The organism is Stutzerimonas stutzeri, assembly GCF_024448955.1.
Lineage (GTDB): Bacteria > Pseudomonadota > Gammaproteobacteria > Pseudomonadales > Pseudomonadaceae > Stutzerimonas > Stutzerimonas stutzeri_AQ.
The window spans coordinates 55733-167574 of the sequence record NZ_JAMOIH010000003.1 but is presented as its reverse complement, the minus strand read 5'-3'; the positions used below and the strand labels follow the sequence as shown (position 1 = coordinate 167574).

The 111842-nt window shown below is 62.6% G+C and carries 109 protein-coding genes, 1 other RNA gene and 1 pseudogene (1 of these 111 cut by a window edge); 48 read left to right on the top strand and 63 right to left on the bottom strand.

Features of this window, described 5'->3' with window-relative positions; all coding sequences use genetic code 11:
- The 3 genes in view from glcF to glcD are tightly spaced (at most 1 nt apart) and all read right to left on the bottom strand, a layout consistent with a single transcriptional unit that may run on beyond the window.
- Positions 1-156, bottom strand: the 5' portion of a protein-coding gene (glcF, locus tag NA645_RS04300) for a glycolate oxidase subunit GlcF (RefSeq protein ID WP_256047690.1). The gene continues 1062 nt to the left of window position 1, outside the view; 156 of the gene's 1218 nt are visible here — the first part of the coding sequence; the start codon lies at positions 154-156; its stop codon lies off the left edge, out of view.
- Position 157: 1 nt separating this feature from the next.
- Positions 158-1216 (bottom strand): glycolate oxidase subunit GlcE, encoded by a 1059-nt coding sequence (glcE, locus tag NA645_RS04295; protein WP_423836561.1) that lies wholly within the window; start codon positions 1214-1216, stop codon positions 158-160.
- Entirely contained in the window at positions 1216-2715 is a 1500-nt protein-coding gene (gene glcD / locus NA645_RS04290) for a glycolate oxidase subunit GlcD (protein ID WP_256047689.1), read from the bottom strand. Before glcD ends, glcE begins: the two co-directional genes overlap by 1 nt.
- A 233-nt stretch (positions 2716-2948) precedes the next feature.
- On the opposite strand from glcD, the gene glcC reads away from it, so the two are divergent.
- The 3 genes from glcC (at position 2949) to ubiA (ending at position 5322) form a co-directional block, all read left to right on the top strand.
- Entirely contained in the window at positions 2949-3719 is a 771-nt protein-coding gene (gene glcC, locus NA645_RS04285) for a transcriptional regulator GlcC (RefSeq protein WP_256047688.1), read from the top strand.
- Positions 3720-3847: 128 nt separating this feature from the next.
- Positions 3848-4387 carry a chorismate--pyruvate lyase family protein gene (locus tag NA645_RS04280; RefSeq protein ID WP_256047687.1) on the top strand — a complete coding sequence of 180 codons (540 nt, stop codon included), beginning with the start codon at positions 3848-3850 and terminating at the stop codon, positions 4385-4387.
- A gap of 41 nt (positions 4388-4428) precedes the next feature.
- Positions 4429-5322 (top strand): 4-hydroxybenzoate octaprenyltransferase, encoded by an 894-nt coding sequence (gene ubiA, locus NA645_RS04275; protein ID WP_256047686.1) that lies wholly within the window; start codon positions 4429-4431, stop codon positions 5320-5322.
- Positions 5323-5370: 48 nt separating this feature from the next.
- Here ubiA and NA645_RS04270 read toward each other — a convergent pair whose 3' ends face one another.
- From NA645_RS04270 to NA645_RS04235, 8 genes are all read right to left on the bottom strand, one after another.
- Complete coding sequence (locus tag NA645_RS04270; RefSeq protein WP_256047685.1) at positions 5371-5808, bottom strand: GlcG/HbpS family heme-binding protein; 438 nt, start codon at positions 5806-5808, stop codon at positions 5371-5373.
- A 10-nt stretch (positions 5809-5818) separates the two neighbouring features.
- A complete protein-coding gene (locus NA645_RS04265; protein WP_256047684.1) occupies positions 5819-6598 on the bottom strand; it encodes an SDR family NAD(P)-dependent oxidoreductase in 780 nt (259 codons plus the stop codon).
- A gap of 9 nt (positions 6599-6607) precedes the next feature.
- Positions 6608-8113, bottom strand: coding sequence for a tripartite tricarboxylate transporter permease (locus NA645_RS04260; protein WP_256047683.1), 1506 nt, complete (start codon positions 8111-8113; stop codon positions 6608-6610).
- Positions 8114-8599, bottom strand: a complete 486-nt coding sequence (locus NA645_RS04255; protein WP_256047682.1) for a tripartite tricarboxylate transporter TctB family protein — start codon at positions 8597-8599, stop codon at positions 8114-8116.
- Positions 8600-8624: 25 nt separating this feature from the next.
- Positions 8625-9608, bottom strand: a complete 984-nt coding sequence (locus tag NA645_RS04250) for a Bug family tripartite tricarboxylate transporter substrate binding protein (RefSeq protein ID WP_256047681.1) — start codon at positions 9606-9608, stop codon at positions 8625-8627.
- Positions 9609-9671: 63 nt separating this feature from the next.
- Complete coding sequence (locus NA645_RS04245) at positions 9672-10298, bottom strand: 2-dehydro-3-deoxy-6-phosphogalactonate aldolase (RefSeq protein ID WP_336605248.1); 627 nt, start codon at positions 10296-10298, stop codon at positions 9672-9674.
- Complete coding sequence (locus NA645_RS04240; protein WP_256047680.1) at positions 10291-11241, bottom strand: 2-dehydro-3-deoxygalactonokinase; 951 nt, start codon at positions 11239-11241, stop codon at positions 10291-10293. Before NA645_RS04240 ends, NA645_RS04245 begins: the two co-directional genes overlap by 8 nt.
- Complete coding sequence (locus tag NA645_RS04235; RefSeq protein ID WP_255979817.1) at positions 11238-12026, bottom strand: IclR family transcriptional regulator; 789 nt, start codon at positions 12024-12026, stop codon at positions 11238-11240. Before NA645_RS04235 ends, NA645_RS04240 begins: the two co-directional genes overlap by 4 nt.
- Positions 12027-12190: 164 nt before the next feature.
- Here NA645_RS04235 and phoB point away from each other — a divergent pair, with 164 nt between their 5' ends.
- The 3 genes from phoB to NA645_RS04220 all read left to right on the top strand — a co-directional run bounded on the left by phoB (position 12191) and on the right by NA645_RS04220 (position 15749).
- A complete protein-coding gene (phoB, locus tag NA645_RS04230; RefSeq protein WP_021207221.1) occupies positions 12191-12880 on the top strand; it encodes a phosphate regulon transcriptional regulator PhoB in 690 nt (229 codons plus the stop codon).
- A gap of 126 nt (positions 12881-13006) precedes the next feature.
- On the top strand, positions 13007-14308 hold the full coding sequence (gene phoR / locus NA645_RS04225; protein WP_256047679.1) for a phosphate regulon sensor histidine kinase PhoR: 1302 nt from the start codon (positions 13007-13009) through the stop codon (positions 14306-14308).
- A gap of 100 nt (positions 14309-14408) precedes the next feature.
- A complete protein-coding gene (locus NA645_RS04220; RefSeq protein WP_256047678.1) occupies positions 14409-15749 on the top strand; it encodes a hemolysin family protein in 1341 nt (446 codons plus the stop codon).
- Positions 15750-15848: 99 nt separating this feature from the next.
- Here NA645_RS04220 and NA645_RS04215 read toward each other — a convergent pair whose 3' ends face one another.
- Complete coding sequence (locus NA645_RS04215) at positions 15849-16745, bottom strand: peptidoglycan DD-metalloendopeptidase family protein (RefSeq protein WP_256047824.1); 897 nt, start codon at positions 16743-16745, stop codon at positions 15849-15851.
- Positions 16746-16900: 155 nt separating this feature from the next.
- On the bottom strand, positions 16901-17806 hold the full coding sequence (locus NA645_RS04210) for a response regulator (RefSeq protein WP_256047677.1): 906 nt from the start codon (positions 17804-17806) through the stop codon (positions 16901-16903).
- 866 nt (positions 17807-18672) lie between these two features.
- Here NA645_RS04210 and NA645_RS04205 point away from each other — a divergent pair.
- From NA645_RS04205 to NA645_RS04185, 5 genes are read left to right on the top strand one after another with little or no spacing between them, the layout of a single operon-like run.
- Positions 18673-19881 (top strand): ABC transporter substrate-binding protein, encoded by a 1209-nt coding sequence (locus tag NA645_RS04205; RefSeq protein ID WP_256047676.1) that lies wholly within the window; start codon positions 18673-18675, stop codon positions 19879-19881.
- 2 nt (positions 19882-19883) lie between these two features.
- Positions 19884-20696 carry an ABC transporter ATP-binding protein gene (locus NA645_RS04200; RefSeq protein ID WP_423836560.1) on the top strand — a complete coding sequence of 271 codons (813 nt, stop codon included), beginning with the start codon at positions 19884-19886 and terminating at the stop codon, positions 20694-20696.
- A complete protein-coding gene (locus NA645_RS04195; protein ID WP_256047674.1) occupies positions 20689-21399 on the top strand; it encodes an ABC transporter ATP-binding protein in 711 nt (236 codons plus the stop codon). Before NA645_RS04200 ends, NA645_RS04195 begins: the two co-directional genes overlap by 8 nt.
- Entirely contained in the window at positions 21399-22286 is an 888-nt protein-coding gene (locus tag NA645_RS04190) for a branched-chain amino acid ABC transporter permease (RefSeq protein WP_256047673.1), read from the top strand. Before NA645_RS04195 ends, NA645_RS04190 begins: the two co-directional genes overlap by 1 nt.
- A gap of 1 nt (position 22287) precedes the next feature.
- Positions 22288-23268 carry a branched-chain amino acid ABC transporter permease gene (locus tag NA645_RS04185; RefSeq protein ID WP_256047672.1) on the top strand — a complete coding sequence of 327 codons (981 nt, stop codon included), beginning with the start codon at positions 22288-22290 and terminating at the stop codon, positions 23266-23268.
- 1 nt (position 23269) lies between these two features.
- Here the strand turns inward: NA645_RS04185 and NA645_RS04180 are convergent, their stop codons facing one another.
- The 4 genes from NA645_RS04180 to NA645_RS04165 form a co-directional block, all read right to left on the bottom strand.
- The gene (locus NA645_RS04180) at positions 23270-24040 is read right to left on the bottom strand and encodes a ParA family protein (RefSeq protein ID WP_256047671.1); all 771 of its coding nucleotides are present in this window, start codon (positions 24038-24040) and stop codon (positions 23270-23272) included.
- Between the two features lie 91 nt (positions 24041-24131).
- Complete coding sequence (locus tag NA645_RS04175) at positions 24132-24926, bottom strand: thymidylate synthase (protein WP_256047670.1); 795 nt, start codon at positions 24924-24926, stop codon at positions 24132-24134.
- A 105-nt stretch (positions 24927-25031) separates the two neighbouring features.
- The gene (lgt, locus tag NA645_RS04170; RefSeq protein WP_256047669.1) at positions 25032-25832 is read right to left on the bottom strand and encodes a prolipoprotein diacylglyceryl transferase; all 801 of its coding nucleotides are present in this window, start codon (positions 25830-25832) and stop codon (positions 25032-25034) included.
- 10 nt (positions 25833-25842) lie between these two features.
- A complete protein-coding gene (locus tag NA645_RS04165) occupies positions 25843-26625 on the bottom strand; it encodes a sulfite exporter TauE/SafE family protein (RefSeq protein WP_256047668.1) in 783 nt (260 codons plus the stop codon).
- A 112-nt stretch (positions 26626-26737) separates the two neighbouring features.
- Between NA645_RS04165 and NA645_RS04160 the strand changes: the two genes are divergently transcribed.
- On the top strand, positions 26738-27496 hold the full coding sequence (locus NA645_RS04160) for an NRDE family protein (RefSeq protein WP_256047667.1): 759 nt from the start codon (positions 26738-26740) through the stop codon (positions 27494-27496).
- Positions 27497-27538: 42 nt separating this feature from the next.
- On the opposite strand, the gene ptsP is transcribed toward NA645_RS04160, so the two are convergent.
- Together ptsP and NA645_RS04150 are read right to left on the bottom strand one after the other, a co-directional pair.
- The gene (gene ptsP, locus NA645_RS04155; RefSeq protein WP_256047666.1) at positions 27539-29812 is read right to left on the bottom strand and encodes a phosphoenolpyruvate--protein phosphotransferase; all 2274 of its coding nucleotides are present in this window, start codon (positions 29810-29812) and stop codon (positions 27539-27541) included.
- A gap of 19 nt (positions 29813-29831) precedes the next feature.
- The gene (locus NA645_RS04150; protein ID WP_256047665.1) at positions 29832-30311 is read right to left on the bottom strand and encodes an RNA pyrophosphohydrolase; all 480 of its coding nucleotides are present in this window, start codon (positions 30309-30311) and stop codon (positions 29832-29834) included.
- Between the two features lie 179 nt (positions 30312-30490).
- Here NA645_RS04150 and NA645_RS04145 point away from each other — a divergent pair, with 179 nt between their 5' ends.
- Entirely contained in the window at positions 30491-31144 is a 654-nt protein-coding gene (locus NA645_RS04145) for an HAD family hydrolase (RefSeq protein ID WP_256047664.1), read from the top strand.
- A gap of 111 nt (positions 31145-31255) precedes the next feature.
- On the opposite strand, the gene NA645_RS04140 is transcribed toward NA645_RS04145, so the two are convergent.
- From NA645_RS04140 to ilvA, 4 genes are read right to left on the bottom strand one after another with little or no spacing between them, the layout of a single operon-like run.
- Positions 31256-31726 carry a DUF2269 family protein gene (locus NA645_RS04140; RefSeq protein WP_256047663.1) on the bottom strand — a complete coding sequence of 157 codons (471 nt, stop codon included), beginning with the start codon at positions 31724-31726 and terminating at the stop codon, positions 31256-31258.
- Positions 31723-32991, bottom strand: coding sequence for an SDR family oxidoreductase (locus NA645_RS04135; RefSeq protein ID WP_256047662.1), 1269 nt, complete (start codon positions 32989-32991; stop codon positions 31723-31725). The genes NA645_RS04140 and NA645_RS04135 overlap by 4 nt, the downstream gene beginning before the upstream one ends.
- Positions 32991-33431: a DUF2269 family protein gene (locus tag NA645_RS04130; RefSeq protein ID WP_256047661.1), complete on the bottom strand. Its 441-nt coding sequence runs from the start codon at positions 33429-33431 to the stop codon at positions 32991-32993. Before NA645_RS04130 ends, NA645_RS04135 begins: the two co-directional genes overlap by 1 nt.
- 21 nt (positions 33432-33452) lie before the next feature.
- Positions 33453-34967, bottom strand: a complete 1515-nt coding sequence (ilvA, locus tag NA645_RS04125; protein WP_423836559.1) for a threonine ammonia-lyase, biosynthetic — start codon at positions 34965-34967, stop codon at positions 33453-33455.
- A 176-nt stretch (positions 34968-35143) separates the two neighbouring features.
- Between ilvA and rpiA the strand changes: the two genes are divergently transcribed.
- Positions 35144-35815, top strand: a complete 672-nt coding sequence (gene rpiA, locus NA645_RS04120) for a ribose-5-phosphate isomerase RpiA (protein ID WP_256047660.1) — start codon at positions 35144-35146, stop codon at positions 35813-35815.
- Between the two features lie 28 nt (positions 35816-35843).
- Here rpiA and NA645_RS04115 read toward each other — a convergent pair whose 3' ends face one another.
- The 4 genes from NA645_RS04115 to NA645_RS04100 form a co-directional block, all read right to left on the bottom strand.
- Positions 35844-36752 carry an SdiA-regulated domain-containing protein gene (locus tag NA645_RS04115; protein WP_256047659.1) on the bottom strand — a complete coding sequence of 303 codons (909 nt, stop codon included), beginning with the start codon at positions 36750-36752 and terminating at the stop codon, positions 35844-35846.
- A gap of 108 nt (positions 36753-36860) precedes the next feature.
- A complete protein-coding gene (locus NA645_RS04110; protein ID WP_256047658.1) occupies positions 36861-37772 on the bottom strand; it encodes an SdiA-regulated domain-containing protein in 912 nt (303 codons plus the stop codon).
- Between the two features lie 105 nt (positions 37773-37877).
- A complete protein-coding gene (locus NA645_RS04105) occupies positions 37878-38543 on the bottom strand; it encodes a fumarylacetoacetate hydrolase family protein (protein WP_256047657.1) in 666 nt (221 codons plus the stop codon).
- Positions 38544-38614: 71 nt separating this feature from the next.
- Positions 38615-40009, bottom strand: coding sequence for an FAD-binding oxidoreductase (locus NA645_RS04100; protein WP_256047823.1), 1395 nt, complete (start codon positions 40007-40009; stop codon positions 38615-38617).
- A 196-nt stretch (positions 40010-40205) separates the two neighbouring features.
- Here NA645_RS04100 and serA point away from each other — a divergent pair, with 196 nt between their 5' ends.
- Positions 40206-41435, top strand: a complete 1230-nt coding sequence (gene serA, locus NA645_RS04095) for a phosphoglycerate dehydrogenase (RefSeq protein WP_256047656.1) — start codon at positions 40206-40208, stop codon at positions 41433-41435.
- A 60-nt stretch (positions 41436-41495) separates the two neighbouring features.
- Here serA and NA645_RS04090 read toward each other — a convergent pair whose 3' ends face one another.
- From NA645_RS04090 to NA645_RS04080, 3 genes are all read right to left on the bottom strand, one after another.
- Entirely contained in the window at positions 41496-41780 is a 285-nt protein-coding gene (locus tag NA645_RS04090; RefSeq protein WP_256047655.1) for a hypothetical protein, read from the bottom strand.
- Positions 41781-41905: 125 nt separating this feature from the next.
- Complete coding sequence (locus tag NA645_RS04085; RefSeq protein ID WP_256047654.1) at positions 41906-42226, bottom strand: hypothetical protein; 321 nt, start codon at positions 42224-42226, stop codon at positions 41906-41908.
- Between the two features lie 184 nt (positions 42227-42410).
- Positions 42411-44108, bottom strand: a complete 1698-nt coding sequence (locus NA645_RS04080; protein WP_256047653.1) for an OPT/YSL family transporter — start codon at positions 44106-44108, stop codon at positions 42411-42413.
- A 277-nt stretch (positions 44109-44385) separates the two neighbouring features.
- Here NA645_RS04080 and NA645_RS04075 point away from each other — a divergent pair, with 277 nt between their 5' ends.
- From NA645_RS04075 to NA645_RS04025, 11 genes and pseudogenes are all read left to right on the top strand, one after another.
- Complete coding sequence (locus tag NA645_RS04075; protein ID WP_256047822.1) at positions 44386-44970, top strand: helix-turn-helix transcriptional regulator; 585 nt, start codon at positions 44386-44388, stop codon at positions 44968-44970.
- On the top strand, positions 44958-45371 hold the full coding sequence (locus tag NA645_RS04070; protein WP_256047652.1) for a CsgE family curli-type amyloid fiber assembly protein: 414 nt from the start codon (positions 44958-44960) through the stop codon (positions 45369-45371). Before NA645_RS04075 ends, NA645_RS04070 begins: the two co-directional genes overlap by 13 nt.
- A gap of 108 nt (positions 45372-45479) precedes the next feature.
- Positions 45480-45965, top strand: a complete 486-nt coding sequence (locus NA645_RS04065; protein ID WP_256047651.1) for a curli production assembly protein CsgB — start codon at positions 45480-45482, stop codon at positions 45963-45965.
- A gap of 21 nt (positions 45966-45986) precedes the next feature.
- Complete coding sequence (locus NA645_RS04060; RefSeq protein WP_256047650.1) at positions 45987-46916, top strand: hypothetical protein; 930 nt, start codon at positions 45987-45989, stop codon at positions 46914-46916.
- A gap of 34 nt (positions 46917-46950) precedes the next feature.
- Positions 46951-47550 (top strand): curli-like amyloid fiber formation chaperone CsgH, encoded by a 600-nt coding sequence (gene csgH / locus NA645_RS04055; RefSeq protein ID WP_256047649.1) that lies wholly within the window; start codon positions 46951-46953, stop codon positions 47548-47550.
- 181 nt (positions 47551-47731) lie between these two features.
- Positions 47732-49612 (top strand): polysaccharide deacetylase family protein, encoded by a 1881-nt coding sequence (locus tag NA645_RS04050; protein ID WP_256047648.1) that lies wholly within the window; start codon positions 47732-47734, stop codon positions 49610-49612.
- Between the two features lie 106 nt (positions 49613-49718).
- On the top strand, positions 49719-50729 hold the full coding sequence (locus NA645_RS04045) for an SDR family oxidoreductase (RefSeq protein WP_256047647.1): 1011 nt from the start codon (positions 49719-49721) through the stop codon (positions 50727-50729).
- A 136-nt stretch (positions 50730-50865) separates the two neighbouring features.
- Positions 50866-51468 carry an outer membrane protein gene (locus tag NA645_RS04040; RefSeq protein ID WP_256047646.1) on the top strand — a complete coding sequence of 201 codons (603 nt, stop codon included), beginning with the start codon at positions 50866-50868 and terminating at the stop codon, positions 51466-51468.
- A 69-nt stretch (positions 51469-51537) separates the two neighbouring features.
- A pseudogene (locus NA645_RS04035) lies at positions 51538-52214 on the top strand (response regulator).
- A complete protein-coding gene (locus NA645_RS04030; RefSeq protein WP_256047645.1) occupies positions 52211-53608 on the top strand; it encodes an ATP-binding protein in 1398 nt (465 codons plus the stop codon). The pseudogene NA645_RS04035 and the gene NA645_RS04030 overlap by 4 nt, the downstream one beginning before the upstream one ends.
- An 81-nt stretch (positions 53609-53689) precedes the next feature.
- Complete coding sequence (locus tag NA645_RS04025; RefSeq protein WP_256047644.1) at positions 53690-54133, top strand: ketosteroid isomerase-related protein; 444 nt, start codon at positions 53690-53692, stop codon at positions 54131-54133.
- Positions 54134-54217: 84 nt separating this feature from the next.
- Here the strand turns inward: NA645_RS04025 and NA645_RS04020 are convergent, their stop codons facing one another.
- The 10 genes from NA645_RS04020 to NA645_RS03975 all read right to left on the bottom strand — a co-directional run bounded on the left by NA645_RS04020 (position 54218) and on the right by NA645_RS03975 (position 64474).
- Complete coding sequence (locus NA645_RS04020) at positions 54218-55864, bottom strand: complex I subunit 5 family protein (protein ID WP_256047643.1); 1647 nt, start codon at positions 55862-55864, stop codon at positions 54218-54220.
- Complete coding sequence (locus NA645_RS04015) at positions 55861-57357, bottom strand: complex I subunit 5 family protein (RefSeq protein ID WP_256047642.1); 1497 nt, start codon at positions 57355-57357, stop codon at positions 55861-55863. Before NA645_RS04015 ends, NA645_RS04020 begins: the two co-directional genes overlap by 4 nt.
- On the bottom strand, positions 57354-58790 hold the full coding sequence (locus NA645_RS04010) for a complex I subunit 5 family protein (RefSeq protein WP_256047641.1): 1437 nt from the start codon (positions 58788-58790) through the stop codon (positions 57354-57356). Before NA645_RS04010 ends, NA645_RS04015 begins: the two co-directional genes overlap by 4 nt.
- Positions 58787-59068 carry an NADH-quinone oxidoreductase subunit K gene (locus NA645_RS04005; protein WP_256047640.1) on the bottom strand — a complete coding sequence of 94 codons (282 nt, stop codon included), beginning with the start codon at positions 59066-59068 and terminating at the stop codon, positions 58787-58789. The genes NA645_RS04010 and NA645_RS04005 overlap by 4 nt, the downstream gene beginning before the upstream one ends.
- Entirely contained in the window at positions 59065-59973 is a 909-nt protein-coding gene (locus NA645_RS04000) for a hydrogenase subunit MbhD domain-containing protein (protein ID WP_256047639.1), read from the bottom strand. The genes NA645_RS04005 and NA645_RS04000 overlap by 4 nt, the downstream gene beginning before the upstream one ends.
- Positions 59966-60259 (bottom strand): cation:proton antiporter, encoded by a 294-nt coding sequence (locus tag NA645_RS03995; RefSeq protein WP_423836562.1) that lies wholly within the window; start codon positions 60257-60259, stop codon positions 59966-59968. Before NA645_RS03995 ends, NA645_RS04000 begins: the two co-directional genes overlap by 8 nt.
- Entirely contained in the window at positions 60255-60506 is a 252-nt protein-coding gene (locus NA645_RS03990; protein ID WP_256047637.1) for a monovalent cation/H+ antiporter complex subunit F, read from the bottom strand. Before NA645_RS03990 ends, NA645_RS03995 begins: the two co-directional genes overlap by 5 nt.
- On the bottom strand, positions 60506-61000 hold the full coding sequence (locus NA645_RS03985; RefSeq protein WP_256047636.1) for a Na+/H+ antiporter subunit E: 495 nt from the start codon (positions 60998-61000) through the stop codon (positions 60506-60508). The genes NA645_RS03990 and NA645_RS03985 overlap by 1 nt, the downstream gene beginning before the upstream one ends.
- Before the next feature lie 119 nt (positions 61001-61119).
- Positions 61120-63522, bottom strand: coding sequence for a glycoside hydrolase family 65 protein (locus tag NA645_RS03980; RefSeq protein WP_256047635.1), 2403 nt, complete (start codon positions 63520-63522; stop codon positions 61120-61122).
- On the bottom strand, positions 63515-64474 hold the full coding sequence (locus tag NA645_RS03975) for a PfkB family carbohydrate kinase (RefSeq protein WP_256047634.1): 960 nt from the start codon (positions 64472-64474) through the stop codon (positions 63515-63517). The genes NA645_RS03980 and NA645_RS03975 overlap by 8 nt, the downstream gene beginning before the upstream one ends.
- Before the next feature lie 354 nt (positions 64475-64828).
- Here NA645_RS03975 and NA645_RS03970 point away from each other — a divergent pair, with 354 nt between their 5' ends.
- From NA645_RS03970 to NA645_RS03940, 7 genes are all read left to right on the top strand, one after another.
- A complete protein-coding gene (locus tag NA645_RS03970) occupies positions 64829-66511 on the top strand; it encodes a carbon starvation CstA family protein (RefSeq protein WP_256047633.1) in 1683 nt (560 codons plus the stop codon).
- Complete coding sequence (locus NA645_RS03965) at positions 66508-66771, top strand: cory-CC-star protein (RefSeq protein WP_131651355.1); 264 nt, start codon at positions 66508-66510, stop codon at positions 66769-66771. Before NA645_RS03970 ends, NA645_RS03965 begins: the two co-directional genes overlap by 4 nt.
- The gene (locus NA645_RS03960) at positions 66762-67754 is read left to right on the top strand and encodes an ArsA family ATPase (protein ID WP_256047632.1); all 993 of its coding nucleotides are present in this window, start codon (positions 66762-66764) and stop codon (positions 67752-67754) included. The genes NA645_RS03965 and NA645_RS03960 overlap by 10 nt, the downstream gene beginning before the upstream one ends.
- Before the next feature lie 214 nt (positions 67755-67968).
- On the top strand, positions 67969-68544 hold the full coding sequence (locus NA645_RS03955; protein ID WP_256047631.1) for an antibiotic biosynthesis monooxygenase: 576 nt from the start codon (positions 67969-67971) through the stop codon (positions 68542-68544).
- A gap of 220 nt (positions 68545-68764) precedes the next feature.
- Positions 68765-69856, top strand: coding sequence for an ABC transporter substrate-binding protein (locus NA645_RS03950; protein ID WP_256047629.1), 1092 nt, complete (start codon positions 68765-68767; stop codon positions 69854-69856).
- Entirely contained in the window at positions 69843-72236 is a 2394-nt protein-coding gene (locus tag NA645_RS03945) for a putative bifunctional diguanylate cyclase/phosphodiesterase (RefSeq protein ID WP_256047628.1), read from the top strand. The genes NA645_RS03950 and NA645_RS03945 overlap by 14 nt, the downstream gene beginning before the upstream one ends.
- A 146-nt stretch (positions 72237-72382) precedes the next feature.
- Entirely contained in the window at positions 72383-74284 is a 1902-nt protein-coding gene (locus NA645_RS03940; RefSeq protein WP_256047627.1) for a sensor domain-containing diguanylate cyclase, read from the top strand.
- A gap of 1 nt (position 74285) precedes the next feature.
- On the opposite strand, the gene NA645_RS03935 is transcribed toward NA645_RS03940, so the two are convergent.
- Together NA645_RS03935 and NA645_RS03930 are read right to left on the bottom strand one after the other, a co-directional pair.
- Positions 74286-75677 carry a sensor histidine kinase gene (locus NA645_RS03935; RefSeq protein WP_256047626.1) on the bottom strand — a complete coding sequence of 464 codons (1392 nt, stop codon included), beginning with the start codon at positions 75675-75677 and terminating at the stop codon, positions 74286-74288.
- Positions 75670-76341: a response regulator gene (locus NA645_RS03930; protein ID WP_256047625.1), complete on the bottom strand. Its 672-nt coding sequence runs from the start codon at positions 76339-76341 to the stop codon at positions 75670-75672. Before NA645_RS03930 ends, NA645_RS03935 begins: the two co-directional genes overlap by 8 nt.
- 178 nt (positions 76342-76519) lie before the next feature.
- On the opposite strand from NA645_RS03930, the gene NA645_RS03925 reads away from it, so the two are divergent.
- The 5 genes from NA645_RS03925 to NA645_RS03905 all read left to right on the top strand — a co-directional run bounded on the left by NA645_RS03925 (position 76520) and on the right by NA645_RS03905 (position 81839).
- Positions 76520-77782 carry an OprD family porin gene (locus NA645_RS03925; RefSeq protein WP_256047624.1) on the top strand — a complete coding sequence of 421 codons (1263 nt, stop codon included), beginning with the start codon at positions 76520-76522 and terminating at the stop codon, positions 77780-77782.
- A 33-nt stretch (positions 77783-77815) separates the two neighbouring features.
- Complete coding sequence (locus NA645_RS03920; protein ID WP_256047623.1) at positions 77816-78790, top strand: Bug family tripartite tricarboxylate transporter substrate binding protein; 975 nt, start codon at positions 77816-77818, stop codon at positions 78788-78790.
- 61 nt (positions 78791-78851) lie between these two features.
- A complete protein-coding gene (locus NA645_RS03915) occupies positions 78852-79295 on the top strand; it encodes a tripartite tricarboxylate transporter TctB family protein (protein ID WP_256047622.1) in 444 nt (147 codons plus the stop codon).
- A gap of 2 nt (positions 79296-79297) precedes the next feature.
- Positions 79298-80812 (top strand): tripartite tricarboxylate transporter permease, encoded by a 1515-nt coding sequence (locus tag NA645_RS03910; protein ID WP_256047621.1) that lies wholly within the window; start codon positions 79298-79300, stop codon positions 80810-80812.
- A 1-nt stretch (position 80813) separates the two neighbouring features.
- A complete protein-coding gene (locus NA645_RS03905; protein ID WP_256047620.1) occupies positions 80814-81839 on the top strand; it encodes an AbrB family transcriptional regulator in 1026 nt (341 codons plus the stop codon).
- Positions 81840-82588: 749 nt separating this feature from the next.
- Here NA645_RS03905 and NA645_RS03900 read toward each other — a convergent pair.
- From NA645_RS03900 to NA645_RS03885, 4 genes are all read right to left on the bottom strand, one after another.
- On the bottom strand, positions 82589-83818 hold the full coding sequence (locus tag NA645_RS03900) for a nucleoside recognition domain-containing protein (protein WP_256047619.1): 1230 nt from the start codon (positions 83816-83818) through the stop codon (positions 82589-82591).
- A gap of 449 nt (positions 83819-84267) precedes the next feature.
- The gene (locus NA645_RS03895) at positions 84268-84438 is read right to left on the bottom strand and encodes a DUF1328 domain-containing protein (protein ID WP_003282841.1); all 171 of its coding nucleotides are present in this window, start codon (positions 84436-84438) and stop codon (positions 84268-84270) included.
- A 74-nt stretch (positions 84439-84512) separates the two neighbouring features.
- A complete protein-coding gene (locus NA645_RS03890) occupies positions 84513-84749 on the bottom strand; it encodes a hypothetical protein (RefSeq protein WP_131651341.1) in 237 nt (78 codons plus the stop codon).
- Positions 84750-84961: 212 nt separating this feature from the next.
- Positions 84962-85396, bottom strand: a complete 435-nt coding sequence (locus NA645_RS03885; protein WP_256047618.1) for a ferritin-like domain-containing protein — start codon at positions 85394-85396, stop codon at positions 84962-84964.
- 306 nt (positions 85397-85702) lie between these two features.
- Between NA645_RS03885 and algB the strand changes: the two genes are divergently transcribed.
- The 3 genes from algB to NA645_RS03870 are packed head-to-tail and all read left to right on the top strand — an operon-like array spanning position 85703 to position 89277.
- A complete protein-coding gene (gene algB / locus NA645_RS03880) occupies positions 85703-87049 on the top strand; it encodes a sigma-54-dependent response regulator transcription factor AlgB (RefSeq protein WP_256047617.1) in 1347 nt (448 codons plus the stop codon).
- Positions 87046-88833, top strand: a complete 1788-nt coding sequence (locus tag NA645_RS03875; protein ID WP_256047616.1) for a KinB sensor domain-containing domain — start codon at positions 87046-87048, stop codon at positions 88831-88833. The genes algB and NA645_RS03875 overlap by 4 nt, the downstream gene beginning before the upstream one ends.
- 36 nt (positions 88834-88869) lie before the next feature.
- Entirely contained in the window at positions 88870-89277 is a 408-nt protein-coding gene (locus NA645_RS03870) for a DUF1330 domain-containing protein (RefSeq protein WP_256047615.1), read from the top strand.
- 7 nt (positions 89278-89284) lie between these two features.
- On the opposite strand, the gene NA645_RS03865 is transcribed toward NA645_RS03870, so the two are convergent.
- From NA645_RS03865 to NA645_RS03845, 5 genes are all read right to left on the bottom strand, one after another.
- A complete protein-coding gene (locus NA645_RS03865) occupies positions 89285-90061 on the bottom strand; it encodes an N-acetylmuramoyl-L-alanine amidase (protein WP_256047614.1) in 777 nt (258 codons plus the stop codon).
- A gap of 158 nt (positions 90062-90219) precedes the next feature.
- Positions 90220-92049 (bottom strand): GGDEF domain-containing protein, encoded by a 1830-nt coding sequence (locus NA645_RS03860; protein ID WP_256047613.1) that lies wholly within the window; start codon positions 92047-92049, stop codon positions 90220-90222.
- On the bottom strand, positions 92046-92915 hold the full coding sequence (locus NA645_RS03855) for an endonuclease/exonuclease/phosphatase family protein (RefSeq protein WP_256047612.1): 870 nt from the start codon (positions 92913-92915) through the stop codon (positions 92046-92048). The genes NA645_RS03860 and NA645_RS03855 overlap by 4 nt, the downstream gene beginning before the upstream one ends.
- A 7-nt stretch (positions 92916-92922) precedes the next feature.
- Complete coding sequence (locus tag NA645_RS03850; RefSeq protein ID WP_256047611.1) at positions 92923-93552, bottom strand: thiol:disulfide interchange protein DsbA/DsbL; 630 nt, start codon at positions 93550-93552, stop codon at positions 92923-92925.
- Positions 93553-93730: 178 nt separating this feature from the next.
- Positions 93731-94363 carry a c-type cytochrome gene (locus NA645_RS03845; RefSeq protein WP_256047610.1) on the bottom strand — a complete coding sequence of 211 codons (633 nt, stop codon included), beginning with the start codon at positions 94361-94363 and terminating at the stop codon, positions 93731-93733.
- Between the two features lie 255 nt (positions 94364-94618).
- Here NA645_RS03845 and yihA point away from each other — a divergent pair, with 255 nt between their 5' ends.
- Positions 94619-95281, top strand: coding sequence for a ribosome biogenesis GTP-binding protein YihA/YsxC (gene yihA / locus NA645_RS03840; protein WP_256047609.1), 663 nt, complete (start codon positions 94619-94621; stop codon positions 95279-95281).
- Between the two features lie 62 nt (positions 95282-95343).
- On the opposite strand, the gene gcvP is transcribed toward yihA, so the two are convergent.
- From gcvP to NA645_RS03795, 9 genes are all read right to left on the bottom strand, one after another.
- Positions 95344-98220 (bottom strand): aminomethyl-transferring glycine dehydrogenase, encoded by a 2877-nt coding sequence (gene gcvP, locus NA645_RS03835; protein WP_256047608.1) that lies wholly within the window; start codon positions 98218-98220, stop codon positions 95344-95346.
- A gap of 60 nt (positions 98221-98280) precedes the next feature.
- Positions 98281-98670 carry a glycine cleavage system protein GcvH gene (gene gcvH, locus NA645_RS03830; RefSeq protein WP_256047607.1) on the bottom strand — a complete coding sequence of 130 codons (390 nt, stop codon included), beginning with the start codon at positions 98668-98670 and terminating at the stop codon, positions 98281-98283.
- An 83-nt stretch (positions 98671-98753) separates the two neighbouring features.
- Positions 98754-99836, bottom strand: coding sequence for a glycine cleavage system aminomethyltransferase GcvT (gene gcvT, locus NA645_RS03825; RefSeq protein ID WP_256047606.1), 1083 nt, complete (start codon positions 99834-99836; stop codon positions 98754-98756).
- A gap of 139 nt (positions 99837-99975) precedes the next feature.
- Entirely contained in the window at positions 99976-101592 is a 1617-nt protein-coding gene (locus NA645_RS03820; RefSeq protein ID WP_256047605.1) for an ABC transporter permease, read from the bottom strand.
- A gap of 158 nt (positions 101593-101750) precedes the next feature.
- A complete protein-coding gene (locus NA645_RS03815; protein ID WP_256047604.1) occupies positions 101751-102752 on the bottom strand; it encodes an extracellular solute-binding protein in 1002 nt (333 codons plus the stop codon).
- 106 nt (positions 102753-102858) lie between these two features.
- Positions 102859-104076 carry a 2-octaprenyl-3-methyl-6-methoxy-1,4-benzoquinol hydroxylase gene (locus tag NA645_RS03810; protein WP_256047603.1) on the bottom strand — a complete coding sequence of 406 codons (1218 nt, stop codon included), beginning with the start codon at positions 104074-104076 and terminating at the stop codon, positions 102859-102861.
- A gap of 131 nt (positions 104077-104207) precedes the next feature.
- On the bottom strand, positions 104208-105386 hold the full coding sequence (gene ubiH, locus NA645_RS03805) for a 2-octaprenyl-6-methoxyphenyl hydroxylase (RefSeq protein WP_256047602.1): 1179 nt from the start codon (positions 105384-105386) through the stop codon (positions 104208-104210).
- Between the two features lie 2 nt (positions 105387-105388).
- The gene (gene pepP, locus NA645_RS03800; RefSeq protein WP_256047601.1) at positions 105389-106720 is read right to left on the bottom strand and encodes a Xaa-Pro aminopeptidase; all 1332 of its coding nucleotides are present in this window, start codon (positions 106718-106720) and stop codon (positions 105389-105391) included.
- A gap of 13 nt (positions 106721-106733) precedes the next feature.
- Positions 106734-107288, bottom strand: a complete 555-nt coding sequence (locus NA645_RS03795) for a YecA family protein (RefSeq protein WP_256047600.1) — start codon at positions 107286-107288, stop codon at positions 106734-106736.
- Between the two features lie 124 nt (positions 107289-107412).
- Here NA645_RS03795 and NA645_RS03790 point away from each other — a divergent pair, with 124 nt between their 5' ends.
- From NA645_RS03790 to NA645_RS03775, 4 genes are all read left to right on the top strand, one after another.
- On the top strand, positions 107413-107622 hold the full coding sequence (locus NA645_RS03790; protein ID WP_131651321.1) for a TIGR02449 family protein: 210 nt from the start codon (positions 107413-107415) through the stop codon (positions 107620-107622).
- Complete coding sequence (locus NA645_RS03785; RefSeq protein WP_131651320.1) at positions 107619-107936, top strand: cell division protein ZapA; 318 nt, start codon at positions 107619-107621, stop codon at positions 107934-107936. Before NA645_RS03790 ends, NA645_RS03785 begins: the two co-directional genes overlap by 4 nt.
- Positions 107937-107966: 30 nt before the next feature.
- Positions 107967-108145, top strand: a non-coding RNA gene (ssrS, locus tag NA645_RS03780) — 6S RNA.
- Between the two features lie 6 nt (positions 108146-108151).
- Entirely contained in the window at positions 108152-108754 is a 603-nt protein-coding gene (locus NA645_RS03775) for a 5-formyltetrahydrofolate cyclo-ligase (RefSeq protein WP_256047599.1), read from the top strand.
- Between the two features lie 52 nt (positions 108755-108806).
- Here NA645_RS03775 and NA645_RS03770 read toward each other — a convergent pair whose 3' ends face one another.
- Positions 108807-108956, bottom strand: coding sequence for a hypothetical protein (locus NA645_RS03770; RefSeq protein ID WP_165914258.1), 150 nt, complete (start codon positions 108954-108956; stop codon positions 108807-108809).
- A 194-nt stretch (positions 108957-109150) separates the two neighbouring features.
- On the opposite strand from NA645_RS03770, the gene NA645_RS03765 reads away from it, so the two are divergent.
- Positions 109151-109600: an EVE domain-containing protein gene (locus NA645_RS03765; RefSeq protein WP_256047598.1), complete on the top strand. Its 450-nt coding sequence runs from the start codon at positions 109151-109153 to the stop codon at positions 109598-109600.
- 25 nt (positions 109601-109625) lie between these two features.
- Here the strand turns inward: NA645_RS03765 and NA645_RS03760 are convergent, their stop codons facing one another.
- Positions 109626-110000 (bottom strand): flagellar basal body-associated protein FliL, encoded by a 375-nt coding sequence (locus tag NA645_RS03760; protein ID WP_272889570.1) that lies wholly within the window; start codon positions 109998-110000, stop codon positions 109626-109628.
- A 211-nt stretch (positions 110001-110211) separates the two neighbouring features.
- Between NA645_RS03760 and NA645_RS03755 the strand changes: the two genes are divergently transcribed.
- Complete coding sequence (locus NA645_RS03755) at positions 110212-111189, top strand: NADPH:quinone oxidoreductase family protein (RefSeq protein WP_256047596.1); 978 nt, start codon at positions 110212-110214, stop codon at positions 111187-111189.
- 101 nt (positions 111190-111290) lie between these two features.
- Here the strand turns inward: NA645_RS03755 and secB are convergent, their stop codons facing one another.
- A complete protein-coding gene (gene secB, locus NA645_RS03750; protein WP_131651315.1) occupies positions 111291-111785 on the bottom strand; it encodes a protein-export chaperone SecB in 495 nt (164 codons plus the stop codon).
- Between the last annotated feature and the right edge of the window lie 57 nt (positions 111786-111842).

Below are 111842 nucleotides of genomic sequence, written 5' to 3'. Positions count from 1 at the left end.
GATGCGCCCGCGCGGACCGTCCAGCTCGTCGCCGAGCAGCTGATAGGTCGGGCAAGTGGCGTTACAGAAACCACAGTGCACGCAAGAACGCAGAATGCTCTCGGCTTCCTCGGCACGCGGCAGCTTCTTCGCGGCTTCGCTGAGATTGGTTTGCATATCAGACCTCGGAATACATACGGCCGGGGTTGAAGATCCCCTGCGGGTCGAGTTGCGTCTTCAACTGGCGGTGGTAACGCAGCAGCGGTTCGCTCAATGGCTGGAACGGGCTAGCGGTGGCACCGGCGGTGAAGCCGATGGCGTGACCGCCAGCTTCGCCTGCGATGGCGCGGATGGTCTGCGCATCGGCATCGGATTTCAGCCAGCGTTGCGCGCCCGCCCAGTCGATCAGTTGTTCACCAGGCAGCGCCAGTACAGGCGTGTTGGTTGGCAGCGACAGGCGCCACAGCGGCCGCGCATCGCCGAAGAAGCTCAGGCGCTGTTCGCGCAAATCATTCCAATAGCCGGTATCCAGGGCTTCACCGCCAATGCGGTCGCAAGCGGCATTGACTGAACCTTCGCCACCTTCCAGGCGTAGATGCAGCGCTTGGCCGTCATGGCTCGCCGCGGTGATCGGCACCGGTTGCTGACCCCATTCGGCGAGTTTGAGCAAGGCGCGATCAACCGGCATCTCGACCAGCAGGCTGCGGCACAGACGCGGTTTTGGCAGGACTTTCAGCGAGACTTCGGTGAGCACGCCGAGGCAGCCGAAGCTGCCAGCCATCAGGCGCGACAGGTCGTAGCCGGCGACGTTCTTCATCACCTCGCCGCCGAAGCGCAGGTGCTTGCCGTGACCGGTGATCACCCGCGTACCCAATACGAAATCGCGTACCGAGCCGCTCCATGGGCGGCGCGGACCGGACAATCCAGCGGCGATCATTCCGCCGACGGTGGCGCCTTCGGCGAAATGCGGCGGCTCGCAGGGCAGCATCTGCCCGGCTTCGTCGAGGGCCGCTTCCAGTTCAGCCAGCGGCGTGCCAGCACGCACCGTGATCACCAGTTCGGTCGGATCGTAGGTAACGATGCCGCGATGGGCGCGGGTATCCAGCAGCGCGCCCTCGACCGGACGACCGATATGCGCCTTGCTGCCGCCGCCCTGTATACGCAGCGGGGTGTTTGCGGCCAACGCCTGGTTGACCTGCTCCAGCAGCTGCTCGCTGGCGTCGAATGAAACCGTCATCAGAAGCGCTCCAGTTCGGGGAAAGGCAGCTCGCCGTTGTGGATGTGCATGCCGCCGAATTCGGCGCAGCGATGCAGCGTCGGAATGTTCTTGCCGGGATTGAGCAGCCCGCTGGGATCGAACGCCGCTTTCACGGCGTGAAACAGGGTCAGCTCGTCCGCATTGAACTGGGCGCACATCTGGTTGATCTTCTCGCGGCCGACGCCATGCTCGCCGGTGATCGAGCCGCCGACCTTCACGCAGAGTTCAAGAATCTTGCCGCCGAGCGCTTCGGCGCGTTCTAGCTCGCCTTCGGTGTTGGCATCGAAGAGGATCAGCGGGTGCATATTGCCGTCGCCGGCGTGGAATACGTTGGCCACGCGCAGGCCATATTCGTCGGACAGGTCCGAAATACCTTTGAGCACGCCCGGCAATTCGCGGCGCGGAATGGTGCCGTCCATGCAGTAGTAGTCTGGCGAAATCCGCCCGACGGCCGGGAAGGCATTCTTGCGTCCGGCCCAGAATTTGGCCCGCTCCGCCTCGTCGCGCGCCTGGCGCACTTCGGTGGCGCCGGCCAGCTTCAAGACCTCGCTGACGCGCGCGCAGTCATCGACCACATCAGCTTCGACGCCATCCAGTTCACAGAGCAGAATCGCCTCGGCATCTACCGGATAGCCGGCGTGGATAAAATCTTCGGCGGCACGGATCGACAGGTTGTCCATCATCTCCAGCCCGCCGGGAATGATGCCCGCAGCGATGATGTCGCCCACCGCGCGGCCGGCCTTCTCCACCGAGTCGAACGCCGCCAGCAGCACCTTGGCCACCTGCGGTTTGGGCAGCAGCTTGACCGTCACCTCGGTGACGATACCGAGCATGCCTTCGGAACCGGTGAACAGCGCCAGCAGGTCGAAGCCAGGAGAATCCAGCGCGTCGGAGCCCAGCGTCATGCGCTCGCCTTCGACAGTGAGGATGTCCACCTTGAGCAGGTTGTGCACGGTCAGGCCGTATTTCAGGCAGTGCACGCCGCCGGCGTTCTCGGCGACGTTGCCGCCGATGGAGCAGGCGATCTGCGAAGACGGATCGGGCGCGTAGTAAAGGTCGAAGGGCGCCGCGGCCTGGGAAATCGCCAGGTTGCGCACGCCGGGCTGAACACGGGCGAAGCGACCGGCCGGGTCGACTTCAAGAATCTTGTTGAAACGCGCCATGACCAGCAGGATGCCCTGCTCCAGCGGCAGCGCACCGCCGGACAGACCGGTCCCGGCGCCACGAGCGACCACCGGCACGCCACGCTTGTGAGCGATTTTCAGCAGGGTTTCGACCTCCTCGATGCGCTCGGGCAATACCACCAGCATCGGCGTGGTGCGGTAGGCGGACAGGCCATCGCACTCATAAGGCTTCAGGTCTTCGCCGCGATGGAGAATGTCCATGTCGGGCAGTTGCGCCTGCAACTCGGCGAGCAGTGCCGCCTTGTCAACTTTGGGCAGTTCACCATCGACGCGTTCGTCGTAGAGAATATTCATGGCAGTCGGATGCTCTCGTTGTGCACCGCCAGCACGGCCAGCTGCGGTGGTTTGCCGCATCATCGGCCCGCCCCACCCCTTCGTCCATCGACAAAACCACTGGTCCTACCAGTTTCTTCCGAGGGGATCTCGATGTATCTAGCCAGAACGCCCGGATATCGGCGGTTTGCGCTTTTTTCCTAAGATCAGCGTTAGACTTTGGCCAAACTGGTCCTACCAGATGAGGAGCCCCCATGCTGATCGAAAATACCCAGGAACGCCGCCAGCTGGCCGACGTGGTCGCCGAGCGGATCGAACGCTTGATCGTCGATGGCGTGCTCAAGGTCGGTCAGACGCTGCCATCGGAGCGCCGGCTGTGCGAAAAGCTCGGCATCTCGCGCTCGGCTCTGCGCGAAGGACTGCGCGTGCTGCGCGGGCGCGGCATCATCGAGACCGCGCAGGGCCGCGGTTCGCACGTCGCCAAACTGTCCGGCGAACAGGATGCCAGCCCGCTGATGCACCTGTTCAACTCACAGCCGCGCACGTTGTTCGACCTGCTCGAAGTCCGTGCCCTGCTGGAAGGCGAGTCGGCACGATTGGCGGCGCTGCGCGGCACTGACGCCGATTTCATTCTGCTGCGCCGGCGCTACGAGGAAATGCTCGCCGCGCATACCGAGGAAGGCGGCGACCCACGCGAGCATGCGCGCCTCGATCACGCCTTCCACTTGGCGGTCAGCGAGGCCTCGCACAATCCGGTGCTGGTGCACACGCTGCAGTCGTTGACCGACCTGATGCTCTCCACCGTCTTCGCCTCGGTGAACAACCTCTACCATCGCCCCATGCAGAAGCGGCAGATCGACCGGCAGCATTCGCGGTTATTTCATGCCATCACCGAACGCCTGCCGGACCAAGCCCAACGCGCCGCCCGCGACCACATCCATAGCATTCGCGACAACCTCAAGGAAATCGAACAGGAAGAGCAGCGACTGGTGCGCGCGACGATGCGGCTGGAGGGGTGGACCTAAAAGCAGCGGCAAGCCACAAGAGAGCCCCTGCTTGCTTTGGCTTGCAGCTTGAGGCTCGTGGCTTGAAGCTGCTCCTCACCCCCCATGCTAGACTCCCCGCCTTTCTTGAACCGCGCCTACTATCGCCTGTGTCCGAATCTCACGACTGGCTGACCGCCGACCAACTGCCCGCACCGCTCGATCCGCTGCATCATGACTGGCTCTATGTCGACAAGGGTTCGCTGACCCGTCGCCTCACGCTACTGGCCGAAGGCGCCTTCAGCGTGACGCCGCTGGACGAAGGCTGGCAGACCCTGCGCGACGACGAATGCGCGGCGCTGGGCGTGACGTCGGGTAGCCAGGGCTGGGTGCGCGAGGTTTACCTGCGCGGGCACGGCGAGCCTTGGGTGTTCGCCCGCAGCGTGGCGGCGCGCAGCGCGTTGGAAGACTCAGGCTTCGACCTGCAGCAACTGGGCAGCCGCTCATTGGGCGAACTGCTGTTCAGCGATCAAGCCTTCGCCCGAGGTCCGCTGGAAACCACGCGCTATCCCGAAGCCTGGCTGCCCGGAGACTGTCGCCAGCCGCAGCTTTGGGCGCGGCGTTCGCGTTTCAGCCGAGGGCAACTGGGCGTTCTTGTCGCCGAGATATTCCTGCCTGCCCTGTGGCTGACGGCGCAGCAAGATCGCTGAACAGCGGCAGTCAAAACCACCATTTCGTTAGGAGACCGCCGATGTATCAGAAGCTTCTGCAATCGAGCAATCGCCTGCACCCGCGCGCCTGGGATTTCATCCAGCTGATGCGCCTGGAACGCCCTATCGGCACCTACCTGCTGCTCTGGCCGACGCTCTGGGCGTTGTGGATCGCCGGCGAAGGCTCGCCCAGCGTGAAGAATGTGGTGATCTTCGTGCTCGGCGTAATCCTGATGCGTGCTGCCGGCTGCGTGATCAACGACTTCGCCGATCGCAATTTCGACGGCCATGTCAGCCGCACCAAGGGCCGCCCCCTGGCGACCGGCAAGGTCACGTCGAAAGAAGCCTGGATTCTGTTCGCAGTGCTCGTGGCCCTTAGCTTCGTCCTGGTGTTGCTGACCAATGCGGCAACCGTCTGGCTGTCTTTCGGCGCCCTCGGCGTCGCCGCGCTCTATCCCTTCATGAAGCGCTACACCTACTACCCGCAGGTCGTGCTGGGCGCTGCGTTTTCCTGGGGCATGCTGATGGCCTTCACCGCCGAAACCGGTAGCCTGCCGCCGGAAGCCTGGTTGCTGTTCATCGCCAACGTGGTCTGGACCGTGGGCTATGACACCTATTACGCCATGGCCGACCGCGAGGATGACCTGAAGATCGGCATCAAATCCACCGCCATCCTCTTCGGCGAGGCCGACCGGATCATCATCCTCACGCTGCAAGGGCTGGCGCTGCTCTGTCTGATTCTCGCTGGTGTGCGCTTCGAACTCGGCCAGTGGTTCCACCTGGGCCTGACCATCGCCGCCGCCTGCTTCGCCTGGGAATTCTGGAAAACCCGCTCGCGCAAGCCGCAGGTTTGCTTCAAGGCGTTCCTGCATAACCATTGGGCCGGGCTGGCGATCCTCCTCGGCATCATCCTCGACTACGCGACCCGCATATAAGAAAGCCCGTCGCGGCGCTGCCGGGACGGGCCTTTCACCACGCAGGACTCAGCCGTTCAGCACATGGGCGCCTGCTTCGGCGACCTGACCGTCCTGGCTCGGGTGCATGCCAGAAACCCCGATGGCACCAACCACCCGGCCGTCTTCGATCAACGGGATGCCGCCATCCATGAGGATGGCGTTATGCATCGACAGTAGCCGCAACGTCGCCCCGCCGCTGGCGAGCGTTTCCTCGAAACCCTTGGTGGCGCGCTTGAAGGCCGCCGCGGTGGCCGCCTTGCGTTGGGCCACCTCGACGCTGCCGTGCGTGGCGTGATCCATCCGCTGCAGCAGAACCAGATGACCACCGGCGTCGGTCACGGCGATGACCATCGCCCAGCCGTTGGCCTGCGCATGTGCACGTGCGGCTTCGACGACGCGGCTGGCCGTCTCCAGACTGATGGGCGGCCCGTAGGCCAGCGGAGGTGCAGCAACCTGAGTATTCATCGCTCGCTCCTCATGGCATCGCCTGGCCGCCGTTCACGTCCAGCGTCTGGCCCGTGATATATCCGCTGCAGGCATGCGAGGCAAGGAACAGGTAAGCCGGCGCCATTTCCTCGGACGTACCGAATCGTCCGAGCGGGATGGTGGTATTTACCTGGGCGCGTGCGGAGTCATCCTTGTCGGCATGGAAAGCGGTATCCACCGTGCCCGGCGCAACCACGTTGAAGCGGATGTTGTCACTGGCGAACTCGCGCACCCAGTTGCGCTGCACATTGTGCAGCCAGGCCTTGGAGGCAGCGTAGAGGCTCGCGCCTGGGCCGCCGCCGTTATAGGCGGCGATCGAGCCGGTGGTGATCACCGATGTGCTCTGTCCGCTGGACTTGGCCGATTTACGCAGGTGCGGGATGGCTTCGCGAGTGATCAACAATGCCGAGCGTAGATTCACGTCCACCATGGCATCGAAAAAAGCATCATCGATTTTCTCAAGCCCGCGCCTTTCCAACAGCGCACCGGCATTATTAACCAGCACATCAAGCCCGCCGAAACGCTCGACGAAAGCCGCGACGGTATCGATGCAGTCCTGACTGCGACTCAGATCACCGACGAAGAATGCCGCCTCCCCGCCTTGGGCGCTGAGCTCAGTCAAAAGGGCATCGAGATTTGCCGGCCGATTGCGTGCAGTGATACCGACCTTGGCGCCGAGTTGGGCAAATGCCTTGGCGGTGGCCAGACCGATACCCATGGTGGCGCCGGTGATGAGGACGCGCTTGCCCTTGAGGTCGTTGAAATACATGGTTGCTCCTTAGTCAGTGAAGGCGGGACGGGATGTACGGTGCTCACGCCAAAGGCGTAAAAGCGGCGGCAGTAGCCAGACCGCGAGCGTAATCAGGGCCAAGGCAAGGGATACGGGGCGCTCGAAAAAGGCCAGGAAGCTGCCGTTCGAACGCATCATCGAAGTGACGAAGGTTTCTTCCAGCAGCGGCCCGAGGACGATGCCGAGAATCATCGGGGCCAACGGGAAATCGTTTTCCTCGAGCAGAAAGCCGAGCACGCCGAACACCAGGATGGTCACCACTGCGAACAGGCTGTTCTCCACCGCGTAGGCGCCGACCATGGCGAACAGCAGGATCGACGGCATCAGGATGCCCTGCGGAATCCGTAGCACCTGTTTGAACAGTCGTACCGAGAGGAAGCCGAATGGAATCAGCATCAGGTTGGCCAGAAGAAAGGCGAGGAACACCGCGTTGATCATGCTGGCGTTGTCGGTGAAGATCGTCGGCCCCGGATTGAGTCCTTTCATCAGCAACACACCGATGACGATGGCGGTCAGCGAGTCGCCCGGAATACCGAACACCGTGGCCGGGATGAAGCTGCCACCGACCGCCGCGTTGTTCGCCGCGGTGGCCGGTGCGATCTGCGCCACCGCACCTTCGTCGGGATGGTCAGCGGCACCGCGCTGGCGGCGCCCCATCGCATAGGCGATATAGGCGGCGATGTCGGCTCCGGCGCCAGGTAAAGCGCCGATCAGCGTGCCGGTCACCGAGCCGCGGAGAATGCCGAGTTTGTGCCGCAGCGCATCGCGCAGGGCTTGCAGGTAAAGCGGCTGCTGCGGCACTTGCGGCAATTCCCGCTCACTGGCGCTGCGGGTGCAAAAGCGCAGAATCTCGGCCACCGCGAATAACCCGATGATCACCGGGATGAAACCGAAGCCGCCAAGCAGCGCGTCGCTACCGAAGGTAAAACGGGTTTCACCGGACACCGGGTCGATGCCGACACTGGCTACCAGAAAGCCGAGCAACAGGGACACCGCGCTGCGGCTCACCTGCGTACCACCGACCATGATCGCGGCGGTGAGCCCGAGCGTCGCCAGCCAGAAGTATTCGAACGAACTGAAATTGAGCGCGAAGCGCGCCAACAGCGGCGCGCCGAACATCAGCGCGAGCACGCCGATGCTACCGCCGATGGCCGAGGTACAGGCGCTGATGCCGAGGATGTACTCGCCCCGCCCGGCCTGGGTGAAGCGGTAGGCCTGATCGGTATAGGCCGCCGAAGCCGGCGTGCCGGGCATGCGCAGCAGTACCGCAGGCAGATCACCAGCGAAGATCGCCATCGCAGCCATCGTCACGATTGCAGCGATGGCAGGTACCGGATCCATGAAAAAGGTGATCGGCACCATCAGCGCCACCGCTAACGTGGCGGTGAGGCCAGGAATGGCGCCGACCATGAGCCCGTAGAGCGCGCTCACCGCCATGATGCCGAGCACCTTGAAGGTGAACACCTGGCCGAACGCATCGAGGATGGCTTCCATTTACAGCCCTCCAAGGCTGGCCAGCAGGCCCTGGGGCAAGGGCACGCCCATCACCTGCTGAAAAAAGACGTAAAGAAAGCCGACCACGCCAACCGCGCAGAGCATCGCGCGCAGCGGCCGCCCAGTGAAACGGGCACCGAGCCCGGCGACGAGCAGCCAGCCAGTGGGCAGGAAGCCGAGCGGCTCGACCAGCAGCAGGAACGCAATCAGCCCACCAGTCACCAGCCCGAGGCTGAGCCAGTGACCCGGCATGCGGCACCAGTCACACAGGCCCAGCCACATCGGTGCGCGCCCGGCCCGCGCGGCCGCAACGCCCTTACTGCTAAGCACGAGGCCCACCAGCATCAGCATCGTCCCAATGATCGACGGGTAGAAACCGGCGCCATACTGGAAGTACGGCGACGCTTCCATGCCGCTGGCCACGACGAGCACGCCGAGACCAAGCGCCAAGCTGAGGATTCCCCAGGTCAGGTCGGACAGTTTCATGGCTGTAACTCCGTGCCGGCTGCGATCACATGTCCATCTTGGCGAACAGCGCCTTGACGTCACCGGTGTGCTGCTCGAGGTAACGGGCAAAGGCCTCCGAGTCGCGCCACTGCGGGTTGAAGCCGCGCGATTTCATCTCTGCCTGCCACTCGGGATTGGCGTAGATCTCCTTCATCGCGGCTTCGAGCTTGGCGCGGACGTCCGTTGGTAACCCCGCGGGCGCGACCAGACCGCGGAACGAGCCGAGCTCCAACTCGAGGCCGGTAGCCTCTTTCAGCGAGGGCACTTCCGGGAAATTTTCCTGCCGCTCGGGGCCGAACACCGCCAGGCTGCGCACCGTGCCGGTCTTGAGCATGGCGTCGGCCTCGGGTAGCGAGCTCGGCACGAAGTCAACGCCACCGGCGGCCAGATCCTGCATGGCAGCAGCCGCGCCCTGACCCGGAATCATGCGCACCTTGCTCATTTCGACACCCCAGCGATCAAGCAGGGTTGCCACCGCGACCGGCCAGGAGCCGCCGCAGCCGCCGGCGCAAGCAATGGTGTATTTCGCCGGCTCAGCCTTGATCGCGTCCAATGCCTGGTTGACGGTCTTGAACGGCGAGTCGGTGCGAACCTGGAAGCCTGCCGGGTCGAAGTTGTACTGCGCGATGGGCGTGAAGTCGTTCAGCTCGAAATCGGCCTGCCCCATTTCCTTGTAGTGCGCATAGTTGAACAGCACGCCGAGCGTATAGCCGTCCGGCTTGGCATTGACGATACGGTTGATGCCGACCACACCGCCGCCCTGGCCGAGGTTGAGGACGTTGAACTGCTGGCCGAACTCTTCCTTGAGGTACTTGGCAAGAATACGTGCGGTGCCGTCGGAACCACCGCCGGCGCCTGCCGGGACGACGATCGTGACCGGCCGGGTCGGCCACTCGGCGGCCATTGCTGGCAAAGCACTCAGCCCAAATAGCAGGGCCAGCGCGTGGCAGCCTTTGCGGACCCAGCGAGGGGTTGAAGTCATGGACATACCAGCTCTCCTTTTATTGTTTTTGAGTACAGCTGCAGCCCGTAAACGGGCGTTGGGGTTACCTCATTCGGTTTTCAATCGCTCCCAGGCGGCAACGAAAGCAGCGGCGCTACGCGCCACATCCGAGGCGTTCTGGCCCGGCCTGTAGAGGGCGGAACCCAGGCCGAAACCAGCCGCGCCTGCATCGACGAAAGCGGCCATGTTTTCAGGCGTGATGCCGCCGACCGGAAGTAGCGGGCAGTCGTTGGGGAATACCGCCCGCCAGGCTTTCACCACGGCGGGACCACACTGTTCGGCGGGAAACAGCTTGAGCACTTGAGCGCCCGCTTCCAGCGCAGAGAAGCCTTCAGTCGGCGTTGCCACTCCCGGTGCGCTGATCAGTCCGGCAGCACGCGTGGCACGGATGACGTCCGGATTCATGTTCGGGGAGACGATAAGGCGGCCGCCGGCCGCAGCGACCGCTTTCACTTGGGCCACATCGAGCACCGTGCCGGCACCGACCAGACAGTCCGCACCCAACTCCGCGGCGAGCATTTCGATACTCACCAGTGCCTGCGGTGAATTCAGTGGGATTTCGATCAGGCGGAAGCCGCAATCAAAGAGCGCCCGGCCCACTGGGAGAATCGACTCCGGCGTGATGCCGCGCAGAATCGCCACCAGCGGTAGCTGGGCCATGAATGGGTCAAGCACGTTGCACCTCCTCTTTGGCGATCAGCCCGGCTGCCTGTGCGACTTGCCAGAGACCGGCGACGCCGGGATTGTCCAGGCTCCGCACGCGATCGAATCCGAACAGCGCCAGCGCCTCGCGATAACGGGCGCACAGCGCCGGTTCGCCGAGTAGCACCGGAGTCGGCACAGGTGACGATACGAAGCCACACAGCGCGCTGCGCAGTTCCCCGCCGATCAGCAGGCCGGATAGATAATCGAGGCTATGGGCCGCCGGCAGCTCACCGCAAAGCACCAGGCTGCGGACGCTGAACAGTCGATCGGCAATGCCACCAGAGCCGCTTTCGCGCGCCGTCTGAATCCCGCGACGGTAGGCCTCGGTGCTGGCGACCGGACCCGCTTCCAGCGCCGGCCGGCCGAGAATCGAATGCTCCCGCAGCACTGCGAATAGCTCGCCAGTCATATAGGTGGAGAACGCTTGCAGCGCGCCGTCGCGCACCTGGACCCACTTGCTGTGGGTGCCCGGCAGCAGCAACAGCGCCTGTTTCTCCAGTGCGGGTTCGAGGGCCAGCGCTCCCACCACCTGGGTCTCCTCGCCGCGTAAGACGTTGGGGTGTTCACCGACCTGTCGGACCCCCGGAATCAGGTGTAGCGCGCCGACACCGGTTTCGATCCTGACCAATCCGGCAGCGAGGGCCGACGCGTTGGCCGGGCAGTTGACATAAGGCACTTCACGCCAACCCTGGCGGCTACCGATCATCCCGGACGCGATGGCCGGCAGACCGGGCCATCGGGCAAGCCAGTCTTCCAGCAGGAGCCTATAAGCGCGGGCAAAATCGCGATCGGGTGTGTGCTGAATTCCCCAAGGTTGCGACCTGCTATCGAGCAGCAAGGCGCCTGGGCCAAGCAAATAGGCGCGCAGGGATGAGGTTCCCCAGTCGATACCGATCAGGCAGGGCTCGCTCATCGACCTCTCCATCCCAGCTCGGCGGATACGTCCGCCGCGCACCGTATGACCACAGGCCGCAGTTCTTCCAGGCGACTTTCCGGCATGTAAGGGATGGCACTGGCGACGCTCAGCGCTGCAATGATTTCCCCACCCGTGTCGCGAACAGGGGCCGCTACGCAGCGCACACCGAGTTCGTTTTCCTCCAGATCGAAGCTGAAACCACCCGCCGCGTATTCCGCCATCTGTGCGTGATAGTCCTGCCAGGGCGTGAACTCCTCGCGCAACCCGCTCTGGCCCGCCCGCCGCTGAAGCCCTTCTTCGTAGAGCGTCTGCCAGTCGGCTGCGGGCAAGTCGAGCATCAGTGATTTGCCGATCCCGGTCAGTGCAAGGGGCATGCGCAAACCAATACGCGAGCGCATCTCCAGCCCACGGGTGCTCGACAACTTGTCGATATAGAGAACGTCACCGCTTTCACGGACGCCGAGGTGAATGGTGTCCTGCGTCAGATCGGCCAGGCGCTGCAGATGAGGGCGCGCCAGTTTGATCAAAGGCATCTCCGCGCGAGCCTTGTAACCCAATTCGATCAGCCTCGGGCCGAGACGATAACCCTGCGCCTCGCTGCGCAGATAGTCGGCCTGCACCAGCGCCGCGACCAGACGGTGTGTCGTGCTGCGCGTACAGCCGATGGCGGTGCCGATCGCGGCAAGCGAATCCGCACCCTGCGACACCGCATCGATTACCGCCAATCCCCGAAACAGCGCCTGCGCGCCGAGGGGAGCTTCTTTGTTGTTGTCTTGAGTCATGAGCGTCTCCTACGAAACGCACCTTAGTACCAACGACAGGTAATCTCAATATGCGAGTTACACTCCCACAATATGGGAATATGCTTAAGCGGATAAACTTGTCATATCGCTGCAACATTTCCGTTATCTAATGCCGAGCGACAAGAAACGGACCGAGAGCGGACATGAACGGTAAATGCATACTGATCGTTGACGACGAAGCGCCGATTCGCGAGATGATCGTGGTGGCGCTGGAAATGGCCGGCTACGAATGCCTCGAGGCGGAGAATACGCAGCAGGCTCACGCGCTGATCATCGATCGGCAGCCGGACCTGATCCTGCTCGACTGGATGCTGCCCGGCACCTCAGGAATCGAGCTGGCGCGGCGTCTCAAGCGCGACGAAATGACCGCCAACACCCCCATCATCATGCTCACCGCAAAGGATGCCGAGGACAACAAGATCCAGGGTCTGGAAGTGGGCGCCGACGACTACATCACCAAGCCCTTCTCCCCGCGCGAGCTGGTGGCACGCCTGAAAGCAGTGCTGCGCCGCGCCGCGCCGAGCGATAACGAGACGCCGATCGAGATCGGCGGCCTGCTGCTCGATCCCATCAGCCACCGCGTCACGATCGATGGCACCCCAGCGGACATGGGACCAACCGAGTACCGTCTGCTGCAGTTCTTCATGACCCACCAGGAGCGCGCCTACACGCGCGGGCAGTTGCTCGATCAGGTCTGGGGCGGCAATGTCTATGTCGAGGAGCGCACCGTGGACGTGCATATCCGACGCCTGCGCAAGGCATTGGGCGAAACCTACGAAAATCTGGTGCAGACGGTACGCGGCACGGGTTACCGCTTCTCCACCAAGAGCTGAACGAAACCGTATTCCGAGCGGGTGTGAAGGCTGCGCCAGTGCGCAGCCTTCATTCGACCCGAGCCGCCGAACGTTCGGCGTGGCAAGATTTCCGACCGACCCCAGGCGGCTTCAAGGAGCATTAGCGTGAACCAAGATTGGCAAGGTGCACTGGTGCGCCAGCTGCTTGTGCTGTTGGTCGTATGCCTGCTGATCGGCCTGATCACCGGCGAGTATGCCTGGGTGCTGGTCATAGGCCTGGCCGGGTATCTCGGTTGGACGCTGCACCAGATGCGCCGCCTGCAGCAATGGCTCAAACGCAGCCAGCCTGACGATCCACCACCGGACGGCCATGGCCCGTGGGGGGATATCTTCGACAATCTCTATCAGATGCAGCGCAGGGACCAGCGGCTGCGCAGCCAGCTGCAATCGGTGATCGATCGCGTGCAGGGCTCCACCACGGCGCTCAAGGACGCGGTGATCATGCTCGACAGTGAAGGCAATCTGGAATGGTGGAACCCCGCTGCCGAGCGCCTGCTGGGTTTGAAGCGGCCACAGGATGCCGGCCACCCGGTCAGCAACCTGGTGCGCCACCCGAGCTTCAAGGAATATTTCGACAGCGGCCGTCACGATGAGCCGCTGGAGTTGGCCTCCCCCGTCAACGATCGCCTCTGGCTGCAGATCACCATCACCCGCTACGGCAACAGCGAGCATCTGATGGTGGTGCGCGACATTACCCGCCTTCACCTGCTGGAACAGATGCGCAAGGACTTCGTCGCCAACGTTTCGCATGAACTGCGCACGCCGTTGACGGTGATTGCCGGTTATCTGGAAACCATGCTTGAGCATACCGACGAGATGCCATCGCGCTGGCCGCGGGCGCTGAACCAAATGAATCAGCAGGCCGGTCGCATGCAGCACCTGCTCAACGACCTGCTGCTGCTTGCCAAGCTGGAAGCCACCAATCCCCCAAACAACAGCCAGCCGGTCAATATCGCCATCCTGCTGCAGTCGATCAAAAGCGATGCACAAGCTTTATCAGCCGATCAGAACCATGACATCCACCTCGAAGCCGATCCCATCCTGCTACTCAAGGGCAGCGAGTCCGAACTGCGCAGCGCGTTCTCCAATTTGATATTCAATGCGGTGAAGTACACCCCAAGCGAGGGTGAAATCCGCATCCGCTGGTGGTGCAACGAGTACGGCGCGCACCTCGCCGTTCAGGATTCGGGAATCGGCATCGAGTCCAAGCACCTGCCGCGCCTGACCGAACGGTTCTATCGGGTCGACTCGAGCCGTGCCAGCAATACCGGCGGCACCGGTTTGGGGCTGGCCATCGTCAAGCACGTGCTGCTGCGACACCAAGGCCGTCTGGACGTGGACAGCACGCCGGGCAAAGGCAGTGTCTTCACCTGTCACTTCCCGCTATCCCAGGTAACGGTTCGCTAAACGCCAACCGTCACCTGCCGAGGGAGGGTTCGGATACGCTCCTTGAAATAACGGGTAACCGGCCCCATTCTTGTGCCGTCGCCGACTACCTGAACCCCTCATGGACCCTTCTCCCAGTTACGTTGCACCCTCCTATTTCGCCGATTTCGGCCTGATCCTCTTTGCCCTGTTTCTGGTCCTGCTCAACGGCTTCTTCGTTGCGGCAGAGTTCGCCATGGTCAAGCTGCGCGCCACCAAGGTCGAAGCCATCGCCAAGCAACATGGCTGGCGCGGGCACATCCTGCGCAAGGTTCACAATCAGCTGGATGCCTATCTGTCGGCCTGCCAGCTGGGTATCACCCTGGCCTCACTCGGCCTCGGCTGGGTCGGTGAACCGGCTTTCGCTCATTTGCTCGAGCCGCTGCTGGCATTCATCGGCATCGACAACGAAGCAGTGATCCACGGGATCGCCTTTTTCACTGCATTTTTCATCATTTCCTACCTGCACATCGTCGTCGGCGAGCTGGCGCCCAAGTCCTGGGCGATCCGCAAACCCGAGCTGCTGTCCCTGTGGACGGCCGTACCGCTGTACCTGTTCTATTGGGCGATGTACCCGGCTATCTACCTGCTCAACGCCAGCGCCAACGCCATCTTGCGCGTCGCAGGGCAAGGCGAGCCCGGAAGCCATCACGAACACCACTACAGCCGCGACGAGCTGAAGCTGATCCTGCATTCCAACCGCGCGCTCGACCCGGCCAACCAGGACATCAAAGTGCTCGCCTCGGCCGTGGAGATGAGCGAGCTGGAAGTCGCCGACTGGGCCAACTCGCGCGAGGACCTGTTGCAGCTGGAGCACAGCTCATCGCTGTCGGAAATCCTCGACCTGATTCGTCGTCATAAGTACAGCCGTTACCCGGTATTCGATGCCGAGCAAGGGGATTACATCGGTCTGCTGCATATCAAGGATCTGCTGCTGGCGCTGGCCAGCGACGAGCAACTGGCGCAGCATTTCGACCTCACCGCTCTGCTGCGACCGCTGGAGCGGGTGCCCCGGCACCTGCCCTTGAACGCATTGCTGGATCAGTTCCGTCAAGGCGGCGCGCATTTCGTGTTGGTGGAGGAAGGCGACCACAAGGTGGTGGGCTTCCTAACCATGGAAGACGTGCTCGAAGTGTTGGTAGGCGACATCCAGGACGAACATCGCAAGACCGAGCGCGGCATCCTCGCTTATCAGCCCGGCAAACTGCTGGTGCGTGGCGACACGCCGCTGTTCAAGGTCGAAAGGCTGCTGAACGTCGACCTCGACCACATCGAGGCGGATACCCTTGCTGGCCTGATCTACGAAACCCTGAAACGCGTTCCGGAAGAGAACGAAGTGCTGCTCATCGAGGACCTGCAGATCGTCATCAAGAAGATGCGCGGTCCGAAGATCGTGTTGGCTAAGGTGTTGAAGCAGGAATAAGCGGCTGCAAACTGCAAGTGAGTTAGGGGGCAGTGCCGAAACGCCGGCCGGAGTTTCGGCCGTTACTTGAAGCGTTTGGCTCGAAGCGTCCAGCTGCTTTTATTCCCCTCCCACCGCAAAATTCGGCAGGCTGTTGACCGGCTGGGAGAAGTCGAAGGGAATCGATTCGACCGCCAGGCCAACATTGCGCTGCACCACGAAGTGCAGATGCGGGCCAGTGCTATTGCCGGTATTGCCGGAGCGAGCGATGAGCGTTCCGGTATCGATCCGCTGGCCTTCCCGGACGCTCACCGAACCCTTCATCAGATGCAGGTAGACGCCCATGGTGCCGTCGTCATGCATGATCCGCACGAAGTTGCCCGCGGGATTGTTACCGCGCCCGCTCTGGCTGTTCTCGATCTTCACCACCATGCCGCCACGCGCCGCAATGATCGGCGTGCCTTCGGGCATGGCGATGTCTGCGGCGTAGCGCCCCTTGGGCGTGAAGTGGCTGTATTTACCATTGGCGCCCTGAGTCAGGCGGAACGGACCGCCGCGCCAGGGCAGCGGATAACGATAGGGTTTGGGTAGCAGGCGCGGATCGCCCAGCGCATGGCGCAGTTTGGGGGTGTATTTCAGCGGTTTTGAAGGGTCGAGCGGCGCCAGGGTCGCCAGACGGATCTGGCTGCGTGGCGGCAGCACCCAGCGAATCGGTTCATCCGGCACGCCGACGGCGTTCTGCACACCGGTAAGCTGGAGCTCGATATCCACCGGCGCGAAGAGATCATTGCGCACCAGCAAGGTTTCCCCGGCGGCATGCTTGCGCGTTTCCAGCTTCACCTGATTATCGAGCGTCTCGACCATGCGGTCGTTGAAGGTGAACACGCGCGCGCCGGGAGCGGCCTGGTCGCTGTAGGTGACCACGCCGTTGGCGTCTGTGTATTTGTAGATGGTCAGCGCCGATGCGGGCGATGCCAGCCAGCACGACACGAGACAGAAAAGGATGCGCCCCAACATAACGGCAAACTTCATAGGGTTATGTATTCAGAGCGCTGCAGACTAGCAGCGCAACGGGGCATGCGCGAGCCACCGACCGTCGGGCTGTGAAATCGTTCCAATGAACGCGATTGTTTCCGGACGAGCGGTTTCCAAAGAGCCGCCGCTGCGCCGGCTCAGGCGCCCGGTACGAAATGTCGCTGCGCGGTACCGCGGGCAATCAGCCGCGACAGGTAATCGAGCTTCTGTGGGTCGCGATCGACGAAACGGAAGGTCAACTGTAGCCACTCGGTGTCGGGTTTCGGCTCCAGCGCCGCAACGGCGTGCAGATAGCCATTCAATCGCGCCACCTCGCCGCCCTCCCCCTGTTCCAGGTCGAGCACAGCGCTTTCCAGCACCTGCGGCAGATTCTCGCTACGCTTGATGACCAGCAAACCCTCCTTGAGGCTCAATGCCTTGATGACGCAGGCGAGCGTCCCGGATGCCAGACGCAACTGGCCTTGACCGCGCCCACTGTTCGACGCCGAAGGTTTGGCCGCGCTCGGCTGGATCAACGGCGCGGCGAATGCCGGCGAACTGACTGCCGCGGATGCAGGCTTGATCACCTCGGCCTTGCCGCCGGTAAGCGCGGCCAGCGAGTCGTTGGCCATACCGGTGGCGGTGGGCCTGACCGGCGTGCTGGCAGCCAGCGCATCGAGCTTGCCTGCGCGGCCCAGCGCCTTGCGGACCTTGGTGGTCAACTGTTCGTTGGAAAAGGGCTTGCCGATGAAATCGGATACGCCGGACTGGATCGCCTGGACGACGTTCTCCTTGTCGCCACGGCTGGTGACCATGATGAATGGCGTGGTGCTCAGCTTCTCGTGGGCGCGACACCAGGTGAGCAATTCGAGCCCGGACATCTCGGGCATTTCCCAGTCGCAGAGAATCAAATCGAAGCGGTCGCGATCGAGCATCTGCTGGGCCTTGCGACCATTCACCGCTTCCTCGATGCGGATACCCGGAAACTGGCTGCGCAGGCCTTTCTTCACCAAATCCCGGATGAAGGGCGCGTCGTCCACTACCAGCACACTGACCTTGCTCATCAATCGCTCCTGCTTGAATGGTGGCCAGCATAGCGGCAGCCGGCTTTTGAAAAAAGCACAGCCGACCAGCGTCGAGCTTCGGCCGTGCTCGGCGCGGTTCGAATCGGCTCTGAAGCGAGGCGAAGTGTCGCGAAACGGATGAGCTGACGGCATAACGTCAGCGTTGCGCCTGTTTATTTTAATTCACCGAACCTTAGGGTCTGTTCCCATTTCGCTGCGAGCCGCGTTGCTGCGCCAAATGACGCCAGGCAAGGCGCGGGACGCAGGTAATGGTCGCTCCCTTGGCAAGTCCCGCAACGCCGCATAGCGTCATTTGCCGCGCAACCCGAAGGGACGGGCCCGTTTTTGCGCGATACGGCGTTTCTCGTCGCTTATTTGGAGCAACCAAACTGCGCAACTCGTGCCTTGTCTCGCGCAAAAACGGGCTCCGTCGCGGCCGCGACGAAACGGGAACAGACCCTAACGCAAGCGTCAACCTCGCGTGTTGCGTTGAATGAGGTGGCCTTACCCAGCCCATTCATTCGCCGCGGCCAGTTGCGTCTGGTCGTTCCCCTGCTACGTTTAGTTCTAAACAATAAAAACAAGAAGAGTCATATGTCGGACCGAGTGACCCTACCCCATCGACCTCGCCGTGCCAGCCAGGCACGGTGGCAGGTCACTACTTCCGGCGCTATTCCCGCCGCAACCCCAACAATTTTGTCATCGACACGCCCCATGGATCGCGCCCGTCACTGCGGCGCCCATCGGCGTCCGATCGTCGTGTTGATCGGCAGTCCCGACTGTCACCACCTGACTTACCGAACCGTCCAGTCTTGGCAGCCCACACGGGCCGCCGGTAAGCGGTCAACCCTGCAAGGAGATAGGCGATGAAGCTTCTGGCAATTGCAACGGCAGCACTGAGCGCAGCGGCGGTGATTCCCGCGTCGGCAGCGGAGATATCCGATGGCAAGGTTAAAATCGGCATCCTCAACGACCAATCCGGCGTCTATGCCGACTTCGGCGGCAAATGGTCCTACGAGGCGGCGAAGATGGCGGCCGAGGATTTCGGCGGAACGGTGCAAGGCGCCCCCATCGAGATCGTCACCGCCGATCATCAGAACAAACCCGACATCGCCTCGAACATTTCCCGCCAGTGGTACGACCGCGAACAGGTCGATTCCATCATGGAGCTGACCACCTCCTCCGTCGCACTCGCAGTGCAAGGCATTTCCAAGGAAAAGAAGAAGATCAACCTGGTGACGGGCGCCGCCACCGCCGAACTGACCGGCAAGCAGTGCTCGCCCTACGGCTTCCACTGGGCCTACGATACCCACGCGCTGGCGGTCGGCACCGGTGGCGCGCTGGTATCCCAGGGCGGCGATAGCTGGTACTTCCTCACCGCCGACTATGCCTTCGGCTACTCGCTGGAAGAGCAGACCAGCGCATTCGTCAAAGCCAAGGGCGGCGAGATCAAGGGCGCGGTGCGCCATCCACTGGCGACCAACGATTACTCGTCGTTCCTGCTGCAAGCGCAGTCATCCGGCGCCGAAGTCATCGGCCTGGCCAACGCGGGCATGGATACCGCCAACGCGATCAAACAGGCAGCGGAATTCGGCATCGTTGCCAGCGGCCAGCGTCTGGCGGCGCTGCTCTTCACCCTCTCCGAAGTGCACGGGCTCGGTCTTGCAGCGGCGCAAGGCCTGACACTTACCGAGAGCTTCTACTGGGATCGTGACGACCAGTCCCGCGAATTCGGCAAACGCTTCTTCGAACGCACCGGCCGCATGCCGAACATGGTCCACGCCGGCACTTACTCGGGCGTGCTGCAGTACCTCAAGGCGATCGACAAGGTCGGCACCGATGAGACCGAAGCGGTCGCCAAGGCCATGCACGAGATGCCGGTTAACGACCTCTTCGCCCGCGATGCCAAGGTCGGTGCCAACGGACGTCTGATCAGCGACGTCTATTTGATGGAGGTGAAGAAGCCGGACGAAAGCAAGGAGCCCTGGGATTACTACAAGGTCCTCGCCACGGTGCCGGGCGACGAGGCATACATCAAACCAGCCGAGAGTGGCTGCGACCTGGTCAAGCAATAAGCATGGCGGCCAGCATGGGCAACGCACCCGGGGAAGCCGTGGCTTCCCCGCGCACTGACGGCCAACCGCGCGTCGTGCTGTCGGCGCGTGGATTGCGCCGCGATTTCGGTGGGTTCGTGGCGGTGAACAACGTCGATCTGGACGTCCATCACGCCCGGGTCCATGCGTTGATCGGCCCCAACGGCGCGGGCAAGACGACGGTATTCAATCTGTTGACCAAGTTTCTGCAACCATCGAGCGGCAGCATCAGGTTGCTCGACCAGGACATCACTCGCACCGACCCGGCCAAGGTGGCCCGTATGGGACTGGTGCGATCTTTTCAGATATCCGCGGTGTTTCCACATCTGAGCGTACTGGAGAACGTCCGCGTGGCGCTGCAACGGCCCGGCGGACTGGCCACTCAGTTCTGGTTGCCGCTGCGCTCGTTGAACCGGCTGAACGAGCGCGCCATGGCGCTGATCGAGTCTGTCGGCCTGCAGGATGCATGCAACAGACCCGCCGCGGATCTTTCCTACGGGCGCAAGCGCGTGCTGGAAATCGCCACGACCCTGGCGCTGGAGCCAAAGGTGCTGCTGCTCGACGAACCCATGGCCGGCATGGGCCACGAAGACGTGCATACAGTGTCCGACCTGATCCGTGAGGTCGCCCGCGACCGCGCCGTGCTAATGGTCGAACACAACTTGAAAGTCGTCGCCGACCTCTGCGATCAGGTCACCGTCTTGCAGCGCGGGGAAATCCTCACCTCGGGCGATTACCGCAGCGTGAGCCAAGACCCGCGCGTCCGCGAAGCCTATATGGGGACGGAAGATGAGTGAGGCGACCCCACTGCTGAGCGTTCGCGAACTGAACGCCTGGTATGGCGAAAGCCATGCCCTGCACGGCATCGACCTGGACGTGCATCAGGGCGAGACCGTGACGCTGCTTGGCCGCAACGGTGTCGGCAAGACTACGGCGCTGCGTTCGATTATGGGCATCATCCGCAAACGGACCGGAACGATTCAGTTCGATGGCCGAGACATGATGCGCGTGCCGCTGCACCGAACCGCTCATACCGGGATGGGCTTCGTGCCGGAAGAACGCGGCATCTTTGCCACCCTGACGGTCGAGGAAAATCTCACCCTGCCGCCAATCATCGCCCAGGGCGGCATGAGCGTCGGCGAAATCTACGAGCTGTTCCCCAATCTCAAGGAACGCCGCCATAGCGCCGGGACCAAGCTTTCGGGTGGTGAACAGCAGATGCTGGCCATCGCGCGAATCCTGCGTACCGGAACCAAACTGCTGCTGCTCGACGAACCCACCGAAGGCTTGGCACCGGTGATCGTCCAGCGCATCGGCGACGTCCTGCTGACCCTCAAGCAGCGCGGCATGACCATCCTGCTGGTGGAACAGAACTTCCGTTTCGCCAGCAAGGTCGCCGACCGCTTCTATCTCGTCGATCATGGAAAGATCGTCGACAACTTCCATGTCAGCGAGCTACCCGATCGCATGACGATACTCAACGAAACCCTGGGGGTCTGATGACCGAGATCTTCGGCGTACCCATTCAGGCCTTTCTCGGGCAATTGCTGATCGGCCTGATCAACGGATCGTTCTACGCCATGCTCAGCCTTGGCCTGGCGATCATCTTCGGCCTGATCAAGGTGATCAACTTCGCCCACGGCGCGCAGTACATGATGGGCGCCTTCGCCGGTTATCTGCTGCTGGCGGTACTGGGCATCGGTTATTGGCCGGCGCTGATTCTGGCGCCACTGATCGTCGGCCTGATCGGCGCGGCGGTCGAGCGGCTGGCGCTATCGCGCCTGTACAACCTCGATCACCTCTACGGTCTGCTGTTCACCTTTGGCCTGGCGCTCGCGCTGGAGGGCGCGTTCCGCTACTACTACGGCTCATCCGGCCAGCCCTACGCGGTGCCGAGCCTGCTGTCGGGCGGCTACAACCTCGGCTTCATGTTCCTGCCCAAGTACCGCGCCTGGGTCGTGCTGGCGTCGCTGCTGATCTGCCTGGGTACCTGGCTGCTGATCGAAAAGACCAAACTCGGCGCCTATCTGCGTGCGGCGACCGAGAACCCGACACTGGTGCGCACCTTCGGCATCAACGTTCCCTTGCTGCTGACCTTCACCTACGGACTGGGCGCCGGTCTGGCCGGGCTCGCCGGGATTCTCGCGGCGCCGATCTACCAGGTCAGCCCGTTGATGGGCTCGAACCTCATCATCGTAGTGTTCGCCGTGGTGGTGGTCGGCGGCATGGGCTCGATCCTCGGCGCGATCATCACCGGCTACATGCTCGGCATCCTCGAGGGGCTGACGAAGGTGTTCTATCCCGAGGCGTCCAACATCGTGATCTTCGTGGTCATGGCGATCGTGTTGCTCGTGCGCCCTGCGGGCCTGATGGGAAGGGATGGCTGATATGCAAGCGACCGCAACGTCCGCAGCAAAGCGAAAGCATTGGAATGCCGAGAGGATCCTGATTCTCCTAGGCATCGTCGCGCTGGTACTGGCGCCCCTGTATTTCTACCCCGTGTTCCTGATGAAGGTGATGTGCTTCGCGCTGTTCGCCTGCGCGTTCAATCTGCTGCTCGGCTACACCGGCATTCTCTCGTTCGGCCATGCCGCGTTCTTCGGCGGTGCCGCCTATTTCACCGCTCATGCGGTCAAGGAATGGGGCCTGACGCCTGAACTGGGCATTCTGGTCGGCGTGGTCGGCGCCGCGTTTCTGGGCTTGGTGATCGGTTTTCTGGCGATCCGCAGGCAGGGCATCTACTCGACCATGATTACGCTGGCGCTGTCGCAGATGTTCTTCTTCTTTTGTCTGCAGGCGCCCTTCACCCACGGCGAAGATGGCATCCAGGGCGTTCCGCGCGGCCACCTGTTCGGGCTGATCGACCTGAAAGAGCCGCTGAGCATGTACTTTTTCGTGCTGACGGTGTTTCTGCTCGGGTTGTTGGCGATCTGGCGAATCATCAACTCGCCCTACGGCATGATTCTCAAATCGATTCGTGAAAACGAAAACCGCGCCATTTCCCTCGGCTATTCGGTGTCCCGCTACAAGCTCGGCGCCTTCGTCATGTCGGCGGCGCTGGCCGGGCTGGCCGGCGGGCTGAAGGCGCTGGTGTTCCAGTTCGCCACACTCACCGATGTCAGTTGGCAGATGTCCGGCGAAGTGGTGCTGATGACGCTGCTTGGCGGCATTGGCACGCTGGTCGGTCCGGTGTTCGGCGCCGCGCTGGTGACTACGCTGGGCAACTATTTCGCGACCTCGGAGCTTCCGGTCACGCTGGTAACCGGGATCATCTTCATGGTCTGCGTGCTGATCTTCCGCCGCGGCATCGTTGGCGAGCTCTACGCTTCCCGGCTGGGACGCAAGATCGAAGGTTCGCGCGACGAGTGAATCAGTGACCTTCCAGATGCGCGTGCAGCGCGACGAACTGCTGGGTCAGCTTGTGCCGCGGATCGAAATGAATCAGCGGCACGCAGACCTGATGCGACTCACGCATCCGCACCGAACTCATCAGATGCACCGGCAGCACCGGCAAACCGTCGGCCAGCAGCTCGTCGATCATCTGCTGCGGCAACGCCGCCCGCGGCTGAAACTGATTGACCACGATGCCCTCGACTTCAAGCCCTTCGTTGTGGTCTTCCTGTAGATCCTCGATTTCCTCGAGCAGGCTGTACAGCGCCTGGCGAGAAAAGCTGTCGCAGTCGAACGGAATCAGGCAACGGTCCGCCGCGATCAATGCCGATACCGTAAAAAAATTGAGGGCCGGCGGCGTATCGATATAGATCCGCTCGTATTCTTCTGAGAGGCTTTCCAGCAGCTTTCGTAGCTTGTTGATCTTGTGCTTGGCTTCGAGCTTCGGTTGCAGATCCGCCAGCTCGGCGGTGGCGCCGACCAGATGCAGATTATCGAAGCGGGTCTCGCTGATCGGCGGCCGCGCCTTTTTGCCCGCCGCGCCGCCAGCCAGTATCTGCTTGAAGTAGTCGGCGATGCCGGTGGGCAGATCGCCCCCGGCCAATCCGCTGAGGTAATGGCTGGAGTTGGCTTGGGCATCGAGGTCCACCAGCAAGGTGCGGTAGCCCTCGGCCGCGCTCACCGCCGCGAGATTGCAGGCAATGCTGGACTTACCAACACCGCCTTTCTGATTGAACACTACCCTGCGCATGCCCGACCTCCCGAAACACAATCGGTCGAGTCTATAGCGCAAATGTGACAGTCAGGCTATCGCCCAGGAAGAACCCGACCAAAGTCCGATATCAAACCGCCACGGGCGCCTTGATGTGCGGATGCGCTTCATAGCCGACCAGCTCGAAATCCTCGAAACGGAAGGCGAACAGGTCCTTGACCTCGGGATTGAGCTTCATCGTCGGCAGCGACAGCGGCTCACGGGTCAGCTGCAAATCGGCCTGTTCCAGATGATTGGCGTACAGATGGCAGTCGCCACCACTCCAGATGAACTCGCCCGGCTGCAAGTCGCAGACCTGCGCCACCATCAGCGTCAGCAGCGCATAGCTGGCGATGTTGAAGGGCACGCCGAGGAAGATGTCCGCCGAGCGCTGATACAACTGGCAGCTGAGCTTGCCGTCGGCGACGTAGAACTGGAACAGCGCATGGCACGGCGGCAGCGCCATCTGGTCGACCAGCGCCGGGTTCCAGGCGGAAACGATCAGGCGGCGGGAGTCTGGATTGCTCTTGATCATCTCGATCAGCTTGGCGATCTGGTCGACCGACTCCCCATTGGGCGCCGGCCAGTTACGCCACTGATAGCCGTAGACCGGTCCGAGTTCGCCATTCTCGTCGGCCCATTCGTCCCAGATGCGCACGCCGTTTTCCTGCAGATAGCGCACGTTGGTATCGCCCTGCAGGAACCACAGCAGCTCATGAATGATGGATTTGAGGTGGCATTTCTTGGTGGTCACCAGCGGGAAACCGTCGGCCAGGTCGAAGCGCATCTGGTAGCCGAACACGCTGTAGGTGCCGGTGCCGGTGCGATCGCTCTTGAAAGTGCCGTTCTCGCGCACATGGCGCATCAGGTCGAGATACTGTTTCATCGATGGGCTCGAAGCGGGCGCCGAGGCGCGGTGAAAGGAAACCTGTGAATAGTAAGAGCCGGCGCCCGGCTTGTCTTGCGCTTGGCGACAAGCCGGGCGTATGGCTCAGGCCGATGCCTTGGCCGGGGCGCTGCGGTAGCCCCATGCGATCATGCCAAGGCCGATCAGCACCATCGGCACACACAGCACCTGCCCCATGGTCAACCAGCCGAAGGCCAGGTAGCCGAGTTGGGCATCGGGCACTCGCACGAATTCGACGATGAAGCGGAAGATGCCATAGCACACCGCGAACAGCCCGGACACCGCCATGGTCGGGCGCGGCTTGCTCGAGTAAATCCACAGAATGACGAACAGCGCCACGCCTTCCAGTGCGAATTGGTAGAGCTGTGAGGGGTGCCGCGCGAGTTGCTGCGGATCGGTGGGGAACACCATCGCCCAAGGAACATCCGTCGCCTTGCCCCACAACTCGGCATTGATGAAGTTGCCGATGCGTCCGGCGCCCAGGCCGATGGGTACGAAGGGTGCGATGAAATCCATCAGCTGGAAAAAACTTTTTCCGTTACGCCGCGCGAAGATCCAGGTGCACAGCAACACGCCGATCAGGCCGCCATGGAACGACATGCCGCCCTTCCAGACCTGAAGGATCAGGCTCGGGTCGTTGAGGTAGGCAGCCAGATCGTAGAACAGCACGTAGCCCAGCCGCCCGCCGACGATCACGCCCATGGCGACCCAGAAGACGAGATCGGAGAGTTTGTCCTTGTTCCAGCTGGGGTCGAAACGATGCAGCCGGCGCGACGCGAGCAGCCAGGCGCCGCCAATGCCGATTAGGTACATCAGGCCGTACCAGTGAATCTGCAGCGGTCCGAGCGAGACAGCTACTGGGTCTATCTGCGGATAAGGCAACATCCGGGTTTCCTCAGATCAAGAAGTTGATACCAACGCAAAGCAGCAACAGCGCAAACAGGCGCCTGAGCATCGGCGCCGACAGCCGATGCGCCAGCTGCGCACCGATGCGGGCGAAAAACATGCTGGTTATCGCGATACCCACCATTGCCGGCAGATAGACGAAACCGAAGCTCCATTCCGGCAGATACGCATCCTGCCAGCCGACCACTACAAAACTCAACGCACCGACGAGGGCGATGGGCAAACCGCAGGCCGCGGACGTCGCGACCGCCTGCTGCATCGGTACGCTGCGCCAGCTGAGGAAGGGCACTGTCAGTGAGCCCCCGCCAATCCCGAAGATCGCCGAAGCCCAGCCAACCACCACGCCCGCCAGCGTCAACCCAGGCTTGCCAGGCACGCCAGCGCTGGCCTTGGGCTGCAACGAGAAGGCCATCTGGATCGCCATGGCGATGGCGAACACGCCGATGATTTTTTGCAGCATCGGCCCTTGAATCGCGGCGGCAGTAACGCTGCCCAACGCAGCGCCGAGCAGGATGCCGAGGGTCATCCACAGCACCACCGGCCATTGCACCGCGCCCTTGCGGTGGTGGGCCAGGATCGAATTCAGCGAAGTGAAGATGATCGTCGCCAGCGATGTGCCGACGGCCAGATGGGTCAGTACCTGCTGATCGAAACCTTGCAGGGTAAAGCTGAACACCAGCACCGGGACGATGATCATCCCGCCACCAACACCGAACAGCCCGGCCAGCACACCAGCGAATCCGCCAAGCAGCAGATAAAGCACGAACTCCATCGGACCGTCCCAAAAAACAAAGCGGCATGGTAGCTGAAAAGCTGGAACAGGTTGCCGATCCGGGCTGCTTGGCTTCAAGCTTATGGCTTCAAGCTTTCAGCTGAGCAAACCTATGTGCCTGATCGTATTCGCCTGGCGCCCGACCCATGCGCTACCGCTGATCGTCGCGGCCAACCGTGACGAGTTTCATGCGCGCCCAAGCCAGCCGCTGGGCTATTGGGACGACGCGCCGCACATCGTCGCGGGGCGCGATCTGCAGGCCGGCGGTACCTGGATGGGCGTAGGGCCTGCTGGTCGTTTCGCCGCGCTGACGAATATTCGGGCGCCTGGTTCACCTCTCGGAACGCGCTCACGGGGCGAGTTGCCGGAGCGCTTTCTACGCGGTCAGCTATCGCCGGAGGCTTACCTGGTCGAGCTGGCCGGCAACCTGCAGCACTATTCCGGATTCAATCTGCTCGTAGGCGACGCACATGAACTCTGGTATCTCAATTCGCACACCGGGATACCGGAACAGCTGTCCGCTGGCGTCTACGGATTATCCAACGCGGCGCTGAACACGCCCTGGCCGAAACTGGTGCGAGCCCGCTCGGCACTGCATGAATGCCTAAGGGCACCGAAAGCGGATGATCTGCTCCAGCTATTGAGCGACGCGCAGCTTGCCGCTGACACTGATCTGCCCAGCACCGGCGTACCATACGAATGGGAAAAGAGGCTGTCCGCCGTGTTCATCGCCAGCGCCGATTACGGAACCCGCGCCAGCACCGCACTGCTTCGCCGCGCCGATGGCTCGGCGGACATCATCGAGCGCCGCTTCGGCCCAGCCGGTGCGTTGGGCGAGAGCCGAGTCAGCCTGCCGCCGTTGCGGGGCTAGGGCTGGCGCTCATCAAGAACTGGCGGGCAAGCGCTCAAGACTCTAGATCGCCGCCGACGGGTTGACCAAACGATCGAGGCCGAGGTTACGCAGGGTCAGCTGCACCGTCGCACGAATCACCTGCGGACTGTCCATCACCATCACCTTGGCCAGCAGCTCGCGGGCCATGGATGAGCTGATCTGGCGCAGCATCCACTTCACTTTCGGCAGGTTGGTGGCGTTCATCGAAAGGCTGTCGAAACCCATCGCCAGCAGCAGCATGGCCGCACCGGGGTCGCCGGCCATCTCGCCGCAGATGCTTACCGGCTTGCCCTCGTCGTGGGCCTCGCGAACGATGCGCTGCAAAGCCTCCAAAACCGCCGGATGCAGATAATCGTAGAGATCGGCGACGCGCGGATTGTTGCGGTCGACTGCCAGCAAATACTGCGTCAGGTCGTTCGAGCCCACCGAAAGGAAATCCACCTGACGCGCCAGCTCGCGGGTCAGATAGACCGCTGCCGGCACTTCGATCATCACGCCGATCGGCGGCATCTCGACGTCCGTACCTTCATCGCGCACCTCGCCCCAGGCACGGTGAATCAGGTGCATGGCCTCTTCCAGCTCGTGAGTGCCGGAGATCATCGGCAGCAGGATGCGAAGGTTGTTCAGCCCGGCGCTGGCCTTGAGCATCGCCCGGGTCTGCAGCAGGAAGATCTCGGGGTGATCCAGCGTGACGCGGATGCCGCGCCAGCCGAGGAAGGGGTTCTCTTCTTTGATCGGGAAATACGGCAGGCTTTTGTCGCCGCCGATATCCAGGGTTCGCATGGTCACCGGCAGTGGATGGAAGGCCTCCAGCTGCTCGCGATAGATCGCCATCTGCTCCTTTTCGCTGGGGAAGCGCTCCTTGATCATGAAGGGCACTTCGGTGCGATACAGGCCAACGCCTTCGGCGCCGCGCTCCTGCGCCCGCACCACGTCGGCCAGCAGACCGGTATTGACCCACAGCGGAATGCGTAAGCCGTCGGTGGTTTCGCAAGGCAGCTCGCGCAGGATGTCCAGGCCTTCGGAGAGCTGGCGCTCCTGCTCGGCGAGGACGAGGTATTGCTCGCGCAGCACCTTGGCCGGGTTGGTGATGATTTCGCCGCGCGTACCGTCGATGATCAGCTCGATGCCATCGACCTTCGAATACGGCAGGTCCACCGCCCCCATCACCGTGGGAATGCCCATGGCACGCGCCAGGATGGCGACATGGGAGTTACTTGAGCCCAGTACCGAAACCATGCCCGCCAGCTTGCCTTCCGGCACTTCGCCTAGCATGGCCGGAGACAGCTCCTCGCTGACCAGAATCGTCTTGTCCGGATAGATCAGGGTCTGCTGGCGTGCCTGCTGCAGGTAGCTGAGCAGACGCCGGCCGATATCTTTGACATCCGATGCACGCTCGCGCAAATAGGCGTCGTCCATCATCTCGAAACGTGCGACGTGATCGCCGACCACCTGGCGCAAGGCCCCCTGGGCCCATTGGCCGGTGCGAATGACTTTGGTCACCTCGCCGCCCAGGGCGGAATCGTCGAGCATCATCAAGTAAACGTCGAACAGCGCGCGCTCTTCCTTGCGCATCTGTGTGGCGAGCTTCTCAGACAGCGCGCGCATATCGGTCCGCACCGCTTCGAGCGCGGTTTCGAACAGCTCGAGTTCCGCCGGAATGTTATTGATCGTCTTGTCCGGCACCACGTCCAGATCGGCCGGTGGCAGGACCACCACCGCGGTCCCCACGGCCGCGCCCGGCGCACCTGGGATGCCGATGAAGCGGGTTTCCTGAATGCCCTTGCCCTGCCGACCGAGGCCGCGGATCGAACCGGTCGCCTCGGCGTGTGCAATGACGCCGGCGAGCTGCGCACTCATGGTGACGAGGAAGGCTTCCTCACCCTCATCGAACAGGCGCCGCTCTTTCTGCTGGATGACCAGCACGCCCATCACCCGCCGATGGTGGATGATCGGTGCACCGAGGAACGAGGCGTAGCGCTCTTCTCCGGTTTCGGCGAAATAGCGGTAGCGGGGATGTTCGGAGGCGTGCTCGAGATTGAGCGGTTCCTCACGGGTACCGACCAGACCGACCAGACCCTCGTTCGGGGCCATACTGACCTTGCCGATGGCTTTCTTGTTCAGACCCTCGGTGGCCATCAGGACGAAACGGCCCGATTCGGGGTCGAGCAGATAGACCGAGCAGACCTGGCTGCCCATGGCCTCACGAACTCTCAGCACGATAATGCCCAATGCCGCCTTGAGGTCCTTGGCGGCATTCACTTCCTGGACGATCTTGCGCAGCGTGCCGAGCATGCTCAGAGGCTTTCTCCCGTCAATCCCGCGCCAGTAGGCGCGGGGCGAGTTCTTTTAAGGCGCGACGATAAACCTCGCGCTTGAAGGTAACTACCTGGCCCAGTGGATACCAGTAGCTGACCCAGCGCCAGCCATCGAATTCGGGTTTGCCGGTCAGGTCCATGCGCACCCGGTCCTCAGCACCGGTCAGACGCAGCAGAAACCACTTCTGCTTCTGTCCTATGCACAGCGGCTGGCTATGAGTACGCACCAGGCGTTGCGGCAGACGATAACGCAGCCAGCCCCGCGTGCAGGCGAGGATCTTCACATCCTGCTGTTCCAGCCCGACTTCTTCGTTGAGTTCACGGTAGAGCGCCTCTTCCGGCGTCTCGCGCGGATTGATACCGCCCTGCGGGAATTGCCAGGCGTCCTGATTAATCCGTCGGGCCCACAATACCTGCCCGTCATCATTGGTCAGGATGATGCCGACATTGGGGCGAAAACCATCGGAGTCGATCACGGCATACAACCTCGCAAACGCATGTCGCGGCATTGTTCCACAAAAAGACGATAAGCAGAAAGCGCGCTGAGCATGCCGATCATCAACCGCCTCCGGGGCCCGTTCGACGCGTTGCGGGTGCCATGCGCCGGGCAATCCCGCTATGCTTCGCGTCCCTTCATGGCTCCGAGGAACGCAGCGTGCGCCTGGCCCTATTCGATCTCGACAACACCCTGCTGGCCGGTGACAGCGACCACGCCTGGGGCGAATTCCTTTGCCAGCGCAACCTGGTCGACGCTACCGATTACCGGGCCCGCAACGACGCTTTCTATCAGGACTACCTGGCCGGCGAGCTGGACGTGCTGGCGTATCAGAACTTCTGCCAGGAACTGCTGGGGCGCAGCGAGATGGCGCAGTTGGCGCAGTGGCATGACGAATTCATGCGCGACCATATCGAACCCATCGTGCTGGCCAAGGGCGAGGCCCTGGTGCGCCAGCATCACGAGGCTGGCGATCGGGTGGTGATCATTACCGCCACCAACCGCTTCATCACCGGGCCGATCGCCAAGCGGCTGGGTGTCGATACGTTACTGGCCACCGAATGCGAGATGGCCGACGGTCGCTATACCGGGCGCCTCACCGATGTGCCCTGCTTCCAGGAGGGCAAGGTCACGCGGATCGAACGCTGGCTGGAGGAAAACGACCAGAGCCTGGATGATGCCTACTTCTATAGCGATTCGCGCAACGACCTGCCGCTGCTCGAGCGGGTCAGCCATCCGGTTGCGGTCGATCCCGATCCGATCCTGCGTGAGATCGCGCAGCAGCGCGGCTGGGACATCATCAGCCTGCGCTAGATCTTTTAGCTCGCTGCGCCCTCGAAGGAACTGTCCTTGGAGTAGCTTGTAGGGCCGAACTTGTTCGGCCTGGCACGACTCCGCGGACGAGTAAATTCGGCCCTACGGACTTCAAGGGGCGCCTTTGCTGACCATCAAATAGAAAATCACCACGAACGAGATGAACGCAGGCCAGCCGAGGGCGAACCACCAGCGCATGTAACGGAACGCCTCGGCAGGCAGCGGGGTGCCGTCGCGCAGCGCCTGCTCGGCCAGCTTGTGCACGCGAATCTGCAGCCACACCACCGGCAACCAGCAAGCCCCGGCCAGTACGTAGAGCGCGATGCTCCACATCAACCAGGGCTGGGTCAGGTCGAAACCGGCCAGGTGCACCAGCGCCAGACCGCTGAGCGGCTGGATGACTGCCGTGGTCGCGGTGAACGCCCAGTCGGCGAACACCAAGTGGCGAAAGGTCACGGCGATCACTTCGACCTTGCCGCTACGCCAGGCGCGCCAGCTGTAGTACGCCGATCCCAGCCCGGTGCCGAACAGCACCGTCGAGGACAGGATGTGCAGCGTCTTCAGCAACAGATACAGGCTCATCGTCGTTTCTCCGGTACTGGCTCGGTCCACAGCAGCCACAAGGTAGCGACCAGCAGCACGATATTCTTGGCCACCGCGCCGAAAGGATCGAACCAGTAATGTGGCAGCCATAGGCTGATTATCAGCATGTAGCCGAGCATCAATGCCAGCTGCGCACGCAGGGCGTGACGGCGCCAGCGCCGCAGCAGCAGGCCAACCCCGAGCGCGGCATCGGCCAGAGCACCGGCGATCACCGCGGCGGCGGCCTGCCAGCCCCGCACGCCGATCTCAGCCATGATACGCAGCCCCCAGTCGTAGCCCGGGCCGAGGCAAACCAGCGCGGTGCCCAGCCAGATCAGCACCAACATCGCGAGCAGCAACGGACGCAACGTCAAGGCCACGCTCTGTTCGCGCCGCGGCCAGCCGATCAGCCGGCTCGCCAGAGGCGCCGCAGCGCAGCCACAGATAGTTTTCATTGCGTCCGGCGAAGCGAGATTGTCGCGTTGGGCCAGTGTCAGCGTCTGGCAATTGAGCGCACGCCAACCCAGCCGATCACCGAGCCGTGCGCCCAAGCCGCTAACCACTGCTGGCACCTGGACATAGCGCGCTGGATGCCAGCCCTGGGCGGCACGCAGCCGATCGATCAACTGCGGCAGGGTCATCGTTTCAGGACCCACCAGCGGCACGATGCATGGCCGCTCAGGCCACTGGCGCAGCAATCCAAGCACCGCCGCGACAAGATCATCCACATGCAGCGGCTGCGCCCGCGCCTGGGTATCGAGCAACGGAATCAGCGGCAAGGGCGAAAGACGACTCAGCCAGCCGCTGCTCGCCCCGCCCTCGCCAAGCACCAGCGAAGGCTGTAGCACCACGGCGGGCGCTTGCAATGAGAGAAGGTAGTCGTCGGCAGCGGCCTTGCTGGCTAGAAAGGGCACATCCGGCTGCTCTCCCGCACCCAGCGCGGACAGCTGAAGAATGCGCGCGCCGTTACGCGCCGCAAGATCGAACAGCGCACGTACGCCACGATCCTGCACTTCGCTAAGGTGATGCGCGTCAGCGCTGAGCACGCCGCTGGCATTGATGAGTAGATCGATGCCGTCCGGCCAGTTGAAATGCTCAGGCTGGTTGGACAGTTTGACGAGTTCCAGCGGCAGCCAGCGCACGCCGGGGAGTTCGGCGCCGTGCCCCGATCGCGAAGCCGCGAACAGCTGATGGCCTTCGGCATGCAACGCCCGCAGCAAATGCCGGCCAATGAAGCCGCCGGCACCCACCAGCAGGATGCGCATCAGACCGGCTTGGCCCCCATCAGGCCCATGATGACGATCAGAATCAGCAGGATCAGGCCGGCATACACCAGCGCAAAACGTGGAAGGGACGCAGGCGCCGGCGTATCACCCAGCCCCTGCCAGGCCCGCAGACGGCCGCCGAGCAACAACCCGAGCGGCACCAGCAGCAGAAACAGCACCGAGCTGGCGAGCAACCACAGCTGACCAAGCGGAAAGCCCGCCAGATGCGCCAGCCACCAGCCGGTCACCGGCAACGACAATGCCATTACCGCAAGCAGCGGCAGCGACATCAGGCGCGTTCTTCGCAGCTTCTGCTGCAGCACGGCCGAGTCGGCACGCCGCCAGGCCTTCCACAGCACCGCGATGTGGGCAACCAGACCGAGCGTCAGGATGATCGCCAGAGCGGCGTGGACGATGTTCAGCAGTTGATAGTGTTCCATCAATCCTCGCGGTACGGCTGGTTAGCCAAGAAATAGTTGATAGGCAGGGTTATCTGTTTCGTCCCAATAGCGGTAGCCGATCTTGTCCAGCGCGGCCGGTAGCAGGTGGCGCTCTTCGGCTGGCACCTGCAGGCCAGCGACCACTCGACCATCAGCTGCGCCGTGGTTGCGGTAATGGAACATTGAAATATTCCAACGACCGCCCAGGTTGTTGAGGAAGTTGAACAGCGCACCCGGCCGCTCCGGGAATTCGAAGCGGAACACCACCTCGTCGCTGACGCCGGACGCATGCCCACCCACCATGTGACGTGTGTGCAACTTGGCCAGTTCATTGTCGGTGAGATCCAGCACCGGAAAGCCTTTGGCTCGCAGCCCTTCGACCAGCGCCGCGCGGGGATCGTGTTCCGGATGCGTCTGCACGCCAACGAAAATGTGCGCCTCGCGATCCTGGTGATAGCGGTAATTGAATTCGGTGATCTGACGCTTACCCAGGGCCTCGCAGAAAGCCTTGAAACTGCCCGGCTGCTCGGGGATGGTCACGGCGATGATAGCCTCGCGCTTCTCGCCCAGCTCGGCGCGTTCGGCGACGTGCCGCAAGCGATCGAAGTTGACATTGGCACCCGAATCGACACCCACCAGCACCTGCTTGGTCACGCCGTCGCGCTCGACGTACTTCTTGATCCCCGCCACCGCGAGGGCGCCCGCCGGCTCGGTGATCGAGCGGGTGTCGTCGTAGATGTCCTTGATCGCCGCGCAGATTTCATCGGTGCTGACGGTGATCACCTCGTCGACATAGTGCTTGCAGACATCGAAGCAGTGCTCGCCGATCTGGGCCACCGCGACACCATCGGCGAACAGCCCCACCTGCGAAAGCACCACGCGCTCGCCCGCCGCCATCGCCTGTTGCAGGCAGTTGGAATCGTCCGGTTCGACACCGATGACCTTGGTTTCCGGATGAAGATATTTGATGTAGGCCGCAACGCCGGCGATCAGGCCGCCACCGCCGACCGGCACGAACACCGCATCGAGCGGGCCCTGATGCTGGCGGAGGATTTCCATCGCCACGGTGCCCTGCCCTGCGATCACATGCGGATCGTCATAAGGATGGATATAGACGTAGCCCTTCTCTTCGACCAGCTTCAGCGAATGGGCCAACGCCTCGGGAAACGCATCGCCATGCAGCACCACTTTGCCGCCACGGGCGCGCACGCCCTGTACCTTGAGTTCCGGCGTGGTACGTGGCATGACGATAGTCGCCTTGATGCCCAGCTCACGCGCAGCCAACGCCAGCCCTTGGGCATGGTTGCCAGCCGAGGCTGTGACCACGCCGCGCGCCAGCTCTTCGGGCGACAGCTGCGCCAGCTTGTTATAGGCGCCGCGAATCTTGAAGGAGAACACCGGCTGCAAATCTTCACGCTTGAGCAGAATCTGATTGCCGAGCCGCTCCGAAAGCTGGCGGGCAGGTTGCAACGGGGTTTCCACGGCAACGTCGTAGACGCGCGAGGTGAGGATCTTCTTGACGTATTGTTCGAGCATCGTGGGCTTTTCTTGGCGGGCATTGCGGGGCCAATGAGTCTACCCTGCGTAAAACACGCCGACCACCGACAATCGGCGCGCTACATACCCGAACAGCCTCGTCGGGCAAGACCCGTCGTCAAGGCCCCGCTATAATTTCGCACCCTCGATTCTTCTTTCGCCCGGACCCTCACGCCATGACCCAGGATCAACTCAAGCAGGCCGTCGCTCAGGCTGCCGTCGACCATATCGTCCCAACGCTCACCGACCGCAGCATCGTCGGCGTCGGCACCGGCTCCACCGCCAATTTTTTCATCGATCTGCTGGCCAAGCACAAAGGCTTCTTTGATGGTGCCGTGGCCAGTTCCGATGCGACGGCCGAGCGTCTGAAGGGACATGGAATCCCGGTCTACGACCTGAACTCCGTGTCCGAACTCGAGTTTTACATCGACGGCGCCGATGAAACCAACAGCCATCTCGAGCTGATCAAAGGCGGCGGTGCAGCCCTGACCCGCGAGAAAATCGTCGCAGCGGTGGCCAAAACCTTCATCTGCATCGCCGATGGCAGCAAGTTGGTCGAGCGCCTCGGCGAGTTCCCGCTGCCGGTCGAGGTCATCCCCATGGCACGCAGCCACGTGGCTCGCGAGCTGGTCAAGCTAGGCGGCGACCCCGTCTACCGCGACGGCGTAGTAACCGACAACGGTAACGTCATTCTCGACGTGCACAACTTGATGATCGGCTTCGCGCCGGATGTCGAAGCGCAGATCAACAACATAGTGGGTGTGGTCACCAACGGCCTGTTCGCCGCACGTCCCGCCGATATTCTGTTGCTCGGTACGAAGGACGGCGTGCAGACACTCAAGCGTTGAGCCCTGCGATCTGCCGGCCAGTTGCCGGCTAGTCCTTGCGAAACAGGTAGAACAGGTTTGGCTCACTGACCACATACAGCGTGCCGTCGGGCCCCATGGCGAGGCCTTCTGCCTGTGGGGCATTCGCTGCCAGCCCATCAGTACCCGCACTTAGCGACAGGCTGCTGATGGGCTTGCCTTGAACATCCAGCTCAACCACCAGACGCGACTCATCCGAGAGCGCCAGCAGGTGGCCACTCCGCTCGTCGTAATGCAGGCTGGACAAGTCCCGCACGAACAGGTCGGCGTCACGCTCCCGGTCTTCACTGATGTGCACCACGATTGGCTGCTCGTCGTCGCCGAAAGGGAATCCTGTAATTTCATAGATTCGCACCGGGTCACGCTCCTTGGCTACGAACAGTCGCTTGCCCGCCTGGTCATAGGCCAACCCTTCGAAGCCCTTATTGCCGTTCTGCTCGATGCCCACCGAGAGCTGTTGCATGTCTGCTGCGTTGATCGACTGAGTGCGTTCGTCAACCTCGACCCTCAGCAACCGCTGCAAGCGCTCATCGCCGATCACGTACACGCCAGGCGATATGTATTCGATTGCCTCCGGATCGCCGAAACCGTGCAACGGAATCGACCGCAACAGCGTGCCTTCCAGGCTGAGCTCAATCAGCTGCGGGTTTCCGTTGGTCACGGCAATCAGGCTCTGGCGGTCAGGGTCGTAGGTCAGCGCGGAAAGGTCATCATCAATGCCGTGCACGGGCTTGGCTTGTATCACGGCACGATAGTCCGGCAGCCATAGCGAAGCGGCCGGGCGCTCACCCGCCTGCTGCCACTGCGAGAGATGAAACCAGGCGCGTTCAAATAGTTGGTAATGCAGGCCTGCCGCGATCATCAGCAGCAGGGCCACGCCGAAAAACCCGGCTAGAAGTAACTTGAAAGCTCGACGCATATTGCCGCTCTGCAAAATGAAAGGGCCGCAAGTGTGCGCCATCAGGCTTATCCGAACCTTAACAGACGAAACGGCGACTGCCGCTATGACAGCGAGTGGCGCCGCCCGTCACCGCTTGCGGCTGAAGACATAAAAGCGGTTGGGCTCGCCGACCACGTAGATATTGCCGCGCTCATCCATGGCCACGCCTTCGGCCTGATCAATGCCTTCTACCACGCCGTTGAGACCACCGAGCAAACTGATGAAGCTGCGCGGTCGACCACGCAAATCGAGCTCAACGAGCAGGCGCGATTCGTCTGACAGCATCAGGGTATGGCCTGTACGCGGGTCAATGGCCACCGAGGAAATGTCGCGTACCAACAGTGGCTGGCTGGGCAGTGCCTCCAATGCGCCGGCAGCGCCGTCTTCACCGGGGAATGGTAATTCGAACAGGCCCTGCGGATCGCGCTCCTTCGCAAGCAGCATGCGTTGGGTATGCGGATTCCAGGCCAAGCCCTCGAATCCCTTGTTGCCTGCATCATCAAAACCCAAGTCGTAGTGCGCCAGATCGTCGAGGTCTAGCTCCTCCACTCCTGGCGGCAGCTGGAACACCGCAACCAGCCGGCGACGCTCGTCGACGATGGCTAACCGCCCGTCACCCAGCGCCTCGACTGCTTCGGGATCGGAGAAGCCGGTCAGCCGTACTCGCCGGAGCACCACACCGCCCGCGGTGAATTCGACCAGCTGCGGGTTCTGCCCGGTGACGGTGAATAGCGTGCCGGTTGCAGGGTTCCAGGTCAGGCCCGAGGTTTCGTCTTCTTCCAGGCCGGTCAAGCTGGTTTCCAGCACCAGTTCGTAGTCCGGCAGCCAGACACTCGCCGCCCGTTGCTCGGCATCGACGAATTGCTCCTGCCAGTAGAGCTGCAGCTGATCGTCCCAATGCAATAGGGCACCGGCGATGGCTACCGCGGTGACAGTGAGACCAAGCAGAAGATAAAGGAACAAGCGCAGGCGGGAACGGCGAGAGGATTTGGCTGGCATGCAACGGACCGACTCAGGAACGAGCGCCGGATTACAGCACGAGCCAGGAAGATGGCGAAACGGAAAACGCGGCCGGATGGTGTACACGCACCCGGCCGGATTTTGTCAGAGGACGTGGCTCTCGAAGCGCGACAGCCCGACGAGTTCGAGCACCAGCTGATCGCCCTGTCTCAGCGGCCCGACGCCGGCCGGCGTGCCGGTCAGCACCACGTCGCCCGGCTGCAGGCTGAAATGCCCAGCGATGTGCTGCAATAACGGCAAAATCGCATTGAGCATCTGGCTGCTGTTGCCGTCCTGGCGCACTTCGTCGTTGATGCTCAGACGAATACCGATCTCGGTCAGATCTTGCACCGCATCGCCCGGCACGAAGGGTGCGAGCACCAGGGCACCGTCGAAACTCTTGGCGAGCTCCCAGGGCTGACCCTTCTCCTTCAGTTTGGCCTGCACGTCGCGCAGGGTCAGGTCGAGCGCCGGGGCGAAACCAGAGATGGCGTCTCGCACTTCTTCTTCGCTGGGCTTACGCGACAGCGGCTTGCCGATGAGCACGGCGATTTCAGCTTCGAAATGCACGTCACCCCGATCGGTCGGAATCGAAAAACCGCCCGCCAGGGGCACTGCACAACTTCCGGTCTTAATGAACAGCAAGGGCTCGGTCGGCACCGGATTGTTCAGTTCCTTGGCATGCTCGGCATAATTGCGGCCGATGCAGACAGCCTTGCCCAACGGGTAATGAATCGGCGTGCCATCGGTGTACTGGTGCTTGTAGTTCATGAGGGAGATCCTTTTTTGATCATAAGGCGGAGCAATCCGCCGATGCCCTTGGCGGGTTGCCCCGCCCTACTTCAAACCGCGAATATCTTGCCGGGATTCATGATGCCATTGGGGTCGAACGCTGCCTTGATCGCTTTCATATAGCCGATCTCGGCCGGCGAACGGCTGTACTCCAGATAATCGCGCTTGGTCATGCCGACGCCGTGCTCTGCGGAAATCGAACCGTTGTACTTCTCGACGGTTTCGAACACCCACTTGTTCACCGACGCGCACTTGTCGAAGAACTCGTCCTTGGACAACGCTTCGGGCTTGAGGATGTTCAGGTGCAGATTGCCGTCGCCGATGTGGCCGTACCAGAGCACTTCGAAGTCAGGGTAATTGCTGGTGACGATGGCATCGATGTCGGCAAGGAAGGCTGGCACCTTGCTGACGGTCACCGAGATGTCGTTCTTGTACGGCGTCCAATGGCTGATGGTCTCGGAGATGTACTCGCGCAGCTTCCATAGGTTCTGCAGCTGCTGCTCGCTCTGGCTCATCACGCCGTCGAGCACCCAGCCCTCATTGACGCAATGCTCGAAAGTCGCCAGCGCCTGCTCGGCACGCTCGTCGGTGGTGGCCTCGAACTCCAGCAGCGCATAGAAGGGCGAGCGGGTCTCGAAGGGGGCCGGGATATCGCCGCGGCCAAGGATCTTGTCCAGGCACTTGTCGGAGAAGAACTCGAAGGCGGTCAGGTCCAGCTTGTCCTGGAACGCGTGCAGCACCGGCATGATCGACTCGAAGTCCGGTGTGCCCAGCACCATGGCGGTGAGGTTGGTGGGCTGACGCTCCAGACGCATGGTCGCCTCGACGACGAAGCCCAGCGTACCCTCGGCGCCGATGAACAGCTGGCGCAGGTCATAGCCGGTGGCGTTCTTGATCAGGTCTTTGTTCAGCTCCAGCAGGTCGCCCTTGCCAGTGACGACCTTGAGCCCGGCCACCCAATTGCGGGTCATACCGTAGCGGATCACCTTGATGCCGCCGGCGTTGGTGCCGATGTTGCCGCCGATCTGGCTGGAACCGGCCGAAGCGAAATCCACCGGGTAGTACAGGCCCTTGTCTTCGGCGAACTGCTGCAACTGCCCAGTGATCACCCCCGGCTGGCAGACCACGGTGCGGTCCATCGCGTCGAACGACAGAATCTGATTCATGTAATCGAAGGAGACCACCACCTCGCCGTTGGCCGCCACCGCGGCTGCGGACAGCCCGGTGCGCCCGCCCGAGGGCACCAGCGCGACCTTGCGCTCGTTGGCCCAGCGCACGATGGCTTGCACCTGCTCGACAGTCTTCGGAAAAACGATGGCCGAGGGCGCCGGGGCGAAATGCTTGGTCCAGTCCTTGCCATAGGTGGCAAGCGAATCGGCATCGATCAATACCTTGCCGGGCTCGACCAGGGTCTTCAGCTCATCGATCAGGGCAGCATCGGTCATCATGTGAACTCTCATTCGATTCATGGTCACCCTGAGTACGCTTCAGCTCAGGATATGGGTGTTTCGAGGGGGCCGTATGCTAGCATACGAGCCCCTTTAAGACGTGCCTCGGCAGACTTCCGACACCGCCATCACCGGGTCGGCCAGCCCTCGCTGGACACTTCAGTTATCCCTCGGCCTTAAGGTTTTAACGCAGATGAGCCAGACCTCTCTCGACAAGAGCAAGATCAAGTTCCTTCTCCTCGAAGGCGTGCACCAGAACGCTGTCGACACTCTCAAGGCCGCAGGCTACTCCAATATCGAGTACCTCAAGACCGCGCTGTCCGAGAGCGAGCTGAAGGAAAAGATCGCGGACGCCCACTTCATTGGCATCCGCTCGCGCACCCAGCTCACCGAAGAGGTCTTCGACTGCGCCAAGAAGCTGATCGCCGTTGGCTGCTTCTGCATCGGCACCAACCAGGTCGACCTCAATGCCGCCCGCGAGCGCGGTATCGCGGTGTTCAACGCACCTTATTCCAACACCCGCTCGGTGGCCGAGCTGGTACTGGCCCAGGCCATCCTGCTGCTGCGCGGCATCCCGGAGAAGAACGCCTCCTGCCATCGCGGCGGCTGGATCAAGTCGGCGGCCAATTCCTTCGAAATCCGCGGCAAGAAGCTGGGCATCATCGGCTACGGATCCATCGGCACGCAGCTGTCGGTGCTCGCCGAAAGCCTGGGCATGCAGGTGTTCTTCTACGACGTGGTCACCAAGCTGCCGCTGGGCAACGCGACCCAGATCGGCTCGCTGTACGAGCTGTTGGGCATGTGCGACATCGTCTCGCTGCACGTGCCGGAGCTGCCCTCCACCCAGTGGATGATCGGCGAGAAGGAAATCCGCGCCATGAAGAAGGGCGGCATCCTGATCAACGCCGCGCGTGGCACCGTGGTCGAACTGGATCACCTGGCCGCTGCGATCAAGGACGAGCATCTGATCGGCGCCGCCATCGACGTGTTCCCGGTCGAACCAAAGTCCAACGACGAAGAGTTCGAAAGCCCGCTGCGTGGCCTGGACCGCGTCATCCTCACGCCGCACATCGGTGGTTCCACTGCCGAAGCCCAGGCGAATATCGGGCTGGAAGTGGCGGAGAAGCTGGTCAAGTACAGCGACAACGGTACATCCGTGTCTTCGGTCAACTTCCCTGAGGTGGCGCTGCCGTCGCACCCGGGCAAGCATCGCCTGCTGCACATCCACCGGAACATCCCGGGCGTAATGAGCGAGATCAACAAGGTCTTCGCCGACAACGGCATCAACATCTGCGGCCAGTTCCTGCAGACCAACGAGAAGGTCGGCTACGTGGTGATCGACGTGGACAAGGAATATTCCGACCTGGCCCTGGAGAAACTCCAGCACGTCAACGGCACCATCCGCAGCCGCGTACTGTTCTAAGCGAACGTCAGCGGGTGAGTAATCAGGGAGGCTTCGGCCTCCCTTTTTCATAGGCAGCGTTTAGCTCGTCGGTGCGGAACCGGTGTCGGCGCCGCGGCGCTCGGGATCCGATTGGGGCCGCTGTTCGATCGGCTCGACCGGCGGTATTTGCGGCGGAGCTTCGAGCGTCGGCGGTCGCGGCAGGGATTCGCTTTCGTCCTGCCGCTCGATGACATCCTGCCGAGGCTCGCGATTGTCCAGCGGATGTTCGCGGCTTTTCTCCGGCAGCGTTGGACCGGTGCCGGTCGCCACGGCGGTGGACGCCAATGCCAAGGTTGCTAGAAACAACGGAATACGCAGGTCCATGGCTCACTCCTGAAAGTGGCAGCCCGGCGCCTCGCACGGTGGGTTCAACTAAACGCAGGCGTCGCACTGTTCAACATAAAAAGCCCCAGCCAAAGGCCGGGACTTTTCATCTGGCTGCAGCCACATTAATTACCTGCGCCGCCAGCACCGCCTGTGCCGGTTCCGGTTCCAGTTCCAGTTCCAGTCCCGACACCTCCGCCGGTCCCGGTACCTGTGGTATCACCAGTACCAGCGCCTGCACCGGATCCTCCATCGGTGCCCATGCCGGTACCGGTACCCGTACCGGTGGTCATTCCAGGACGGGTGTCATCAGTCATTGTTCCATCCATCGACTCGTTCATGGTGTCGCCGCTCATGGTGCTGTCGTGATCAGCAGTACCTGCCGCGAAAACAGCCGTGGACATCAAACCGGCCAGAGTCAAGGCCGCTAATTTTTTCGTTTGCATGTCACTCTCCTTTTTTGAGGCGTTACCTCTGTTCGGGCATCCGCTGGGCGCGGGGGTTGCATCGAGCGCATTACAAATTCTTTCCGACGGCGCAAAGGACCGAGCTAGCGCATTCGCTACCGACAACCGTTCGTCCAGTCACCCATGGCACTACCGTTGGTCGGTGCTCAGGTCAGACGCCGCTTCAGCTCAGCAACTGCGCCAAGGAGATGCCGATCCCGGCCATGCTCTCGCCCGCCACCAGTCCCGCGGCTGCGACGATGACGAAACGCTCGGCAAGACTCCCCCAGCGCGCCGCGAACAGCCAGGCCAGCAGCGCGCCAAGCATCATCATCAGCGAAATCGAGGCCGGGATGATGAACGCCAGACCCAGCGCCGCGGAACTCGGCAACCAGCGCAGACGCGAGGGCGGCAGCAGTCCTTCGAGCGTGCCCAGCAGCACGCCGGCAAGCGCACCGCATAAAATCGCCCAGCGAATGTCGCTGCCGATCGAACCCAACCCCGCCGTCAGCGCCTCGGCTACCGCCTTCCAGGTAGCGACGGCCGGTGCGGGCCATTCCGCGGTGATCAGCATCGTCTGCGGGTCGGGGATCAGCACCTGATAGACCAATACCCCCACCAGGCTGCCCACCAATATTCCCAGGCATTGCGCGATCGCCTGCCGCGACGGCGCCGCACCGATGGCGTGACCCACCTTGAAGTCGTTGAGCAGGTCCGTGCATTGCCCCGCCGCGCCGCCGGCGGTGTTGGCGCTCATTAGATTGATCGCCACCTGGCCGGGCGCAATCACAGCGAAGCTCAGCTGCGACAGCTGCCCGATGGCGCCGATCGGCGGGATGCCGGTGGCGCCGACTACCCGCGCCGCCACCATTGCCAGCAACAACGCCAGGGGAATCGACAATACGGCCATCAGCACATGGATACCGAACAGCGATATCTGCAGGACCACGACCAACCCCGCCGCCACTACCAGCCCGAGCAGCGGCAGCGCAGCCGGCCGGCGCAGCTGCAAACGGCTTTCCGAATCCCGGCGCGAGCGCAGCAGGCGCAGCCCGAGCGAGGTCAGCGTGGCGCAGACCATCAGACTGACTCCAGGCCACAACAGCCACTCGATCAGCAACGCGAACTGCGGCCCGCTGGCATCCGCAGGCATCGCCACCAGGCCTTGCGCCACCAACCACGGCGCGAGCATTCCCCAAGCGATCACCGCGCCGAGCAGCAACGACAGGCCGACGCGCAACCCTATGATTCCGCCGAACCCCACCAGCAGCAGCGACGGTTCCAGACTGAAGGTCAGGCGCTCCAACTGCGCACTCGGCGCCCAGCGCGGCAAGGTCCACAACAGGCTGTCGATCAGCTTGACCGCGGCCGCCAGCGCTGCCGCCGAACCCAGCACCAGCAGACGCCGAGTCGCCTCAGCTCCATGGCTGTAGATCTGCTGCATGGTCGCCAGCGTCGCCATGCCTTCGGGAAAGCGCAGCTGTGCCTCGACGATCAGTGACGGCCGCAGATACCAGGCGACCCAGATACCGAGAAAACTGACCGAGAACACCCAGGCCATCAGTGGCAAGGTTTCGAATTGCTGACCGGTGATCAGGGTGTAAGCCGGTATCGGCGCCACCAGGCCACTGGAGATGATCGAGGCTGCGGACGATGCGGTGGTCTGGTTGATATTGCTCTCGTGCAATGTCCAGGCGGGCCGACCCAGCATCTTCGACATGCTCTGCCAGAAGGCGAAGCCAACCAGCAACGCGATGATCGACATGTTGAACGACCAGCCGATCTTCAATCCGGAATAGATATTCGAAGGCGTCAGCACGGCGCCCAGCAGCAAGCCGGTGAGCAATGCGCGGAGCGTGAGTTCACGTGTGGGTCCGCTCATGCCGACTCCATCCTATGGGTGATTGACTCACCTTAGTCAATTCAACCCATTGGCCGTTTCGCCAACCGTCCGTCGGGTTGTCGTCATCCGGACGCAGATGCCAGCCTAATCCCCACCTGAACGCTGAACTTCGGCTTTTTCGGCCGGTCGTTTAGTAACTTTTCATCGGCAGCATAACGGCCCATACCAAGGATCGAACATGGACGACGCGGACCTCACCCACCTGGAAGCCCATCAGCCTACCGTCACCCTGCTTACCGGCAATGAGCTTCTGGGATTGTTTTTCAAGCATTTTCTCGGTGAGCAGGCCCAGCTGGACGTATCGCTCAACCGGCTCGAAGAGACTTCCAGAGGCGCCAGCGATCTCTATCTGGTCGACGCGGGCAACAGCCAGACCGAACAACTTTCGTCACTCATCGACCAGCTCGACGAGCAGACCCCCGTTGCGCTGGTGAACATCGCTGCGGAACAGGCCGAACAGCTCGTCGACAAGCACCCAGGCATTCGTGGCGTGTTCTACAGCCACGCCACGCGTGAGCATCTGCTCGATGGCATCCAGGTATTGCTCGATGGCGGCGACTGGCTACCGCGGGTCCTGACCGAGCGCCTGCTCAGCCAGTGGCGACGCATGCGCCAGATGGCCGGTAGCAAACCGTCACTGACCCTGCGCGAGCGCGAGATTCTCAGCCTGGCGGGCAAAGGCCTGTCCAATGCCGAGATCGCCGAACAGCTGTGCCTGAGCCCGCATACCATCAAGAGCCATATTCACAATCTGTTGCGCAAGATTGGCGCCTCCAACCGTGCCGAGGCGGCATTCCTGCTACGTGGCCGGCTGGACTGGTCCGAGTCATGTCACGCCTGACACTCGGCCTGCTGCTCCTCTGCCTGCTCGGCCCGTTGCAGGCAGAGGAGCAGCAATCGGCTCAAGCCAGGAGCGAGGCGGAACTGAGCGGGTTGATCATCGACAACACCATCTCCCGCTTCGGCCATGACTTTCACCGGTATCTGAGTTTCCAGCTGCAGGACGCCGAAGAGCTGGAAAATGACCTGGTCGTTCGCGAGCGCCCCTCGGCGCGCTGGGGCAGCCTGGTCTGGGTGGAATATGGGCCGCGCACCGTCTATCGCCGATTTCTACAGCCGAACATGACCGAAATCGAGGCGATCGCAGAGGACGCCGCGCGGGTGATCCTCGAGGACATCAGCCGTAGCAAGCTGCAAAACCTGCTGCAGGACACCTTCGACATGGATCGGGACGAGCTTTGAAGGATTAATCCGCACCGCACGTCACCGTGGATTCTTTTTGCACCGTTCGATGGATGTTCAGCCCCGCTCCGCCAATCAAGAATCCGAGCACTATTTCGAGGTGCCTGCATGGAACGTCTAGCGCTTTTTCGTCGCGGCTTGTTTGCCGCCCTCCTGCTGTCTGCCAATATCCCCGTTCATGCCGCCGATCTGATGGACAACGCCGATTTGGCCGTCGGTTCGTTGAGCCTGAGCAACCCGGCGGCGCTTGGCCCGCAGCTGGTCGATGGCCAGACCGCGCACGTGCTGCAGCAAGGTAGCGACAACTTGGCCGATCTCAACCAGCTCGGCGAGAACCAGCTGTCCAGCATCGTTCAGCAAGGCAGCGACCAGCAGGCCTTCATTCTCCAGCAGGGCGAAAACCAGCTCGCCACCATCCTTCAGATCGGCCAAGGCAACATGGCTGACATCAGCCAGATCGGCAGCGACAACCAGGCCGCGATCGCCCAGGTGGGCTCCGACAACAATGCCAGCATCGAACAGCTCGGTAGCGGCCTGAGCAGTAGCGTCATTCAATACGGAAGCGGGCAGCGCGTTCAGATCGTCCAACACTAATAACAATTGAAAGGAAGCAACATGCGCTACTTGCACCCCATTGCGCTTGCCGTGCTGCTTGCGGCCGCCAGCGATCTCTACGCGGACAACAGTATCGAGCTCGAACAGATCGGCGATACCAACAGCGCCACTGTCGATCAGACCGGGCTGCTCAACCAGGCCGTCATCAGCCAGCACGGCAACGACAATGACGCCAGCATCTATCAAGGTGACATTGCCGAGTCGAACCAGGCGGGCATCGAACAGCTCGGCAACGGCAACAGCGCCTCGATCTACCAGGCACTCGACAGTCATTTCTCCACCGCAAGCGTCTATCAGCAGGGCAACGGCAACCGCGCCGAAGTCGAGCAGACCTGGCGAGTCAACGAGCTACAGATCAGCAGCATCGGCAACGACAACTACGTCTCCGCCACCCAGACCGGCTTTGCCAATGCGCACGCCAGCCAGATCGGTAATGGCAACTCGCTCAGCTTCGTTCAGAACGGCTCGTTCCACGGCTCGTCGCTGGCCGTCTATCAGGTCGGTGATGAGAACCTCGCCAATATCCAGCAGGACGATGGCAATGGCCTGCAGCTGATACAGACCGGCACGTTCAACGTTGCGCAGGTCCAGCAGCTGGGCTATTTCAATGAACTCGACTTCAGCCAGAGCGGTGATGACAACCTGCTCACCGTCGAGCAGAGCGGTCGCGGGCAGAGCATCCAAGGCTCATCCGCAGGCACCGGCAACCGCATCGATATCGCTCAGGCCTACGAAGGCAACGAAGCCGCGGTACTGCAGAACGGCACGGACAACCTCGCGTCGATCAACCAGATCACTGCCTACAGCCAGGCGGCGATTTCGCAGCTGGGCGCGTCGAACCAGGCCTTCATCATGCAGAGCGCCGAAGGCGTGAGCGCGATCATCCAGCAGACCGGCAGCGGTAACATGGCGACGATCAACCAGCAGTAGTCACCGGGGCGGCAAAAACAGATAGGGCATCGTTATGTTGAGCGCCGCACTGGCGACATGGATATTGGCAGCCGCACCCTCCCCGGTCGACGCCCAACTTGAGCTGACCCCCGATGGCAGCGGTCGCGTCAGCTTGCGGCTGTGCTTCACCAGCCAGCAGCCCCACCAGCTGCGCTATCAATTGGAAGTGACGTCCACCGGTTCCGCCGGGACCAACCGTTCGCGACAGGCAGGCGAATTGGTCAGCGGCAGCAACCGTCAGTGCCCGCTGAGCAATCGAGTCAGCCTTTCCGAAGATGGTCGACTGGAGGCGGTGTTGAACTGGTCGATCGATGGCCAGCCGCAAGCGCCGATACAGCGCAGCTACCCGACGACGGCACCTGCCAGCCCGCAACCGCAATCAACGCCGCCCGGCGAGCCTGCGCAAGCAACCGAACGATTGATGGCCTCCGCTCACAGCCACCGTCCTGACCGGCCGACGACTCTTCAGACACGTGACAGCCTTAGCGGCTCGTTGCGCGTAATCCGGCGACTTATTTCGATCCCCTTCAACTCGACAAGCTTGTCGAACTTCCAGCCAATGAAAACCAGCAGTATCGCCGGTGCAGCGGATACAGACGAAAGATGCGGCTGATGATCGCGCTTGAGCACGTCGGTGCCGAACTCACATCCGCCGTATGCGGGAACCAAGCCGTACGAAGCGTTCCGTTGCTTTGCAAACAGCGCAGCTCATTGGCGGTCGGCACGGGGTGGACGAGCCTCGGGTTTGTCCGTACGGTCTAGGCTTCCTGTCGAATCCGGACGCCGAGGTTTTCTTGCCACGTTGGTGCCATCCCTCGAACCTCCTTCGCGCAGCTGTCGCTTTAGGCATCGCCGCCCTGCTCGCGCTCGGGCTGGCGGCGTATCTCGAACGCAACACCTTTGCCCGTTTCGACAGCCTGAAGGGTCCGCAGAGCCACAGCCAGATAGCAGCCGATACGAGAACCGACTGGCGCATATACAAGAACGGTGAGACCTCGCGGCTGGCGATCTTGCTGACCGACGAAGACTCCGCCTGGCTCGGGCTCGCGCATGGTTTGAGGAGCATTGGCGTGCCGTTCACCATCACTCGGGACGCGGCGGCGGCCACCCGACACAAAGTGGTGCTCGCCTACCCGACCATCTCGGGACGCATGCTCGACGAACAGGCACTGGTCGCGCTGCGCCAGCACGTAACACGCGGCGGCACGCTGATCGCCACTCAGGTCCTCGGTGGTGGCATGCAGGATGTGTTCGGTTTCGACGCGGTAAGCGAATCACGCAGCCACCACCGTATCGATTTCGACGCCGCCGCATCGGCCACGGAGCCATCACTGGGCTGGCTGAACCATCCGCACGAGCGGTCGGTGCTGCTTGGCAACCCGGATAACCCCGACAGCTGGATCGGTACTCAGGTTTACCAAGACGCCGAGACAGTCCTGGCGCGCTTTGACGACGGCTCGCCAGCGCTGATTCGGCGTCAGGATGCGCGCGGTGGCTCGGCCTATGCGCTGGGCTTCGACCTTGGTTTCTTCATCATGCGCGCGCACGGCGACCGCAACGACCAGGGCTATCGCAGCTATGCCAATCACTACGAACCCTCCGTAGACGTCTGGCTGCGCTGGCTCCGTGAGCTGTACCACCAGCACGAGCCGCTGGCCGTCACTCTGGACACGGTGCCCGAAGGCAAGCCGCTCGCAGCCGTGGTGACGTTCGACGTCGACTTCGTTCAATCGATGGAGCATCTGTTGGTCTATCGAGACCTGCTCAAGCGCCTGCAGGTACCCGCGACCTTCTTCATCCAGACCAAGTACTACCGCGACTTTCAGGATGAAGGTTTTTTCAACGACAGAACGCTTGAGGCGATCGCTGAGCTGCAGCGCGCCGGTATGGAGATCGCCAGCCATTCGGTCAGCCACTCCGACATGTACGCCGCGGTTTCCCTCGGCGATGGACGCGAAACCTATCCGGACTACCAGCCGAGGGTGAAGGCCGAGGGCGACACCCGAAACGCCAGCGTGCTGGGCGAACTGCGCGTCAGCAAATTTCTGCTCGAACAATTGAGCGATTCCGAGGTGGTCTCGTTTCGCCCCGGTTACCTGGCCACGCCGCCGAGCCTGCCGCAGGCGATGGAAGCGTCGGGGTATCGCTTCGGTTCGTCCGCGACGGCCGGCAACGTGACGACGCACCTGCCCTACCGCAGCAACCACGACCGACTGTATGGGCGTGAGACGTCGGTCTACGAATTTCCGATCGCGGTGGAAGATGAACTCCCGCCAGTGATGGACCAGCGCACCGACGAGGCCGTTGCGCTGGCGCACCAGCTTGCCGCCTATGGCGGCAGCTTCGTCATCCTTGTGCACCCCAACGAGACCGAGCACAAATATCGCTTCCTGGAAAACGTCGTCCCGCGCCTGCAGCCCTTCGCCTGGTTCGGCACCCTGGCGCAGCTGGGTGGTTGGTGGGCCGCGCGTGATCAGCTGGGCATCGACGTCGCCCGGGAGAAGTCCGCCACGGTCATCAGCCTGACCAGCGCCGAGCCAATCGACAATATCAGCATGCGATTGCCGGCAGGCCTGAGCGTCAGCGGCCCGACGCCGACCGCTGAACTGCTCGAGGGCAATCGCCTGCTGATCAAGCATCTGCCTGCCGGGACGACACGGATCCGTCTGCAATGACCGGCGCTCTCTGACGAGCATCGCCATCCATCGTCTGCTCGGAACCTGCAACGGGCCTATGGCTTCTACCGAGCCAACCCATCGTTGCTGCTACCGAGGAGATCCCATGCGCATTTCCCTGAAACCCTTGCATGAACAAGTCATCGTCATTACCGGCGCCTCAAGCGGGATCGGCCTGGCGACAGCCCGCCTCGCCGTAGAAAGAGGCGCCCGGGTTGTGCTGGTGGCACGCAACGAACTCGCCCTGGCGGATATCCAGCGCGACCTGAACGCGGGCGATCGGGTCCTGCATGTGATGGCTGATGTCGGTGAACGCGAGCAGCTCGAACACGTCGCCCGGCAGACCATCGAACATTTCGGCGGCTTCGATACCTGGATCAATAATGCCGGCAGTTCGGTCTGGGGGCGCTTCGACGAGGTCAGCGATGAAGACCACTACCAAGTCATGCAAACCAATTTCTGGGGCACGCACTACGGGTCGTCCATCGCCGTGAAACATCTGCGCGAAAAAGGCGGAGCGTTGATCAACATCGGCAGCGTGGAGTCCGCCAATGCCTTGCCGTTTCATGCCAGCTACAGCGCCAGCAAGCATGCTATCAAGGCCATGACCGACGTGCTTCGCGTCGAGCTGCAGAAGTCCCGAACGCCGGTATCGGTGACGCTAGTACGCCCGTCCTCGACTGACACCCAGTTCATGGATCATTCGAAAAATCAGCTACCCAGCGCACCGGTGTTTCCTCCGCCGGTCTACGCGCCGGAAGTCGTCGCACAGGCGATTCTCCATGCGGCTGAGCATCCGCAGCGCGACGTCTATATCGGCAACGCCAAGTTGCTGTCAAAGCTGGCGCAGAATGCCCCGCGCCTGGCCGACTGGATCAACCGCACCTTTGTCTACGATGCCATCCAGAGCGGACGCCCGGACCGGCACCCTCGCGGCGCACTCCACGCCAGTGATGTCGGCAGCGCCGGCGACGGCAAGGCCAGCGGCGATTATCCAGGAATGGTGCTGACGCGCAGCCTCTACACCCGCGCCACGCAACATCCCGTCGCCACAACGGTGGCCGTGGCGGTGGGCGCAGCGGCGTTGGTCGCCTTGCTGGGACGCCGCGGGCGTTAGCGGGTCAACGGCGCAGCCCTCGCTGCGCTGTCTTGGCCAGTCGTTCAGCTCAGGTTCAGCCAGGGTTCAGGCGTCGTTCAGCGGGTCGCAGGCAGGATGCAGACGTGACTTTTCCACGCCTGCAAAGGAGCAACACATGAACAAGCTGCACACCCTCGCCATCGCCACCGGCTTGAGCCTCTTCACCCTGGGCGCCCATGCCGCCGAGAACTTCGCCGGTCTCACCTGGGGCAAGAGCACGGTCAATATCGACCGCTCCAGCACCCTGAAGCAGAACATGGGCCAAGACCGCTTCGATGACATCATCAAGAACAGCGGCACCTGGGGTATCCGTGCCGGTCAGATGACCGATGAGGCGCGCTACTATGCCACCTACGAAAACGTCTCCGACGACTACGGCAGCGCACTCAAGCTGCGTCAGCAGAACCTGATCGGCAGCTACGACATGTTCCTGCCGGTCGGTGATACCACCCGTCTGTTCGGCGGCGCCAGCGCCGGTCTGACCAAGCTGGAGAACGAGTCCAGCGGCTACAGCCGTGACAGCGACATCGGCTACCTGGTTGGCTTGCAGGCCGGCGTTCTGCAGGAGCTCGGCAACAACGCGTCGATCGAAGCCGGCTACCGTTACCTGCGCAGCAACGCCGGTACCGAGGTGTCCGAGCGCGGCGTCGGCAAGGTTGGTTCGATCGACGTACACAGCAGCAAGCAGGCCTACCTGGGCGTGAACTATCACTTCTAAGCCACACGGCTTGCCTTAACAGGACCACGGCCGGGATCGTCCCGGCCGTTTGCATGATAGGAGCCGCAAATGAAAGTGCTGGTGGTGGAAGACGAGGCGCTGTTGCGCCACCACCTGTTGACTCGCCTGAGCGAAAGCGGTCATGTGGTCGATGCGGTGGCCAATGCCGAGGAGGCGCTCTACCAGACGCGCGAATTCAATCATGACCTGGCGGTGGTCGATCTCGGCCTGCCGGGTATCAGCGGCCTGGACCTGATCCGTCAGCTGCGCAGCAATGGCGAACGCTTTCCCATCCTCATCCTGACTGCGCGCGGCAACTGGCAGGATAAGGTCGAGGGGCTCGCAGCCGGCGCTGACGACTATGTCGTCAAGCCGTTCCAGTTCGAGGAGTTAGAGGCGCGGCTCAATGCACTATTGCGTCGTTCGTCCGGCTTCACCCAAGCCAGCATCGAGGCCGGGGCGCTGAAACTCGACCTCAACCGCAAGCAGGCCCTGGTCAATGACGAACCCCTGGCATTGACCGCCTTGAATATCGCATCCTCGAATACCTGATGCGCCACCAACAGCAGGTGGTAGCGAAGGAACGCCTGATGGAACAGCTGTACCCCGACGACAACGAGCGCGATGCCAATGTCATCGAGGTGCTGGTTGGGCGTTTGCGGCGCAAGCTCGAAGCACAGGGCGGGCTGAAACCCATCGATACCGTTCGCGGCCTGGGCTATCTCTTCACCGAGCGCTGCCGATGAGCCTGCGCTGGCGCCGCTGGCTGGTTGAGCTGCGAGCCTCACGCAACGGCAGTCTTTCGCTGCGCCTGCGCCTCATGCTGGGCGCGACCTGCCTGGCCGTCCTGTTCATGCTCGCCCTGCTGCCGGTGCTGCAGGCTGCGTTCAGCCTCGCCTTCGAGCGCGTCATAGAAGAGCGGTTGGCCGCTGATGCCAACACGCTGATTACCGCTTCGCGCATCGAAGAAGGGCAGCTGGTAATGCCGGATCGGCTGCCGGACGAGGAGTTCGATCTGCCGGATGCCAAGCTGCTCGGCTATATCTACGACCCGCAGGGCAACCGGCTGTGGCAGTCGCGTTCGGCCGAAGATGAAAGCATCGACTACCGGCCGCGCCTGCACGGTGACGTCACAGAATTCCAGCGAGTGCGTGACATCGAGGGCGTTGAATACTTCGTCTACGACGTCGAGCTGCGCTTGACCAACGACGATCGCCAGGCCTTCAGCTTCGTCACCATGCAACCGACCAGCGAATACCGCAGCCTTTTCGAGGAATTCCGTCAACAGCTCTATCTCTGGCTTGGCGGGGGCTTGCTGGTGTTGCTGACGCTGCTTTGGCTGGGCCTGACCTGGGGCTTTCGCTCGTTGAAGCGCCTGAGCCATGAATTGGACCAGGTCGAGAATGGACGGCTGGATCGACTCAGCGATCAGCATCCAATGGAACTGCTACGCCTGACCCGCTCGCTGAACCGGCTGCTCGATGGCGAACGCCGTCAGCGTGAGCAGTACCGCAATTCCTTGGGCGATCTGGCCCACAGCCTGAAAACACCATTGACCGTGCTGCAAAGCGTGGGCGAGGTGATCAGTGCGCAACCGGACAACCGCGAGCAGGCGCGCGTCATGCACGCGCAGATCGAACGCATGAGCCAGCAGATCGGCTATCAACTCCAACGTGCGAGCCTGGGCCAGAGTGGCCTGGTGCGGCACCGAGTTGAGTTGCAGCCGCTGCTGGTGCGCCTGTGCAGCACACTGGACAAGGTCTATCAGGACAAGCACGTGCGGGTCGACCTAGACATTCCACCGAGCGCCACCCTGCCGCTGGAGCAAGGCGCCCTCATGGAGCTGCTGGGCAATCTGCTGGAAAACGCCTACCGGCTCTGTCTGCATCAGGTACGCATCAGCCTGCAGGAAGACGCCGAGTACCTGTTGCTGAGTATTGAAGACGACGGCCCCGGCGTTCCGGTCGACCAGCGTGCTCGCATCCTGCGTCGCGGCGAGCGGCTGGACGCCCAGCATCCCGGCCAGGGCATCGGTCTGGCGGTGGTCAAGGACATTCTCGACAGCTACGGCGGTGAGCTCAGGCTCGATGATTCCAGCCTTGGCGGCGCTGCGTTCCGGCTGCGATTGCCGCTCGAATAAGCCGATGAAGGACATCCCGCTCTGCCCGCTTGCCGTGGCTGCTGCTAAAGTTCGGCTTTCCGCCACCTACGGACGCTTCAGATGTCACCGGACGGCAGCAAGAAACTGGTTCGCAAGCACATAGACCTGACCTGGAACCGCGGCCACATGGCCCTGGCCGAGCAGCTGCACAGCAAGGATTTTCTCTACAAAAGCTCCTTCGTTGGCCACCCCATGGCCAGCGCCGAGTTCGCGAATATGGTCACTCAGATTCGCGCAGCCATGCCCGATCTCGAAGTGGTGATCGAGGAATGCGTCGCAGAGGGCGACAAGGTCGTCACCTGGAGCACGCTGATCGGCACCATCGAGAATCCGGCGCTCGGCTATCCGCCGAGCGACAAGGTCCTGAGCATCTCGGCCATGGCGTTCTGGACCCTGACCCCTAGCGGGCAGATTCGCAGTATCTGCACTATGTTCGACATGGAGAGCTTTCGCTCTCAGCTGGGTCTGCCCACTCGCACCTATGCCGAGAAAGCCTTGCCCTGAAGAACCGCCGAAACGAGCAGCCTTAAACGGAAGTTGCAATTCTTACCGTAAGTGGTTGGCAAGCGCTTCTGGATTTAGAGTGACTCACCACAACCAACCCAACCACAGCAAAGCCACCAGCAACCAGGTGCTTACGGCGAGCGTGCCGGTATTACACAAGCGATTCCAGTGCCTTTCCCGATGCCGCCAACGGGATTGGTCAGGGTCGACATTTGGCACCCTCAGCGGTGGCCGTTGCAGCAGTCGCTTGAGCCAAAGCGAAATCACCAGCGCCGGATTCGGCAGCGCGGTCAGCCGGGCCGGCACCTTCCAACCGAATTTCAGCGCCACCCCGGCCAAGGCCATTGCCAGCAGCAATGGCCACGATGCAGCCCAGATGCCACTCGAATACAAGCCGTGCAGCATGGGTTCGCGCAAAGCAGGCCAGAGCCAGGGCAGCAGCAGTGCCAGGCTGCTAAGCAAGGCCCAAGGCAGCAGTTGCCGCAAAGGCGGCCGTGAGGCTGGCGCATCACGCGCATCACGGCGCAGCAGCCACAGCGCACGGATCAGCAACAGAGCGGTGGTCAGGCTGCCAAGGCTCAGCCAGACCAGCCAGGACTCGAACTCACCGCCATGCCAGACCTCCTTCAGCGCCGTCTTGACCGCACCACCGCTGGTCAAGGGCAAACCGATGATCGCCAGCGCCGGTATTGTCAGCAGCAGCCAGCCGATACGCGGCAAGCGTCCGGCGTGGATCAAGCCTGCAGAAAGAAACAGCGCCCCCTTGGCCAGGCCGTGATGCACGCCGTAGAGCATCAGTACGACCGTCAGCGCCTGCGCTTGCTGAGGATGCCGCCAGGCCAGTGCCAGGATCATCAGCAGATAACCCATCTGACTGACCGAAGAATAAGCCAACACCGCCTTGGCCTTGTCGCTGGTCAGTCCCAGCAGCGCTGGATAGAGAGCGCCGAAGATGCCGATGGCAAGCAGCACATCCGCCCAGTTCGACAGCAGCGGATCACCCTCCGGCAGGCAGCGCCACAGGCCGAGAAAACCCGCCTTGAGCATCGCCCCGGAAAGCACCGCACTGGCGGGTGCAGGTGCCGCTGGGTGTGCCAGCGGCAGCCACACGTGCAGCGGCCAGAACCCGGCTTTCAGGCCGAGGCCGATCAGCAATAGCAGCAGCGTCAGGCCGTCGATGGGCAGCGTTCGCCAGGCGGCAAAGGCGAAACCGCCGTCGGCGGCATGGCTGCGCAGCATCAGTGCAGCGAGCAGGGCCATCTCGCCACAGATCGCCAGTTGCAGATACAGGCGCCCAGCGCGGCGCGGGCCTGGGCCGCGCTGATGCACGATCAGCCCGTAGGCGGCGAGGCTCATGACACTGAAGCCAAGGTAGAAACTCAACGCATCGGTGGCGATGATCAGCAACAGATTGCCGGACAGCGCCAGCGACCAGAACGTCCAGAAGTGCCTGCGTTTGGGGTCGTCTCGCTGACTGCTGCTGGCGAACACCCCGGCGCAACCCCAAAGCAATGCGGTGAAGCCCAGCCAGGCGCGGGTCAATTCATCATCCGCACCCCAGCGCACGCCCTCCCAGAGCATCGGCAGATCCAGTGCCGGCATCGGCCAGATGACCATCGCCAACGCTGGCATACAACCGAGCCAAAGCCAGCCGGCTGCACGCTCGCGAAACAGCAGCAGCGCGCCGACCAGCAAAGGCGCCAGCGGAACGAGCAGCCAAAGCCCGCTCATATCTCGAATTCCCTATCGACGATCAGCTGCGCCCAGCCCAGCGGACTCAGCGCGGTGCCGGCCAGCAAACCGACCAGCAACGCCAGCAGCGCGGTAAAAAGCGCCGGTAGCAGCAACATCCAGTGCGTCTCCCAACGCTCCTCGCGCCAGTTGTCTTCATGCCAATCGGCCGGTTCGGCGAACCAGCCACGCCAGAGCAGCGGTAGGAAATAACCGGCGTTGAGCAGCGCCGACCCCATCAGCACCAGCAATACCCAGTCCTGGCCTGCTTCCAGCGCGCCCATGCCCAGCGCCCATTTGCTGACGAAACCGGCAATCGGTGGGATGCCTATCATCCCCAGCGCTCCGATGCTGAATGCGGTCATGGTCAAGGGCATGCGTCGACCAACGCCGTTCATCTCGCGGATGCGATGAATGCCCAGGGTCTCGGCGAAATTGCCGGCGCAATAGAACAGCGTGACTTTCATCAGGCCTTGGTGCACCAGATGCGCCAGCCCACCGACCGCCGCGATCGGCCCGAGCAGCGCCACGCCAAGGGTCACGTAAGACACCTGACTGATGGTCGAGTAGGCCAGACGCTTCTTCAGCTCCTGTTGCTGCAGCGCACGCAGCGAGCCGTAGAGGATGGTCGCCGCCGCCAACCACAGCAGCGGCCCGGCCATATCCAGTCGGGACAGCGCCTCGGCGCCGAACACGTCATAGACCACCCGGATGATGCCGAACGCGCCCGCCTTGACCACCGCCACTGCATGCAACAACGCACTGACCGGCGCCGGCGCCACCATCGCCTTGGGCAACCAACCGTGTAGCGGAATCAGCGCCGCCTTGACCCCAAGGCCAGCGATGAGCAAGACGAACGCCACACGCAGTGCCAAATCCTGCTCGCCGACCTGTTCCAGCAGATAGCCGCCAGGCTGGAAATCCGGCCCGCCCGCCAGGCCGTGCAGCAGCGCCACCCCCATCAACACCAGCGCTCCGCCGCCTACGGTATAGGCCAGATAGACGCGTCCGGCCCGCAGCGCTTCAGGCGTGCCACGATGCACCACCAACGGAAAGGTCGCCAGGGTGAGCATCTCGTAGAACAGCAGGAAGCTGACCAGATTGCCCGCCAGCGCCAGCCCCACGGTGGCACTGACGCAGAGGCTGAAGTAGCCGAAGAAGCGTGAGCGCAGCGGCGAGTTTTCCAGATAGCCGATGGCATAGACGGTCGTCGCCATCCATAGCACCGAGGACAGCGCGACGAACAGCAGTGACAGCGCATCGGCCTGCAGCACCAAGGGCGCGCCGGGCAGGAACGGCAGGCTGAAGCGGAACTCCAGGCCGCGGCTGACGCCGTAGATCATTGCCCCCACCAACAGCAGCTTGACGCCCACGCCCAGCAGGTTAAGCACCACACGGGTGCGCTGCTGTTCCTCGCGCAAGATGAAGATGAGCAGCCCCGGCAGCATCGAGCTGAGCACGATGGCTAACGGCAGCCAACTGGTCCAGGTCATCGCTCCACCCCGCCAAGCCAGAGCAGCAGCGGTTCGCTGATCAACGCCAGGCTCAAGGCCAGCAGCGCCGGCAGCATTGCCAGCCACTGCGCGAGGCGGTCCGGTACGACGCTGGGCGGATTCGGTCGGGCGCGGTCGAAGCCCAGCGCCACCACGCGAAATACGTAGGCGGCGGACATCAGCGTGCCGAGCAGCACGCCGAATGCCCAGGGCCAATGCTGTGGCTGCTCGAACAGCGGTTGCAGCAACAGCCATTTGGCGAGAAAGCCGCCACTGGGCGGCAAACCGATCAGGCTGGCGCCGGCTACCGCGAAGGCCGCCATCGCCACCGGCATGTTCTGGCTCGCGCCTTTCAATGCGCGCACCCGCCGCGTGCCAAGAACCCGCTGCAATTCGCCAGCGGCGAGAAACATCGACACCTTAGCCAGGCCATGGGCGATGACGAACAGCCACAGCGCGGCGGTCATGCGCGGTTCCTGCCAGTGCAGCAGCAGACCCAGCGCCAGCAAGGCGTAACCCAGTTGCGCGACCGTCGAATAGGCCACCAGCATCTTCAAGCGCGGCGCGCGCAGAGCCGACCATCCGCCGGACAGCAACGCCAGGATGCCCGCCGCGGCAAACAGCACGCCGGCCTGGCGGCCCAGTTCGGGCGGCGCGATCTGGGTCCAGACCAACCAGAGAATGTAGATCGGTCCCTTGACCACTAACGCCGAGAGCAACGCGCTGACTGCCGTCGGCGCGCCGGAATGCGCGGGCGGCAACCACAGGTGCAGCGGCCACAGCGCCGCTTTCAACATCAATCCGACACTCATCAACAGCAGCGCCAGCCGGGTGCTGGCATCCGCTTCGGCCAGTTCCGCCAGCAGCAGAATGTCGAGCACACCGTAGCGGCCATACAACAGCGCGACGCCGAACAGGTAGGCAAGCGATCCGGCCAGCGACAGCATCAGGTAGTTGAACGCCGGGCGGTAAGCCTTGCGCCCGGCCAGCGCCACCAGCGCAACCGCCGTGAGGCTGAGCAGTTCGAGGGTGACGTAGAGGTTGAACAGATCCGCCGACAGCCACAAGGCGACCAGCGCGGCGTGCAGCAGGCAGGACAAGGGCCAGTAATCCTCATTGCCGGTGGCGTGCGGGCTGCGCGCGGCGTAAAGCGCTACCAGCAGGTGCAGCCCAGCGGTGAAGACCATCAGCAAGGCGGTCAGCGGCGTGAGCTGGAAGCGGATCGCCAGCGGGGTGTCCCAGCCGCCAATGTTCAGCAGCTGCGGTCCCAGCTGCATGACGTGGTGTAGGGCTGCAGCCGCGGCGAGCAGGCTGGCGAAGGTGATTGCAATCACCCACGGACCCTTACGCCGCAGCTGTATCCCCAGCAGAAGCAGACCACCCAGCAGCGGCAGCGTCAGGCTCGCCAGTGCAAGCGTCAGTGCCGGCGTCATCGGCGCTGCTCCCGGTCGTCCTGCACCGCGCCCGCCAACCGCAAGGCAAGAGCCGTGGCGCTGACCGCCACCACCAGGCCGGTGACCACCAGCGCCACCAGCACCGGGTCGCTCGGCTGACTGCGCGTCGCCAGGGCGATCATTACCAGAAACACCCCGCTGCCCATCAGATTGAACGCGATGATCCGCCTCAATGCCTGGCGCAGGGTCAGCAGCCCGTACAGCCCGAGTAACCAGAGCGCGGCGCCTACACCCATCCAGAACAGTGCGCTGCTCATGACGATTCCTCGCCTTCGCCGATGACCAACAGGCTCAGACTGGCGGCGATCGACAGGGTGGCCACGGCTTCGATCAGCAGAATGATGAGCTTGGCCGAATCGTCCGGGTAGTTCAGCCAACCCTCGCCCAGCCAGGCGGTGACGATGGCCACGCCGATGAACAGCAACAGTCCGCCCAGCACCAGCAGCCGCAGCGGAGCGAACGACCAGCGCAACCTCGGCAGCAGGGCCGACAGGCGCAGCAGCACCACGCCCGCAGCGAGCAGCGAACCTGCCTGGAAGGCACCGCCCGGCGAGCTGGCGCCACGCCAGAGGATGTAGCCCGCCGCCAGCACCAGCAACGGTGCCAGCACCCGTGCCCAGGCACGCAACAGTGGCCAGGGTTCGGCCAGATCGAGGCGGCGCGGGCCGAGCTGTCGTGCACCGAGCAACGCCAGCAGCAGCACGGCCAGTTCGAGCAGCGTGTCCCAGGCCCGCACGTTCAGCAGCACCGCCGTCACCGGATGGCTGACACCGGTGCGCGGCATCACTCGGTCAAGCTCATCGGGCAGCGTTGGCGTGCCGTCGGCCAGCGGAGCGAGGCCTTGCAGCAGCATGAACAGCAAAGGCAACACCACCAACGCTGCCGCCAGCCGCTGACGGGTCGGGGTAATGTCCGGCAATTCCTGGCGACCCGGCTGACGCGCCAGCGCGGCAAACAGCAACACGCCGGTCAGCCCGGCGCCGATGGCAGCCTCGGCCAGCGCAAGATCCGCCGCGCCCAAGCGTGCCCAGATCACCGCCATCACCATGCCGAAGGCAACGAACAGCAGCACGCTCGCATAGAGATTGCGCCCGTGTAGCGCGCCCAGGGCGAGCGCAAGCAACAGCAGACCCAGCGTGCCGTCGAACAGCCAGTCAGTCATCGTCCGGGTCCTCGCTCGCCTGGCGCGCCAGCAGCTGGCAGGCGGTGGCGCTGGAGGCCATCAACAGCAGCCAGATCAGCAGCATCTGCCCCACTTCGAGCAGACTCTCGGCGCGGATCGACAAGCCGGCGACCACCAGCCCGAGGCCGAGGGTATCGGCCTTGGTGAGGGCGTGCAGCCGGCTGACCGCGTCGGGAAAGCGCAGCAGGCCGATGCTGCCGGCGGCAAAGAACAGCAGACCGCCGAGCAATAGCGCCCAGCTCAATGCGTCGAGCAAAAGATCAATCATGGTGGCTTTGCCGCAACAGTTGCACCAGCGCGGCACTGGCGACCGCCGCCAGCAAGCCCAGCAGCAGCGCCACGTCACGCAGCGCGGGCTGTTCCTGCCATTGCGCCATGACCAGCAGCAGCGCCGTGCCGGCGGTGCCGAACAGCTGGATCGCAAGGAGCCGGTCCACCCGCTTCGGGCCCAGCACGACGCGCACCAGACCGACGCCGATGGTCAGCAGCAAGAGTGCCGAATACAGCGCCATCAGGGCTCATCCCGTGCGGGAAGCAGTCGGGTCAGCCGCTGTTCCAGCTCGATCAGCGTCGCTTCCCACGGCTGCCGCTCGTCTAACACATGCATACGCATGCAGCCGGCATCGATCCGCGAAGCCAGCGTGCCCGGCAGCAACCCGACCAGCGCCGATAGCATTAGCCGCGTCCGCGGCGATTCGCAGCGCAGTCGGTAATCAACCCACGCCGGCTGCAGCGACCGCCCTGGATGCAGCGCGCGCAGCGCCACGTCCCAGGCACCCAGCGTCATGTGTTTGAGGACGAACCAGACGAAGCCCGGCAGGCTTACCAGCGAGGGTTGCCAGGACCGCAGACCCAGCCAGAGCGACAGCCCAACGGCGAGCAGCACGCTCGGCACGCCGATGGCCCAGCCGCTGCCGTCGACGAACAGCGCCCAGATCACGGTATAGAGCAGCGTCCAACCCAGCCCATCGATCCAACGGCGGCGCGATCCAGTTTCTCTGCTCACAAGGTCTCCTTTCGGCTGATCGAAGTGTCGATCCGAAATCCTCCATGGCGTTCCGTCGCGCTGGCGATGGGCTTGTTTCGTGGCATTGCACAGTGAATGAGCGCCCGAGCGCCGGGCGCTCACTCCGCTGCCCGACACGGCATCCGCAGTGACTGGCCCGGTTCGAGCTGCTCGCGACCCGCCGCGTGATGCACGGTTACCGACCGGTCGTTGGCGCTGTCAGCCGTCACCGTCAGCCAGCCATCGTCCAGCTGCAGATGCAGGCACGCCTGACGGTAGAACAACGACAGCGCCACGTGCCGCAGCTCAGCCGGAGGCATGGGGAAAACATGCAGGCCATCGAGTTCTGGCCGCACGCCGAGGTAGCGGCGCTGCAGTACATCCAGCGACCCGGACATGGCGCCCAGATGCACGCCTTCCTGCGTGCCTTCATCGCCCGGCGTACACAGATCGACATCCAGGGTTTGCTGAAAATAAGTCCATGACGCCTCGCTATCGACTTCGGCCAGAGCGCCGGCGCAGCTGACGTTCGACAGGCTCGACTCGTGAGTCAGGCGCGCCAGATGGTAGGCCAGCGTGCGATGCAGGGCGTCCTCGTCGTGCCGATAGCCGAGCCACTGAAAAAGCGCCTGATACTGATGCTGCGGCAGCAAGTGGTGCGCCATCAGCACATCCGCCTGCTTGGTCAACTGATAGCGGTCGCAACTGTCGTGCTGCGCTTCGAGCATCCAGTCCAGCCGCGGATGGTCGCCGTGCAGCCACTCTTGCGGAGGCGGTTCGAGCTTGTCGAAACCCTCGAACTGGCTAAGCACCTCGTCCTCGACGAAGGGGAGATAGATGCGCCGGCTGATCCGCTCCCAGCCTTCCACCTCTTCCGCTTCGAGTTGCAGCCTGTTGCGCAGCGCACCGGCCTTGTCATCGGGGAGCAACTCGAGTACCTGTCGCGCACGACATAGCGTCCAGACGGCCATGAGATTGGTATAGGCGTTGTCATCCAATCCGGGCTCCGCCGCGCCGGGATAGCCGTTGTGATACTCGTCTGGGCCGATCACGCCACAGATCAGATAGCGCTGCCGAGACTCGTCGAAGCGCGCCAGGCTGGTCCAGAAGCGCGCCACTTCGATGATCAGCTCCCCCACCGACCCGGCTAGCAGCGCCTCGTCACCGGTGGCGAGATAAAGCTGCCACGCATCGAACGCCACCGCCGAGCCGATATGGCGCTGCAGGTGGGTGTGATCGGGCATCCAGCGCCCCGACATCGGGTTGAACTGCCATGGCGGGGTTTCCTCCTCGCCACTGTCGGCACTGCGCCAGGGAAACATGGCGCCGCGCAAACCGGCTCGACGCGCCCGTTCACGGGCCGTATCCAGACGTCGATGGCGATAGTCGACCAGGTTGCGCGCCAGCTCGGGAAAATGGGTGACGAGAAACGGGAAGGCGAACAGCTCATCCCAGAACACTTGGCCGTAGTACCCCTCCATCCAGCCGCGCGGGGGAAAGCCGAGATCCTTGCCGACGCTGTTCCCTGACACCGTTTGCAAGAGATGAAAGGCATGAAAGCGCAGCGCCAGCTGCAGCTGGGCATCATCCGATTCGATCGGCATGCGCCGCCACAGCTGCGCCCAGGCATCGGTGTGCGCGCGTTGCAGGTCGTCGAAATCAGCCTGCGGCAGTTGCTGGAGCACCTGCTCGCGCGCGTGATCATCGTCGGCTGGCCGCTCGTCATCGACCTGCACCAACACCCGCTTTTCGATGACCAGCCGCCCGTCCGCCGGCACCGTGCATTCAGCCTGTTGGATGAGCCGCTGCTCGACCTGCTGGCCATGCCAGTGCGATTCCTGCCCCGGCGTGCGGAGGCCCACGGCCATCGCCAGGCGGCGATGGTTGTCGTCGACGCTGGCACTCAGCGCAGCACGCCCCTGCTCGTCGTGCTGGATGGTTAACGCGCCGAGACGTCGCCCTTCGTACGCGTCATTGCGGGGGATCGCCGCATTGGTCACGCCGCCATCGAGGATCGCGCGAAGACGGATGCGAGCGACGTCTCGCGGTACCTTGAGCTCCCAACGCAGCACCGCCAGCTGTGGCGAGGCCATGCTGACGAAGCGCGTCTCGTGCAGCCGCACCGCATGGCCCGCCAAGACGAAATCCAGCTCGCGCTCCAGCAGGCCGTTTTCCAGCGTCAGGCACTGGCGGTACCCGCGCAGTTCGACACCGTCGAGGCTGTACCAGTCGCCGTCGTCCAGCGCGAAGCTCAGGCCGAACGGGTCGGGCAGGTTGACCAGCGCGGCCATCCGCACCGCACTGCCATTGACCTCGCGCGGAGCATCGTCGTACCAGCCGGCACGGTACAGGCCGGCGTAATGGTCACCCCCATCAGCCGAATGCAGGGCGGCTGCCTCCGGCGCGCAGGCGCGGCAGCCCAACAGGCCATTGCCCAGTGCCAGCAGCGCCTCGCGCCGGCGTTCGTCATCCGGGTCGTAGCTATCGAAAACCACTTGGCTCGGAGCGTTCGACTCAGTCATGCAGCACCCTCACAGCACCCAACAGCTGCTGCGCCATCGAGGCGACCTGTTCACGATCGGGATACGCCGGCTGCGAGCCATAGGCGGTGACGGCTAGATTGGCTGCGGCCACGCCCCAAGCAGCGGCTTCGCGTGGCGCGCGCCCCTCCAGCAACGCGATGGCGAAGACGCCGGTAAAGGCATCGCCGGCGCCCGTGGTATCGACCGGCTCCACCTGCCCCGGCGGAATATGCGAAACCTCCTCGCCACAGGCCAGGACGCAACCGCCATCACTCAGCTTGATGCAAACGATCTCCGTGCCGGCCCGCTGCAACTCACGCGCGGTATCGGCAGCGGCCTCGATGTTGTCGACCGGATACCCGACCAGCGCTTCGGCCTCGTCGGCGTTCGGCGTGATCGCGTGCAACATCGGCAGCAGGTCGCGCTCCAGCCGATCCGGAAACGACGGATCGAGCACCACCGGGATGTCTCGGCGCGCCGCGGTCTCGACGGCGCGCCGCACCACCCAGGCGGGGATTTCGTAGTCGAGCGCCAGACGGGCCGGGGTCTCGCAGCTCTCGATGCATGAACAGATGGCATCGGCGGCCGCCTCGTCCCAGCAATCGTTGGCATTGGTCGCCAGCACGATGTGCTTCTTTGCATCCGGCGGCACCATGATCATCGAAACGCCAGTGGCCTGGCCCGCCGCGCGACCGACGCCGTCGATCTCTATCCCAGCCTCGCGCAATGGGCCGAGCGCCTGCTCGGCCAGATCGTCGTCACCCACCCGACCCAGCAGGATGCTGCGATGGCCGAAGCGTGCAGCGAGGTAGGCGGTATTGCTGGCCTTGCCGCCGGACAGGCGACACAGATCATGGGCCAGCAGGGTCTCGCGACCGCCGGGCGGTTCGTCGACCCGCACCTGAAAATCGGCATTGATGCTGCCCAAGGACAACAGCGTTAGGCGCTCCATGAACATGCTCCGGTGGTTCAAGCTCGTCCTTTAACGGACCTGAACGGCTGGCCAGGGTTCGCGTTTCGCTACCTTATCGGTCAGCTCTGACCAATCGCGGGAAGCGCCCGCCCCGCTTCTTTTCGCACTTCAACGCGCAGGCGGCTCCTACCGATGCGAGGCAATCGGCGGGAACCCATTGGCGCCGCGGCCGCTCGAACCTCAATCGCCAACACTGGCGCAGCGCCAAGGCATCCATGCCGGGGCTTGCTGGCGATACCGAACACCGCACCCGTCAGGGTGTTCAAGTTACTGTCGGGCAACAGCCCAAGCCTGCGTGATGCCTGTATCGGCACGCGTGCGAGGAGCCTTCGAATGAGTGCGATTGCGTTGATGATTGTGGGGCTGGCGGCGATGTCGCTGGGGTATCTGTTCTACTCGAAGTTCATCGCTGAGAAGATCTACCGCCTCGATCCGAACTACCGCACCCCGGCCCATACCATGCGCGACGGTGTGGATTATGTGCCGACCAACCGGTTCGTACTCTGGGGCCACCACTTCACCTCAGTGGCAGGCGCCGCACCTATCGTCGGCCCAGCCATTGCGGTGATCTGGGGCTGGGTGCCGGCGTTTCTCTGGGTGGTGCTGGGCACCATCTTCTTCGCCGGCATTCATGACTTCGGCGCGCTCTGGGCCAGCGCTCGCAACCGGGGCCAATCGGTGGGCATGCTCAGCGGCCGGCTGATCGGTTCGCGCGGCCGCAGTCTGTTTCTGGTCGTGATCTTCCTTGTATTGCTGATGGTCAACGGCGCCTTTGCCGCGGTGATCTCCAACCTGCTGGTGTCGACGCCGACTTCGGTAATTCCAGTATGGGGCGCCATCCTCGTCGCGCTGATAATCGGCCAGCTCATCTATCGCTACAACGTCAAATTGCTGTGGCCCTCCCTGGGCGGCGTGATCGTGCTCTACCTGCTGATCCTGCTGGGCAACGCCTACCCGATCACCCTGCCGGATACCGTGCTGGGCCTGAGCGCCAAGTCGTTCTGGATTCTGCTGCTGTTCGCTTATGCCGCCATCGCGTCGCTGCTGCCGGTGTGGGTGCTGCTGCAGCCGCGTGACTACATCAACGGCCTGCAGTTGTTCGTCGGTCTCGGCCTGCTCTATCTGGCGGTGCTGTTTGGTGCGCCGGATTTGGTTGCGCCGGCGTACAACACCGAATTACCTGCCGATAGTCCGAGCATCGTGCCGCTGCTGTTCGTGACCATCGCCTGCGGGGCGATCTCTGGCTTCCACGGGCTGGTGGCGTCCGGCACCACGTCCAAGCAGCTGGACAAGGAGACCGACGCCCGCTTCGTCGGCTATTTCGGCGCGGTGGGTGAAGGCATGCTCTCGCTGGCGGCGATCATCTGCTGCACTGCCGGTTTCGCTACGTTGCTCGACTGGCAACAGGTCTACACCGCCTTCGGCCAGGGCGGCGTGAATGCCTTCGTCCAGGGCGGCGGCACGCTGCTTGCCAACGGCCTGGGTCTGCCAGCGGACCTCGGCGCCACTATTCTTGCGGTAATGGCGATTCTCTTCGCCGGCACCACCATGGACACCGGCCTGCGCCTGCAACGCTTCGTGATTCAGGAAGCCGGCGAGCTGGCGGGCATGAAGGTGAACACTCTGGTCGGCACGCTGATCGCAGTCGGCGTGTGCATGGCCCTGGCCTTTGGCGCTGGCTCCGAGGGCAGCGGCGGCATGGCGATCTGGCCGCTGTTCGGCACCACCAATCAGCTGCTGGCGGGCCTGACGCTGTCGATCATCACCGTGCTGCTGATCAAGCAGGGTCGTCCGGCGATGTACACCCTGGTGCCGCTGGTGTTCCTGCTGGCGATGTCGATCTATGCGCTGCTAGTGCAGATGGGCCAGTTCTACCGCGCCGAGAACTGGCTGCTGCTGGGCATGGACGTGGTGATTCTGATCGCAGCGCTGTGGGTCACCCTTGAAGCGATCATCGCCATGCGCAAGGGCCGCGATCCGGCTGCCGAGATGACCACCGACGAGCCGCTGCCGTGACGCAGCGGCCGTTCTTCCAGCGGTTGTCGGACGGGCTACAGGAGTTCTACGTCGCGCCCTACCGGCGTACCTTCGCCCGCGCCCGGCGCGACGAGGACGACCTGTTCATGCTGCTGGTGTTTTCCGAGGCGCTGGGCGTACCCAACCCTGCCGCCTGGTACACCCTGGAGCTGATGCCGGAACTCTATGAACGCTTCCATGACTGGCATCGCCGCATGGGCATGGAGCATTCACCACTGGATCACATCGGATGCTGCTAGCACTGGCCGCACGAAGCCGGGTGCTGTTCATCGGTGGTAAGGGCGGCGTCGGCAAGACCACCGTCGCTGCAGCCACCGCGCTGCATCAGGCACGAGCCGGGCGCCGAGTGCTGCTGGTCTCCACCGATCCCGCGCATAACCTCGGCCATCTGTGGAACCGCTCCATTGGCCCGAATATCGTACGTCTGGCGGCCGGGCTCGACGGCCTAGAGCTCGATCCCGACGAGACCGTACGCCAACACCTCGACGAAGTGGGCAGCGCCTTGCGCCGGTTGATGCCACCGCACCTGGCGGGTGAAGTCGACAAGCACATGTCGCTCTCTCGCGATGCGCCCGGCATGCACGAAGCAGCGCTGCTCGAACGTATTGCAGACACCATTATCCAGGGCATGGACGACTACGACCTGCTGGTCTTCGACACCGCGCCATCCGGTCATACCTCACGACTCATGGCGCTGCCGGAAATGATGACGGCCTGGACCGAAGGGTTGCTGCAACGTCAGGAACGCAGCAAGCGATTCGGCGATGTGTTGCGAAATCTTGGCAAGGACGACGGCGGTTTAGGCGAAAGCATCCTCGGCCGCGAAACCAGCGACGGCAACGACCGCCAGCAACGCGTGCGACAGCTGCTCTACCGACGCCGCGAACGCTTCAGCCAACTGCGTGACGTGATACAGGACCGCCAGCGTTGCGCGTTCGTCATCGTCCTCGCTGCCGAGCGGCTGCCGGTACTGGAAACCATCGAATTGCAGGCCCAGCTGCAGCGCAGCGGCATCGATGTCGCCGGACTGGTGGTGAATAAACGCTCACCCGCCGACGCCGGCACCTTTCTCGCCGAGCGACACGCGCAAGAACAGCGTCATTTGGACACGCTGCAACAGGCCCTACCGAGCCTTCCGCTGCAGCAACTGCCCCTGCTGGCCGAAGACGTGGTCGGCGAAGCCGCGCTCGAGGCGTTTGGCGAGCGGCTGAACGCGGTCTGAAGCGCCCCGAGGAGTCCTTTCCACAGCAGCTTCGTGCAGGCTCTAGCCTAACGGGGGCGACGCGTTACCCGCCGGCGCAACCGAGCAGCAAACTAAAGCTGGAGCTTCTCCGGAAACGGAATAGAATTCGCATCCCCAAGGCGCAGCCCACCACCCCGGCGCTGCGTTTGCCGAATGCCCTATCCGGGTGGCCGGCTTGTGCTGGAGATACACGATGTCTACCGAACCCGTTACGCTGATGGTGGCCCGCCGCGTCCGCGATGGCCGCTACCACGACCTCCTCGCCTGGCTGCATGAAGGGGAACTGCTGGCCGCGGACTTTCCCGGTTACCTCGGCTCCGGCGTACTGGCGCCCCCGCCTGACGATGATGAATTCCAGATCGTCTTCCGTTTCGCCAACGAGCAGACCCTCGACTCCTGGGAACATTCGGCCTCGCGCCGAGCCTGGCTGCAACGTGGCGGCGAACTCTTCGCTCAGCCCCATGAGCGCCGCGCTCGGGGCATCGACGCCTGGTTCGGTAGCAATGACAGCGCCCTACCACCGCGCTGGAAGCAAAGCGTGGCGATCTGGCTGGCGTTCTTTCCCGTCTCACTGCTGTTCAACATGCTGTTCGGCGGGATGCTCAGCGAACTCAGCCTGGTCATGCGGATATTGCTCAGCACGCTGGCGCTGACGCCACTGATGACCTATCTCTTCATTCCTCTGTCCACGCGCTTGCTTGCACCCTGGCTGCGCGCTTCGACCCGCCCCGTGGTGCGCCCTGCAAAACAGCCAGTCCCTATCCGCTGATCGGCATGACCTGAAGATTGTTATAAAAATATTGCTGCCGTTTGTCTGGCGCCATTAAAGTGCCACCCAGGCACGCCGCTAACTCGCTATGCCCGGCGAACACATGTTCGCTGCGATCGAGAACGCCGGAACGCGGATAGGACCCTAGCTGCGAAGCCTGCCAAACCCTAGCCGAACGCTGCAGCGTGCAGTCCCGGCCTGCATAGCGGATGAGCGAAGAATGAATAACAAGACTCTGGTGTCGGCGTCACATCTGCGGCGGCTCTGCGGCGCGACTCTGGTTGCGACGAGCCTTCTGTTTCCGTCTACCGCCCTGCAAGCCGCGCAAACGCTGAATCTGCTGAACTGGGAGGATTTTCTCAGCGAAGCGGTGATCGAGCGCTGGCAGGCCGAGACCGGCGTGCAGATTCAACAGGTCTACTTCGACAGCGGCGACAAGCGCGACGAGGTGCTCTCCGAGCCGGATCACCGGATCGACATCGCGCTGACCGAGCTGATCAGCGCCGACCGCTTCGGCGAACGCGGGCTGCTGGAGCCGATCGATGAGAAGACGCTGCCCAATCTGAGGCACACGCCGCAACGCTGGCGCGACCACTGCGGGCCCCACGCGATTCCCTATCTCTGGGGCACGCTCGGCATCGCCTATCGTTCCGACCGCCTGCCCGTCGCGCCCCGCTCCTGGGCCGACTTGCTGCAACCGGCCGAACGCGACGCGCCGCACATCATCATGATGGAGGACCACGAAGACATCCTCGCCGGCCCGCTGCTTTACCAGCAGCGCTCGATCAACACCTCAAGCGTCGACGAATTGAAAGCCGCCTACGAGCTGCTGATGGCGCAGTCCCACGCCGTGCTGACCTATGAATATGTGATCACGTCGCTACGCAGCCAGCGCTACCTCGACAAGGCCGACATGGCGCTGACCTACAGCGGCGATCAGCAGGTGCTCAATGCGATCGAAGGCGTCGAAGGCGAGCCCTGGCGCTACGTGGTGCCCGAGGAAGGCACGCTGCTTTGGGTCGATTGCCTGTCGGTGCCGGTCAACAGCCAGAAGAAGGCGTTGGCCTACCGCTTCCTGAGTTTTATCAATACGCCCGAAATAGCGGCCCTGAATGCCGCCGAGCTGGGCGTCGCCACGGCCAACACGGCGGCCATCGCGCTGTTGCCGGATGAGATCCGCCAGGATCGAAGCATCTATCCTCCCGAGGCGATACTGCAGAACAGCCAGGTCTATGAGCCACGTCCGCTGGACGCGACGCAGACCCGGCGGCGCATCATCAACGCACTGATCAACGCCCATGACGCTCGGTAAACGCACGCTGCTGGTGATCTTCCCGGTCATTCTGATCATCCAGCTGCTGGCTGCAACGACCGCTTACCTGACCCAGCGCGCTTCACTGCTGGGCCTCGAACAGGCGCGTCTGGGGCAACAACTGTTGGCGCTCAAATCCGCTTATCTGGACTACGAGGCGTTCAACCGTAGCGTGCTCTACTCGATCGCCAACAGCGAAGCGTTGCTGTTGTTCCTGCGTGAGTCGAACACTGCCTACCGTAACGAAACGCTGGGGTTGCGCATCCAGCAGAGCATTCGCTCGCTATCGACGACCCGCATGTCGTTCGTGTCCTTCGCCATCGTCCAGCCTGGCGGTGAGGTGGCCTACTATCACGAGAGCAGCCTGTCACCTTTCGCAACCATGAGCGCCACGCAGCAACAGGTTGTCCGAGAGGCCAAGCAGACGCCACATACCGGCGAAATGACCTATGTGGAAACAGCCGAGGGCGGCCTGTTGTTGGATACCGATTTCATCCTGCCTGCCTCGATCAGCCGCCCTTTGCCCAGCCAGCGAGCGGAAGCCTTCGCCCTGCAACTGGCGGTGCGCCCTGAAAGCTTCATCAGCCTCAAGCGCAGCCTGGAGGCCGAATACGGTGCGGCGGTGGAGATTGCACCCAAGCTCAAACCGGCGCCACGGGGGTTGTCGGCCGATATCGAGCTGTCACGCTCGCTGTCCGCACGCCTGACGCCGTCACCCGACTACATTGCCGCGCGCCTGCAGACGCTGGGGCTGGCATTTCTGTTTGGCGTCGTGCTGATCTGCCTGATCTCCGTCGGCCTGTTGCTGGTGTTGATCCATCACTATGTCACCGGTCCGATCAGCTGGCTCGACCAGCAGCTCACCGAGCTGCTGCAGGGCAAACGCCACGCGATGGACGAACCCAGCGATGGCGGCGAGATTGGCCGCCTGACGCTGAATATGAAAACCCTGCACGAGCGCAACACGGCCGCGCTGCAGCGTATTCAGGAAATCTCCTGGACCGACAGCCTGACCCATATCAGCAACCGCGCCCATTTCGGCCTGCTGGCCACCGCCATGTATGACCAGTGCGCACGCGGCGGACGGCAACTGGCGCTGCTGTTTCTTGATCTGGACAACTTCAAACAGGTGAACGACCAGCACGGCCACGATGCCGGCGACACCCTACTGCGAATCCTCGCCAAACGCATGCAAGGCGTGCTCGAGCACCACCGCAAGGCCCACCCTGAGGACGAGACCGCGCTCGCCCGGCTCTCCGGCGACGAGTTCGCCATCCTGCTGCTGACCGGTACCGAGTACGACAGCTTGCCGGCGCTTACCGATGCCTTGCTGGATCTGTGTCGCAGCGGCTTCCGTTTCGAGGACCGTCTCTACCCGGTCGGTGTCAGCATCGGCACGGCACGCTATCCGGCCGACGCCGATTCCATCACTCAACTGCTGACCCGCGCCGACACCGCGATGTATCAGGCCAAGGCCGAAGGCAAGAACGTCGCGGTGGCCTTTTCGGCTCAGCTGGAGCAACGCAACCAACGTATCCGGCTGGTCGAGGAACAGTTGCGCCTGCTCGATGGCGACGAGCAATTGCGCCTGGTTTACATGCCAGCGGTGGATCGCGAGGGTCTTGTAGTCAGCTGCGAAGTCCTGCTGCGCTGGCATTCGCCCTTGCTCGGCACGGTTTCACCGGGCGAATTCATTCCCATCGCCGAGCGCGCCGGGCTATTCCCGAAGATCGACAGCTGGGTGATCGACAGGGCCCTGGCCGGCTATCCGGAACTGGTGAGGCTGTTCGGCGAAGGCATGATTCTGGCGATCAACGTCTCGTCGGCGCAGCTGACCGACGATCACATCTGCCGCTACTTGATCGAACGCGCCGCGCACCATGGCGTCGCGCCCGGCAACATTGAGATCGAGCTGACCGAAACCTACGCCGCCGAACTGAGCAGCAACACCATGGAAGTGGTGCGGGCCATCCGCGCGGCGGGCTTCCGCGTAGCCATCGACGATTTCGGCGTCGGCTACACCTCGATCCAGCAGTTGCTCGAGTACCCGGCCGACACCATCAAACTGGACATGGCCATCGTGCAGCGCCTGACGCAACCGGAACTACGGGAAAGCCTCACTGCGCTCACCGCCTTCTGCCAAGCGCAGGGCAAGCGGGTCAATGCCGAGGGCGTGGACACCATGGAAAAGCAGTCCGCACTGCTCCAGGCCGGCTGCGATTTGTTCCAGGGCTATCTGATATCGCCGCCACGTTCAGTGGCCGCGCTAGAGGAGTGGGTAGCGATACGCAACCGTTCGCAGCCCGAGCTGCGCGTCGAACAGCTGCACGGCCAGGCGATGCCGCACGACGCTAAGCAGGCCGTAGCAAATCGGAACTGATACGCCACGACAGCTAAGGTTGAACGCTCTTGCTCCAAGCGCGTGCTGGCGCTGGCGCTGGCGCCGGGACGGCACCGGCCGTATGGTGTTCCTCAGGAGCGTGGCTCACATTGCGCGCTACTTGCCAACTCACAGGGCTTTAGCGAATGCGTTGTGATTCATTGCGGGCGTTTGCCCTTTTCGTTCTGCTGGCAGGCTGCTGTGGCTTGGCTGCGGCTGATGTCACGCCAACGCAAATCGCCCAGAACGTTCATGAATTGCAGGTAGGTGCCGTCGAGTATGTCGTCGGCCACAGCGAGGCGGGCTTCGAAACCGCCCATGTTGCGGCCTGGGACTGGCAGCCGCTGCAACGACCCAACCTGAAAAAGCAGCCGCAGGGCGTATGGCTGCGCTTCATGCTGCACAATACGACCGCACCGCCCGGTACCTGGTATCTCAGCCTGAAATGGCCGGTTCTGGACGAGGTGCGCGTGCGCCTGTTCTATCCGACCCGTAACCAGTGGGGCCCGCCGATGCGGGCCGGCGACACCGTGCCGATGCGCGAGCGGCCCCAGGCCGACCACAACTTCGTCTACCCATTCGAGCTGCGCGCCGAGGAAGCGGCCGTGGTTTATCTGCATGTGCAAGCAGGCGAACTGATCGTCCTGCCGTTGGCGATAGCTGATGAGACAGGCTTCATTGCCGCGAAGATCACTGACGTTGCGATGACCAGTCTGTTCTTCGGCGGCATGTTAGTGATCCTGCTCTACAACTGCAGCTTGTTCGTGTTCACTCGGGACATCAGCTACCTGCTCTACGTTACCTATCTGCTCAGCGCGCTGTTCTACGTGCTGAGCATCACGGGCTTCGGCCAGCTCTTCCTGTGGCCGAACATGCCGACGTTTTCTAACCGGTTCTATGGCCTTTCAGCGGCGTTGAGTTTCTTCACGCCGCTGCTTTTCGCCACTCGCTTTCTCGACATCAGGCGCTACGGCGGCTGGGTCTGGCACGTGACGCTATTCCTCATCGGCTATTGGGCCGCCGTACTGCTGGCCATAGTCTTTGCCCCGGCGCTGACCCACTATCTGGCGATCGGAACGATGGCGCTGGTCCACTGTGCGCTGAGCATGGCGGTGACCATCACCCTGTGGATCCGCGGGAATGCCTCGGCCCGTCAGTTCACCATCGCTTGGTCGACCCTGTTGTTTTTCACCGTCGCCCATCTGCTCGCCCTGGAAGGCGTACTGCCGCTGAACGCATTGACCCTCAACGGGCAGCTGATCGGCATGTTCACCGAGTTCGTATTGCTCTCGATGGCGCTGGCCGAGCGCATCAATCACGAGCGCGAACATCGAATCGAGGCGCAGAAGAGCGCGCTGCGTTCCTCCGAGGCCCTGGCTCAGGAACGCGAGTCCCGTTTGCGCGCGCAGCAACAGACGCTGGAGCTGCAGATGCGCGCCAACGAGGCACTGGAAGCCCGCGTACTCGAACGGACCCAAGCGCTGGAAGAGGCCAAGCGTGGGCTGGAGCAGGTCAACGCGCAACTGACCCGCATGAGCGTTACCGACGCGCTGACGCAGCTGTCCAACCGCGGCCACTTCGATCTGATGTTCGAACAGGAGATTCGGCGCGCGCAGCGCATCGACGCGCCACTGTCCGTGCTACTGCTGGACATCGACCACTTCAAACGGATCAATGACACCTATGGCCACCCATTCGGCGACGAATGCCTGCGCCTGGTCGCCGCCATCCTCAAACAGCACGGACAGCGCGCCGGGGATGTGGTGGCGCGCTACGGTGGCGAGGAGTTCATCATTGCGCTACCGGGTGTCGACAGCCATCAGGCCCGCGAACAGGCCGAGCGTATCCGCGCGGCGGTGGCGGAGCTGCACCCGACCTACGGCGATACCCGCATCGATCTGACAATCAGCATCGGTGTGGCAACGCTGAACCCACAGGCGCCTTGCTCGACGGTCCAGCTAATGGCCGAAGCCGATGCCGCGCTCTACCGAGCCAAACGCAATGGCCGCAACCAAGTAGCGGTCGCCGACCCGCAAGAGCCGAGCTGACTCAGTCGAGCGTCGACGCAAAGCGCAGCCTGACCAGCAAACCGCCCAACGCGCCCTGACCCAACTCGATGGTGGCGCGATGGGCGCGGCTGATCTCGCCGACGATGGCCAGCCCGAGCCCGGCACCCTGCCCCTTTTGCTGCACACGGTAGAACCGCGCGAAGACCTTCTCGCGCTCCTCGGGCGGGATTCCAGGACCATCGTCTTCGACTTCCAGCACGCCATCTTCCTTCACCCGCAGCACCACGTTGCCGCCAACGGGCGTATGTCCCAAAGCATTGTCCAGCAGGTTGCTCAGCAGCTCGCTGAGCAGCGTCGGCTCGCCATGAATCCATACCGGGTGGTCCGCTTCGAGGGCGATGGCGACGCCACGCTTGTGCGCCAACGCGGCCATCGCCAAACCCAGCTCGCGGGCCAGCTGGCTCAAGTCGAGGCGTTGCGCGCCACCCTCGGCAATCGACTGCGCGCCGCTTTCGATGCGCGCCAGGGACAGCAGCTGGTTGGCCAGATGAATGACCCGGTCGGTATGCGCCTCAGCTTCTTCGAGGGTTTCCAGCCAGCGCTGCGGTTGCTGTTCGCGCAGGCCCAGCTCGATGCGTGCCTTAAGCGCCGCCAGCGGCGTGCGTAACTCGTGCGAGGCATCGGCGATGAACTGCGCCTGGCGCTCGAACTGGCCGCGCAGGCGTTCGGTGAAATGATTGAGCGCAGCCACCAGCGGCTTGAGTTCGCGCTGTACCGTGACCAGCGGCAACGGACGCAAATCGTCCGGCTGACGCAGTTCGACCGCCTCGCTGAGCTTGCCCAGCGGACGCAGCGCGGCGCTCACCGCCAGCCACACCAGCAGCAGCGCCGTGATCGCCAGCAAGCCGACCCGCCACAGGGTGTCGGTGAGCAGACTGCGCGCCATGCGTTCACGGGCACCGAGCGTTTCGGCCACGCGAATTTCGGCGATGCCGTTGAGCTCCGGCTCGCTGACCGGCTGCAACAGACTGACCAGACGCACACCCTCGCCCTTGAACTCGCCGTCATAGAACCGCGCCAACGCAGGATAGTCGTCGGTGCGCCGGATTTCGGGGCCTGGTGCTGGAAGGTCTTCGTAGCCGCTGACCAGGCGGCCGCGGATATCGAGCACTTGGTAGTAGATGCGCCCGGCGCTGTCATAGGCAAAGGTATCCAGCGCCACATAAGGCACATTGGCGCGCAGCTTGCCGTCATTGGCGACCAGCCCGTCGGCAATGGCGCGGGCCGAAGCCAGCAGCGTGCGGTCATAGGCGGTATCGGCGGCGGCGCGGCCATTCCAGTAGGCGCTCCAGCCGCTGAACAGCAGCAACAGCGCCAGCAGCACCGCCAGCCGGCGCAGCAGCCTACCGCGCAGGCTGCCGACCTCAGCCATCGGTGGCCTCGAGCAGATAGCCGAGGCCCCGGAAGGTGACGATGCGCACCGGCTGACCCTCGAGCTTCTTGCGCAGACGGTGGATGTAGATCTCGATGGCGTCGGCGCTGGCGTCCTCATCCAGGCCGAAGACCTGCGCGGCAAGCTGATCCTTGCTCATCACCCGTCCAGGACGGGCGATCAACGCCTCGAGTACGCCCTGCTCGCGCGAGGTCAGCGCCAGCGGCTCGCCAGCCAGGGTGAAGCGCCGGGCATCCAGATCATGAGCCAGCACGCCGCAACGCTGCTGGCGTTCGCCGCCACCGACGCTGCGCCGCAACAGCGCTTTGACCCGCGCTTCGAGTTCGGACAGCTCGAACGGCTTGGCCAGATAATCGTCGGCACCGAGATTGAGCCCGTGTACGCGATCAGTGACCTCGCCACGCGCGGTGAGCATGAGGACCGGTAGCGTCTTGCCGCGTTCACGCAGCCTCGCCAGGACCTCAAAGCCGTCGAGCCGAGGCAGCCCGACGTCGAGAATCGCCAGCGCGTAATCCTCGGTCGCCAGGGCCAGATCGGCCGCCACGCCATCGTTGAGCAGGTCCACCGTCCATCCGCCGGCGCGCAACGCCTGGGCGACGCTTTCAGCCAGTTGGGGATGGTCCTCGACCAGAAGAATCCGCATTGCCTGTCCTCTGCCACACACGGAAAGGAGCGCAAGTGTAGCGACAAGGCACGCTGCACGCTGCTTTCACGCCTGAAAGCCTGGCGAAAGTTTCGCCGCCTAGGATCGCATGCAGGTGGCTCGAACCACCTGCTACGGCACATCGCCGTCACAACAAAAACAAGAATGGAGATACAGGATGCTGACTGCCGTCAGAACTAAACCCGCATACGCTCGCCTTACCCTCGCCGTCGCGGCCGCCTCGCTGTCGCCCCTGGCGCAGGCCGATTTCATCGAAGATAGCAGCGCCACGCTACAGACTCACAATATCTACCTCAATCGTGATTTTCGCGAAGGGGATGGCCAGTCCAAACGCGAGGAATGGTCGCAGGGCTTTCTGCTCAATATCGAATCCGGTTTCACCGAAGGCACCGTGGGCTTCGGCCTCGATGCCATGGGCATGCTCGGCATCAAGCTGGACTCCGGCGGCGGCCGCGCCGGCACCGACCTGCTCCCGGTGCGCGACGATGGCAGCACGCCGGATGAGTTCAGCCGCCTCGGGCTGACGGCCAAGGCGAAGGTCTCCGAGACGGAGCTGCGCTACGGCAGCCATATCCCCGAAACGCCAGTGGTGATGGCCAGCGACAGCCGCACCCTGCCCCAGGTGTTCGAAGGCACGATGCTGGTGTCTCAGGACGTGACCGGCCTGACCCTGAGCGGCGGCCGTCTGGACAAGGTCATCGACCGCGCCTCGACCAACTCCCAGGATCTGCAGCTGAACAACAAGAATGGTCGTTTCGACAGCTCCGCCGAAGCCGATCATCTGACCTTCGTCGGCGCCAAGTACGCCTTCAGCGATCAGTTCACCGGCACCTATTACGCGGCGGAGCTGGACGACATCTACCGTCAGCACTTCTTCAATCTGCAAATGGTTCGGCCGCTGGGCGAGGCCTCCGCGCTGACCGCCGACCTGCGGCTGATGATCAGCGACGACACCGGCGCGGCCAATGCCGGCAAGATCGACAACCAGGCCTGGAACGGGATGGTCGGCTACAGCCTCGGTGGTCACAAGATCAGCCTCGCCTACCAGCAGATGAACGGCGACACCGGTTACGCCTACCTCGACGGCAGCGATCCGTACCTGGTCAACTTCGTCCAGATCAACGACTTCGCCAACGCCGAAGAGCGCTCCTGGCAAGCCCGTTACGACTACAACTTCGCGTCCATCGGCATACCCGGCCTGACCTTCCTGACCCGCTACATTTCCGGCGACAACGCCGAATACACCGGCGGCAGCAACGGCAGCGAGTGGGAGCGCGACATCGAGCTCAAGTACGTGGTGCAGAGCGGGCCGCTGAAGAATGTCGCGGTGCGCATGCGTAACGCCATGTTCCGCTCCGATTTCGCCCGCGATGCCGATGAGAACCGCCTGATCGTCAGCTACAGCCTGCCGATCTGGTAAAGCCGCCCACAATAAGAATCAAAAGGAGACACCATGAAAACTGCTATCCGCCGTATCGCCCTGCTTTCGTCCTGCCTGGTCCTGTCCAGCCAGTTGTTCGCCGAGCCCAAGCGCCCCGAATGCATCGCCCCGGCCAAACCCGGCGGCGCCTTCGACCTGACCTGCAAACTGGCCCAGAGCGGCCTGAAGGACGAAGGCCTGCTCGAAGCACCGATGCGCGTCACCTACATGCCCGGCGGTGTCGGCGCAGTGGCCTACAACGCGGTGATCGCCCAGCGCGCCGACGATCCGGCGACCATCACGGCGTTCTCCAGCGGCTCGTTGCTGAACCTGGCGCAAGGCAAGTTCGGTCGCTATGACGAAACCAACGTGCGCTGGCTGGCCGGCATCGGCACCGACTACGGCGCCATTTCGGTACGGGCGGACGCGCCTTACCAGAACCTCGACGACCTGATCGCCGCGGTCAAGAAAGACCCCAGCAGTGTGGTCTTCGGTGCTGGCGCCACCATCGGCGGGCAGGACTGGATGCAGACCGCGCTGATCGCCCGCGCCGCTGGCGTCGATCCGAAGCAACTGCGCTATGTCGCGTTCGAAGGCGGCGGCGAAACCCTCACCGCCATGCTCGGTGGTCATGTCCAGATCACCAGCAGCGGTTTGGCCGAGGTCGCGCCACAGCTCGAAGCCGGCAAGATCCGCATCCTCGCGGTGCTATCCGACGATCGTCTGCCAGGCAAGATGTCGGACATTCCGACCGCCAAGGAACAGGGCTACGACATCAGCTGGCCGGTGATCCGCGGCTTCTACATGGGCCCGGAAGTCAGCGACGAGGACTTCAACTGGTGGAAGACACAGTTCGACAGCCTGCTCGCCACCGAAGGGTTCGCCAAGCTGCGCGAGCAACGTGACCTGTTCCCGCTGTCGATGACCGGGGATGAGCTCACCGCCCTGGTCAACAAGCAGGTCACTGATTACAAGGCACTCGCCGCCGAGTTCGGCCTGGTCAAGTAACACCCGCTGGCATTGGCTTCCGGATGGAAGCCGCTGCCGGCTCTCTCGAGGTAACCCACTCATGTACGTTCGTGTCTTCGCCGCGGCGTGGCTACTCGCCTGCGCCGGTCTTGCGCTGCTCGCCTGGAGTTTCGAGGCGCCTTTCGCCTACGACCCGGTCGGCCCGCGCGCCTACCCGCTACTGCTGCTGTCTCTGATGGGCTGCGGCGCGCTCTGGCTGCTCTGCAAACCGCACGGGGAACCGGCGCCGCCGTTCGACTGGACGATGGCCCGGCGAGCCCTGTTTTGCGTGCTGGCCCTGCTGGGATACGCGTTGCTGTTCGAGGCGCTCGGCTTCGTCATCACCACGGCACTGGCCACCTTCGCCCTGGGCCTGCTGTTCAACGGACGCCTGTGGCCCTGCCTGATCAGTGGCGTGCTGATGGGCGTGCTGCTCTATGGCCTGTTCGACCTGTTGCTTGATGTGCCGCTGCCGCTGGGCGTGCTGCGCTTGCTGGAGAGCTGAAAATGGAAACCTTGAACTTCTTGATGCAGGGCTTCGATGTCGCCACGCGACCGACCAACCTGCTGGTGGCGCTGTTCGGCGCCTTCGTCGGCACCGTCGTCGGTCTGCTGCCGGGGCTGGGTCCGATCAACGGCGTGGCCTTGCTGCTGCCCCTGGCCTTTGCCCTGGGCCTGCCGCCGGAAACCGCGCTGATTCTGCTAGCCGCGGTGTATCTGGGGTGCGAATACGGCGGACGTATTTCGGCGATCCTGCTCAACGTCCCCGGCGATGCCGCCGCGGTGATGACCACGCTCGACGGCTATCCGCTGGCACGTCAGGGCAAGGCCGGTATCGCGCTGTCGCTGTCCGCGGTCAGCTCGTTCATCGGCAGCACCATCGCCACCTGCGGCGTGGTGCTGTTCGCGCCGCTGCTGGCGAAATGGGCGGTGGCCTTCGGACCGGCGGAATATTTCGTGCTGATGATCTTCGCCATTGCCTGCCTTGGCGGTATGGTCGGCGACAAACCGGTGAAAACCCTGATGGCGGCGCTGATCGGCCTGGGCCTGGCCACGGTTGGCGTGGACTCGACCACTGGCGTTTATCGCTTCACCTTCGGCAGCGTCAGCCTGTCGGATGGCATTCAATTCGTCATCGTGGTGATCGGTTTCTTCAGCGTCAGCGAAGTGCTGCTGATGCTGGAAAAGACCCACAGCGGGCAAAAGGCGGTCAAGGCCAGCGGACGCCTGCTGTTCAACTTCAAGGAGTTCTGCCTGACGTTCTGGACCATGGTGCGCAGCGCCCTGGCCGGGTTCGTCATCGGCACCCTGCCTGGCGCCGGCGCCACCATCGCCAGTGCCATGACCTACATGAGCGAAAAGCGCATGGCCGGCGAAAAAGGCCGATTCGGTGATGGCGACTTGCGCGGCCTGGCCGCCCCGGAAGCCGCCAACAACGCCTCCGCCTGCGGATCGCTGATTCCGATGCTGACCCTGGGCGTGCCTGGTTCGGGCACCACGGCGGTGATGATCGGCGCGTTGACGCTGTACAACATCACGCCCGGCCCGCTGCTGTTCGAACAGCAGCCCGACGTGGTCTGGGGACTGATCGCCTCGCTGTTCATCGGCAACGTGATCCTGCTGGTCATGAACATTCCGCTGGTCGGGCTGTTCTCCAGGATGCTCAGCGTGCCCAACTGGGTGCTGGTGCCGGCAATCACCGCCATCAGCATGGTCGGCGTCTATTCGGTGCACAGCACGACGTTCGACCTGGTACTGATGGTCGGCCTCGGGGTGTTCGGCTACCTGCTGCGTAAGTTGGAGTTCCCGCTGTCGGCGCTGATTCTCGGCTTCGTGCTCGGCGAGATGATGGAAGACAACCTGCGCCGCGCACTGTCGATTTCGGCAGGCGACCTGGGCATCCTCTGGGGCAGCCCGATCACCCTCGTGCTATGGGCGATGGCCGTGCTGATGCTGGCCATGCCCGGCCTGCGCTGGTGGCGTCAGCGCAGCCGCGCCAAGTTGAACGAGGCGCACGCCTGACATGCCTCAACGCAGGCTTCCAGCCTGGTGGGCGACGCCTCTGGTCGGCGCCCTCGGCGGCTTGCTGGCAAGCCTGGCGAACTGGCCGTTGCCCTGGATGGTCGGTTCGCTGTTGGCAGTCATCGCGGTGCGCTGCAGCGGCTGGCTGGTAAAGGAAGTCCCCTATGGCCGGCAGACCGGGCAATGGTTGATCGCCAGCGCCATCGGCCTGCATTTCACCAGCGAGGTCATGCAGCAGGTCATCGAGCACTTCGGCGTGATCCTCGCCGGCGCGCTGGGTACCCTGCTGCTGAGCCTGATCGGCCTCGTCATTCTCCTGCGCAGCGGCACCGACCGCGCCACCGCGTTCTTCTCTAGCATGCCGGGCGGCGCCAGCGAAATGGTCAACCTGGCCGGTCGCCACGCCGCGCAGCCCGCAATGGTCGCAGCTGCCCACAGCCTGCGATTGCTGCTGGTGGTACTGATCGTTCCGGCACTGTTCACCTGGAGCCTGCCGCCGGTCGATGCCCCACCACCGGCCCCAGTAAGCTGGCCATGGCTGGCGGTGTTGCTACCGGCCGGCGCACTGCTGGCACTGTTATGGAAGAAGTTCGGCCAACCCAACCCCTGGATGCTGGGACCGCTGACCGTTTGCGCTGCGGCCAGCGTTGTCTTCGATCTGCATCTGGGCTTGCCGGAAGGCATCGGTCAGTTCGGCCAATGGCTGATCGGTTGCTCATTGGGTTGTCACTTCGACCGACCGTTCTTTCGCAGCGCCCCGCGATTCATGCTGCGCATTCTGCTATTCACGTTGCTGGCGATGCTCGCTGCGGCGGGCCTGGCCGAGGCGCTGGGTTGGGCGGCGACGCTGAACCAGACGTCATTGATGCTGGGGATGATGCCGGGCGGCATCACCGAACTATGCCTGACGGCCGAGGCGCTGCAGCTGTCAGTGGCGCTGGTCACCGCGCTGCAGGTGCTGAGGTTGTTTCTGGTGATGTTTCTTGCCGAGCCGCTGTTTCGGCTCTGGCAGCGGGTCGCGCCCTGATCGGCTGCAAGGCGGGTCTTTTGGACATCCTTGTATAAGACGGTTGTCTGGACTGGCAATTTTGGGTGTTGCTGTTGGCTGAAAGCTTGTCTCAAACCGATTATCGAGTCGTTTGATGGTGCGGTTTCGCCCTGCTGGGCGAGTCACTTTTTCCAGACGCCCGGATGGCCGGCCCCTCAAAGTAACCAAAAACGCTTGCCCCTGCATCCGGCCCCGGCTACGCCGGGGTTCGTTCGCGCAATAGCCGTTCCAGGGGCACGGGCTAGGCGCCCCCGCACGAAGGGCCATCCATGGCCCATCGCGCCTCTCGCAGCATCCATGCCGCTCAACCCCTTCCACGACAATTCCGCTCATCCTCCTGATGGGGCGTTTCGCGTCGTCTGTTAGGCCGTGCATGTGAACAAGCAAAGCGCTTTGCTCTATCGCTGCTTGAGAACTTCCAGACGACTCGGTCTTGAATCCCCCTTCAGGAGGCCGAACGCAGGCGTTGCGCAGGGGGATGAGCGGCATGGATGCCGCGAAAGGCTTAAAGGGCCAGGGATGGCCCTTGTAAGCCGTGCCCCCGGAGCGGCACCGGAGTGGGCGAAACCTAAAGTGTCAGCACACCCGGCAAGCGGTTTTTAACGCCGACGTTTCAGCCCCATCAACAGCAAACTTGCCAGCCCGGTATGAACCCCACCGCCCCGCTTAGCCGTCAAGCTACACGGCGAGTCACCACCCCACGTCACCCTTGTAATCAAATCGACGTATCACCCAAAGAACCAGTAACAAACCACAATCGCCGCCACCACACCGGCAAAATCCGCCAGCAGCGCACAGCCCACTGCGTGGCGTGCGCGCTGGATGCCGACCGCGCCAAAATACACGGCAAGCACATAAAAGGTCGTCTCGGTACTGCCCTGCATGGTGGCCGCAACCAGTGCCGGGAAGCTGTCGACGCCGTGGTTCTGCATGGTTTCGATCAGCATCGCCCGCGCCGCACTGCCGGAGAAGGGCTTGACCAGCGCCGTGGGCAGCGCGTCTACGAAGCGGGTATCCCAACCCAGCACCTCGATCAGCCAGCGGATGCCATCGAGCCCGAACTCCAGGGCGCCCGAGGCGCGCAAGGCGCCAACCGCCACCAGCATGGCAACCAGATAGGGCAGCAAGCTCTTGGCCACTTCGAAGCCTTCCTGGGCGCCTTCAACGAAGCTTTCGTACACCGGCACCTTGCGCAACGCACCGACCACCAGAAAGAGGATGATCAGGCCGAACAGCGTCAGGTTGCCCAGCAGCGACGACAGCTCGGCCAACGCCACCGACGACAGGCTGGCCAGCAGGGCCATGAAGGCACCCAGCAGTAGCGCACCGGGAATCAGATAGGCCAGCACCACCGGGTCCCATAGGCGCAGGCGCTGCATCAGCGCCACCGACAGCAGTCCGGCCAGAGTCGAGGCGCTGGTGGCAAGCAGGATCGGCAGAAACACCAGGGTCGGGTCCTCAGCGCCCTGCTGCACGCGGTACATGAAGATCGACACCGGCAACAGCGTCAGCGACGAGGCATTGAGCACCAGGAACAGAATTTGTGCATTGCTCGCCGTGGTACTTGATGGGTTGAGTTCCTGCAATGAACGCATGGCCTTCAGACCGATGGGCGTGGCGGCGTTGTCCAGGCCCAGGCCGTTGGCGGCGAAGTTCAGCGTGATCAACCCCAACGCCGGGTGCCCACGCGGCACTTCGGGCATCAGCCGGGCGAACAAGGGGCCGAGGGCGCGACCCAGCAGCTCGACCAGTCCAGCCTTTTCAGCGATACGCAGAAAGCCCAGCCACAGCGTCAGCGTGCCGAACAGCAGGATCATCACCTCCACGCTCAGCTTGGCCATCGCAAACAGGCTCTCGACCAAGGCGGCAAACACCGCCGGATCTCCGCCCACCAGCCAACGCCCCAATGCAGCAACGGTGGCGATCAGAAAAAAGCCCAGCCAGAGGCCGTTGAGCATGTGAGTCTCCCGATTTTGACTGCACGCGATGATAGCGGTGCGGCTGATGATCGGCCATGCGCGCGTCCGAGACGTTCGGCGGAATGAGGACGGGAGGTGTGGCCAGGAGGCCAGGAGCATCGCTGCGCAGCGTCCGAAGGACCGGTTGCACGCGCTGAAGAAGTGAAGATGAGGAAATCGCAAGCCGAAGGTGGTGACTCCACCTTCGGTTGCCTTTTGCTGAGCCTGGTCCCTGAAGAGGGCACTCCATGTACCCTTAGGTCACTCCGTCGAACAGAGCGTCCCGACCCCTTGGCCTCCCCGCTACGCGGGCTGAGTGGTGCTCGCTGGGCGAGTCACCTCAGTCTTGTAGGCCCGCGCAAGCATCATGCGAAGGCACTGAATTCTGGCATCCCGCCTTTACTACATCCGTTGGTGTTGCAGCCGCCCTTGCGGGCGGCATCACTGCATCAGACACGCGGACCGCGGCCTCGGCCGAAGATCAGCGAAGCGACGAACAGCACCAGGAAAACCACGAACAGGATCTTGGCAATACCCGTTGCGGTGCCAGCGATACCACCGAAGCCCAGTACCGCGGCGATGATGGCGATGATCAGAAATGTAATAGCCCAGCTCAGCATGGTGTTACCTCTCTTCGGTTCAAGACAACTTTTGCGGGACCGATATCAGCAATTGATCAGCTCGCGGATTACCACTAAAAAACCCAGCGTTGCTCCGACCGCACCTGCATGTAATCAATCGTCTTCGGTGCAGGGCCGGTTTGCACGATCCCTACTGGTTGAGCGTCATACATCCGGATTCGTTCCGCTGACTCATGCTGTGCCTGGCTGAGCGGTTGCGACATCGGACGCTCGGCACCAACGATGAGAGTTACTACAGCTGCGGTTAGAAAACCTTTGCCAACCAGTGAGAAACGCGCCTGACGATTCATCCTCAAACTCCTTCTAAGCATGCGGGGCATGTCGGTCTTACCCTCTGTCTTGCTTATTACAGTGCAGACGTCATGCCAGCCTTATAAAATCTATTTTATGCTTTATTTTCAATAACTTACCGTGCCTATTAGGCCGATCGTCAACTTATATTGCACGATGCCTGCTTCGATCACCGGGCGATTTGCACGACGGACTAATCCCGGCTTCATGCTCAAAGGGCCGAGCCGTGGTTGAGCCTGTGAATCTTCTCGTGGCAGGCGCGTATTTTCGGCAGCTCAATGGCCAGTAACGCCCTCACATCCGGTTCGGCAGTTTTCAAGGCATCTTCGAATGCATTGAGGATGCGTTCTTCCGTCTGATCCAGCTGATCGATGTACACAGCATCGGCATCACCGAGGCGTGCTTTGGTGTCGGCATACATCTCGCGTAATTTGCCGGCAGTGGTGCCGCCCTGGGCCGGTTGCTCCTGGTTGGCAGCGACTTTCACCGACAGCGCTTGAATAATGTGGGTCTTGGCCTGAGCGAGGTCGCGAAACAGATGTTGCAACTCGACGTCCTTTACGACGTCAAGCGCGTGTTGGTAGAAATGCTGGCCGTCACGGGTGATCTCGATAAGCTCGTTGAGCTGACTCATGTTCTGATTCATATGGCCTCCGGGATGACTGCTACGATGCGCGAACCGAACCGGTCGAGCGCGTTCCGAAGGTTTGGCCGCAAGCTGCGTGCCAGACGAACGCAAAACCCGCTGCCTTCATAATCAAACACTTGCGCAGGCGTTGCGCTTGATGATTGATTGCAGGGTGCAGGAAAGGCTCAATGACACCGTGCAACTTGCAAGCCTTTTCGTAGACTAAAGCAGGCGCCAACATAGGCTCGGCGATCCGAGCACTCGACAAGACCCGACTATTTCCCGATTGGCCAGCAAAGCCGCCTTTGCCTGACTGGAGCATCCATGGACCAAACGACCGACAGCGGTGGGCGCATTCTCCTGGTAGATGACGAAGCCGCGATCCTGCGTACTTTCCGCTACTGCCTCGAGGATCGGGGCTACACGGTAGTCACGGCCGCTAGCGCCTCGCAGGCCGAAGCGATTCTGCAGCGTCAGGTGTTCGACCTGTGCTTCCTCGATTTACGCCTTGGCGAAGACAACGGCCTCGACGTCCTTCAACAGATGCGTGTACTCGCGCCCTGGATGCGCGTCGTGATCGTCACCGCTCATTCGGCCGTGGATACCGCGGTGGACGCCATGCAGGCCGGCGCTGCGGACTATCTGGTCAAGCCGTGCAGCCCGGAGCAATTGCGCCTGTCAGCCGCCAAGCAGCTGGAGGTCCGCCAGATGGCGGCGCGGCTGGAAGCGCTGGAAGGAGAGGTGCAGAAGCGCAGTGACGCGCTGGGATCTTATAGCCCGGCGATGATGAGCGTCCTGGAGACCGGCCGACAGGTGGCCGACACCGATGCGAACATCCTGATTCTCGGCGAATCCGGTACCGGCAAGGGCGAACTGGCGCGGGCGATCCACAATTGGAGCCGTCGCGCGAAGAAAGCCTTCATCACCATCAACTGTCCATCGCTGTCGGCGGACCTGATGGAAAGCGAGCTGTTCGGGCACAACCGCGGCGCCTTCACCGGCGCGACTGAAAGCACTCTCGGGCGCGTCAACCAGGCTGACGGCGGCACGCTGTTCCTCGACGAAATCGGCGACTTTCCTCTGGCCCTGCAACCCAAGCTGCTCAGATTCATTCAGGACAAGGAATACGAACGCGTCGGTGATCCGGTCACGCGGCGTGCCGATGTGCGCATCCTCGCCGCGACTAACTTGAATCTTGAGGAAATGGTGCGTGAAGGGCGCTTCCGCGAGGATCTGCTCTATCGCCTGAACGTCATTACCTTAAACCTGCCGCCGATGCGCGAGCGTCCGGAAGACGTTGTTGCGCTGGCCGAGCGCTTCCTCGCGTTCTTCGTCAAGAACTATGGTCGACCAGCACGCGGCTTCAGCGACAATGCCATCGCGGCACTGCGAACCTATCGCTGGCCTGGCAACGTGCGCGAATTGCGCAACGTGGTCGAGCGCGCCAGCATCATCTGCCCGCAGGAGATGATCGAAGTCAGCCATCTCGGGCTGGCCGACCAGAGCGTCAACAACGCACCACGCATCGGTGAGCCGCTCAGCCTCGAGGATCTGGAGAAAGCGCATATCTCCGGCGTGTTGAGCACCAGCGACACCCTTGAACAGGCCGCCCGGATTCTCGGCATCGACGCCTCGACGCTCTACCGAAAGCGCAAGCAATACGGCTTATGAAAATCCAGATGAAGCTGAGAACCCGTCTCTTCCTGGGTTTCTCGGCATTGATGACCGTGGCACTACTAGGGCTGGTGCTAGCACTGGTCAGCGTGGTGCAGATGGCCCAGAGCCAGGAAAAGCTCATCCGCGACAACTTCGGCGTGATCGAGGTCAACCAGCAGTTACGCCAGGCCCTGAGCAATCATCTGCTGCTATTGGTACGCGAGGAGCGTGACGGCGCCGCGTTCGCAGAATCGAGCGAGGTGTTCCAGACGGCATTGTCACGCGGGTTGTCCCAGGCAACGGAGGCGACCGACCAACAGGCGTACCGGGCGATCGGAGAGGCATACGCCAGCTTCATCAACGAACTGGAGACGCCCGCGAGCCTGAACTGGACGCTGCTGGAAGACAATGCCCTGAGCCAGTCCTTCAATCGCGTACGTGAGCTGATGGTCGAGATGCAGCACAGTGCATACGCCCAGATTCGCGACACCGAGATTCGCAGCCGTGAACGGGCGCAGCTGCTGGCCGGACTGCTCGGTCTGACCGGGATTGCGGTACTGCTGATCGGCTTCATCACTGCGCACAGCTTCGCCCGCCGCTTTGGCGATCCGATCGAACAGCTGTCCGGTGTGGCCGACCAGATCGGTCGCGGCGATTTCAGCATCGACCTGCCCTCCTCGCCCATTGCCGAACTGTCCTCGCTGATCCGCCGCTTCGGTCTGATGGCGCAGGCCCTGCACCAATTCAAGCAAACCAATGTCGAGGCGCTGGTCAATGGCCAACAGCGCCTGCAGGCGTTACTGGACAGCATCGATGACGGCCTGCTGATCGTCGACCGCCAGGGCCGGCTGGAGCATGCCAATCCGGTCGCACAACGGCAGTTGGCGTGGGAAAACGAGCACCTGGGTTCGACACTCGGTCAGGCCCTCGGTTATCCGGAACTGGACGAGGCCGCGCAACAGGTGCTGGATGACAAGCCATTATCCGGCCCGCCGGAGGATCTGGTGATCGAAGCGGACGGCGAGCGCAGGCTGTTGTCGTGGCGCTTGAGTCCAGTGAATCATCACGACGGACGCATCAGCGGCGCGGTAATGGTCCTCCACGATGTCACCGACCAGCGCACCTTCGAGCGCGTACGCAACGAGTTCGTCCTGCGCGCTTCGCACGAGCTGCGTACTCCGGTTACCGGCATGCAGATGGCATTCAGCCTGCTGCGCGAGCGGACGCACTATCCGGACAGTAGCCGCGAGGCCGACCTGTTCAGCACCGTGCATGAGGAGATGCAGCGTCTGGTCACGCTGATCAACGATCTGCTGAATTTCTCGCGTTACCAGAGCGGCCAACAAAAACTAGAGCGCGAGCCATGCGACCCGAGCGAGCTGCTCGAGCAAGCGCGCCAGCGCTTCCAGGCCGTCGCCGCGCAGAGCGATATTGATATCGAACTGGAACTGCAGGAGCCGCTGCCTAACCTGCTACTGGACCGGCAACAGATGGAGCGAGTGCTCGACAATCTTCTCAGCAATGCGTTGCGGCACACCCCCGAGGGTGGCGAGATCCGCCTGCTGGCGCGGCACCACGGCGAGCGGGTGATCCTCAGCGTTGAAGACAATGGCGAAGGAATTCCCTACAGCCAGCAGGCGAGAATCTTCGAGCCGTTCGTGCAGATCGGTCGCCGCCGCGGTGGTGCCGGACTGGGGTTGGCCTTATGCAAGGAAATTGCCCAACTGCATGGTGGTCGTATCGGCGTGCATTCGCGAATCGGTCACGGCACCATCTTCTACATCGCCCTGCCGATCTGAGCAGGCAGGGCCTAGAAGAACAATCAGGAGCCGCGCATGCCCAGCCTCAATCCCAGCGTCGAACAGCTGAAGCACTTCGCCGAGCAGATGCCGGCCGGCGAACCGATCCTCATGCTCAATCTGCTGCGTTTCAATCACGAGGCGGCCTATCCCGTCGACAGCGAACAAGCACCATGCAGCGGCACGGAGGCCTATGCTCGCTACAGCCGCACCGCGCTACGCAAGGTGCGGGCGGCCGGGGGTGAGGTACAGGTAGCCGCCAGAGCTCAGTTCGCGTTGATAGCCCCGGACCAGGAGCGCTGGGATCAAATGCTGCTGGTGCGATATCCCTCGCCGGAAGCCTTCCTGGCGATGCTGGCGGATGAGGAATACCAGGCGGCAGCCATCCATCGCACCGCTGCGCTGGCCGACTCGCGGCTGATCGGCTGCATTCCAAGCGCCTGAGTGCAGCTCAACGCTGAGAGTCTAGCGCGGCGAGAATCGCGGCGGTTTCGGCATCCGGTTCGCCGTCAAAGCGTGTCGGGCGATACTTCATCTGAAAGGCCGCGATCACGTTGCGCGTTTCAAGATCGAGATGGCCGTGCTTCGGCACTTGATAACCCTGCCTGACGAGCTGCTCCTGGAACCAGGCCACATCCGGCAATTGCATGGCGAACAGGCTGCGCTGACGTGCGACTTCGGCGGCGTCCGGCCAAGGCACCAGTCCGGCGTCGGCCAGGCGCTTCCAGGGAAACAGCGGGCCGGGATCGACCTTTCGCTGCGGGGCAATATCGCTGTGGCCGACGATGGCGCCCGGCTTCAGGCCATGGCGCTGCATCATGTCCTTGAGCAGCACGATCAGCGCGTCGATCTGTTGCTCGGAATAGGGATACCAGAGCCGCCCGCTCTCGCCTTCGATATAACCGCGGTTGACCAACTCGATGCCGATGGAACTGGAGTTGAGCCAGGTGCGGCCATTCCATTGGCTATCGCCGGCATGCCAGGCGCGGCGATCCTCGTCGACCAACTGGTAAATGGTCGCTGGCGCCTCTGCGATCAGGTAATGACTGCTGACGCCGTCACCCTTGAGGATATCGAGCGAGTGCTGAAGATCGGTTGATGTGTAATGCAGGACGATGAACTGCACCCTGCTGTCCTGGCCAATGGACGTATGGCTGGTATCGATACGCGGGCCACTGGCGCAGCCTGCGAGCAGCAAGGCAAACGCGGCAAGAATCAAGGCTTTCATCGGTACCCCTGTCGACAGCGAAATGACACAGACATCGGCAGCTGGACGGACAGTACGCAGCGGCCAGCGGCGCAGCACCGCGAGAGTTGGTGCTGGAATAAGGGGGATAAGGGGAAGGGATTATACCGAGGCGCCCAACCCGCTCCCAGAGCGGCTGGTCAGCCCGCTTCGATACGATTGCGCCCGGCATCCTTGGCCCGATAGAGCGCGCGGTCGGCGCGCTCGAACACCTGCTCGGGCTGATCGGCCTGGGCGAAACTTGCGAACCCTCCCGATAGCGTTACCTGGATGCGCTCTCCCTTGAAGTGAAACGGGCAGTTCTGTATGCCCGTACGCAGGCTTTCGAGCAAATTCAGGCCCGCCTCTGCCGGTGTTTCAGGCAGCAGTAGCGCAAACTCTTCTCCACCGAAACGGGCAATGAAATCGGTCTTGCGCAGCCGTTTGCGCAGCTCACCTGCAACGATCTTGAGCACGCGATCGCCGGCGAGATGGCCGAAACTGTCATTGATACGTTTGAAATGGTCGACGTCCAGCACGGCCAGCAGCAGCTGGCCGCCGTAGCGTTGCTGACGCGCCACTTCCAACTCCAGGCGTTCATCCCATGCAGCGCGGTTGGGAAGTTCGGTCAGCGGGTCACGCAAGGCGATTTGCCGCTGTTCTTCGAGACGATCTCGCATCGTGCTAGCAGCCAATTCAAGACTCGCAACCCGCTCAACTAGAACGTTAAGCCTTTCACCAACAGTCTGCTCATGCTCGCCGCGCTGTTGCTCATAGGTATCGACCGTCTCGAGCAAACGATCGATTCGGGTCTGAACGGCGTGCTTCAGTGTTGGCAGATCCTTGGCGTTGAGCATACTGCTCTGTAAGCCATCCACCTGGTAACGCAGCTGCTCATCCAGCGCTTGCGCGGTTTCCCTGCTCTGCGCATGCCCCTTATGGGCAGCGCGAAGGTTGTCCTGCATGGTCGCCAGGCGCTCATTGAGCTGCTTCAAGTAGCTCTCGAACTCGCGCTGCCCCTGATCAGCCGCCGCAATTATCAGCTGCGCCAGATCATCTAGAAGCGGCACCAGTTCATACCAGTTCAGCCCTTGCTCGATTCGCTCTCGAAGTGCCATCGACTGCGGCTGCTGGTGTTCTGGCAATTGCAGGCCATCGAGCAGGTTATACAACGCAGACTCCACCCGCTCGGCGATGGCGCTGTAGGCTTGCTCGGGCGAGGCAGGAAGGACGTGGACCTCGGCCACCGGAGCAGCAGAAGCCACTGGCGCGATGGCCGCCTCCAGACAGAGCGCCTCGTTCACGTCACCACGATCAGCCTCGACCGGCTGTTGGCGGCCGCCAGCGGTCAACGGCTCCATTCGCGGAGTTGACGCTGTTTCGTCGAGTTCCGGCAGATCTGTTCGAGCGGTTTCGATCGTGTCCGACGAATCCACAGCGCTAGGACCCGGAAGTCGTTCCGTAGTCCGTGTCCGCTGGCCGAACAGCCTGCCGAGTAGACCCACCGAGCCGCCTGTCTCGGCTAGCTGCAGGGTCAACGCTCGATCTTGGAACTCACCCAGCTCACCGAGCAAAGCCGGCAACTCGAACGGCTGCGCGGCCCGTTCATCGAGCTGCCGCGCAAAACGCTTCAACGGCTGGCGAACCTCGCGGGGCAATGGTAATGCCAGCAACTGCGCGACCAGACGGTGCAAGGACCGGCTCAGGTGCTCCAAACGCTCCTTCTTGCGTCGCTCGGTGTCCAGCACGGCGCGTTCGAGACGCGGCACCAGCGCCGCCAGACGATCTTCAGGCACATCGTCACGCAGGACTTCGCGAAGCTCTTGCATGCACTGCTCGACGACCGGGTCGGTGCCATCCACGGCATAGCTGCTGCGCACCAGGCTGCGCCGTAGCAAATCGAGATGCGAGCGCCAACGCTCTTCGAGCTGTTCCTGCTGCTCCACCAATTGCAGGTACTTTTCCTTCCAGCGCTGCGTGTCGTCGCTCATGTCTGCGTGCTTACCGGCATCGGCAGGGCATCTCCATGCAATGAGTCGGGCAGGCGAATCTCCACGGCTACGGGCAGGTGATCCGAACTGCTTTTCGCCAGTACGTCGACGCGCTCCAGTGTCAGGCTCGGACTCAGCAATATGTGGTCGAGGCAGCGCTGCGGACGCCAGCTGGGAAAGGTCGCCTCGATCTGCGGGGCCTGCAGCCCAAGGTCACGCAACGGCGAGTTTTCGAGCAAATCGCTGGCATGGGTATTCATGTCGCCCATCAATACCTGATGACGGTAGCCCCCAATCAGGTCACGTATATAGGCAAGCTGGCGCGTTCTGGTGCCACCGCCGAGCGCCAGATGCATGATGACCACTGCCAGCGCATCCTCGCCCTCACCAAACCGCAGCAGGATAGCGCCGCGTCCGGACGGGCCGGGTAACGGGTGATCTTCCAGCCCCTGCGGCTCCAGACGGCTGAGTACGCCGTTACTGTGCTGGGCAAAACGACCCAGATTGCGGTTCAGCTGCTGATACCAGTAAGGAAAGGACCCGAGCTGCGCGAGGTGTTCCACCTGATTGATGTAGCCGGAGCGCATGCTGCCGCCGTCGGCTTCCTGTAGCGCTACCAGATCGTAATTGCCGAGAAGGTCGCCAATGCGCTGCAGATTTCCGGTTCGCCCCGGATGCGGCAGTAGATGCTGCCAGCTGCGTGTCAGGTAGTGATGGTAACGCTCGGTACTGATACCTACTTGAATGTTGAAGCTGAGCAGGCGCAACCGCCCGTTACACGGAAGTCCGCTGGAGTCCAGGCAGAGTGGGTTGACCCGTGCCTGACCGGGTCCGGCCAGGCGTGGTGAACTCCAACGGCGCAACATTTGGCGCTTACCGGGCTGCCCGTTCTTTTTCGATCAGGAAGTCGGCGACTTCCAGCGCACGCTCTGGGCCGCCTGCGGAGCCGATATCGAAACGGTACTTGCCGTTGACGATCATGACCGGTACGCCAGTGATCTGATACGCCATGGCCTGCTTTTTTGCCTGCTCGGCGCGGCTTTTCACACCGAAGGAGTTATAGGCCTTGAGGAACGCCTCCTGATCGACGCCTTCCCCGGCAAGGAATTCAGCCATTTTTTCCGGCGTGTCCAGCTTCTTGCCGTCGCGGTGATAGGCATTGAATACCGCGTCGTGAACCTTCTGCTCGACGTTCATGGATTCCAGCGCCAGGAACATCTGACCATGGACGTTCCAGACGCCACCGAACATGGCCGGGATGCGCTTGAAATCCACGTCATCCGGCAGCTCTGCGACCCATGGGTTGATGATCGGCTCGAACTGGTAGCAATGTGGGCAGCCGTACCAGAACAGCTCGACGACCTCGATCTTGTCCGGTTCGGCTACCGGTACCGGAGTCTTGAGTTCGACATATTCCTTGCCCGCCTGGAATTCCGCCGCGTGGGCCGGCAAGCCGAACAGGCTGGCGGTTACGAGAACGGCACTGAGAACGAGTTTACGCATGGTGACTCCCTTGGCTTGAACGGCTGACCGATAGCGCCACAGGCTGCAGCAAATCATTCGTGCTCGCCAGCGCTTTTCGCCGCTTTTCAATATCTTGACAATCATTGTAGCGGCGCAAAGCAAAAAGGGCGCTCAGGCTCTCACCTGAACGCCCTCCATATCGGCTGCGCCGATGCTATCAGTGCAGACCCTGGATGTAGCTGGACAGCGCTTCGATGTCCTTGTTGCTCAGCTTGGCGGCGATGGTCCGCATAATCATGGTGTCACCGTCATTGGTGCGGTTGCCTTCGCGGAAATCAGTGAGCTGCTTGGCCGTGTAGGCAGCGTGCTGACCGCCCAGCTGCGGGAAGCCCGCCAGGTCGTTACCGACTCCGTTCGGCGCGTGACAGCCGGTGCAGGCCGGCATGCCCAGGTCCAGTTTGCCACCGCGGAACAGTTGTTCACCTTGCTCGACCAGCGCCGGATCGGCCATGCCAACGGTCATCTTCTGGCTGGCGAAATAGGCGGCGATGTCGGCCAGATCCTGATCGTTGTAGGGGTCGAGCATACCGGTCATTTCCAGCACCTTGCGCCCAACGCCTTCCGGGGCGCCCGGAGTGCTGCCGGCCTTGATGTCTTGTAGCTGCTTGAGCAGATAACTCTCGCCCTGGCCTGCCAGTTTGGGGAAGTTCGGTGCGGGACTGTTGCCATCGGCGCCGTGGCAGGCGCCACAGACGGCAATCTTTTCCTGACCGGCTTCGGCATTTCCAGCCGCGTGGGCGATACCGGTGATGCCAAGGGTCAACAGCAGACTCACGAGTACTTTGTTCATCAGCTCATCCAACTACGGCTAAGGGTTAAAAAGGAATCTTATTCGGCAGCCAGCTATTGAGCCATGGCATGCTCGTTTGAAGGTGGCATCCGGTCTCGCACCGAGCGCGTTAGCGATAACTCCCGCCACAGCCGGCGAGCCGTTGTATAGGCTCTTTCGAGACCAAAGCGCACACAAAATCTGCGGCATTATATACTGGCGGTCCTGAAACGGAAATGAACCATTGCCGCACCCCGCGCGCTCACCGGAAAGCCCATGCTCCCAAAAAACCCGATTCTCGGCCTCTGCCAGCAAGCCACGTTCATGACCAGCGCCGCCAAGGTCGATCAATGCCCGGCTGACGAGGGCCTTGAAGTCGCTTTCGCCGGCCGGTCGAATGCGGGTAAGTCCAGTGCGCTGAACACCCTGACTCACGCCAGCCTCGCCCGTACGTCGAAGACGCCGGGCCGCACCCAGCTGCTCAATTTCTTTCGCCTCGATGACGATCGCCGACTGGTCGATCTTCCCGGCTATGGCTACGCCAAGGTGCCGATTCCATTGAAGCAGCACTGGCAGCGCCACCTGGAAGCCTATCTGAGCAGCCGCGAGAGTCTCGCTGGCGTGTTCCTGATGATGGATATCCGCCATCCGCTGACCGAGTTCGACCGAATGATGCTCGACTGGTCCACCGCCAGCGACATGCCACTGCATATCCTGCTGACCAAGTCAGACAAGCTGGCCTTCGGTGCGGCGAAGAACGCCCTATTGGCAATCCAGCGAGACATTCGCAAGGGCTGGGGAGACGGCGTCAGCGTGCAGCTTTTCTCGGCGCCGAAACGTCAGGGCGTGGAAGAGGCGCAGCTGGTGCTGGCGCAGCTGCTGGGGATGATTGGCGAGGACAGTGACGAGACTCACGACGAACAATCGTCACAAGACTGACCCCTTTATCCGATGCAATGCCGCCCGCCTGGAATCGATCCAGAGCGGGCAGCCACTCACCGCTACTCGCGATAGTCATCCACCGGCACGCATGCGCAGAACAGGTTGCGATCGCCGAAGACGTTGTCGACCCTATTCACCGCCGGCCAATACTTATGCGCCTGAGAATGCGCACTCGGCGTCACGCCCTCGGCGATGCTGTAGGGACGATCCCAAACGCCGGTCACATCTGCCAGGGTGTGCGGCGCATGTACCAGCGGATTGTCCTCGGCCGGCCAGTCACCGCTCTCGACCTTGGCGATTTCGGCACGAATGCTCAGCATCGCTTCGACGAAGCGATCCAGCTCCACCTTCGATTCGCTCTCCGTAGGCTCGATCATCAATGTGCCAGGTACGGGAAAGGACATGGTCGGTGCGTGGAAGCCATAGTCGATGAGGCGCTTGGCGACATCTTCTTCGGTAATGCCGGTTTGCGCTTTCAATGGCCGCAAATCGATGATGCACTCATGTGCCACGCGACCGTTACGTCCGCTGTAAAGCACAGGGAATGCCTCATCGAGACGCACCGCTAGGTAGTTCGCGCTGAGGATCGCGATTTCCGTGGCGTCACGCAGCTGCGGGCCCATCATCGCGATGTACATCCAGCTGATCGGCAAAATGCTCGCGCTACCCCATGGCGCGGCACTGACCGCGCCATTCTCCGGATTCGGCCCTTGCAGTTCGATCACCGGATGGTTGGAAACGAAAGGCAGCAGATGCGCCTTGATGCCGATCGGGCCCATGCCCGGGCCACCGCCACCATGAGGAATGCAGAAGGTTTTGTGCAGGTTCATGTGCGAAACGTCGGCACCAATGTCCGCTGGCCGCGCCAGCCCGACCTGGGCGTTGAGGTTGGCGCCGTCCATGTAGACCTGGCCGCCCTGGGCATGGATCGCCTCGCAGATCTCGCGAACGCCCTCCTCGTAAACGCCGTGGGTCGACGGATAAGTGATCATCAGGCAAGAGAGCTTGTCACCCGCCTCGGCAGCCTTGCGCTTGAGATCTTCCAGGTCGACGTTGCCCGCCTTGTCGCACTCGACGATGACGACGCGCATGCTGACCATCTGTGCCGACGCCGGGTTGGTGCCGTGAGCGGAGGACGGGATCAGACAGATATCGCGCTGACCTTCACCGCGACTCTCGTGATATTTGCGGATCGCCACCAGCCCGGCGTATTCACCTTGGGCACCGGAGTTCGGTTGCATCGAGATTGCATCGAAGCCGGTTATCGCGCAAAGCCAGGCTTCCAGCTCCTCGATCATCAACTTGTAGCCCTGCGCCTGCTCGCGTGGCGCGAACGGATGCAGGTTGGCGAACTCCGGCCAGGTGATGGGGATCATCTCGCTGGTAGCGTTGAGTTTCATGGTGCAGGAACCGAGCGGGATCATCGCCTGGTTCAGCGCCAGATCCTTATTTTCCAGCTGCTTGAGATAGCGCAGCATCTCGGTTTCGCTGTGATGGGTATTGAACACCGGGTGCGCCAGGTAGGCGCTGCTGCGCTGCAGCTCGGACGGGATGCCGCTGGGGATGTCACCCTCATCCAGCTTGGCGATTTCCAGTCCGTGATCGGCACCCAGAAAGACATCGAGCAACTGCTGAACTGTCGCCTCGCTGCAGACCTCGTCAAGACTGACGCCGAGCTTGCCGCGCCCGAGAATGCGCAGGTTGATCCGTGCCGCTCGCGCGCTTTCGAGAATCGCCGTCTGCGCGCCGCCGACTTCCAGGGTCAGGGTGTCGAAGAAATGCTGATTGACGCGCTTGATGCCTTTTCGCTCCAGCGCACTGGCCAGAATCGAGGTCAGCCGATGGGTACGCTGGGCGATGCGCTTGAGTCCCTCGGGGCCGTGATACACGGCGTAGCAGCTGGCGATATTGGCCAGCAGCACCTGCGCGGTGCAGATGTTGGAGTTGGCCTTCTCGCGCCGGATGTGTTGCTCGCGCGTCTGCAGCGCCATGCGCAGCGCCGTGTTGCCGCGGGCATCCTTGGACACACCGATAATCCGTCCCGGCATTGCTCGCTTGAACGCATCACGCGTAGCGAAGTAGGCCGCATGCGGGCCGCCATAGCCCATCGGCACACCGAAGCGCTGAGTCGAACCGAGCACCACATCGGCGCCCAGTTCACCCGGCGGGGTCAACAGCAACAGGCTGAGCAGATCGGCGGCGACGCAGGCCAGCGCCTGCTTGGCGTGTAGCTGTTCGATGGCCGGTCGCAGGTCGCGAATCTCGCCGTGGGTATCCGGATACTGCAGCAGCCCGCCGAACAGATCCTGCCCGTCGATCTCCTCGATCGCACCGATTACCAGCTCGAAGCCGAACGCCTCTGCACGGGTCTGCATGACCGATAGCGTTTGCGGATGGCAATTCTCGTCGACGAAGAAGCGGTTGCTCTTGCTCTTGGCCATGCGCCGCGCCAAGGTCATCGCTTCGGCCGCTGCAGTCGCTTCGTCGAGCAGCGACGCGTTGGCCAGATCCAGCCCGGCGAGGTCGATGGTCAGCTGCTGGAAGTTCAGCAGCGCTTCCAGGCGGCCCTGGGCGATTTCCGGCTGATAGGGCGTGTAGGCGGTGTACCAGCCTGGATTCTCCAGCACGTTACGCAGAATGACTGGCGGCGTGATGGTGCCGTGGTAGCCCATACCGATCAGGCTGGTCCAGAGCTCGTTCTGTTCGGCATAGCTACGCAGCCGTGCCAGCGCCCCCTGCTCGTCCAATGCCGGCGGCAGCGCCAACTCGCCCTCCAGGCGAATCGCCGGCGGCACCGTCTGCTCGATCAGCTGCTCACGACTGGACAGCCCGAGCAGGTCGAGCATGGCCTGCTGTTCAGCTGCATCGGGACCGAGATGGCGACGCAGAAAGGCGTCAGGTTGCTGAAGTTGGGAAAGGCGCGGCATTTGCGACATGACAGCTACTCTCGAAAAAAGGAAAGCCCCGACAGAGCGGGGCTTCTTGATAGGGAACGCTTAGGCGTCGGCGTCGCAGGAGGCCTTGTAGCCCTCTGCATCGAGCAACTTGTCCAGCTCCGCAGCGTCGTTCGGCTTAAGCCTGAAGAACCAGCTACCGTAGGGTTCGCTGTTGACCATTTCAGGCGAGTCGGTGAGCTGGTCGTTGACGGCCACCACTTCCCCGGAAACCGGAGCGTAGATATCGGAAGCGGCTTTCACCGATTCCACCACGCCCGCCTGCTGGCCGGCTGCGAGCTGCTGGCCGACTTCCGGCAGTTCCACAAACACGACGTCGCCCAGCGCTTCCTGGGCGTGATCGGAGATTCCGACAGTCACACTGCCGTCGGCTTCATGGCGGGCCCATTCGTGGCTGGCGGCGTAACGCAGATCGCTGGGGATGTCGCTCATTTTCTTATGTCCTCGAGAAACTGTCGGTTTGCGAGCACGAAGCAGGCTCTAACGGCCCGCTGCGATGAAGCAGTCGGCCGAATTTACACCAGTACTTTGCCGTGACGCACGAAAGTCGGTTGCACCACACGCACGGGATACCATTTACCGCGGATTTCCACCTCGGCGCGGTCGCCGGCCGCGGCAGGGACTCGCGCCAGCGCGATGGCTTTGCCAAGCGTAGGCGAAAAACTGCCGCTGGTAATCTCGCCTTCGCCAGAACCATTGACCCGCACGGTCTGGTGCGCACGCAGCACGCCGCGCTCTTCGAGCACCAGTCCCACCAGCTTCTGCAGGTCGCTCTGGGTCTTCTGCACCTCCAGAGCTGCGCGCCCGATGAAATCGCGCTCGGCTGGCTCCCAGGCTACGGTCCAGCCCATGTTGGCCTGCAGCGGCGAGACATCCTCGTTCATGTCCTGGCCGTAGAGATTCAGTCCGGCCTCCAGACGCAGCGTGTCACGTGCGCCCAGTCCAATCGGTGAAATGCCGGCTCCGACCAGTTCACTCAGGAAATCCGGAGCCTGTTCGGCCGGCAGGATGATTTCCAGACCGTCCTCACCGGTATAGCCGGTGCGACCGATGAACCAGTCACCAACGGCCCGGCCGTGGAAAGGCTTGAGTTCGTTAATCAGCGCAGCGCGAGGTTGGCTGACCAGCTCGGCTGTCTTGGCCCGCGCATTCGGCCCCTGAATAGCCAGCATCGCCAGCTCAGGACGTTCACTTACTTCCACCGAGTAACCTTCGGTCTGCGCCTGCATCCAGGCCAGATCCTTGTCGCGAGTGCTGGCGTTGACGACCAGGCGATAGCCCCAATCGGTTAGGTAGACGATCAGATCGTCGATCACCCCGCCGCGCTCATTGAGCATCGCCGTATACAGCGCTTTGCCCACCTGCCCCAGGCGGCTCACATCGTTGGCCAGCAGGTGCTGGAGATAAGCCTTGGCTTCAGTACCAGCGACATCGACGACCGTCATGTGGGAGACGTCGAACACTCCACAATCACGCCGCACCTGATGATGTTCTTCCACTTGGGAGCCGTAATGCAGCGGCATGTCCCAGCCGCCGAAATCAACCATTTTGGCGCCAAGTGCGAGGTGCTGATCGTAGAGGGGAGTACGCTGACCCATGGGTTTCTCCTTCCGGGCAGGTCGCCGAAGCGGCGTGGGTGAAGCTCATTAGAGCCGAGCAGACAAGCCCGACGATTTTTTGGATGGCGCATTGTAGCTTCAAGGTTGGGACAGGTCACGGTGAGGCGATGGAGCGAACTCAGCCGATCCGGCGGGCCGAACGGCGAATCAGCAGGATGACCGGCAGCAGCCCGACCAACACCAGCGTCAATGCCGGCAGCGCGGCACGCGCCCATTCACCCTCGCTGGTCATCTCGAAGATCCTTACCGACAGCGTGTCCCAGCCGAATGGCCGCATCAACAGCGTAGCCGGCATTTCTTTCAACACGTCGACGAACACCAGCAACGCGGCACTCAGCGTGCCGGGCAGCAACAACGGCAGGTAAACCCGGAAAAACAGCCCCGCCCCAGCCACGCCGAGACTGCGCGATGCCTGCGGCAGCGAAGGTCGAATCCGTGCCAACGCGCTTTCCAGCGGCCCGAACGCCACCGCCATGAAGCGGACCAGATAGGCCAGCAGCAAGGCGCCGAGACTGCCGAGCAGAATCGGTTTTCCAGCACCGCCAAGCCATCCGGATAGCGGGATGACCAGCTCACGGTCGAGATAGCTGAACGCAAGCATGATCGAAACGGCCAGCACCGACCCCGGCAGTGCATAGCCGAGATTCGCCAGGCCGACCGCCGCTTTAACCGAGCGCACCGGCGCCTGGCGCCGAGCGAAAGCCAGCAGCAGCGCCACCGCGACAGTGATGAACGCGGCAAACCCACCCAGGTAGAGCGTGTGCAGAATCAGCGCGGTATAACGCTCATCGAAGTCGAAACGCCCGCGCTGCCAGAGCCAGACCAGCAATTGCAGCACCGGAATGACGAACGCGCAGAGGAACACCAGGCCACACCAGGCGCAGGCTGCAAAGGCCTTGAAACCGCGAAGGCGATACAGCAGGGCAGACCGGGCTCGGTCGTTGGCAGGCCTGGCGGCGCCGCGCGCGCGGCGTTCGCCATAGAGCACCAGCATCACCGCCAGCAGCAAAAGGCTGGCCAGCTGAGTCGCGCTGGTGAGGCTGAAAAAGCCATACCAGGTCTTGTAGATGGCGGTGGTGAAGGTGTCGAAATTGAACACTGCGACAGCACCGAAGTCGGCCAGCGTCTCCATCAGCGCCAGCGCCAGCCCGGCGCCGATCGCCGGTCGCGCCATGGGCAACGCGACACTCCAGAACGCTTTCCAGGGCGACTGCCCGAGCACCCGCGCCGCCTCCATCAATCCTTTGCCCTGGGCAAGGAATGCCGACCGGGCGAGCAGATATACGTAAGGGTAGAACACCAGCACCAGCACGATGATCACACCGCCCGTGGAACGAACCCGGGGAAACCGCACCCCAGTGCCGAACCATTCGCGGGCCAGCGTTTGCACCGGACCGGAGAAATCCAGCAAGCCGATGAAGACGAATGCCAGCACGTAGGCAGGAATTGCAAAGGGCAGCATCAACGCCCAATCCAGCCAGCGCCGCCCCGGAAATTCGCACAGCGAGGTCAACCAGGCCAGACTGACCCCGAGCACCGTCACCCCAATTCCGACGCCAAGCACCAGCGTCAGCGTGTTGCCCAACAGCCGCGGTATCTGGGTCTCCCAGAGATGCGACCAGATACTGGTGTCGATATCGCCCCAACTGAATAGCAGCACACTCAGCGGCAACAGCACCAGTGCCGCGACTGCAAAGGAGATGGGATACCAACGGTGCTCGACGGGGTGGGACACGCAGACCTCGGAAGCAGAAAAACAACGCCCCCGGCAAGCGGGGGCGTCGAGTATATCGGTACTGGAAGCTGGAAGCTGGAAGCTGGAAGCTAATCAGGCTAGCGGCTGGTGCCGAAAGCCAGAGGCTCTTCTACTTGCAGCCTGTGGCTTATGGCTGCTTACCTCCAACCCGCACGATCCATCAGCATGATGGCTTCAGCCTGACGCTTTCCGGCGACTTCGACCGGAATGGTGTCCGCCTTGAAATCGCCCCACGCGGCCACTTCCGCCGACGGCTCTACATTCGGGTTGGCCGGGAATTCCATGTTGGTGCCGGCAAAGATGCTCTGCGCCTCAGGCGTCGTCATCCACTCCACCAGCTTTTGCGCGGCCTCTGGGTTAGGCGCGTGCTTGGTCAGGCCGATGCCGGAAAGATTGACGTGAACCCCGCGATCTTCCTGATTCGGCCAGAACAGCTTGGCTTTCAGGTCCGGATTTTGTGCATGCAGACGGCCGTAATAGTAGCTATTGACGATGCCAACATCGCACTGCCCCGCATCGACCGCCTGAATCACGGCGTTGTCATCGGCGAAGACGTCGGTTGCGAGATTGTTCACCCAATCCTTGATGATCTCTTCGGTCTTCGCGGCACCATGGGTCTCGATCATGGTGGCCGTCAACGACTGGTTGTAGACCTTCTTGCTCGTGCGCAGGCACAGACGACCTTCCCAGCGCTCGTCCGCCAGCGCTTCGTAGGTGGTCAGCTCGCCCTCTTCGACCCGCTCCGGTGAATAGACGATGGTCCGCGCGCGCAACGACAGGCCGGTCCAAGCATCAGTGGAGGAACGGTACTGGGCGGGAATATTGTCTTTTATCACCTGCGAATTGAGCGGCTGCAGGATGCCCATTTCTTCGGCCTGCCACAGGTTGCCGCCGTCCACCGTCAGCAGCAGATCTGCCGGAGTGTTCTCGCCTTCGGCCTTGATGCGGGCCATCAGCGGAGCTTCCTTGTCGGTGATGAATTTGACGTTGACGCCTGTTTTCGCCGTGTACGCATCGAAAACCGGCTTGATCAGCTCGTCGATCCGCGAGGAGTAAACCACTACTTCATCGGCAGCTTGCACAGCGCCTGACAGCGCGGTGAGCGTCAGAGCGGCGAGTAAACCTTTGCTTGCCTGCATGGGTCATGCCTCTTGTATCCGTGAAAGAGGCCAAATAGTAGTGAATGTCATTTACTTTCTCAACGCGACAATTCGCGCAGTCACCTGGATCAAGGCGAGTCGTCGATCACAATCGCGCCAGGTCCGGCAGGTCACCGCTCAGGCCCAGGGCCTGACGCACGAATATGGCCTTGGCTTCAGGAAGCGCCTGAATGCCTTTCAACCCGGCGTTGCGTAACCAACGCAGCGGCAGATTGTCGGCCTGAAAAAGTCGCTCGAAGCCCTCCATCGCCGCCATCATGCTCAAGTTGTGCGGCATCCGACGCCGCTCGAAACGGGCCAGCACGCGCGGGTCGCCCAGCGGCGCTCCGCGTTCGATGGCCGCGAGCAGGACCTCCGCCAGCACCGCTGCATCGAGCAAGCCGAGATTCACGCCCTGCCCCGCCAGCGGATGGATGGTGTGAGCGGCATCGCCGATCAATGCCAGACCAGGCTGTGCATAGCGCTTGGCGTGCCGCTGACGCAGCGGAATGCACAACCGTGGATCGACTTCCAACACTTCGCCCAGGCGGTATTCGAAAGCCCGACCGAGCGCCTGGCGGAACCCTTCGTCATCCAGCGCCATCAGGCGCTGCGCCTCGCCGTCGGTGACCGACCAGACGATCGAGCACCAATGCTCGTCGCCTTCACGCTGCAGTGGCAGGAATGCCAGCGGGCCATCGTCGGTGAAGCGCTGCCAGGCGGTCTGCTGGTTCGGCTCGGCACAGCGCACGCTGGTCACGATGGCATGATGCAGGTAATCCCATTCCCGGGTTTCACAGCCAGCCAGGCGGCGAACTGCGGAATTGGCGCCATCGGCCGCAATCACAAGGCCGGCGCTGAGTTGCTGCCCGTCGTCGAGGGTCAGGGCCCAGCCGCTTTCGGTCTGACGCAGTTGCTCCAGACGCGCGCAAACCAGTTCGACCGAATCACAGCCGCTAAGCGCATCCAGCAGCGCATCCTGGACCACGCGATTCTCGACGATGTGGCCGAGCACCTCGGCATGCACCGACGCCGCGGAAAAGTGGATCTGACCAGTACCGGAGCCATCCCAGACATGCATGTCGCGGTAGGGGCTGACGCGGCGCTCGACAATTCCCGGCCAGGCACCAACGCGCTCGAGAATCCGCTGGCTCGCGGCGGACAGCGCACTGACACGCGGCTCGAAGGGATCGGTTGGAGTGAACGGCTGAACGTCCAGCGGACCGGCATCGACCAGCTTGATGGTGAGACCGGCGTCTTGCAGCGCCAGCGCCAGGGTGCTGCCGACCATCCCGGCACCAACGATGATGATGTCCGCTTGCATTACTGCTCTCCTGCGCGCCGGGCCTGAGGCTTGCGGCATGTCTAGTGGGTCTGCTTGCCGGTTCTCACGCGCATCGCTGCGGCTTATTCAGAAGGGTTTGCCCTGCCGGCGCTGACGGCTTTCGCCAATGCTCAGCGCTCGCGGACGCCCAATCCCATGGCCTGTCGCGCGAACCAGGTCTTGGCGGGCGGCAAAAAATCCAGCCCCAGCAGACCAAGATTTCGCCCTACAACGGATAGGCTTCCCGAATCGGCGAACAGCTGGGTCACCCGATCGGAAAAACCCACGGTAAGCCATTGATCCGAACGCTGCCTTCGATGGTATGCCTGCAGCACGGCCAGTTCGCCGGGCCGCCCCGAACCGCCTAACAACGCGGCGGCCAACGCCTCGGTGTCTCGCAGCGACAGGTTGTAACCCTGCCCGGCGATCGGGTGCAAGCTGTGAGCGGCGTTACCTAATACGACCAAACTGGAGCGAACCTGCTCTTCGGCCTCGATCAATTCCAGTGGGTAGAGATGCCGCGCTCCAACCTGCTGAAAGCCGCCCAGGCGATAGCCGAACGCCTGTTGCAGTTCGCCAAGGAATTCCGCTTCAGGGAGCGCGACCAGGCGCGCCGCATCCTGTTCCGGACGCGTCCAGACCAGCGCGCAGCGATTGTCCTGCAGCGGCAACAGTGCCATCGGGCCTTCATCAGTGAAGCGCTCAAACGCCTGTCCGCCGTGAGGTTTGCCCGGCGTCACGTTGGCGATCAGCGCGGTCTGGCCATAAGGGGTCCGCTTGATCGCAATGCCGAGCTGTTCGCGCAACGCCGAACGACCGCCATCGGCCAGCACCGCCAGATCGCAGTCGAGCTGCTTGCCATCGGTCAGACTGAGGCGAAAACCATCTTCCACCGGCTGCATGCGATCGACCTCGGCCGGACAGCGGCGAACCACGACCGCGTCGTCCAGCGCCTGCCACAGGCAATGTCCGATCCAGGCGTTCTCCACCACATAGCCCAGCGCCGGCACCTGCTCCTTCTTGGCGTCCAGCCGGGTAGCGCCTGCACGGCCGCGGTCGGACACCTGAATCTGGGTAATGGGTTCGGCACGCTGGGCGATCTGCTCCCAGACGCCAAGGCGCTGATAAATCAGCCGGGTACCGTAGGACAGCGCCGTAGAGCGGGCATCGTAGCTTGGCTGATATTCGCTGCCCGGCTCGAACGGCTCGATCAGTTCAATCGACCAGCCGCGCGTCTTCGCTCCTTTTTGCAGCGCCAACGCCAGGCTGGCGCCGACAAGTCCGCCACCAATGATCGCCAGCGCGCTCATGGCTAAGCGACCTCGGCGGCAGCCGCCATCAATTGCTCGATCTCGGCGACGGATTTAGGCACGCCACCGGTGAGGATTTCACAGCCAGTGCGAGTCACCACCACATCATCTTCGATGCGCACACCAATGCCGCGCCATTTCTTCGCCACGTCCTGATTGTCGGCGGCGATATAGATGCCAGGCTCGACGGTCATCGCCATGCCGGGCTCGAGCACGCGCCACTCGCCACCGACCTTGTAATCGCCGACATCGTGTACGTCCATGCCCAGCCAATGGCCGGCGCGATGCATGTAAAACGGTTTATAGGCTTCTGCGGCGATCAGCTCCTCGATATCGCCTTCGAGCAGCCCCAACTCGACCAGTCCGGTAGTGATGACCTGAACGGTTGCCTCGTGCGCTTCGTTCCAGTGTTTGCCGGGCGCGATATGCTTGAACGCTTCTTCGTTGGCGGCCAGCACCAGTTCATAAATCACCTTCTGTTCGGGCGAGAAGCGGCCATTGACCGGAAAGGTCCGGGTGATGTCGCTGGCGTAGCAATCGATTTCGCAGCCGGCGTCGATCAGCACCAGATCACCATCCTTGAGCGCGGCATCATTTTCGCGGTAATGCAGGATGCAGGCGTTCTTCCCCGCCGCGACGATCGAGCCGTACGCCGGCATTTTCGCCCCGCTCTTGCGGAATTCGTAATCCAGCTCCGCTTCGAGATGGTATTCGTAGAGGCCAGCACGACAGGCCTGCATGGCGCGGATATGGGCGCGCGCGGAAATCTCCGCCGCGTGCTTCATCACCTTCACTTCGTTGGCTGACTTGTACAGACGCAAGTCGTGTAGCAGATGATCGAGGGCGACGAACTCGTTCGGCGGCTGCGCGCCCTGACGGGCCTTGGAACGGATGGTATTGATCCACTCCATCAAGCGGTGATCGAATTCCTGGTTGCTGCCGATGGCGTAATAAACGCGTGAACGGCCTTCGATCAGGCCCGGCAGAATTTCGTCGATATCGCCGATGGGGAAGGCATCGTCCGCGCCGTATTCAGCAATGGCGCCATCCTGGCCGGCCCGCAAACCGTCCCACAACTCGCGAGCCGGGTCGCGCTCACGGCAAAACAGCACATATTCGCCATGTTCGCGTCCGGGAATCAGCGCAATCACCGCTTCCGGCTCGGGAAAGCCGGAAAGGTACTGAAAGTCGCTGTCCTGACGGTAAATGTGCTCGACATCGCGGTTGCGGATGTACATTGGCGCGGCCGGAAGGATGGCGATGCTGTTGGGTTCCATCTCCGCCATCAGCACCTTGCGCCGGCGGGCGTATTCCGATTTCGGGATGCGGGTCATGGGCGGACGGTCCTCAATGCAGGGAAGGCTTGGGTGCCGGCGGCACTGGCTTGGCGCACTCGGTGAACAACAGCAACGGCGCGACGCGCAGATATTCCATGACTTCCATGTAATCGCTCTCACCATCTTCGGACTCGTCCAGCGAATCCTGGATTTGTGCGATGGCAGCCAGATCCTGCAGGACTTCCATGGCCTCACCGCTCAGTGCGCGATCACCGGCAACCAGGCCGAAGCCGGCCAGGAAGCTCTGGCACCACTGGCCCAGGGCAAGCGCGCGCTCGGCGAGCGGTGCATCGTCCGACGGCAACAGCAAAACGATGGCGATGTCATCACCGGCGAGCTCGCCCTTGACCATTTCCTGCAGGCCGATGAGCGCCTGATGCACCGACTCTTCGGGAGCGGAGCCGAGTAGCTCGGCGGCATCGGCAAGCCAGGATTCGGAATCGAAACCAGCCCCGGCGCAGCTGCGCCCGAGCAGAAAGCCGTGTAGTTCGGCAGGTGTGACAGATTGAGCACTGCTGGCCAGCAAAGTGGCGAAAGCAGCGTACGGCGAGTTCTGAATGGGCATGGCGGCTAGGCGCGCGGCGGCGCTAATGTCTAGAATGAAGGCCTCGTATCCTAGCATCGGCACGCGAGCCAAGACCATCGAAGCCGGACTGCCCACCGCTCGCGCCATTTACCCCGGGAATCCCATGGAAGACGCCGACCTGAAATTGCTGACCGCCAAGTTGGAACAGCTGATTCAGCACATCGAGCAACTCAAGGCGCAGAATCGCTTGCTGCTTCACAGCGAGCAGACATGGCGCGAAGAGCGCGCTCATCTGATCGAGAAGAACGAAATGGCGCGGGTGAAGGTCGAAGCGATGATTTCGCGCCTGAAAGCCCTGGAGCAGGACTCATGACCCAGCCGAACACCGTTACCGTGCACATCATGGACAAGGAATATTGCATTTCCTGCCCACCCGAAGAACGCAGCAATCTCGAAGGCGCCGCCCATTACCTGGACCGCAAGATGCGCGAAATCCGTAGCAGCGGCAAAGTCATCGGCGCGGACCGCGTCGCCGTGATGGCTGCGCTCAACATCACACATGAGCTGCTACACAAACACGATCGCCTTGATGCGGAAGCCAATAGTGCGCGTGAGCATGTGCGTGTTTTGCTGGAGCGGGTCGACAGCGCATTGGCCGCCGATCCAAACCCTTCCGGTAACCGATGAACGGCAGGCAGATTGAGTTATAATCCCGGCAACTCCCTGGCATGTTCGCCAGTCGGCGATGACCCTCTCCCGATAAGCAACACCATGGAGGCTACACGTAGTGCCGGTGTGCATGTCCGCCTGACGGAAAGCCTTAAGGTACTCTGTAGTCGCCACCTTGAACTCTCGGGTTCAAGGGCCTACGCGGGCAGCGGCATGCTGGGGAGCCTTATTTCATGATCGTAGCCACCGGCCTTTCGCGTCCGACGCTGCGACGCCAACTGCGGCAAGCACGCCGTCAGCTCTCCCCCATTCAACAACGCCAAGCTGCCAAAAATCTCTATAGGCAACTGGCCCAGCATCCGCTGTTTCGTCGCGCCCGCCACGTCGCGCTTTATCTGCCCAACGACGGCGAAATCGACCCGCGTGCACTTTTGCTGGAAGCGCAACGCCGCGGCAAAGCGACTTATTTGCCTGTATTGAACGCCTGGCCCCGCACCCGCATGGCCTTTCAACGCATCATGCCGAACGAGCATCTGAAGCCGAACCGTTTCGGTATCGCCGAGCCGGCTTTTCGGCCCGCACGGCAGCGGCTGATCTGGACGCTCGATCTGGTTCTGATGCCATTGGTGGGGTTCGACGAGCACGGCGGTCGCCTGGGGATGGGGGGCGGTTTTTACGATCGCAGCCTGGCATATCGCAGCAGGCGCAAAAATGGTCACAAACCGACGCTATTGGGTCTCGCCCATGAATGCCAGAAAGTCGATCGACTTCCCCTTGCTAGCTGGGATGTGCCGCTGCAAGCGACGGTGACAGACCAGGGCTGGTACGCGAAGTGAAACGGAAGGCATTCAAACTGAGGTAACGGCCGCGTCCATGCGGCTCACCGAATCAGCGCTGGAGCTGCTGCGAGTGACTGATCGGCACCATCGAAGAACTATCATCCGGTCGTTCCCATAATCCCTGGGTATAGCCCGTAGTTACGACGCCGAGACCGAAAATCAGCACCAGGACCCAAAGAATATCTGGTTTGCGTTTCATAGTATTTCGCCTCCCCCTGCCAGGCGAACAGTTGCCGTCGAGTCAGTATCGTTTTCGTTTTCCAGACTCGACAATGCCCATCTCAAGCGCGGCATTCTCCGTCAAGCCCCGGCGCAGCGCAAACAGCCCTGCGACCGGTTGTCGGGGAATGGCGTCAAGAACCCTTCCGAACGAAATTGACGTGAGCAAAGACCATGCCGTACTGGCTGATGAAGTCCGAACCCGATGAGTTTTCAATTCAAGATCTGCAGCAACTAGGTACGGGGCGCTGGGATGGTGTCCGCAATTACCAGGCCCGGAACTTTCTGCGTCAGATGGTCGAAGGTGACTGCTTCTTCTTCTATCACTCGAGCTGCGCAACGCCAGGCATCGCTGGTATCGGCAGCATCACGCGCGCGGCCTACCCAGACCCGACCGCGCTCGACGCGCAAAGCCCTTACTTCGACGCCAAAGCCAATGAGGCGAAGAACCCCTGGAGCGCAGTCGATGTCGGCTTCGTCGAATGTTTCGCAGCCACGCTTACACTGCCTCGACTGAAGACTGTACTGGCGCTTGCGCAAATGCCGCTGGTGCAGAAGGGTAGTCGGCTCTCGGTGATGCCCGTCAGCGAGAGCGAGTGGCACGCCATCCTGGCGATGCGCTGAGCCAGACGGCGCTCCTTGCTCCGCGCTATTGGACGATCAGGTTATTGAACAGCAGGTCGTCCACTAGCGGCTTGCCCTCTTCCTGCGTGAGGACCGCCTGCACCTGCTTGAGCGCTTCCTGCCGTAGGGCCTCCTTGGACTCGACCGTCGAAAGGCTGGCATCGGTCTGCTGTGAAAACAGCGTCACCAACTGGTTGCGGATCAGCGGCTCGTGATGCTTGACCTTGGCTTCCGCCTCGGCGCCACTGACGCGCAAGGCAATATCAGCCTTGTAATACTTCAACCGGCCATCGGAACCGTAGTTGCCCACCAGTGCGGGCACCAGTGCGTAGTAAATGGTTTTCACCGCTGCTGAATCGGCGTCGGCTTCGGATGTTTCTGCAAGCGCCGGCAGCGCCATGCAAAGAGTGAGAAATATAGAAAGAATGCGCGTCACGAGGACAACTCCAAGGGATACGCCGTCAGCATAACCATTGCCCGGCACAGACCCAAGCCTGGCCTTATGTATTGCCATCAGGGCGGACCATGCTCATTGCACGGCACGTGCAGACTTCTAGACTGCTCCTATCCAGAAACGGCCACGCTCATCCCAAACGATAAAAGGAAACCCGATGAAAGCTGTCCTGTGCAAAGAATTCGGCCCGGCCGAAAACCTCGTCATCGAAGAAGCCGCTAGCCCGCAGATCAAGAAGGGCGAGGTGCTGCTCGACGTGCATGCCGCCGGCGTCAACTTTCCGGACACGCTGATGATCGAAGGCAAATATCAGTTCAAGCCGCCGTTTCCGTTCTCCCCAGGTGGCGAGGCCGCAGGTGTTGTCGCCGCCGTCGGCGAGAAGGTCACCCACCTGAAAGTCGGTGACCGCGTCATGGGCCTGACGGGCTGGGGCAGTTTCGCCGAGCAGGTTGCTGTGCCTGGCAACAACGTATTGCCGATTCCTCCAGCGATGGATTTCGAGACGGCGGCAGCGTTCAGCATGACCTACGGCACCTCGATGCATGCGTTGACTCAGCGGGCCAACCTGCAACCCGGCGAGACGCTTCTGGTACTGGGCGCATCGGGCGGCGTCGGATTGGCGGCTGTGGAGATAGGCAAGGCCATGGGCGCGAAGGTTATCGCCGCCGCTTCCACTGCCGAGAAACTCGAGATCGCAAAGAATGCAGGCGCTGACGAGCTGATCAATTACACCGAGACCAGCCTCAAGGATCGTCTGAAAGAGCTCACCGGCGGTCAAGGTGTGGACGTTATCTACGATCCGGTAGGCGGCAAGCTGTTCGAAGAGGCTTTCCGCAGCATCGGCTGGAATGGTCGCATGTTGGTGGTTGGCTTCGCTGCTGGGGATATTCCGTCGTTACCTGCGAACTTGCCGCTGCTCAAGGGCGCTTCGCTGATCGGAGTCTTCTGGGGCAGCTTTGCGCAGCGCCAGCCGCATGACAACGCCGCCAATTTCCGTCAGCTGTTTGCCTGGCACGCCGAAGGCAAGCTCAAACCCCTGGTCTCGCAGACTTTTGCGCTCGAACAGACTGCCGAAGCGATTAATACGCTGGCCCAGCGCCGAGCTGTGGGCAAACTGGTCGTGAAGGTGCGCTAAGCGAAGCTGGAAGCTGGAAGCTGGAAGCTGGAAGCTGGAAGCGTGTGCTGGGCCGGACGGCCATCAAGCTTCGCTTCCAGCTTCTCGCAACCTGCCGCTATTTAATGAGCGGTAACCGGAGCGTCGCCGCCCTGTTGCATGCGAGCCATTTCCTGAGCGTAGAGCGCGTCGAAGTTCACCGGTGCCAACATCAGAGCCGGGAACGAGCCACGCGTAACCAGGCTGTCCAGCGCTTCACGGGCATAAGGGAACAGGATGTTCGGGCAGAACGCGCCGAGGGTATGGCTCATCGCTTGGGCTTCGAGGCCCTTGATCAGGAAGATGCCGGCCTGCTGTACCTCGGCGATGAAGGCCACTTCCTCACCAGTCTTGACGGTCACTGACAGCGTCAGCACAACTTCATGGAAGTCGTTTTCGAGCGATTTCTGCTTGGTGTTCAGATCCAGCGCAACGCTCGGATTCCACTCCTGACGGAAGATTTCCGGGCTTTTGGGCGCCTCGAAGGAGAGGTCACGGACATAGATCCGCTGCAGGGAAAACTGCGCCCCCTGCTCTTCCTGACCAGCAGCCGCGCCGTTGTTCGCTTGTTCAGTCATGTGAAACCTTCTTGTTGTCCATGTGTTGGTGATCGTCCTGCCAGCATTAGTGCTTGT

What these genes read in the sequence shown, in the direction of transcription:
- glcE (WP_423836561.1), bottom strand. Translation starts at nt 1,216, where the DNA reads ATGACGGTTTCATTCGACGCCAGCGAGCAGCTGCTGGAGCAGGTCAAC.
- glcD (WP_256047689.1), bottom strand. Translation starts at nt 2,715, where the DNA reads ATGAATATTCTCTACGACGAACGCGTCGATGGTGAACTGCCCAAAGTT.
- glcC (WP_256047688.1), top strand. Translation starts at nt 2,949, where the DNA reads ATGCTGATCGAAAATACCCAGGAACGCCGCCAGCTGGCCGACGTGGTC.
- ubiA (WP_256047686.1), top strand. Translation starts at nt 4,429, where the DNA reads ATGTATCAGAAGCTTCTGCAATCGAGCAATCGCCTGCACCCGCGCGCC.
- NA645_RS04270 (WP_256047685.1), bottom strand. Translation starts at nt 5,808, where the DNA reads ATGAATACTCAGGTTGCTGCACCTCCGCTGGCCTACGGGCCGCCCATC.
- NA645_RS04265 (WP_256047684.1), bottom strand. Translation starts at nt 6,598, where the DNA reads ATGTATTTCAACGACCTCAAGGGCAAGCGCGTCCTCATCACCGGCGCC.
- NA645_RS04260 (WP_256047683.1), bottom strand. Translation starts at nt 8,113, where the DNA reads ATGGAAGCCATCCTCGATGCGTTCGGCCAGGTGTTCACCTTCAAGGTG.
- NA645_RS04255 (WP_256047682.1), bottom strand. Translation starts at nt 8,599, where the DNA reads ATGAAACTGTCCGACCTGACCTGGGGAATCCTCAGCTTGGCGCTTGGT.
- NA645_RS04250 (WP_256047681.1), bottom strand. Translation starts at nt 9,608, where the DNA reads ATGTCCATGACTTCAACCCCTCGCTGGGTCCGCAAAGGCTGCCACGCG.
- NA645_RS04240 (WP_256047680.1), bottom strand. Translation starts at nt 11,241, where the DNA reads ATGAGCGAGCCCTGCCTGATCGGTATCGACTGGGGAACCTCATCCCTG.
- NA645_RS04235 (WP_255979817.1), bottom strand. Translation starts at nt 12,026, where the DNA reads ATGACTCAAGACAACAACAAAGAAGCTCCCCTCGGCGCGCAGGCGCTG.
- phoB (WP_021207221.1), top strand. Translation starts at nt 12,191, where the DNA reads ATGAACGGTAAATGCATACTGATCGTTGACGACGAAGCGCCGATTCGC.
- NA645_RS04220 (WP_256047678.1), top strand. Translation starts at nt 14,409, where the DNA reads ATGGACCCTTCTCCCAGTTACGTTGCACCCTCCTATTTCGCCGATTTC.
- NA645_RS04215 (WP_256047824.1), bottom strand. Translation starts at nt 16,745, where the DNA reads ATGTTGGGGCGCATCCTTTTCTGTCTCGTGTCGTGCTGGCTGGCATCG.
- NA645_RS04210 (WP_256047677.1), bottom strand. Translation starts at nt 17,806, where the DNA reads ATGAGCAAGGTCAGTGTGCTGGTAGTGGACGACGCGCCCTTCATCCGG.
- NA645_RS04205 (WP_256047676.1), top strand. Translation starts at nt 18,673, where the DNA reads ATGAAGCTTCTGGCAATTGCAACGGCAGCACTGAGCGCAGCGGCGGTG.
- NA645_RS04200 (WP_423836560.1), top strand. Translation starts at nt 19,884, where the DNA reads ATGGCGGCCAGCATGGGCAACGCACCCGGGGAAGCCGTGGCTTCCCCG.
- NA645_RS04195 (WP_256047674.1), top strand. Translation starts at nt 20,689, where the DNA reads ATGAGTGAGGCGACCCCACTGCTGAGCGTTCGCGAACTGAACGCCTGG.
- NA645_RS04190 (WP_256047673.1), top strand. Translation starts at nt 21,399, where the DNA reads ATGACCGAGATCTTCGGCGTACCCATTCAGGCCTTTCTCGGGCAATTG.
- NA645_RS04185 (WP_256047672.1), top strand. Translation starts at nt 22,288, where the DNA reads ATGCAAGCGACCGCAACGTCCGCAGCAAAGCGAAAGCATTGGAATGCC.
- NA645_RS04180 (WP_256047671.1), bottom strand. Translation starts at nt 24,040, where the DNA reads ATGCGCAGGGTAGTGTTCAATCAGAAAGGCGGTGTTGGTAAGTCCAGC.
- NA645_RS04175 (WP_256047670.1), bottom strand. Translation starts at nt 24,926, where the DNA reads ATGAAACAGTATCTCGACCTGATGCGCCATGTGCGCGAGAACGGCACT.
- lgt (WP_256047669.1), bottom strand. Translation starts at nt 25,832, where the DNA reads ATGTTGCCTTATCCGCAGATAGACCCAGTAGCTGTCTCGCTCGGACCG.
- NA645_RS04165 (WP_256047668.1), bottom strand. Translation starts at nt 26,625, where the DNA reads ATGGAGTTCGTGCTTTATCTGCTGCTTGGCGGATTCGCTGGTGTGCTG.
- NA645_RS04160 (WP_256047667.1), top strand. Translation starts at nt 26,738, where the DNA reads ATGTGCCTGATCGTATTCGCCTGGCGCCCGACCCATGCGCTACCGCTG.
- ptsP (WP_256047666.1), bottom strand. Translation starts at nt 29,812, where the DNA reads ATGCTCGGCACGCTGCGCAAGATCGTCCAGGAAGTGAATGCCGCCAAG.
- NA645_RS04140 (WP_256047663.1), bottom strand. Translation starts at nt 31,726, where the DNA reads ATGAGCCTGTATCTGTTGCTGAAGACGCTGCACATCCTGTCCTCGACG.
- NA645_RS04135 (WP_256047662.1), bottom strand. Translation starts at nt 32,991, where the DNA reads ATGCGCATCCTGCTGGTGGGTGCCGGCGGCTTCATTGGCCGGCATTTG.
- NA645_RS04130 (WP_256047661.1), bottom strand. Translation starts at nt 33,431, where the DNA reads ATGGAACACTATCAACTGCTGAACATCGTCCACGCCGCTCTGGCGATC.
- ilvA (WP_423836559.1), bottom strand. Translation starts at nt 34,967, where the DNA reads ATGCTCGAACAATACGTCAAGAAGATCCTCACCTCGCGCGTCTACGAC.
- rpiA (WP_256047660.1), top strand. Translation starts at nt 35,144, where the DNA reads ATGACCCAGGATCAACTCAAGCAGGCCGTCGCTCAGGCTGCCGTCGAC.
- NA645_RS04115 (WP_256047659.1), bottom strand. Translation starts at nt 36,752, where the DNA reads ATGCGTCGAGCTTTCAAGTTACTTCTAGCCGGGTTTTTCGGCGTGGCC.
- NA645_RS04110 (WP_256047658.1), bottom strand. Translation starts at nt 37,772, where the DNA reads ATGCCAGCCAAATCCTCTCGCCGTTCCCGCCTGCGCTTGTTCCTTTAT.
- NA645_RS04105 (WP_256047657.1), bottom strand. Translation starts at nt 38,543, where the DNA reads ATGAACTACAAGCACCAGTACACCGATGGCACGCCGATTCATTACCCG.
- NA645_RS04100 (WP_256047823.1), bottom strand. Translation starts at nt 40,009, where the DNA reads ATGACCGATGCTGCCCTGATCGATGAGCTGAAGACCCTGGTCGAGCCC.
- serA (WP_256047656.1), top strand. Translation starts at nt 40,206, where the DNA reads ATGAGCCAGACCTCTCTCGACAAGAGCAAGATCAAGTTCCTTCTCCTC.
- NA645_RS04090 (WP_256047655.1), bottom strand. Translation starts at nt 41,780, where the DNA reads ATGGACCTGCGTATTCCGTTGTTTCTAGCAACCTTGGCATTGGCGTCC.
- NA645_RS04085 (WP_256047654.1), bottom strand. Translation starts at nt 42,226, where the DNA reads ATGCAAACGAAAAAATTAGCGGCCTTGACTCTGGCCGGTTTGATGTCC.
- NA645_RS04080 (WP_256047653.1), bottom strand. Translation starts at nt 44,108, where the DNA reads ATGAGCGGACCCACACGTGAACTCACGCTCCGCGCATTGCTCACCGGC.
- NA645_RS04070 (WP_256047652.1), top strand. Translation starts at nt 44,958, where the DNA reads ATGTCACGCCTGACACTCGGCCTGCTGCTCCTCTGCCTGCTCGGCCCG.
- NA645_RS04065 (WP_256047651.1), top strand. Translation starts at nt 45,480, where the DNA reads ATGGAACGTCTAGCGCTTTTTCGTCGCGGCTTGTTTGCCGCCCTCCTG.
- NA645_RS04060 (WP_256047650.1), top strand. Translation starts at nt 45,987, where the DNA reads ATGCGCTACTTGCACCCCATTGCGCTTGCCGTGCTGCTTGCGGCCGCC.
- csgH (WP_256047649.1), top strand. Translation starts at nt 46,951, where the DNA reads ATGTTGAGCGCCGCACTGGCGACATGGATATTGGCAGCCGCACCCTCC.
- NA645_RS04045 (WP_256047647.1), top strand. Translation starts at nt 49,719, where the DNA reads ATGCGCATTTCCCTGAAACCCTTGCATGAACAAGTCATCGTCATTACC.
- NA645_RS04040 (WP_256047646.1), top strand. Translation starts at nt 50,866, where the DNA reads ATGAACAAGCTGCACACCCTCGCCATCGCCACCGGCTTGAGCCTCTTC.
- NA645_RS04030 (WP_256047645.1), top strand. Translation starts at nt 52,211, where the DNA reads ATGAGCCTGCGCTGGCGCCGCTGGCTGGTTGAGCTGCGAGCCTCACGC.
- NA645_RS04025 (WP_256047644.1), top strand. Translation starts at nt 53,690, where the DNA reads ATGTCACCGGACGGCAGCAAGAAACTGGTTCGCAAGCACATAGACCTG.
- NA645_RS04020 (WP_256047643.1), bottom strand. Translation starts at nt 55,864, where the DNA reads ATGAGCGGGCTTTGGCTGCTCGTTCCGCTGGCGCCTTTGCTGGTCGGC.
- NA645_RS04015 (WP_256047642.1), bottom strand. Translation starts at nt 57,357, where the DNA reads ATGACCTGGACCAGTTGGCTGCCGTTAGCCATCGTGCTCAGCTCGATG.
- NA645_RS04010 (WP_256047641.1), bottom strand. Translation starts at nt 58,790, where the DNA reads ATGACGCCGGCACTGACGCTTGCACTGGCGAGCCTGACGCTGCCGCTG.
- NA645_RS04005 (WP_256047640.1), bottom strand. Translation starts at nt 59,068, where the DNA reads ATGAGCAGCGCACTGTTCTGGATGGGTGTAGGCGCCGCGCTCTGGTTA.
- NA645_RS04000 (WP_256047639.1), bottom strand. Translation starts at nt 59,973, where the DNA reads ATGACTGACTGGCTGTTCGACGGCACGCTGGGTCTGCTGTTGCTTGCG.
- NA645_RS03990 (WP_256047637.1), bottom strand. Translation starts at nt 60,506, where the DNA reads ATGGCGCTGTATTCGGCACTCTTGCTGCTGACCATCGGCGTCGGTCTG.
- NA645_RS03980 (WP_256047635.1), bottom strand. Translation starts at nt 63,522, where the DNA reads ATGACTGAGTCGAACGCTCCGAGCCAAGTGGTTTTCGATAGCTACGAC.
- NA645_RS03975 (WP_256047634.1), bottom strand. Translation starts at nt 64,474, where the DNA reads ATGGAGCGCCTAACGCTGTTGTCCTTGGGCAGCATCAATGCCGATTTT.
- NA645_RS03970 (WP_256047633.1), top strand. Translation starts at nt 64,829, where the DNA reads ATGAGTGCGATTGCGTTGATGATTGTGGGGCTGGCGGCGATGTCGCTG.
- NA645_RS03960 (WP_256047632.1), top strand. Translation starts at nt 66,762, where the DNA reads ATGCTGCTAGCACTGGCCGCACGAAGCCGGGTGCTGTTCATCGGTGGT.
- NA645_RS03955 (WP_256047631.1), top strand. Translation starts at nt 67,969, where the DNA reads ATGTCTACCGAACCCGTTACGCTGATGGTGGCCCGCCGCGTCCGCGAT.
- NA645_RS03950 (WP_256047629.1), top strand. Translation starts at nt 68,765, where the DNA reads ATGAATAACAAGACTCTGGTGTCGGCGTCACATCTGCGGCGGCTCTGC.
- NA645_RS03945 (WP_256047628.1), top strand. Translation starts at nt 69,843, where the DNA reads ATGACGCTCGGTAAACGCACGCTGCTGGTGATCTTCCCGGTCATTCTG.
- NA645_RS03940 (WP_256047627.1), top strand. Translation starts at nt 72,383, where the DNA reads ATGCGTTGTGATTCATTGCGGGCGTTTGCCCTTTTCGTTCTGCTGGCA.
- NA645_RS03935 (WP_256047626.1), bottom strand. Translation starts at nt 75,677, where the DNA reads ATGGCTGAGGTCGGCAGCCTGCGCGGTAGGCTGCTGCGCCGGCTGGCG.
- NA645_RS03930 (WP_256047625.1), bottom strand. Translation starts at nt 76,341, where the DNA reads ATGCGGATTCTTCTGGTCGAGGACCATCCCCAACTGGCTGAAAGCGTC.
- NA645_RS03925 (WP_256047624.1), top strand. Translation starts at nt 76,520, where the DNA reads ATGCTGACTGCCGTCAGAACTAAACCCGCATACGCTCGCCTTACCCTC.
- NA645_RS03920 (WP_256047623.1), top strand. Translation starts at nt 77,816, where the DNA reads ATGAAAACTGCTATCCGCCGTATCGCCCTGCTTTCGTCCTGCCTGGTC.
- NA645_RS03915 (WP_256047622.1), top strand. Translation starts at nt 78,852, where the DNA reads ATGTACGTTCGTGTCTTCGCCGCGGCGTGGCTACTCGCCTGCGCCGGT.
- NA645_RS03910 (WP_256047621.1), top strand. Translation starts at nt 79,298, where the DNA reads ATGGAAACCTTGAACTTCTTGATGCAGGGCTTCGATGTCGCCACGCGA.
- NA645_RS03905 (WP_256047620.1), top strand. Translation starts at nt 80,814, where the DNA reads ATGCCTCAACGCAGGCTTCCAGCCTGGTGGGCGACGCCTCTGGTCGGC.
- NA645_RS03900 (WP_256047619.1), bottom strand. Translation starts at nt 83,818, where the DNA reads ATGCTCAACGGCCTCTGGCTGGGCTTTTTTCTGATCGCCACCGTTGCT.
- NA645_RS03895 (WP_003282841.1), bottom strand. Translation starts at nt 84,438, where the DNA reads ATGCTGAGCTGGGCTATTACATTTCTGATCATCGCCATCATCGCCGCG.
- NA645_RS03890 (WP_131651341.1), bottom strand. Translation starts at nt 84,749, where the DNA reads ATGAATCGTCAGGCGCGTTTCTCACTGGTTGGCAAAGGTTTTCTAACC.
- NA645_RS03885 (WP_256047618.1), bottom strand. Translation starts at nt 85,396, where the DNA reads ATGAATCAGAACATGAGTCAGCTCAACGAGCTTATCGAGATCACCCGT.
- algB (WP_256047617.1), top strand. Translation starts at nt 85,703, where the DNA reads ATGGACCAAACGACCGACAGCGGTGGGCGCATTCTCCTGGTAGATGAC.
- NA645_RS03875 (WP_256047616.1), top strand. Translation starts at nt 87,046, where the DNA reads ATGAAAATCCAGATGAAGCTGAGAACCCGTCTCTTCCTGGGTTTCTCG.
- NA645_RS03870 (WP_256047615.1), top strand. Translation starts at nt 88,870, where the DNA reads ATGCCCAGCCTCAATCCCAGCGTCGAACAGCTGAAGCACTTCGCCGAG.
- NA645_RS03865 (WP_256047614.1), bottom strand. Translation starts at nt 90,061, where the DNA reads ATGAAAGCCTTGATTCTTGCCGCGTTTGCCTTGCTGCTCGCAGGCTGC.
- NA645_RS03860 (WP_256047613.1), bottom strand. Translation starts at nt 92,049, where the DNA reads ATGAGCGACGACACGCAGCGCTGGAAGGAAAAGTACCTGCAATTGGTG.
- NA645_RS03855 (WP_256047612.1), bottom strand. Translation starts at nt 92,915, where the DNA reads ATGTTGCGCCGTTGGAGTTCACCACGCCTGGCCGGACCCGGTCAGGCA.
- NA645_RS03850 (WP_256047611.1), bottom strand. Translation starts at nt 93,552, where the DNA reads ATGCGTAAACTCGTTCTCAGTGCCGTTCTCGTAACCGCCAGCCTGTTC.
- NA645_RS03845 (WP_256047610.1), bottom strand. Translation starts at nt 94,363, where the DNA reads ATGAACAAAGTACTCGTGAGTCTGCTGTTGACCCTTGGCATCACCGGT.
- yihA (WP_256047609.1), top strand. Translation starts at nt 94,619, where the DNA reads ATGCTCCCAAAAAACCCGATTCTCGGCCTCTGCCAGCAAGCCACGTTC.
- gcvP (WP_256047608.1), bottom strand. Translation starts at nt 98,220, where the DNA reads ATGTCGCAAATGCCGCGCCTTTCCCAACTTCAGCAACCTGACGCCTTT.
- gcvH (WP_256047607.1), bottom strand. Translation starts at nt 98,670, where the DNA reads ATGAGCGACATCCCCAGCGATCTGCGTTACGCCGCCAGCCACGAATGG.
- gcvT (WP_256047606.1), bottom strand. Translation starts at nt 99,836, where the DNA reads ATGGGTCAGCGTACTCCCCTCTACGATCAGCACCTCGCACTTGGCGCC.
- NA645_RS03815 (WP_256047604.1), bottom strand. Translation starts at nt 102,752, where the DNA reads ATGCAGGCAAGCAAAGGTTTACTCGCCGCTCTGACGCTCACCGCGCTG.
- NA645_RS03810 (WP_256047603.1), bottom strand. Translation starts at nt 104,076, where the DNA reads ATGCAAGCGGACATCATCATCGTTGGTGCCGGGATGGTCGGCAGCACC.
- ubiH (WP_256047602.1), bottom strand. Translation starts at nt 105,386, where the DNA reads ATGAGCGCGCTGGCGATCATTGGTGGCGGACTTGTCGGCGCCAGCCTG.
- pepP (WP_256047601.1), bottom strand. Translation starts at nt 106,720, where the DNA reads ATGACCCGCATCCCGAAATCGGAATACGCCCGCCGGCGCAAGGTGCTG.
- NA645_RS03795 (WP_256047600.1), bottom strand. Translation starts at nt 107,288, where the DNA reads ATGCCCATTCAGAACTCGCCGTACGCTGCTTTCGCCACTTTGCTGGCC.
- NA645_RS03790 (WP_131651321.1), top strand. Translation starts at nt 107,413, where the DNA reads ATGGAAGACGCCGACCTGAAATTGCTGACCGCCAAGTTGGAACAGCTG.
- NA645_RS03785 (WP_131651320.1), top strand. Translation starts at nt 107,619, where the DNA reads ATGACCCAGCCGAACACCGTTACCGTGCACATCATGGACAAGGAATAT.
- NA645_RS03775 (WP_256047599.1), top strand. Translation starts at nt 108,152, where the DNA reads ATGATCGTAGCCACCGGCCTTTCGCGTCCGACGCTGCGACGCCAACTG.
- NA645_RS03770 (WP_165914258.1), bottom strand. Translation starts at nt 108,956, where the DNA reads ATGAAACGCAAACCAGATATTCTTTGGGTCCTGGTGCTGATTTTCGGT.
- NA645_RS03765 (WP_256047598.1), top strand. Translation starts at nt 109,151, where the DNA reads ATGCCGTACTGGCTGATGAAGTCCGAACCCGATGAGTTTTCAATTCAA.
- NA645_RS03760 (WP_272889570.1), bottom strand. Translation starts at nt 110,000, where the DNA reads ATGGCGCTGCCGGCGCTTGCAGAAACATCCGAAGCCGACGCCGATTCA.
- NA645_RS03755 (WP_256047596.1), top strand. Translation starts at nt 110,212, where the DNA reads ATGAAAGCTGTCCTGTGCAAAGAATTCGGCCCGGCCGAAAACCTCGTC.
- secB (WP_131651315.1), bottom strand. Translation starts at nt 111,785, where the DNA reads ATGACTGAACAAGCGAACAACGGCGCGGCTGCTGGTCAGGAAGAGCAG.